Origin of the sequence: Actinosynnema sp. NPDC023587 (genome assembly GCF_040640215.1) — a bacterium.
Classification (GTDB): domain Bacteria; phylum Actinomycetota; class Actinomycetes; order Mycobacteriales; family Pseudonocardiaceae; genus Actinosynnema.
In genome coordinates, this window is sequence record NZ_JBFABG010000015.1 from 1 (window position 1) to 115,343 (window position 115,343).

Below are 115,343 nucleotides of genomic sequence, written 5' to 3' on the forward strand. Positions count from 1 at the left end.
CCGCGTTGAAGAACATGCCCTGGACGGTGCTCACGAGGTCCTTCACCAGGCCGGCTTCCGCCGCACCTCCCGCGCGGCGGACACGCGGCGGCGCGCGGGCGGCCCCACCGGCATCCCGGCGGGAAATGGTGGTGCGTCGGATCGGTGTTCGGGATAACCTGGTCGGGTCACGTCGGGATCGTCGCGTGACGCGCTCAAGCCGGGGGGTGGAGCGACCGAACAGCGTGGAGTCCCGTCGTGCCGCTGGACTGCGTCGTGGCGCGGTGGTGAGCGCACAGCGAAGCGATTCGCCGTGCCCCGGCAAGGTATTGCCGCAGGGGGAAGTGGCGTTGACGCACACCGCGATCGTCCGCCGTCGCCGTGCTCGCGGCGGCGGCGGCGGATGACCGCTCGGATGCGGCCGAGGTCGCGGCACCGCGCCGCGCCCGCTGCCGCCGGACGAGCGGGGCCGCGCCGTGCCCGCGCGCCCCTGATCGCTGTCCTTTGTGGACTCACCGTGGCCCGTCGGACGCGCCTCGCCGTGGGCGGGCCGCTCCGCGCGTCCCGGTGACGTCCCGGTGACGTCCCGGTGCGGTCAGCGATCCGCCACCAGCAGCGGCACGAGCTGCTCGGCCGGCGTGAGGGACCCGTGGTGACCGGTCAACGTGCTGACGAACGGCTCGGCGGCGGACCGGACCACGGCCAGCGACCCGCGACCGGCCACCACCAGGTCCCCGATCCGGGGCCGCACGTGCCCGGCCACCACCGGGCCGAACCAGCCGGCCGCGATCGCCTCGTCGCGCGACACGATCCACGCCCGGTCGCCGAGCACCTCGGTCCACGCCGCGCGCACGTCGGCCACCGCGCTGTCCGCCGTGTACAAGTGCCGCACCCGCGCCTCGCCGCCGAGCATGTGCACCCCGTCCCGGAGCCGGGCGTCGGTGTCGAAGTCGACCCGGTCCGCCTCGGTGACCGTGACCATGCCGTGGTCGGCCGTGACCACGAGGCCGGCACCCGGCGGCAGGCCCTCGGCGATGGCCGCCGCCAGCCGGTCCACGAACGCCAACTGCCGCCGCCATGGCTCGCTGCCGGGGCCGTGCAGGTGCCCCAGGGCGTCCAGGTCGGCGTGGTAGGCGTAGACGAGCACCCGGCCCGGCTCGCGCAGCGCCTCCAACGTGCGGCTGACCAGGTCGCCCAGCGCGGACGTGCCCCGGAACTCGCCGCCGCGCAGCACCGCGCGGGTCAGCCCGCTGCCCTCGTACTCGCGCGGGACGACCAGCCGGACGGCCACCCCGGCGTCGGCCGCCCGCTCGAACGCCGTCGGGCTCGGCTGCACCCGCTCGGGCACCAGCACCGGCCGCAGGTCCACCTGCTCCGGCCCGCCGTGGCGGTGCCACGACAGGGCGTTGAGCAGCTCGTCGCCCGCCGCGAAGGTGTACCCCACCAGGCCGTGCTCGCCGGTCGGCTTGCCGGTGCCGAGCGCGGCGACGCCCGCCGCGGTCGTGGCGGGGAACCCGGCGGTGAGCGACCGCGAGGTCAGCGACGTCAGGAACGGGGCGTCGGACCGGTGCGCCTCCAGCAGCTCCAGGCCCAGGCCGTCGACCAGCAGCAGGCACACCCGCGCCGGACCGGCCAGCCCGAGGACGTCGGCCATGCCGGGCACGTCCATGCCGGCGAGCAGGGACGGGACGACGTCGGCGAGCGAGCCGGCACCGTACCGGGGGGTCAACGGGTCCACGGGGCCGATGGTAGTCGGCCCGCCCCGGCAATATTGAGTCCATTGTGGAGGGTGCCGGACGCGGCCGTCCCGCGCCCGTGGCGGTGGGACCGGATCTCGCGCGCCGCGTCGGTGGGCACCCGCCGGACAACGGCCGCGGCGGTTTCCGCGAGCACGTTTTCCGGCCGCGTCGGGAATATCGCCGGATGCGTGCGCGGCCCCGGGCGACCCCATTTCGGGAGCCGGCCGGCGCGGGCGTTCGGCAACACCGCGAGCACCGCCGATAGTGAATTCCGGGAGTTCGCGGTGGAAGGCGCACCGCAGGCCGGCGAGGTGCGGGGTGCGCCGGTGGCCGGGCTTCCCGCCGCCGACACCCGACGGCGGCGGGGTGGGTTATCGTGCACGGGAGCCGGGCACCGCCCGTCGAGCAGCGGGGATGCCGCGCGGTGGTCCCGGAATCCGCCGCGACCGCCCGCGCCGGCCGCCGCGTTCGGCGGGTGCGGGAACGCCGGACGTGGCCGGCGCACCCGGTGACGTGGTCGAACAATGCGGTCCGAACGGCTGCACCGCTTACGCCCGAATCACCCATAACATCTGTTGAATAGCCGGCGGTGATGGGGGTGCTTGAGCTGGGTCGTCGTTTCTCCCGGGGTTTTTCCGGGGTGCGCTCTGGCGTTGTCGGACCCGCGCCTCTATGCTCTGTCCGAACAGCGCGGATCATGATGTCGTGGTGCGTGTTTCCGGGATGGTGAGACCGCCCGTCCGGAAAAGCGATTGCGGCGGCCGGGAGTTCGGGAACAACGGAACGGCGGCCGGGTGCGCGGACCGGCGTGGGTGAAAGGCGACTTGTGATCCCCACCGTGGTGCCGGGCCTCGTCTCGGTGGTCATGCTCGTCCGCAACCGCCTGGAGTACACCCGGTCGGCGATCTCCTCGCTCGCCCGCGCGTCCGGTGACCTGGAGTTCGTCATCGTGGACAACGCGTCCCAGGACGGCACCGCCGACTACCTCGACGAACTCCCGGCCACCTGCGACCGGCCGGTGACCGTCCTGCGGTTCGCCGACGACCGGGGCGGTGCGGAGCGCCGCAACGCGGGCGCGGCGGCGGCGCGCGGCGAGTTCCTCTTCTTCGTCGACAACGACGTGGTCGCCGACGACCCCGGCGTGGTCGAGGCGCTGGCCGCCGAGCTCGCGGCGGACCCGGCGGTGGCCGCCGTCTCGCCGCTGCTGCTGTTCCCCGGTGACGCCGGGCTGGTGCAGTGCGCCGGCGGCGGTTCCACCGGCGACGGCCGGATCGGGCTGGTCGGGCGCGGTCGCCCGGTGGCCGACGCGCACCGGGTCCGCCGCGAGCAGACCTGGGCCCCGACCGCTGCGCTGATGGTCCGCCGCACCTCGTTCCGCCGCGCCGGCGGTTTCGACGTGGCGTTCGACCCGGTGTCGCTGTGCGAGGACGTCGACCTGTGCTGCCGGCTGGGCGCGGCGGGCGAGCGCGTCGTCTACGTCGGCTCGGTGGCGATGCGGCACTTCGAGGGCACCACGCTCAACCACGTGGGCCACGACAAGCTGCGGGTCTGGAAGCGGCACATGCGCGTGCTGCGCGCCCGGTGGGCCGAGGTGTTCGCGGCCGGGCCGCGCCACCCGGCCGCCGACCTGGACTGGACGCCGGTCGGCAAGGACTACCGCGACCTCGCCCGGCCCCGGGTGTGGCCGCTGGTCCAGGCCGCCGACCGGGGTTTCTTCACCAGCGACCGGGCGTTGGCCCTGCCCGGCCCAGAGGACGTGCGGGTGCTCGCGGTCGACTGCGGGCCCGCCACGCACGCCGCGCTGCGCACCGTGCCCGGCGTGCGCCTGGTCGGGGTCGCCGACCAGGACCCGACGGCGCTGCTCGCCGCCGTCCGCGCGCACGACGTGCCGTGGGCGATGCGCGACGCGGCGCGGCTGCTCGACACCGTGCCGTGCGAGGGCGTGGTGCTCGGCTCGCACCGGCCGGAACTGGCCGTCGCCGCGCTGGGACGCGGCCTGCACGTGCTGCTGGAGCCCGCCGCCCTCTCCGACGACGCCGAACTGGTCGAGGCCTCGCGGTCGTCCGAGGGGCGGTGCGCGGTCGTCCGGCCGTGGGCGGACCACCCGGAGCTGGCCGCGCTGGGCCGGGCGGTCGCGTCGGGCCGGATCGGCGTGCCGACCCGGTTCACCGCGCGCCTGGAGCACACCGACGGCGAGGCCCTGTCGCACCTGCTGGACGCGGTCGAGCGGGTGCTCGGCGGCACCGTGGGGACCGTGGTCACCACGGTCGCGGCGCACCGGATTCGGGCGACGGTCGTGGTGGCGGGCGTGCGCGGGGCGATCGAGACCACCGGGTCGGCCGCGCGGTCGCGGCTGCGCGTGTCGGTGTTCGGCGACGGCGAGCTGTCGGTGGACATCGGACCGACGACGAGGCCGTACGCGGATTTCGTGGAAGCCGCTCGCGGCGGGCTGGTCCGGTGGGCCGGGCTCGGCACCGCCGTCGCCCGGCTCGTGCGGTGGCGTGACGAGGCGGCGGCATCCACCGCCGCCGGCTGACGACCGAGGAGGAACGACGTGACGGGCAACAGGACGGCGGACCGGGGGTTACGGTGCCGGTACGACCCACCGGCGGACGTCCGCGAACTGGACGTGCGCGACCTGCCCGGCAGGCTGCGCGCGTTGCTGCTGCTCGACGGCACGTTGACGACCGCGCTGGAGGCGTACCGGCTCGCACCCGTGGTGGTGGAGGTGCTGTCGCACGAGGAGATCGGGCTCGACGAGCACACCGCGCGCTGGCTGGACGCCACGCCCGGCACGCCCGCGCTGTCCCGGCGGACGGCGCTGCACGACGCGCACACCGGTGAAGTCCTGGTGGACGCCGGGACGGTGATGCTGCCCGACCGGCTGCCGCCCGCCTTCCCCGACGCGCTGCGCACCACCGAACCCGGCATCGGCGACGCGCTGACCAGGCTCCGCGTCGCGCACCGCCGGGAGATGCTCTGGTACGGCCAAGACCCGGTCGGACTCGTCCGCTGCCACCGCCTGGTGCACGCGGCCCACCCGGTCGCCTGCGTCCGCGAGTCGTTCCCCGGGCTGGACACCGGGATCGACACCCGGAGCGGCCGGCGCTGAGCACCGACCCGGCGACGCCGGTGGACCGCTCGCGGGCCGGGGATTCCGCCGGGCGCGACCGGGTTCGAGGTTCCGCCGATCCCGGGCGTCGCCCGACCCCGTGCGCACGGCGTGCTCACCGACCGCGACACCGCACGATCGTGACCACCGCACCGACCGCGACACCGCAGCGCGGACGCGGGCCGGCGCGCACCGGGTGTGCGCGCCGGCCCGGGTGGCGTGCTCCGCTACACGCCCGCCGACGCCGGAGCGTCGAAGATCGTGCTGTCGTCCGGCTGGTGACCGGACCCCGCGATCCGGGCCCGCGCCCAGAACCGCTGCACCGCGGCGAGTTCCTGCGCGTTGGGCTGCGCGTTGTCGCACCGCCCGCCCGCCATCACCTTGTCGCAGTTGCCGATGTCCTGCGGGTGGTTCAAGCCCAGGACGTGGCCGAACTCGTGCACGACCACGCGCAGCGGTCCCGCGCCCGAGGACTTGATCTGGTTGCGGTAGAAGGTGATCGCGCCCCTGGTGCACCCGACGCAGCTCGCCGTGCCCGGTGCGGCCCCGTTCTGCGCGGTGGACACCGTGATGCCGCCGGCACCCTTGGCCAGCTTGACGCTGCTCACGCCGGAGTTCCAGATCTGCGCGGCCTGGTCGACCAGGGGCGCGAGCTCGGCCGCCCGGCCGGACTCGTAGTAGATGGTGCGCACGGCGGCCCGCGGTGCGTCCGGGGATGCGGAGACGGCGGTCGGCGCGCCGACCAGGGCGACCACGCCGACGATCGCCGCCACCCATTTCGCTCGGGTCAACGGAACTCCTTCGTTCGATGCCTGCGGTTGACCACCGACCCCGGCGCGGTGGCGGTCGCGGCGGGGTCGATCCGTTCCGAAGGTAGCGCCGGCGGAGTCCGCCGGACATATGACATCTGGCCATAACACCCGTCCCGCTGCGGGAGCGCGGTGCGCGAGTCCACCGTGGGCGGTGGCGGGGCTTGCTCCGTTCGCCGGCGTCGGCCCACCCCGTGCCGGGGGAGAATGTCCGCCTGCCAGGGACTCCCGAGGGGGATCGATGATCGGAACGCGCGTGGTGGCCGCTCTGTGCGCGGCGGTGTTCGGGGCCGCGTCGGTGGCCGGGTGCGGCGGGGAGGCCACGCCACCACCGCCGCCGTCGACCGCGCCGGACGTCGTGGCCCGGCTGGACCAGGCCGTCGGTCCCCTGTCCCGGCAGGGTTTCCGCGGTGTGGTCGAGGTGCGCCAGGACGGCCGGGTGCTGCTGTCCCGGGCGTTCGGGCCCGCCGACGCCGCCGCCGGCCGGCAGAACACGCCCACCACCCGCTTCCGGGCCGCGTCGGTGACCAAGCAGTTCACCGCGGTCGGCGTCCTGCTGCTCCAGGAGCAGGGCAGGCTGAAGGTGACCGACCCGGTGTGCGCGCACCTGCCGGCCTGCACGCCCTCCTGGTCGACGGTCACCCTGGAACAACTGATCACGCACACGGCGGGCGTGGTCCCGAGCGTCGGCGACATTCCCGAGGCGAGGGACCTGCTCGCCACGCGACCGACGCACGTCCAACTGGCCGCGCTGGTGCTGGCCCAGCCGCTCGGGGCGGCCGGCACGTGGTCCTACAGCAACGCCGGCTACGACGTGCTGGGCGCGGTGATCGAGCACGTGAGCGGGCGGCCCTACGGCGCGTTCCTGCGCGCGTCCCTGCTCGACCCGCTCGGCATGGGCGACTCCGGCATCGACTGGCCCGCCGCCGACGCGCGCACCCGGGCGGTCGGCTACACCGCGCCGGCCACGCCCGCCCCGTCCGTGGACGACGAGCTCCAGGCGGCCGGTGCGCTCTACACCACGGCCGCGGACCTGGCCCGCTGGAACACCTTCCTGCTCACCGGCACCCCGCCGCTGATCACCCCGGCGACCCGGGAGCTGGTCCTGGCACCGACCGTGCCCATCCCGGGCCGCAGCGCCCGCTACGGCTACGGCGTGCAGAGCCGGCAGGAGGGCAAGGACACGGTCATCGAGCACCACGGCCGGCTGCCGGGGTTCCGCGCCTACAACGGCATCCATCCCGGCACTCGGACGTCGGTCACGGTGTTCACCAACCTCGACACGTTCGACCCCTCCACGCCCGGCCACGACCTGATGGACGTCGCCGTCCGCCAAGCCTGACCCGGCCCGGCCCGGGTGTTACGGTGCGCGGAGTCCGCGCACTGAGGAGGGGCGTGACCACCGACGGGGAACCGGAGACCGAATTCCCGCACCGGATCGGGAAGACGGCCAAGCGCGTGCTGCTCCTGAACGGGTACACGCGCTACGAGCAGCTCACCTCGACCACCGCGAAGGAGCTGCTCGCGCTGCACGGGATGGGGAACAAGGGGATCACGATCCTCCGCGAGGAGCTCGCGGAGCGGGGTCTGTCCTTCGCCGACGAGACCTGACCCGCGCCCGTCCCGTCTACCGGGTCGCGCGGTAGCGGTCCCAGCTCGCCCGGCACGCCAGGGCGAGCTCGGTCACCCGTGCCGGGTCGGGGTCCGGCCAGTCGGTGCCGGGCGACATCAGGTGCCCGGCGTTCGCCGGTCCCAGCAGGAACTCGCGGCGGAACTCGGCCTGCACCGCCTCGACGCCCGGGAACCGCGCGGCGGTGTGGACGATCTCGTTGCTGCCCAGGTAGGGCCGGTTGAGCGCCACGTCGTCCCGGTCGGCGGCGAACCCGACCCGGTGGGCGTCGGCCAGCGCGCGGATCGACCCGGGGCGCATGGTGACCGGGTGCCCGTCCCGGGGCTCGCCCCGCGCGTCGCCCCGGTTGGACAGGGCGACGACCGGCGGCAGGCGGTCGGCCTCGGGGCGCGGCACGTCCACCGCGCCGTCCGGGCGGGTGGTGTGGTTCATGGTGTCGTGGAAGGACAGGTAGGTCACGCCGGGTCCGGCGCGGGCCACCAGGTCGTCACGGGTCCGCTCGTAGACGTCGACGCCGACCGCCGCGACCGCCGTCAGCACCTCGGCCAGCGCGTCCGCCAGCGCCTCGGCCGGCATCCCGGGCGGCCCGGCGAAGAGGGGCCGGAACGAGAACGTCACCGGGCGCACCGCGTCGCAGCCGGACAGGTCGACCCGGTTGCCCGGTCCCGCCGCGCGGACCCGCTCGAACGCCTCGCGCAACCCGGCCGCCAGGTCGGCCGGCCGGGCCCGGTTGGGGTCGCGGACGAGCCGGGGGTGCGGGTTCTCCACGTACACGATCCGGGGGTCCAGCTCGGCCCAGCGCCGCACCACCGGCGCGGTCGTGCAGTCGGTGAAGTCGTACTGGAGCCGCCGGGTCAGCCCGGGGGACAGGAACCCGGCCACCTCCTCCGGGATGGCGGCCCCGGCGTGCGGGCAGCCGACCACGAGGTCCGCGCCGGCCAGCGCCTCGTCCGCCGACCGCCGCTCGCGGTCGGCGTAGAAGGTGATGTCGTCGGCGCTGAACCGGGTTCCGCGCGGGATGAGCACCGGGGCGGACATGGTCCTCCGATCTCCGGGGGTCAGCCCCCGATCAGCAGCCCGATCAGGGCACCGAACACGGCCGTGGTCACGGCCAGCACCACGGCCGGCACGAAGAACGAGTGGTCGACCAGCCTGCTGCCGAGCTTGGTGCTGCCGGTCTCGTCGAAGTTCGCGGCGGCGATCTGCGAACCGTTGGTGGGCAGCACGTAGATGCCCGCGAACGCGCCGCCCCACATCCCGGCGAGCAGCCCCGGTGCGAGACCGGCGGCCAGCCCGATCGGCACGATCGTCCGGGTCGCGGTGGACTGGCTGGTCGTGGCCGCGCAGACCAGGAACACGCCGAGCGCGAAGATCCACGGCGCGGCGTCCACCCACCGGCCGACGGTGTCGACCACGAGCGCCTGGTGGGCGGAGATGAACGTGTCGGTCAGCCAGGCCAGGCCGAACAGCGCGATGGCCGACACCACGCCCGCGCGGAACACGCTCGCCGCCGGCACCTCGGAGACCTTGGGCCGGGCGATGAGCAGGATGACCGTGCCGACCGCGAACATCACCATCTCGATGATCGGCGTCATGCCCAGCTCGGTCCCGCGCGCGTCCTCCGGCCGCAGGTCCTTGAACAACCCCAGGACCACGATCACCAGCACGCCGGACAGGAACACCAGTGCCGCCGCGCGGCCGGTCGGGGTCGCCTCGGGCAGGCCGCGCGTCGAGCCGGGCGACGCGGGCGGCAGCGCGCCGGAGGCCACCCTGGCCTGGATCTCCGGGTCGTCGGCGACGTCCAGGCCCAACCGCCGCACCACGAAGAACGACGCCACGATGCCGAGCACGGCGGCGGGCAGCGTCACCTTCACGATGTCTATCAGCTCGAACCGGTACGGGTCCACGTCGGTCAGCGTGACCATGGCGGCCATCGCCGCGCTGACCGGGCTGCACGCCAGCGCCACCCCGGTCGCCACCACCGACAGCGACAGCGGGCGCGACGGGCGCTCGCCGTTGCGGTAGGCGACGTCGCTGATCACCGGCAGCAGCGGGTAGAGGATGTTGGAGGTGCCCGCGCCGACCGAGAACAGGAACGTCACCAGCGGCGCGATCAGCGTGATCTGCCGGGGGTAGCGGGAGATCACCCGGGCGGCGACCCGCACCATCCAGTCGATGCCGCCCGCGACCTGCATCATCGACGCGGCCAGCACCACGGCCAGCACGATCAGCAGCGCGTCCACCGGTGGCGTGCCGGCGGGTTCCCGGAACACGAACACCAGCACGCCGACGCCGGCCCCGCCCCACAGGCCCAGGGCGACGCCGCTGGACCTCGTGCCCATCACGATCGCGCCGAGGACCACGACCAGTTCGAGCGAGATGATCAGCGCGTCCATGTCCGGCCGGCGTCCCCCGTCCCGTGGCGGACCGGGCGGCCCCCGCAACGGAGTATCGGCGACCCCGGGCGGACCTGCCCGAACGGGATCGGCACTTCACCCCAACGAGGTCAGCCGCAGCGCCGCGCCGTGGTGCGCGGCCAGTCGCCGCGCCGCGCGGTCCAGCGACTCGCGGTGCGCGTGGGCGAGCGTGGTCAGCAGGTCGAGCTCGACGGTCAGCGTCCGGTGGGTGAGCGTGCCGCGCCACGTGCCGTGCACGACGCCGTCGACCAGCACCACCTGCACACCCGCCGCCCCCTCGGTCCGACCGGTGTGCTGTCGGCGCAGCAGCGGTTTCACCTCGTCCGGCACCACGACCTCGCGCTGGCCCGAGCCGAGCACCCAGGCGTCGTAGCGGGGGAGCAGCCACGCCCCGGTGACCGGTTCGGGCCGGGTGTCGGCGTCCTCGGCCAGCACGTGCGCCCCGTTCAGGACGTCGACCGAGTCCTGGGCGTGCAGCAGGTCGTGCGCGACGGGGATCGTGACGCCCAGCCAGCGGGAGAGGTCGCGCGCGGCCACCGGGCCGTAGTTGTGCACGTACCGGCGCACGACCTCGTGCAGCGCCGCGTCCTCGTCCACCTCGTCGGGCGTCACCCGGACGAACGTCTCCTTCCCGTCGCGCTGCGGGCCGAACGCGAGCACGCCCGCGTGCGCGGCGAGCACCGTGAACTCGGCCAGCGTCTCGTCCAGCCCGGTCGGGCCGCCGAGCGCCGTCATCCGGGTCACGAGCTCGGCGCGGGTGAGCGGTCCGTCGGCGAGAGCCTCGGCGGCGGCGGCGAGCAGCCCGCGGTCGGCGTCCGACACGTCCACCGGGTTGGCCTTGCGCACGGCGGCCAGGTACAGGCCCAGGTCCCGCCCCGCCAGCAGGTGCGCCGTGCCGCGCATGGCGTACGTGCGCACCAGCACGCCGTCCTGGACCAGCGCCTGGAACGCGGACCGGCCCAGGCGGGCCGAGCGCACGGCCAGGCCCAGCTCGGCGGCCAGCGGTGCCCGCGCCTGGAACGCGCCCACGTCGCCGGTCACGGCGGCGGGCCCGGCCGTGGACGGCTGGGCGAGGTGGTTGCGGCGGAGCCGGTGCGCCAGGGCTGCCGCCTCGGTCCAGTTCGATGCCATGACGTCGACACCCTAGAGCCCCTGTCACGCGCCGCGACGGCGACGCGCGCCGCGCGGGCGGACTTCGTCGCGCGGGCGGCCGGGGGCCGGTCGTGCCAAGGTGGGCCCGCCGGCCGAAGCGGCGTGCGGCCGAACGGTGCACGCGCCGCGCGCTGCGGCCGGCACTGTGCGAGGTGGGGTTTCCGCGAGCCGCGTCTGGGGGAGCGATGGCACCACGGGACTTGTCGCGACGAGATCTGCTGGTGCGCACCGGGCAGGTGGCCGCCGCGCTGGGGGTCGCGACCGGCGTGGCGCACGGCGAACCCGAGCCCGCAGGCGACCCGGCCGGTGGCCGGGTGGTGCGGTTGCGGGAAGGCACGAACATCTCGGTCTCCCCGTCCCCGGACGGCAAGTGGCTGGCCACGGACCTGGTGGCGGTGATCTGGGTGCTGCCGGCCGCCGGCGGCGCGGCGCGCGCGCTGACCGGGGACCGCCAGGACGCCACGCTGCCGAGGTGGTCCCCGGACAGCCGGTCGGTGGTGTTCCAGTCCTACCGGGACGGGAACTTCCACCTGTACCTGGTCGACGTCGCCGGCGGCGAGCCCCGGAGGCTGACCTCGGGGCGGTTCGACCACCGGGAGCCGGACTTCTCGCCCGACGGCCGGCGGATCGCCTTCGCCGGCGACCGGGGCGGCCACTACGGGATCTGGTCGCTCGACGTCGCGTCCGGCGAGGTCACCGCGCTCACCGGCCCGCCGGACGAGGCCGCCGCGCCGCGCTGGTCGGCCGACGGCGCGCGGATCGTGTTCACCGCCGACGAGACCGCGGTGGACGTCGTGACCGTGGCGACCGGCGAACGGGTCCGGGTGGTCACCGCGCCCGCCGACGGGCGCGTGCACGGCGCGGGCTTCGGGCCCGGCGGGACGCCGTCCTACACGCTGGTCCGGGGCGGCCGGGCCGATCTGGTGCTGGGCGACCGGGAGCTCACCGCCGGCGAGGACGTGTTCGGGTTCGCGGCCACCTGGACCGGCGGCACCGCGCTCTACACCGCCGACGGCCGGATCCGCCGCCGCGCCGCCGACGGGACCGTCACCGACGTCCCGTTCACGGCCACCGTGCCCGTCGCCGCCCGCGCCGAGGTCCGGCGGCGGCGCGACCCGGCCGAATCCGGGAACGTGCGCGGCATCGCCGGGCCGGTGGTGTCGCCGGACGGCACGACGATCGCGTTCCGCGCCCTCAACGCCGTCCACCTGGTGTCCGCGCTCGGCGGCCGGCCCCGCCGGCTCACCGACGGCCCGTGGTTCGACTCCGACCCGGATTTCGCGCCGGACGGCCGGTCGATCGTGTACTCCAGCGACCGGACCGGCGTGCCGACGCTGCACCTGCGCGACCTGGTCACCGGCGAGGACCGGGCGCTGCCCGCCGGGCCGGGCGCGCAGACCGCGCCGAGGTTCGCGCCCGACGGCGACCGGATCGCCTACGTCGACCAGGACGGCGTCGTGTGGGTGCTGGACGTGGCGGCCGGGACGCGCCGGCAGGTCACGCCCGCGCTGTTCATACCGGGCCGCCCCACCTGGTCGCCGGACGGCCGGGTGCTCGCGCTCGCCGCGGTGAAGCCGTTCTCCCGGCGGTTCCGCGAGGGCACCAGCCAGGTCCTCACCGCGGACCTGGTCGGCGGCGGGCTGCGCTACGCCGAGCCGATGCCGTTCCGGTCGATCGCGACGCGCGGCGACGACGGCCCGGTGTGGTCGCCGGACGGCCGGCACCTCGCGTTCGTGGTGGAGAGCGTGGCCTGGGTGGTGCCGGTGGACGCGGCGGGCCGCTTCCTCGGCGACGCGCGCCAGGTCACCGACGAGGTGACCGACTCGCTCGCGTGGAGCGGCCCGGCCGCGCTGGTCTACCTGTGCGGCGGGAAGCTGCGCCGCGCCGCGCTGTCCGGCGGCGCGCCCCGGACCATCCGGCTCGACTTCACCTGGCGCAGGCCGAAAGCGCCCGACCGCACGATCGTGCACGCGGGCGCGGTGTGGGACGGCGAGTCCGACCGGCTGCGGCACGACGTGGACGTCGTCGTGGAACACGGCCGGGTGCGCGAGATCCGCGCGCACCGCGCCTCGGCGGGCGACGAGGTGGTGGACGCCCGCGACCTGGTGGCCATCCCCGGCTTGATCGACGCGCACAACCACTGGCACCTGCGCGGCCGGCAGTGGGGCTCGCGGCAGGGGCGGGCGTGGCTGGCCTACGGCATCACCACCACCCGCTCGCCGGGCGACCCGGCCTACCAGATGGTGGAGACCCGCGAGGCGCTCGCCGCCGGAACCCTGGTGGGGCCGAGGTTCTACGGCACCGGCGAGGCCATCGACGGTTCCCGCGTGTACTACAACTTCATGCGGCCCACGCTGTCGCGCGCGCAGTTGGAGTTGGAGCTGGAGCGGGCGCTGGCACTCGACTACGACATGATCAAGACCTACGTGCGGCTGCCGGTCGAACTCCAGCGGGAGACCGTCCGGGCCGCGCACCGCGCCGGGGTGCGGCTCTCGTCGCACTACCTGTACCCGGCGGCGAACATCGGCGCGGACGGCATGGAGCACGTCGGCGCGACCAACCGGCTGGGCTACTCGCACACCATCAGCCGCACCGGGCGCGCGTACCAGGACGCGGTCGACCTGCTCGTCGCGTCCGGCATGTCGGTGACCCCGACGCTGTTCCACTCCCGCGCGCTCTACGCCGACGACAAGTCCCTTGTGGACGACGAGCGCACCCGGGTCCTGTTCCCGCCGTGGGAGTACCGGCGGTACGTGGAGGACGCGAACGCCGCCGGGACGGCGAGGTCACCGTGGTCGGAGGAGATCCTGGCGGGCTGGGTGGACATGGTGCTGCGGGTGCACCGCGCCGGCGGGGTGGTGATCTGCGGCACGGACGCGCCGCTGGACACCATCGCCACCGCGACCCACCAGAACCTGCGGGCGATGGTGGCGGGCGGGTTCACCCCGCTGGAGGCGCTGGTCACCGCGACCCGCAACCCGGCGGCGTGGCTGGGCCTGGCCGGTCAGGTCGGCACCCTGCGGCCGGGCGCGCACGCGGACGTGGCCTTCGTGTCCGGCGACCCGCTCACCGACATCCGGGCCGCCGCCGCCGTGCGCCGGGTGATGGTCGGGGGAGTGCTGCACGACGTGGCGGACCTGCTCGCCCCGTTCCGCCCGGCGCGGTCCGCCGCGCACCCCGAACCGCTGCCGCCGTCGCCGTCGGCAGCGGGGGCCCACGACCACTGGTGGCACGAGCCGGAGTGGTCCGCGCACGTGTGCTGCGGCGAGTTCTGACGCCCGCTCAGCGAGCGGTCGGCCGGACCTGCCGGTAGGCGGTGGCCCGCGTCCGGAGGAACCCGTCGCGCGGCCTGCCCTCGATCCGGCCCCACACCACGTCGTCGACCTGCCGGCCGAGGACGCGGAACTGCTCCACCGCCTCCTCGGCCCGCCCGGCCCGCACCAGCGCGAGCGCGAGCAGCGACCGGTCGGTGAGGGCGTGCGGCGGGAACGCCTTCCCGCTGTCCAGCCACGCCGTGGTCGCGTCGACCGCGCGCGCCACCTCGGCCGTCCGGAACGCCCCCTCGGTCCCCTCGTCGGCCTCCAGGGCGGCCCTCAGCGGCAAAGCCGAGAGCGCCGGCGAGGAGGCGGCGGCCCGCTCGGCGAAGTCGAACATCTCCGGGTAGGAGCCCGACCAGTGCGGACGCCAGTACTGGAGCGCGTGGTCGTGCCCGTAGCGGTGCGCCGGCGCGCGTTCGACCAGGTTGTCCCAGAACCGGCGGAACGGTTCGCGGCCGACGCCCAGCCCGCGTGAGACCAGGACCAGCAGGCACCACGGCGTGGGGTCATCGGGCGCGAGCCGCGTGGCCTCCTCGGCGCGCTCGTAGGCGGCTTCGAGCACCTGGTGGAAACCGGCGAACTGCTCGTCGGTGGTCTGGGCGGCGAGCGCGCTGCCCCGCAGCACCCACGCCTGGTGGACCAGCCAGTAGGCGCGCGCGGTGATCGCGTCGGCGGACTCCGGCCGTGCCCGCAGCCACGCCCGCAGCCACGCCGCGTCGTCGGGGGTGTCGTGCTCGGTCAGCACCTTCACGCAGTACGCGCGGCGCTCCCAGTCCGCACCGACCTCGGTCAGCAGGCGTTCGACGGCCCGCCAGTCACCGGCGTCGCGGCCGGCCAGGGCGGCGAGCAGCGCGGGGTCCTCGACCAGCCGGTCGCCGGTCACCTCCGACTCTGCGGGCAGGCCCCACCGCGACGGGTGCGCCCGGACGATCTGCCGGGCGGTGATCGTGCCGGAGTCCATCAGGTGGTCCCACGGCTGACCCGCGCGCCTGGCCTCGCGCGCCAGGGACACCAGGGTCCGCAGCATCTTCGGTCGCAGCAGCGTGGTGAGTGCCATGGTGAAGGGTCCGTCCCCCGTGCCGGTGGTCAACGGCTGCACTGTACAACTGGCCAGGCGACGTGGAATAGCCGGTCCGGGGGCCGGGGTTCCGCCGGGCGCGGCGGTCCGGGAGGTACCGGCGTCCCACGATCGGGGGTACCGCCGCCGTGCGCGGTCGGCCCACCATGGTCTAGACCTCTGCGGTAACACCTTCGGCCGCCGCAGGAGTGGAGAGACCGTGATGAGGCTACGACGCCCCGTCGCCGTGTCGGCCGCGCTCACCGGCGCGGTCCTGGCGCTCAGCGCGGCAGTCGTCGCGCCCGCCCACGCGCACGGCTCGATGGGCAACCCGGCCAGCCGCGTCTACCGCTGCTTCACCGAAGGCCCGGAGAACCCGAAGTCGGCCGCGTGCAAGGCGGCGGTGGCGGTCGGGCAGAGCCGGCCGCTGTACGACTGGGACGAGGTGAACCAGCCCAACGCCGACGGGAACAGCCGGCAGATCATCCCGGACGGCAAGCTGTGCGGCGCGGGCCGGGACAAGTACCAGGGCCTCGACCTGCCGCGCGCCGACTGGCCGGCGACGAACCTGCCCGCGAGCGGCGCGTACACGTTCGCCTACAAGGCCACGGCCCGGCATCCCGGCACCTTCGAGCTCTACCTCACCAAGCCGGGCTACGACCCGACCAGGCCGCTGAAGTGGTCGGACCTGGACGACGTGCCCTTCCACCGGCAGAACAACCCGCCGGTCGCGGGCGGCGCGTACCAGCTCGGCGCGACGATCCCGGCCGGCCGCACCGGGCGGCACCTGGTCTACTCGATCTGGCAGCGCCACCACCCGGACAGCGGCGAGGCGTTCTACACCTGCTCGGACGTGATCCTCGGCTGATTCGACGGTACCGGCCTTCGGTGTCCACAGTGGACCCGGGACGGGATTCTTCGGTGGGACCGCAGCGACTTTTCCCCTCGTGCCGCGCATCGTCGTAGCTCAGGTGCAGTGGAGGCCGAGGAGGTACGACGGTGAGTTCGTCCAACCCAGCGCTCGACACCCCGTGGGAGACCCCGCCGGACGGCGACGACCTCGTGCGCGAGGCCGTGGAGTGGCACTTCGGACCGGAGACCGGATCGGCGTTCTGGTTGGAGCGGGCCCGGACGCTCGGGTTCGAGCCTCGGCGGGACGTGCGCACGGTCGAGGACCTGGCGCTGTTCGACAACGTCGTGGACGAGCTGCGGGCCGCCCGGCTGGAGGACCTGGTGCCGCGCGGCTACGCCCGGCTCGGGCACATCACCGAACGGCCGGAGGTGGGCGAGAGCGGCGGCACCACGGGCGAGCCCAAGCGGGTCTTCGTGCTGCCCGACGTGAAGCGGCAGAGCTGGCGCTGGTACTGGTCGCGGCTGGCCGAGCACGGCTTCCCGACCGGCGGGAACTGGCTGGGCGTGGTGCCCGCCGGGCCGCACATGGTCGGCTCGCTGGCCCGGGACACCGCGGCCCACTTCGGCGCGATCTACTTCACCGTCGACCTCGACCCGCGCTGGGCCAAGCGGTGCGGACCGGACCAGATGCGCGCGTACGTGGACCACCTGATCGAGCAGATCGAATGGCTGCTGCGCAGCCAGGACATCGGGCTGATGGCGATCACCCCGCCGCTGCTGGAGGCGATCTGCCGGCGCGAGGACCTGGTGAAGCTGATCGCGGACAAGGTCTCCACGATCACCTGGAGCGGCGCGTCGATGGACACCGACACCCGCGAGCTGCTGCGCTCCGAGGTGTTCCCGGGCATCGACCTGATCGGCATCTTCGGCAGCACGATGATCTTCTGCGGCATCCCGGAGCGGCCGGGCACGCCGGCGGGCACCCCCGCCGTGTTCGACCCGCCCTCGCCGTTCTCGCTGTTCTCCGTGGTGGACCCGGAGACGCGGCTCCCGGTGCCCTACGGCGAACGCGGGCAACTGGTCACCCACCACATCACCCGCAACCTGTTCCTGCCCAACAACCTGGAGCGCGACACCGCCGTCCGCCACGAGCACGGCCTGGGCTACCCGGGCGACGCCGTGTCGGAAGTACTGCCGGTGAAGAAGTTCGGCGACACCGCCGTCATCGAAGGGGTGTACTGACGTGCCCGCCCTGATGCCGCTGGACGCCCTGGGCCCCCGAGGGCCGTACCGGACGCAGAACACCGAGCGGGTGGACGACGTCTCCGGGCGGCCGGTCGCCGAGCTGAGCCTGGTGCCGCCGCTGTACGTGCACCGGACGATGGCGGCGCTGCGCCGGGCGGAACCGCTGCCGCCGGGCAGGCTGCGGGCGGTGCTCGCCGAGGCCGGCGAGCTGTTCGCGGACGGCGTGGTGGACGGCGTGTCCGCCGAGGCGTACTGCCGGACCGTGGCGCGGGTGTCCGGGCTGCCGATCCCGGTGGTGCGCTCGGCCGCCGCGCAGCTCGGCGCGCACGCCGCCGGCGCGGCCGACACCGCCGGCCTGGCCCGCCCGGTGGGCGCGGTGGCGGACTGGCGCGACGAGACGACCCGGAAGGGGTCGGGGGTCTGGGTGCGCCGGGGCGAGGTGCTCGCGGTGAACGCGCCCGCCAACACGCCGTCGGTGCACGCCGCGTGGCTGGACGCGGTGGCGTTCGGCTACCGGGTGGCGATCCGGCCCTCCCGCCGCGAGCCGTTCACGCCGCACCGGCTGGTGTCGGCGCTGCGCGCGGCCGGGCTGGGCGACGACCGGCTGGTGCTGCTGCCCGGCGAGCACCGCACCGCCGACGTGATGATCTCCGACGCGGACCTGGCGGTCGCGTTCGGCGGGGACGATGTAGTACGCGGGTACGGGACCGGTGTGCTGTCCCAAGGTCCCGGTCGGTCCAAGGTCCTGCTCACCGCCGACGCCGACCGGACCTCGTTCCTGGACACCGTGGTGGAGTCCGTCGCCGGCCAGGCCGGCACCGGCTGCGTCAACGCCACCGCCGTGTTCGTGGAGGGTGACCCGGGCCCGGTCGCGGAGCGGATCGCCGCGCGGCTGGCCGAGCTGCCGGTGCTGCCGCCGGAGGACGACCGGGCGGCGCTGCCGGTGCGGCCGGTCGCCGAGGCCAAGGCGCTCGACGACTTCCTGCGCGACCGCGCGGACGGGGCGAAGTGCCTGCTCGGCCAGCACGGGATCGTCGCCGAGCTCGGCGACGGGTCGGCCGTGCTGACCCCGGCGGTGCACCTGCTGGACCGGGCCGACGCACCCCAGACGCGGGTCGAGCTGGGCTTCCCGTGCGTGTGGGTCGCGCCCTGGAGCCGCGCGGTCGGCATCGCGCCGCTGCGGGACACCCTGGTGCTCACCGCGTTCACCGACGACGAGGGCCTGCTCGACGGCCTGCTCCGCGAACCGACCATCGCGAACGTGCACGTGGGCGCGTACCCGACCAACTGGAAGCGCCCCGGCCTGCCGCACGACGGGTACCTCGGGGAATTCCTCATGCGGGGCAAGACCTTCGTACGGTGAGTCCTACACCGCGCGCGCTACTCCCGTTGTCGTCCCGGCTTGTGCGGTGGTAGTCGTCGAAGGGTGTTGTTCGGGCGCGCGGCGGAGCTGCGGACAGTGGCGCGGTGGTTGTCGGAGATCGCCGGGCACCGGGGGTCGGTGCTCGGCGTCGTGGGGGAGATGGGGGCCGGGAAGACGGCGGTGAGCCGGTTCGCCGCGGCCACCGCCGAGCGGCGCGGGTTCCGCGTGCTGCACGCGGGCGGCAGCCCGTACGAGTCGACGGCGGCCGGTCAGCTCGTGCGCCGGCTGTGCGGCGCGGCGGACCGGGAGGAGCTGCACCGGCGGGTGCTGGCCGAGTCCCGGTCGACCCCGGTCCTGGTGGTCGTGGACGACCTGCACTGGAGCGACCCGGAGTCGTTGACCGCGCTGGCGTTCCTGGCCCGCCGGGTCGCGGGCCTGCCGGTCGGCCTGCTGGTCTGCCGGTTGCCCGGCGGGGCGGCGGGCGACCCGGTGCTGCTCGCCGAGCTGTTCCGCGACCTGCCCGCGCCCGCGCGGGTCGAGCTGGGCGCGCTGGCCGACGCCGCCGCCGACGAGGTGATCACCGCGACGCTGCCCGCCGCGCCGCCGGCCGTGCGCGCCGACCTGCGGCGGTGGACCGGCAACAACCCCAACCTGCTCGGCGAGGTGCTCTCCGTGCTGGTCCGGTGGGGCGAGCGGCTGCCGGAGGTGTCGGACGCGGTGCCGGCCGGGGTGTCGGCGTGGTTGCTGCGGCAGCTCGGCGCGGACCTGCCGGTGGCGCGGGCGCTGGCGGTGCTGCCCGCCGACCCCGACCCGGAGGCGCTCGCGGCCCTCGCCGAACTGCCGGTGTTCGCGGTGGGCCTGGCGCTGGGCCGGCTGGTCGGGCTGGGCCTGGTGCGGCCGGGCCGGCCCGCGTTCCGGCAGCCCGTGGTGCGCGCCGCGCTGCTGGACGCGATGCCGCCGGCCGAGCGGGTGCGCCTGGTGCTGGCCGGTGCGGGCGCGCTGCGCCGGGCGGGCGCGGACGGCCGCGACCTGGTGGCCTACCTGCTGGCGAGCCGGGTGGCCGACCACCCGGCGGTGGGGGAGCCGCTGGTCCGGGTGGTGCGGTCGGCCCGGCCGGCGGACCGCGCCGGGCTGCTGCGCACCCTGCTGGCGCACCGGCTGTCCGCGCCGGCCAGGGCGGAGTTCCTGCGGCTGCTGGCCGCCGAGGAGCTCGACCGCAGCCCGACCGCCGCGCTGGCCCGGCTGGACGAGGCCGCGCGGCTGGCCGGGGACCGGCGGTCGTTCGCCTTCGAGCGCGCGCGGGCGCTGCACCGGCTGGACCGGGGCGGCGAGGCCGCGCGGGTCCTCCAGGCCGAGCCGTGGTCGGAGCGGCGCGACGCGCTGCTGGCGGTGCTGGTCGCGGAGGACCCGGAACTGGCGGTGGCGGGCGGGTTCCCCCTCCGCCCCGCGCGGTCGGCCGGGACGCCGGCCGGGTGGGCGGTCCGGGCGGCGGCGGTGGGGGACGTGCCGCCGTGCGACCAGGGCCCGCTGCGGTCCGCGCTGGTGTGCGCGCAACGCGTGGAGGAACTCCTCGCGGCGGCCCGCCTGGACGACGCCGCCACGACCGTCACCGCCGCCCTGGCCCTGCTGTCGGCGGTGGCCGGGCGGGACCGCCGGACGGTGTTCGTCGCCGCCCTGCCGCCGTTGGTGGACGCGCTGGTCGAGCGCAACGGGTTCGACACCGCGACCCGGCTGCTGGCGTCCTCGGGCCTGGCCGGCGCGCTGCCCGCGCGCCTGCACCACGTGGCGCTGCTGGCCAGTCGCGGCCGGCTGCGGCACGCCTCGGGCGACGTGCGGGGCGCGGTCGCGGACCTGCTGCGCTGCGGGCGGCAGGTGGCGCGGTGGGGCGAGCGGGCCCCGCACCGGCCGCCGTGGCGGGTGTTCGCGGTCCCGGCGCTGCTGGACGCGGGCCGCCGGACGGCCGCGCGGGCGCTGGCCGAGGCCGAGCTCGCGCAGGCCCGCGACCCGGCGGACCGCGCGCGCGGGCTGCGCCTGCTGGGGCAGGCGCTCGGCGGCGTCGAGGGCGTCCGGCTGCTGGCCGAGGCGACCAGCGGGGGTGTCGCGGGCCTGGAGGGGATCACGGCGCTGGGCGAGCACGGCCGCCTGCTGGCCCGGGTCGGCCGCGTGCGGGCCGCGCGGGCGCGGTTGAAGGACGCCTGCCTGCTCGCGGAGAAAGCGGGCGCGTGGCGGTTGCGGGACCTGTTCGCGGCGGAGTTGCGGGAATCGGGCGGGCGGGTTCGCGGGACGGTGTCCGGTCCCGGCGCGCTCACCGCCGGGGAGCGCCGCGCGGCGCGCTTGGCGGCGGCCGGGCGGACGAATCGGGAAATAGCCGAACAACTGTTCGTCACCCGACGTGCGGTGGAAATGCATCTGACCCAGGTGTACCGGAAGCTCGGTATCGCCGGGCGGCGCGAACTGGCCGGCGCGTCCCTGGATTCGGATAGTCGCGGCAGGGCCGAAGGGATGCCCCCGTACGTCGAAAGTACGTGATCCGGCGGAACACCTGAACCCACTTCAACTTCCGCCCTCCCTCGATCCAGCGGAGTGCGGCACCCCGTTCGGCGGCAACGCCGCAGTTCTGCGGAGATGGCGTCGCGCCACTCCGACCACCCGCCCGGAGTGGTCCGGTGAGGGTCTCTCAACTGCGGTTTCCGCGCCGGTCCCGGCACCCGCCGGCGTTCCCGGGCAATTGCGCTGAATGACTCGGGTCGTACCCGGCTGCGGTCCCGTCTGCCGCGGGGTGCTCCCCGGTCCCGCCCGCACTCCGTTGTCACAGGTATTCCGTCACGCCAGGACGATCGTTTCATCACAGCCGACCTGCGGTAATCATCACGCTTCCCTTCTCAAACGTCACTGCGGGCCCTACGCTGTGGAAAGGTCACGTCACCCGGTCGTTTCACCGGGTGGTGTCGCGAGTGGCGACTCTGAGGGGGGCGACCGGCCGTGTTCTCCATTCACGCCGAACTTCTGGTACCGGGGCGCGGCGCACCCGTGCCCGACGCCGCGGTCCACCTGGACGGCGCGACCATCACCTACGCGGGACCGGCGGCCGACGCGCCGCACACCCCGGCGGAGGTGGTGCGGGTGCGGGTGCCGGTGGTGATGCCCGGCCTGTGGGACTGCCACACGCACTTCTCCGGGCTGCGCGGCCCGGTCAGCACCGAGCGGCTGATGCTCACCCCCGCCGAGGTGGCCGTGGCCCGCTCGGTGAAGGACGCGGAAACCGCGCTGGCCGCCGGGTTCACCAGCGTCCGCGAACTCGGCGGGTACGGCGTGCACCTGGCCCGGGTCATCGACGAGGGCACCGTGGAAGGGCCGACCGTCTACGGCGCGGGCCGGATCATCAGCCCGACCGGCGGGCACTCCGACGCGCACGGCCTGCCGTACGCGTGGGTCACCGACCCGGAGCGCCGCGACGGGATGCTGGAGGTGGCCGACGGCGTGCCGGAGTGCCTGCGCGCGGTGCGCAAGCAACTCCGGCTCGGCGCGCGGGTGATCAAGCTGTGCACCTCCGGCGGCGTCCTGAGCGAACTGGACCATCCGCTGCACCAGCAGTTCGGCCCGGAGGAGCTGCGGGCCATGGTGGAGGAGGCGGGCCGGGCCGAACGGGTGGTCGCGGCGCACTGCCACGGCAAGCGCGGGATCATGGCGGCGCTGGAGGCCGGGTGCCGCACGATCGAGCACGGTACGGAGCTCGACGACGAGTCCGCACAGGCGATGAAGGAGACCGGCGCGGTCCTGGTGGCCACCCGCACCATCTACGAGGCGATCCTGTCCCGCCGGGACGCGGTGCCGCCGGGTTCCCTGCGCAAGCTGGACGCCTTGCAGGACCGGCACCTCACCGCGATCGCCACGGCCCGCGAGGCGGGCGTGACCATCGCGGCGGGCACCGACCTGGGCACCAGCTCGCCCGGGTCGCCCTTCGCCTGGGGGCGCAACGGTGCCGAGTTCGGGCACCTGGTCGCCGCCGGGTTCACCCCGGCCGAGGCGATCGAGGCGGGCACCGCGAACGCACCGCTCACCCTCGGCCCGCAGGGACCCCGGTCCGGGCTGCTCGCCGAGGGCTTCGACGCCGACGTGATCGCGCTGTCGGCCAGTCCGCTGGACGACATCGACGTACTGACTCGTCCCACCGCAGTGACGCACGTCTGGAAATCCGGACGACTCGTCAAACAACCTGTCGCGAAAGGGTGAGTCCACGCGTGGACTTCGAACCGAAGAACGGTTTCGCACCAACGGAGCACATGGACGAGGAAGGGGTGAGGGCCGCGATCGACGCCATCGACAAGGTGCTGGCGGGGCTCCAGGAACTCGGCGACTTCGCCCGCCGCACCCGGGAGGGGCTGCTCGCCGCGGGCCGCCCGCCCCGGCCCGTCTACGCGATCCGGGACCGCTCGGCGTGGCCGCGCCGGCGACCGGAGGAGCAGCCGCGCGCCGATCCCGGCGCGGCCGAGCCGGACCGCCTGCGGCTGACCCGCCGGCAGCAGCAGGTGCTGGATCTGCTGACCGAGGGCTCCTCCAACCGCCGCATCGCCCGGATGCTGCACATCACCGAGCAGACGGTGAAGGCGCACCTGCACATCGTCTACGACAAGCTGGGGGCGGCCGACCGGACCGAGGCCGTGGTGATCGCGATGCACCGCGGCCTGGTCGCGGGCGGCCCCCGTCAGGTGCCCGGCAGGGCCGCGGCGAGCTCCGCGAGCAGTGAGCCGCGGGCGGTCTCCGGGTAGGAGTGGTTGCCGGGGAACAGCTTCCGGCGGTAGCGGCCCGTGGTGTGCCGCTGCCACTCGTCGAGTTCCGCTGGGGTGACATCGGGATCGTCGAGGCCGCCGTAGGCGTCGACCGGGCAGTCGAGCGGGGGTCGCTCGACGTACCGGTAGGTCTCGGAGATGGTGAAGTCGGCGCGCAGCGCCGGCAGCAGGGCACGCAGGAACCCGGGGCTGTCCAGGACGGCCCGCGGTATCCCGCCGGTCTCCGCCAGGCGGGCGACGAACCGCTCCCGGGGCAGGTCGTGGATCACCGGCTCGCGCAGCGGCAGGTGCGGTGCCCGGTGTGCGGAGACGAACAACCGCACCGGGCCCCGTGCCAGCCGCGACGCCGCCTCGTAGGCCAGGACCGCGCCGAGGCTGTGCCCGAACAGGGCGTACGGACCGCCGGTGTCGATCACCGGCAGCACGTCGGCCAGCGCCGCCGCCAGCGTGGCGACCGGCCGGTCGCGCAACCGCCGCCCCCGGCCGGGGAGCTGCACCGGGCACACCTCGACGTGCTCGGGCAGCTCCGCCGACCAGGGCGCGAACGACCGGGCGTCGCCGCCCGCGTGCGCGAAGCAGTACAGCCGGACCTTCCCGGGCGACGCGCTCACAGCGCGCCGCCGATGCTGCGCAGCAGGATGTTGGTGGTCCCCTCGTAGATCTTGCCCGCCTTGGCGTCGCGGTAGAACCGCTCCACCGGGTACTCGCGGGTGTACCCGTTGCCGCCCAACACCTCCACGGCGGCCGACGCGGCCCGCTCGGCGACCTGCGAGGCGAACAGCTTCGCCATCGCGGACTGCCGCAGCCGCTCGGCGATGTCCGCGCCCGCCGCCACGACCCGGGTCACCTCGTAGAGCAGCGCCCGCGCGGCGGCGACCTCGGTGGCGACCTCCGCGAGGGTGAACTGGACGCCCTGGTAGCCGCCGATCACCTTGCCGAACTGCTCGCGCCGGCGGCTGTAGGCCACGGCTTCGTCCAGCGCGCCCCGGGCGAGCCCGACGAGCTGCGCGGCGATCCCGACCCGGCCGATGTCCAGCGCCGCGATCGCGACGCCCTCGCCGTTGCCGATCCCGCCCACGCAGTCCTGCCGGCGCACCGGCACCCCGGACAGCACCAGGTCCGCCGTGGACGCCGCCCGCACGCCCAGTTGCTCGGCGTGCCGCTCGACCCGCAGCCCCGGCGACTCCCGGTCGACCAGGAACGCCGAGATGCCCTGCCCGCCGGTCCGCGCGAAGACCAGGAACAGGTCGGCCTGGCCGGCGTTGCTGGTCCACCGCTTGCGCCCGGTGAGCAGGAAACCCGCGTCGGTGGGCTCGGCGACGGTGGACAGCGCGAACGCGTCGCTGCCCGCGTGCGGCTCGGACAGCGCGAACGCCCCGATCCGCCGGGTCGCGAGCTGCGGCAGGTAGCGCCGCTGCTGGTCGGCGTCGGCCTGCCGCAGCAGGGCCGCGACGATCAGCGCGTTGTGCACGTCCACCGCCACCGCGACGCCCGAGTCGACCCGGGCGACCTCCTCGATGGTCGAGATCACCTGCGTCAGCGACGCGCCCCGCCCGCCGTAGCGGGTGGGCGCTTCCAGCGCCATCAGCCCGGCGGAGAACAGCTCGGCGCGCAGCCCGGGGTCCAGCGCCGCCTCCCGGTCCATCCGGTCCGACAGCGGCGCGATGCGGTCCCGGGCGAAGTCGCGGACGTGCGCCCGCCACGCGTCGTCGGTCCACGTCGTGGTCGGTTCGGTCAGCACGCGCGCTCCCGCTCCACCAGGCGGGCCAGCTCGCCCACGGTCGGCGACACGTAGAGCTCGCGCAGCGGCACCGACACGTCCCACCGCGAGCGCAGGATCGTCATCAGCCGCAGCACGTGGCCGGAGTGCAGGCCCAGCCCGGCGAACTCCTCGTGCACGCCGACGTCGGGCAGCGACACCAGCCCGGCCACGATCCCGCTCAGCTCCCGTTCCAGCTCCGTGCGGGGCTCGTCGCCCGAACCGGCCGGCAGGCCCAGTTCGGGCAGGGCGCGCACGTCGACCTTGCCGCCCGCCGTGGTGGGCAGCCGGGTCAGCCAGCCGAGCGCGGTGGGCACCATGTGCTCGGGCAGGTGCCGCGCGGCGTAGGCGCGGACCTCCTCCTCCGGCACGGGTTCGCCCGACGGCACGGCGTGGCACAGGATGCGCGCGGAGCCCGCGCCGTCCGGGCGGGTGGTGGCCACCACCGCGGCGACCGCCGGGTGCGTCCGCAGCACCGCTTCGACCTCGCCCAGCTCCACCCGGTGGCCCCGGACCTTGACCTGGGCGTCGTCCCGGCCGCCGAAGTGCAGCGTGCCGTCCGGCAGCGCCCACGCCACGTCACCGGTGTGGTAGACGCGCTCGCCGGTGCCGGCCTCGACGCCGAACCGGCTCGCGGTCAGCTCCTCCCGGTCGTGGTACCCGAGCGCCACCGCCTCACCGGCCACGGACAGCCTGCCGCGCCCGCCGGGCGGCACCGGGCGGCCCCGGTCGTCGAGCAGGTACGCGCGCTGGTTGGGCAGCGCCCGGCCGATCGGCAGCGGCGCGTCGGCGCGCAGGTCCGGTTCGGTGATCCGGTGCCACGTCGACACCACGGCCGCCTCGGTCACCCCGTACAGGTTGTGCACCTGCGGGTGGTCCGCGCCGTGCCGGGCGAACCACGGCCGCACCGTCGCCGCGTGCAGCCGGTCGCCGCCGATGAACACGTGCCGCAGCGCCGGCACCTCGCCCGACGCGGCGGTGAAGCTCTCGAACAGGAGCGGCGTCTGGCTGCTCACGGTGACCGACTCGGCCGCGACCAGGCCCGCGTAGGCGTCCGGCGACAGCACGGTGAGCCGCGGCACCACGACCAGCCGGCCGCCGTTGCCCAGCGCGCCCCAGATCTCCCAGACCGAGTAGTCGAAGGAGAAGGAGTGGCTGAACGTCCACACGTCCCCGTCGTCGAACCCGAACAGGTCACGGCCCGCCGCGAGCAGGCTCTGCACGTTGCGGTGGGTCACCACGACGGCCTTGGGCCGGCCCGTGGAACCCGAGGTGTAGAGCACGTAGGCCGGGTCGTCCGGCGAGACCTCGGGCAGCGGCGTGCCCGCCGGCGTCAGCAGTTCGCCGTCCAGCACCAGTTCCGGCCCGGCGAACCCGGAGGCCGTGGCGGTGACCACGGCGGTGACCGCCGCGTCGGCGATCATCCCGGCCCGCCGCCGCGCGGGCAGTGCCGGGTCCAGCGGCACGTACGCCGCACCGGCCCGGAACACCCCGATCATCGCCGCCACCAGCGTGTCCGAGCGCTCCAGCGACAACCCGACCCGGTCGCCCGGCGCGACGCCCAGCGCCACCAGGCGCTCGGCGATCGCGGTGGCGTGGTCGTCCACCTGCCGGTAGGTCAGCCGCCGGTCGCCGAACACGGTCGCCACGGCCCGTGGCGCACGGGCCGCCCACGCGGCGAAGGTGGCGTGCAGCGGCGACGCCTGCGCCACCGACGGCCGCTCGGCCGCGCCGGGCAGCGGGACGGCCTCCTCCGGCGCGGGGAACAGCTCGCCGATGGTCAGCTCCGGCGAGGTCGCCAACCCCGCGAGCACCGCGCGCAACTGGTCGCAGAACCGGGCGGCGGCGTCGGGGGAGAACCGGCTCTGGTCGTAGATCACCCGCAGCGGCATCCCGTCGCCCGGCATGATCACCATCGTGATCGGGTAGTGCGGGCGGCCGTCGTAGTTCATCCCGGTGAGCTTCATGCCGGTCTCGGCCAGCGCGAAGTCCGGCATCGGCATGTTCTCGTAGGACACGCTGCTCTCCAGCAGCGGCACGTCCAGCGGGAGCTTGAGCACCCGTTGCACCTCGAACAGCGGCACGGTGGTGTGGTCGCGGACCGCCGCGATGTGCACCTGGAGGTCGCGCAGCCACGGCACCGCCGCCCGGGTGGGCTCCAGCCGCTCGCGCACCGGCATGGTCGCGATCAGCGGTCCCAGGATCGTCTCGCTGCCGGGCAGTTCCGCCGGCCGGTGGGCCATGGTGAACCCGCACGCCACGTCGGTGGTGCCGTAGTGGTGGGCCAGCACGATCAACCACGCGCCCTGCACCACGGTGTTGAGGGTGAGCTGGTGGGTGCGCGCGAGCTCGCGCACGCCCGGTTCCAGGTCGCTGAGGTCCAGCTCCACGAACCCGTGGGTGGGCCGGCCGCGCTCGGTCTCCGCGCCGCCCAGCCGCAGCGGCTCGGGCGGGACGAAGCCGTCGAGCTCCTCGCGCCAGAACTCGACCGCGTCCCGCCCGTCCTGGCCCGCCCACCACGCCACGTAGTCCCGGTAGGGGCGCATCGGGCGGCCGGGCAGGCCGACGCCCAGGCACTCGTCCCGGTAGTGGTCGATGAACTCGGTCACCGCCAGCCCGAACGACCAGCCGTCCATCAGCAGGTGCGAGAGCCGCCAGACGAACAGCCACGTCCCGGGTCCGCTCCGGATGACCGTGATCCGCATCAGCGGGGCCCGGTCCAGCGGGAAGCCCTCGACGCGTTCCCGGTCCAGCCACGCGGTCAGCTCCCGCCGCTGCTCCTCGACCGGGGTGTCCTGCCAGTCCAGCACCTCCAGCGGCATCCGCGCGTCGCGGTGCACCACCTGGATCGGGTTGCCCTCGGCGCGCCAGTGGAACGAGGTGCGCAGGATCGGGTGCCGGTCGACCACCCGCTGCCAGGCCCGGCCGAACTCGTCGACGTGCAACGTCCCGTCGAAGGTCAGCACGAGCTGCTCGATGTAGACGCCCGCGTCGGCGCGCGCCATCTGCTCGAACAGCAGGCCCTGCTGGATCGGGGTGAGTTCGTAGACGTCTTCGATGTCGTGGTTGGCGCTCACGCCTGTCGCTCCTCGAAAGTGGACAGCAGGGCGGTCAGCTCGTCCGGTCCGATGTCGGCGAGCGGGAAGTCGGACGGTTCGTAGTGCGTCGTCCCGGTCCGGGCGCAGTGCTCGGCCACGGTCCGCGCGGCGTCCGCGAACGCCCCGGCGACCCCGGCCACCTCGGGCGCGCCCCGGTGCCGCCAGGTCAGGTGCAGCGCGCCGGCCGCGACGACGCCGGCGACCTCGGCGACGGTCTCGGCGCTCGCGGTCGTGCTGTGGGGCCCGTCCGCTTCCGCGCCGTCGTGGTCGGCCAGTTCGCGCAGCACGATCCGGGGGCCGTCGCCGGGCGGCGTGCCCTGCCGGATCCGCCGCTTGACGGTCGGCACCACCTCCGCCGGGTCCCCGCCGGTCACGTCCACCGCGACCAGCCCGGTGAACCGCCCGACCGTGCCGTCCAACGTGGACGGACGCGCGGAGCGCTCGGCGACCAGCGCCGGTCCGCCCACCCGGTGCAGCGCCAGGGCGAGCGCGGCGGCCACCGCCTCGCCGAGCCCCAGCCGGTAGCCGCCGAACGCCGCGTCGCGCAACGCCGAGGTCTCCTCGGCGGTCAACGAGGTCCGCAGCTCCCCGGTCAGCTCGGAGACCTCTTCGACCTCCGAGACCTCCTCGCCGGCGCGGTCGTCCGAGCCGGCGTGGTCGTCCGCCCAGGCCAGGAACGAGCCCGGCTGCGTCGCCCAGGTGACCGAGCCGGTCTCCGCGAGCGCGCGGCGGGCGTGCTCAAAGTCGCCGCGCAGCACCGGCCACGAGCCGTCGTCCGCCGCCACCGAGGCCACCAGGAACACCAGGTGGTCACCGTCGTCGGTGTGCAGCAGCGCCACCTTCGCGGCCGGCCCGGTGGCCGGGTCGGTCTCGGCCGCGATCTCCTCCACGATCTCGGCGACCGCCGTCGCGGGCAGCCCGGCCAGGTCCAGCTCGGTGAACAGGCCCTCGTCCGGCACGCCGCCGTCGAACTGGCCGGGGGAGCCGTCCGGCAGCACGCCCAGCCGCAGCCGCAGCGCGTCGTGCCGGCGCAGCAGCTCGCGCACCGCCCGCTCGGCCACCGCCGGGTCGGTCCCGCCCGCGCCGAGCACCTGCCGGGTGACCCGCCGCCCGGCCGCGAGCAGCGCCTGGTGCGCGGTGAGCGGGATCGCCGCCGCGTCCGCCCGCTGGTCGGCGGCCTGGTCCAGGCGGCGGGCCAGGTCCTGGAAGTGGTCGCTCTCGAACAGGTCCTGCGGGCTGATCCGCAGGCCCTCGGCGGCGGCCCGGCTGACGAACCGGATGCCCATGATCGAGTCGCCGCCCAGGGCGAAGAAGTTGTCCAGCCCGCCCGCCGTCTCCACGCCGAGGATCTCGCGGGCCAGCGCCAGCAGCGCCACCGCCGTCTCGCCCGCCGGCTCCTCGTCGTCGGCCTGCCCGGCCCGGTCCGGCGCGGGCAGCGCCGCCCGGTCCACCTTCCCGTTGCCGCTCAACGGGAACGCGTCGAGCAGCACGAAGTCCGCGGGCACCAGGTAGTGCGGCACCACGTCGGTCAGGTGGGCGCGGACCGCGTCCGGCAGCGCCGCCGGGTCGGTGCCCTCGGCGGGCACCACGTAGGCGACCAGCCGCTGCTGGGTCCGCTCGCCCACGGCGGTGGCCACCACCGCCTGCACGGCGGGGTGCGCGCCGATCGCGTGCTCCACCTCGCCGAGCTCCACCCGGAACCCGCCGATCTTGACCTGGAAGTCCTCCCGGCCGAGGAACTCGATCGACCCGTCGGGCAGGTACCGGCCCAGGTCCCCGGTCAGGTAGAGCCGGTCCCCGGTCACCGGGTGGCGCACGAACGAGGCGGCGGTGCGCTCCTCGTCGTTCCAGTAGCACGCGGCCAGTCCGGCACCGCCGATGAACAGCCGGCCCGTGGTCCACACCGGGGCGGGTTCCATCCGGTCGTTGAGCACGTGGAAGGTCTGGTTGCGCAGCGGGAACCCGTAGGGGATGGACGTCCACTCCGGCGGCACCTCGCCGACCGGGTACGCGATCGACCACACCGCCGCCTCGGTCGCGCCGCCCAGGCTGACCACGGACAGCTCCGGGACCAGCGCGCGGGCGCGGTCGGGCAGCCGGACCGGGATCCAGTCGCCGCTGAGCATCGCCAGCCGCAGCGGCACCGCGCCGCCCTCGCCCTCCAGGTACGTGACGAGCATCTCCAGCAGGGCGGGCACCGAGTTCCACACGGTGACGCCGTGCGCGCGCACCAGGTCGGCCCAGTGGGCCGGGTCGCGCCGCGCGGAGGCGTCCGGCAGCACCAGGGCCGCGCCCGCGCCGAGGATGCCGAACACGTCGAACACCGACAGGTCGAAGCTCAGCGACGACAGCCCGAGCACCTTGTCCCGGGCGGTGATGCCGAACCGCTCCTCGACGTCCGCCAGCGTGTTGAGCGCGGCGGTGTGGGTGACCGCGACGCCCTTGGGCGTGCCGGTCGACCCGGAGGTGTAGATGACGTAGGCGACCTGGTCCGGCGACGCCGGGCAGGTCCACCCCGGAGCGGGCGTCCAGTCGTCGGACTCCCGCACCACCACCCTGGCCACGTCGTCGGGCCACACGTGGTCGTCGTCCGCGCCGAGCACCAGGCACTCCACCCCCGCGTGCTCGACCAGCCAGCGCCGCCGCTGCTCGGGCAGCTCGGGGTCGATCGGCACGTAGACGCAGCCCGCGGCGGACGTGCCCACCACGGCCACGACCTGCCGCCAGCTCTTGGCGAGCCCGACGCCGACCACCGCGCCCGCGCCGAAACCCCGGTCGGTCAGCGCCCGCGCGACCTCGACCGCCCGCCCGGACAGCTCCGCGTGGGTCAGCACCCGGTCCGCCGTGACGACCGCCGGCCGGGTCGCCGACGCCGGGTCCGCCCCGGCCGCCAGCACCCGGTCGGTGAGCAGGCCGGCGGGCAGCGGGCCACCGGTGTCGTTGGCCCGCGCGCGGGCGGTCGACTGGGCCGGCGGCAGCGCGGCCAGCGGCGCGCCCCCCCACCCGGCCGGCTCGGTCAGGCTCGCCAGCAGCTCCTGGTAGGCGTCGAAGACGTCGCCCATCAGGCCGTCCGGGAACAACCCGTCGACGGCGTGCCACGCCAGCTCCAGCCGGCCCTCCAGCTCCAGCACGAAGTGGTCGATGCTGACCTGCGGGGTCTGCGAGATGAACCCGGCCCGCTCGCCCAGCCACGCCACCGGCGAGGCCAGCGCCGCCGCGTCGGTCTCGGTCGGCAGGGCGCTGGTGAACACGATCGGCATCACGCCGCCCGTGGTGTCCCGGCGCAGCCGGTTGAGCTCGCGCAGGATCCGCACCCCGCTGACGTAGCGGTGCTCGAAGTCCGCCCAGCTCCGCGCCTGGACCTGGGTGACCAGCTCGCCGAACGTCCGCACCGCCCTGAGGTCCACCTCCAGCAGCTCGAACGAGGCGAACTCGCCGACCATGTCGTCGACCGCGCCGTGGAACGGCAGCCGGTTGACGGCGGTGAAGTTCAACGTGAAGTGCTGGCTGCGGCTCCACCGGCCGATCGCGGCGGCGTACGCGGCGAGCAGCACGCTCGACGGGGTCACGCCGTGCTCGCCCGCCCGCTCCCGGATCGCCGCCCACACCTCGGTGGACAGCACGCCGTGCTTGCGCACGAACGTCGGCCGGGCCAGCTCGCCGGGCGCGACCACGGTCGGCAGCTCCGGCGCGGGCGGCAGGTCCCGGACCCGCTGCTGCCAGTACCGCAGCGACCGCTCGTACAGGTCGGTCTCCCGCAACGACTCCTCGGCCAGCACGTAGTCCCGGAACGACACCTCGTCCGGTTCGGCGGACCGCGCCGGGTCGGTGTAGAAGTCCCGCCACGCGGGCAGCACCTGGTAGAAGAAGCTCGCCACGTCCGCGCACAGCAGGTCGAAGCTGATGTGCGTGCGGATCGTGTCGTCGTCCAGCCGGGAGACCCGGACCTCCCACAGCGGCCAGGTGTCGGCGGACCGGACCTCGGTCGACATCCGGTCGGACACCTCGGCCAGCCGCGCCCGCGCCTCCTCCGGTGCCAGGCCGCGCAGGTCCAGTTCGGCCAGCCGGTAGTCGGGCACCGTCGCGAGCACCCGCTGGCGGCCGTCGGGCAGCACCACGATCCGCAGCATCTCGTGCTTGCGGACCACCTGCCGCCACGCCCGTTCGAGCCGGCGCGGGTCGAGGGTGGTGCTGTCGAACTCCAGGTACACGTGCGGCGCGACGCCGCCCATGTCGAAGCTGCCCAGCCGGCCGATCCACTGCGCCTGCTGCATCTCGTTGAGCGGGAACGGCTCGTGCCGGCGCGCCGGTTCGGCGACCAGCTCGGGCAGGTCCGGCGCGATCTCGTCGGGTGTCGCGGTGGCCAGCAGCCCGGCCAGGCCCGCGACGGTCGGCCGGGCCAGTAGCTGGCTCGGGGTCGCGGTCCGGCCGATCCTGGTGCGCAGCCGGTTGAGGATCTGGGTGGCCAGCAGCGAGTGGCCGCCCAGCTCGAAGAAGTTGTCGTGCACGCCGATCCGGGCGATGCCGAAGAACTCCGACCACAGCCCGGCGATCGCGGTCTCCAGCTCGTCGCGCGGCGCGGTGTAGCTCGACATCAGGTGGTCGGGCCGGGTCTCGGCCTCGTCCGCGGGCTGCTCGGCGACCTCGACGGACAGCGCCGCGGCGGACGTGCCGCGCGGCTCGATCCAGTGCCTGCGGTGCTGGAACGGGTAGCCGGGCAGCGGCACCCGGCCCGCGACCGGCTGCGACCGCGCCCAGTCGACCTCGACCCCGGCCAGCCACAGCCCGGACAGCGCGGACAGCAGCACGTCGACGTCGGAGCCCTCCTGGTCGGGCCGCCGCATCCCGGTCAGCACCGGCACCCGCGACGCCACGGCCTGGCGGGCCAGCGTGCCCAGGGTGTTGCCCGGACCGACCTCCAGCAGGACGCTCGGGCCGAGCTCGGCCACCGCGTCCCGGACCGCCGCGCCGAACCGCACCGGACGCCGCATGTGCGCGCCCCAGTACTCGGCGTCGGTGGCCTCGGACTCCAGCCAGCCGGTGGTCACCGTGGACCGGATGCGCCGGTCCGGGCGGCGCAGCGCCGCCCGCGCGACCTCGGCGGTGAACTCGGGCACGATCGGGTCGACCACCGCCGAGTGGAACGCGTGCGAGGTGTGCAGCGGTCGGGTGCCGACGTCCATCCCGGACAGCAGGACGCGCAGCGCGGCGAGCTCGTCGTCCGGGCCGGAGACCACGCACAGGCCGGGCGCGTTGACCGCCGCGACCGACAACCCCCCGGACAGCAGACCGGACACCCGGTCCTCGGCGGCGGCCACCGACAGCATCCCGCCCGGCGGCAGCTCCTGCATCAGCCGGCCCCGCGTGCCGACCAGCCGCAGCACGTCGGGCAGCTCCAGCACCCCCGCGAGGGTGGCCGCGACGAACTCGCCCAGGCTGTGCCCGACCATCGCGTCCGGCTCGACGCCCCAGCTCGCGAGCTGCCGCGCCAGCGCGTACTCGGTGACGAACAGCGCCGGCTGCGCCAGCCCGGTCCGCGCCAGCCGGGCCGCCGCCTCCGGGTCCTCGGCGTCCGCCGCGTACAGCGCGTCCCGCAGGTCCAGGCCGAGCAGCGGCGCGAGCAGGTCGGCGCACCGGTCCACCTCGGCCCGGAACACCTCCTCGTGCTCGTAGAGCCCGCGCCCCATGCCCGGGTACTGGGTGCCCTGCCCGGGGAACAGGAAGACCACCCTGGGCGGTGCGAGCGGCGCGGCCGAGCCCGCCACCCGCGTCGGGTCGCCGCCGCGCAGCAGGTCGACCGCCGTGGCGCTGTCCGCCGCGACCAGCGCCCGGCGGAACCGCAGCGGCCCCCGGCCCCGGCGCAGCGTCGCGGCCACGCCGCCGAACCCGTCGGGGGAGTCGGCCAGGAAGTCCGCCAGCCGCTCGCCGGCCTGGTCCAGCGCCTTGGGCGACTTCGCGGACAGCACCACGACCTGCGGGCGCGCCGGACCGGCCGGCTCGGCGGGCGCGGTGGGTGCCTCCTCCAGGATCGCGTGCGCGTTCGTGCCGCCGATGCCGAACGAGCTGACCCCGATCCGGCGCGGGTGGGTGCCGTTCGCCCAGTGCGCGGCCTCGGTGTTGACGAAGAACGGCGTCCGCGCGAAGTCGATCTTCGGGTTGGGGTTGCGGAAGTGCGGGTCCGGGGTGAGCTCGCGGTGCTTGAGCTGGAGCACGGCCTTGATCAGGCTCGCGATGCCGGCGGCGGACTCCAGGTGGCCGATGTTGGCCTTGACCGAGCCCAGCGCGCAGTACCCGGTGGCGTCGGAGTGCCGACTCATCGCCCGGGTCAGGGCGGTGATCTCGATCGGGTCGCCGACCTGGGTGCCGGTGCCGTGCGCCTCCAGCGCGGTGATCGTCCCGGCGTCCACGCCCGCCGCGTCCAGCGCGAGGGTGATCAGCCGCTCCTGCCCGGCGACGCTGGGCGCGGTGTAGCCGACCTTGTCCGAGCCGTCGTTGTTCACCGCCGTGCCCCGGATGACCGCGTGCACGGTGTCGCCGTCGGCCAGCGCGTCCTCCAGCCGGCGCAGCACGACCACGCCGACGCCGTTGCCGAACACCGTGCCGCGCGCGTCCGCGTCGAACGGGCGGCACACCCCGTCCGGCGAGTAGATCAGGCCCTCCTCGAACAGGTAACCCACCCGGTGCGGCACCCGCACGCACACCCCGCCCGCGATGGCCGTGCCGCAGTCGCCCGCCAGCAGGGCGCGCGCCGCCTGGTGCACGGCGACCAGCGAACTGGAGCACGCCGTCTGCACGGTCACCGCCGGCCCGGTCAGCCCGAGCAGGAACGCCGTGCGGCTGGCCAGGTAGTCCTTGTCGTTGTGGATCTGGAGCTCGAACATCGACGGGCTGGTCACCACGCGGTTGCCGCCCAGCAGGTTCGACATCAGGTACGCCGACATGCCCGCGCCCGCGAACACGCCGACGTCGGAGTCCGTGCCGGGCCCCCGCCCGGCGTCCTCCAGCGCGTGCCACGCGGTCTCCAGGAACAGCCGCTGCTGCGGGTCCAGGAGAGCGGCCTCCCGGTTGGACAGGTTGAAGAACCCCGCGTCGAACTGGTCGATCCCGTCCAGCACGGCCGCCGCGCGCACGTACTCGGGCCGGCGGAACAGCTCGGTCGGCACGCCCTCGGCGAGCAGGTCCTCGTCCGACACGTCGGCGATCGAGACGACGCCCGCGCGCAGGTTGCGCCAGTACTCGTCGACGGAGCCCGCGCCGGGGAACCGGCCGGACATGCCGACCACGGCGATGTTCCCGGTGTGGGTGGAAATGCGGACGGTCACGGCCGGGCCTCCCGGAGGGCGGACGGGGACAGGCGGGAGATGTCGTGGGCGGTGCGGCCGTCCACGGCGAGGTCCACGCAGATCTGACCGAGCAGGGGCACGAACTTGAAGCCCCAGCCCGCGCTGTAGACGACGATGTGCTCCCCGTGCGGCACCAGGTGGCCGACGGGGCCGAGGTGGAACTGACGCCCGGGGTCGCCGGGCAGCGCGGCCAGGCACGCGGAGGTGTGCACCGGCGTCGGGTCGAGCGCCGGCACGTGCCGCGCGACCCACTCGCCGACCCGCCCGACGTGCCGGGGGTCGGGCAGGCCGGTGGCGCGGTCGGCGTGGTCGAGGGGGTTGACCTCGAACACCGTGCCCAGCCGCACCAGGTCGCCGGGCGACCACGGGTTGCGGCCGAAGCCGTAGAACAGGTTGGTGTCCTCGTCGGTCGGCTGCTGGAACACGAACCAGAACGGGAAGTCGGCCCGCTCGTCCCGGCGGCGCAACGACACCAGCGGCATCTCGTAGAGCTTGACGTCCAGCTCCGCGCCCAGCGGGCCGAGCAGGTCGTTGGTGTGCCCGCCGGCGGCCAGCACGACCTTGGCCGCGCGGTACTCCTGCCGCCCGGTGCGCACGGTCACGCCGTCCGCGTCCGGTTCCAGCGCCAGAACCCGTTCGCCGGAGCGGAATTCGCACCCCGCCCGCTGGCCCAGCCCGTACAGGGCGGCGATGGTGCCGCGCACGTCGATCGTGCCGCCGTCGGGCTGCATGAACCCCTCGTAGTGGTCGGGCAGCGCGGTGAACCCGTAGCGGCGCTCGATCTCCCGCGCCCCCAACCACTCGTAGCCGACGTCCAGCTTGTCCATCACCCGGGCGGTGTCGGCGATCCGGCCCTCGTTGGTGTCCACGTCGACGTCGCCGAACCACAGGCTGCCGATGTGGTGGATCAGGGTGCGCTCGGCGAGGTGCTCCAGCCGGTGCCACAGCGGCCGGGCCGCGAGCGTGAGCCGGAAGAGGTCCTCCTGCGTGTACTGGAGCCGCCAGTGCCGCTCCGCGCCGCTCGTGCCGCCGCGCTCGTCGAAGAAGCCGTACCGGTCCAGCACCAGGGTCCGGTGGCCGCGCTCGGCGGCCTGCCACCCCGTCGCCAGGCCGACCGGACCGCCGCCGACCACCACGACGTCGTAGTTCTGCACGGTGTTCTGCACGGTGTCCTCCCTACGCGCGGGCCAGCGCCCGGTTCGCGGTGTCCGCGGTGGACAGCACCCGGTCCAGCGCGTGCACCAGGTGGGACACGTGCCGCTCGGACAGCACCGGCTGGCACGGCAGGTTCACCTGCTCGCGCGCCCAGAGCCGCTCGGCGGTCGGGCACTCGCCGGGCCGGTGCCCGCGCGCCCGCCACTCGGGCAGCAGGTGCAGCGGGAAGTACCGCAACCGCATCTCCACGCCTTGGCGCTCCAACCGGTCCACCAGTTGGTCGCGGGTGATGCCGGCGTCCGGCTCCACGAAGAACGTGTACAGGTGGTAGGCGTTCACCACGCCCTCGGGCTCGGCGATCATCCGCACGAACGGGTAGCGCTCCAGCACCTCGCCGATCCGCGCGGCGATCGCGCGCCGGCGCGCGATCAGGTGGTCCAGCCGGTCGAGCTGCACCAGACCCACCGCCGCGCCGGGCTCGGACAGCACCGCGTTGGTCCCGGGGTGGCGGATGCGCGCGCAGTCGTGGCTGTGCGCCCGACCGGGGTGCAGCATCCAGCCGGGCGGGTCCTGGCGCGCGCCCACCCGCCGGACGTAGACGCTGTCCGACTCGTTGGAGCGGATCAGGTCCAGCCGGTGCGCCCAGTCGTCGCGGTGCACGGTCACCATGCCGCCCTCGCCGAGCGTGGTGATGTTCTTGCTGGAGTGGAAGCTGAAACACGCGATGTCGGCCAGCGACCCCGGCCGCCGGCCGTGGTAGGAACCGCCCAGCGCGTGGGCGCAGTCCTCCAGCACGAGCACGCCGTGCTCGCGCGCGATGCGCATGATGGCGTCCATGTCGGCGGTGACCCCGCCGTAGTGCACCAGCAGGATCGCCCGCGTGCGCGGGGTGATCAGCGATTCCACCGACGCCGGGTCGGCGTTCAGCGTGCGCGCGTCGACATCGCAGAACCGGACCCGGACCGGGTATTCCAGCAGCGGTTGCAGCGTCGCCTTGTAGGTTTGCGGCGTGGCGATGACCTCGTCGCCGGGTTGCAGGTCCAGCAGGCTGATGCCGAGCTGGAGCGCCACCGTGCCACTGGTGACCGACAGCGCGTGCCGGACGCCGGTCAGCTCCGCGAAGCGCCGCTCGAACGCCTCGCGGTGCGTGCCGGCGGACAACGGCTGGTCGGATTCGAGGGCGGCGGACACGGCGGCGGCCTCGGCCGCTCCCAGGATGCTGCCACGTCCGGGATATGGAACGAGATAGCGGTCTGTTGACATGTGTGCGCCACTTCCCCCAACGGCTGTTCGCGACTCCGCTCGACCCTTCGATCGTGGGCGCACCGGCCCCGGCGGGCCAGTGTCCGTTGGATAGGGTCGGTTCTACGACCATGGGGGAGATTCACCGCGCGACCGGGCGCACCTATCGTCGGAATCATGGATCAACTGCGGGCGCTGTTGGGCGAACTCGGTGTCGCGGAGTCGGAAATCTCCCGCGACGCGCGGATCCGGGCGCACCTCGCGCTGGATTCGACCGAAACCGTGGAGTTGCAGAACCGGCTGGCGAAGCGGTACGGCGTGGCCGTCGACCTGTGGGACACCCACGACTTCACCCTCGGCGAGCTCAGCGACCGCATCCGCCGGGCGCTGCCCGTGGTGCGCGTCCCGGCCGACCGGGCCGCCGAGTACGAGCGGGAGGGCCTGTGGGGCCGGCAGCGGGTCGACGAACTCGTGCTGCACCCCGGTCTCGACGAGGAGGCCCTCGTCGCGGGCGACCGGCGGCTGACCCACGCGCAGCTCTCCGACGCCGTGCGGGCCGCCGCCGCCCGGCTGTCCGCACTCGGGATCGCCCGCGGCGACCGGGTGGTCGTCCAGCTTCCCAACGACATCGAGCTGGTCGTGCTCACCCTCGCCCTGTCCCGCCTGGGAGCACCGCCGATCCTGACCCCGGTGTCGTTGCGCCGCCTGGAACTGGAGCACCTGGTGCGGGTCGCGGCACCGGTGGCCGTCGCCGTGCCGGACAAGCACGCGCGGTTCGACCACCTGGCCCTGGCCCGCGAGCTCGGCGTCCGCACCATCCTGTCGACCGGCGCGGACGACGTCGTGGACCTGGTCGAACTGTGCCGACCCGAACCCGGGTACAGCTCGCCGGTGTCCACAGTGGACGACGTCGCGCTGTGCCTGCTGTCCAGCGGCACCACGGGACCCCCCAAGGTGATCCCGCGCTCGCAGCAGGGGTACGCCTACCAGCTCCGGCAGACGCCCTCCATCGCCGGCGTCGACGCGCGCTCGGTGTACCTCGCCGTGATGCCCGTGACGCACGGGTTCGTCCTCGGCTGCCCCGGCGTGCTCGGCACCCTCGCGCAGGGCGGCAAGGTCGTGCTCGGGACGTCCGCCGAACCCGAGGCCGCGTTCGAGCTGGTCGAGCGGGAACGCGTCACCCACACCACCCTCGTGCCCGCCCTGGCCGAGCGGTGGGCGGCCGTCGGCACCTCCCGTGACCTCTCCAGCCTGGAGGTCGTCCAGGTCGGCGGCGCGCGCCCCCGGCGCGGCCAGGTCGCCGGCCTGCCCGACGCGCTGGGCTGCCGGGTGCAGCAGTGCTACGGGATGAGCGAGGGCCTGCTCTGCTACACCGCGCTGGACGACCCGGACGACATCGCGTTCGACACCCAGGGCCGGCCCGCCTCACCCGCCGACGAGATCCGCGTCGTGGACGGCGCGGGCCTGCTCGTGCGGCCCGGCGAGGTGGGCGAACTGCTGACCCGTGGCCCGTACACCATCGCCGGGTATTACGACGACCCGGCCGCCGACGCCGTCTGCTTCACCCCCGATGGCTTCTACCGCACCGGAGACCTGGTGCGGCAGACCGAATCCGGCTCGCTGGTCGTCGAGGGCCGCACCCGCGACGTCATCAACCGGGGCGGCGAGAAGATCGCCGCGGCCGAACTGGACCTGCTGGCGGCCGAGCACCCCGGCGTGGCGGCGGCGGCGGCGGTAGCCGCTCCCCACCCCCGGTACGGCGAGGAGATCTGCCTGGTGATCGTGCCCAGCGGCGACGCCCGGCCGGACCTGGTGGAACTGCGCCGGTTCCTGGCCGGTCGCGGCCTGGCCCGCTACAAGCTGCCCGAACGCCTGGAGACCGTCGACGCGCTGCCGTACGTGGGGATCGGGAAGGTCGACAAGAAGGCCCTGCGGGCGCGGGTGGCCGAGTGACGCGACGGGGCCGGGCGGCGCGCCCGGCCCCGGCCCTGGTCCCGGCTCCGGTCCCGGTCCCGGTCCTGTCACCGCGACCGGGGTCGGGTGCCGGCGATGCTCACCGCCTCCTCCGTCCAGCCGTCGCGACCGCGCCCCGGCTCCGGGAACAGGGTGCGCACACCGGCCACCGACTGCTCCTGGGTGAGCCGGGTGACCGGCCGGTTCTCCTCCTCCCACAGGCGCAGCGCGGCCGGCAGGTCGTCGTGGTCGGTCACCGTGCGGGCCAGGTTGATGGCGTTCATCATCGCCGTTCCCGCGCCCTGACCGAGCGTCGGCGGCATCGCGTGCGCCGCGTCGCCCACCACCGCCACGCGACCCGACGACCACGCCCGCAGGCTCAACACCTCGTAGCGGTCGTAGCGGGGCGAGGCGGGCAGTTCCGCCAACACCGGTCGCAGCGCGGGGAAACTCGCGCACCACGTCGCGGCGTCCAAGGGCGTGTCCAGGGCCCGGTCACCGACCCGCGCACCCAGCAGCAGGTACAGGTCCTCGTCGTTGCACGGCACGTAGAGCACCCGCCGCCGCGCCTGGAGGTCCCAGTAGTTCACGTAGTTCGCCCACCGGCCGGCGCGCTCGGGCACGAGTCGCATCGGCACCAGGAACCGGTAGAGCCCGAAGTCGAACCGCTCGTGCCGCTCCACCAGGTCGAGCCCGTCGCGGGCCGCCGAGCGCAACCCGTCCGCCGCCACCACCAGGTCGGCCGGCCACCGCCGCCCGTCGGAGGTCACCAGCGCGCCCTCGGGGTCGGCGGCCACCACCCGGGACGACGTCCGCACCTCCACCCCCGCATCGGCGGCCACCGCCAGCAGCGCGTGCAGCAGGTCGCCGCGGGTCAACGTGATCATCCGGGGTGTCCCGAGTGGACGGTCACCGAGCTTGGTCCCGTCCGCGTCCCGCTCCTCCCACAGCGGGGCCTCGTAGCCGCGCGCCAGCACCGGGGCCAGCGCGCCCAGCTCGTCGAGGACCCGCAGCCCGTTGTCCCACAGGAAGATCCCCGCGCCCAGGGCGCGCGGCCGGTCGTCGCGCTCGTGGACCCGGACGCGCCAGCCCCGGCGGGCCAGCTCGGTGGCGGCGGTGAGCCCGGCGAACCCGGCTCCGGCGATCTCCGCGGTCTTGGTCATGGGGCCACCCTGACAAGCCCCCGGCGATCGGCGCAACCTGGCCGCACGGCTGACCACCGGAGGTTCTAGACCCGTTGTCCGGCCGGGATTCCCGGCGGTGCAATGGGCCGGCGACGACCCGGTCACCGCGCCGACGAGTCCGCACCCCGCGCCGACCGCCGTGGCGGCCGGCCGATCCGAGGAGGCAAGACGTTGGACGAGGCCTACGACTACCAGCGCGGCGTGACGGCGATCTGGCCGGGTACCGACCACCTGGTGCCGGAGAGCGTGCTCACCGAGCTGGCCACGTACACCGAGGACAACGACCGCGCGGGCCGCCTCGACGACCGCAGCGTCGCGGCGTTGCGGGACTGCGGGTACCTGGCGCTGCCGGTGCCCACCACCTTCCACGGCGGCGGTGCGTCGCTCACCGAGTGCTGCGCCGTGCAGCGCCGGATCGGCGCGGTCGACCCGGCGTTGGCGATCGGCCTCAACATGCACCTGTTCTCGATGGGGTACATGGTCGAGCACTGGTTGCGCCACAACGACGAGTCGTGGCGGCTGCTGGAGTCCATCGCGCGGAGCAACCACATCGTCGCGTCGGCGTTCGCCGAACCGGGCCTGGGCGGCAGCCTGACCCGGTCCAACTGCACCGCGCGCCGCGAGGGCGACCACTGGGTCGTCAACGGCCTCAAGGTGCCGTGCTCCCTGGCCGAGCGCAGCGACGTGCTGTGCTTGCAGATGATCGACGAGGCGGGCGGCCCGCAGAGCCTGCTGGTGGCGATCGTGCCGACCGCCACGCCCGGCATCGAGGTCGTCCGGACCTGGAACACCCTGGGGATGAGGGCGTCGGAGTCCGACACCGTCCGCCTGGTCGACTGCCCGATCCCCGACGACCTGATCGTCCACCGGGGCCCGCCCGGCGGCGTGGGCGACGAGGTGTTCGCCGCCGGCAACGCGTGGTTCTGCACCACCGCGACCGCGTGCTACCTGGGCGTGGCGTCGGCGGCGGTGGACCAGGCGCGCGCGGCGCTGTCCAACTCCAAGATCAGCCACCTGGGCACGACCCGCGCGTCCCTGCCGTCGTTCCAGTCGGCACTGGGCGACATCCTGACCGAACTCCTCCCGCTGGACGCGGCCTGCGCCCGCCTGGCAGGCTTGATCGACGAGCACAAGCTTGACCCGCGCAACCTGACCCCCGCGATGCTCGCCCTGCGGCACCAGTCGGTGGACATCGCGATCAGGGCGGTGGAACTGGCATCGGAACTGGTGGGCGTCGCCTCCTACGCGGCCACCGGCCCGGCCTCCCGCCTGATCCGAGACGTCCACGCGGCCCGCTACCACCCGCCGACGAGGTTCGTCACCCGCCAACTCCTGGGCCGTTGGGCCCTCGGCCTGCCGTGGAGCTTCGAACTCACCGAACGCCCGTACGAGGAAGCCTGACCCACAAACCCTGATCACGCACCCCACCACGCCCTCTGCCACGCACCTACCGCATCACACCAAGCCGAGCCGAGCCGCATCACACCGAGCCGCGCCGGCCGAGCCGTGCCACACCGCGCCGCGCCACACTCGCCGCGCCGGCCGAGCCGCACCGCGCCGAGCCACACTTGCCGCGCCGGCTTCGCCACACGACCCGGCCGCGCCAAGCCGAGCCCGCCCCGCTACCTGTGGTTGTTCCGCCCCATGCGGCGCTGCCCGTCCCGGCGCAGCCAGCGCCGCGCCGCCAGTACCGCACCGCCCTGCTCCACCACACGCCGCAGCGCGCGCCGAATGCCACATCCGGCGCGCGCTGCGGTTCGTTCCGGTTCCTTGCCCGGCCTTGTGCCCGGCTCCCCGCCGGATGCTCTGCCCGTCTCCCCGCTCGTGCCGGTGGCCCCGGTCCCGCACTGGCGGTCGCTGTCCCGCGCGACCGCCAGTGACCCCGGTTCCGCGCCCGCCGCCGGACGCGCCCGGCTGCAAACCAACCGGCTGCAAACCAACCGGCTGTGGGCTGGCTGACTGCGGGCCGGCTGTGGGCCAGGCGGCTGGACGCGGGCGGATGCGGGCGGCTGGCTGTGGGTTAACCGGCTGCGGTCGGGAAGCGTGCCGGGGCAGTGGGGAGTGGGAGCGGATCAGGGGTGGGCGGTCGGGGGTGTTGAGGAGTGGTGGGGTGTTCGCGGCGATCTATATCTCACCGAGTGACCGGAACACCGTTACCGTACGTTTTCCGGGCTCCACCACCCGATCGTGCGTAGTCTGCCGCTACTGCGTCAGCGCAGGCGTCCCCCGTCCGCGTCCCGCAGGATAGTGCACAGGGCGCGAAGTGCGGTGTCGATGCGCGCCACGTCCTCGTCCGTCAGGTTGATCGACGGCTCGAACCGCACCGAGTTCCACGCAGGTCCCGCCGGCAGCACCCGAATCCGGTGCTCCCGCAACAGGTACCCGGCCAGAACGTACCCCAGGACGCCTGCCTCGGCCGGCTCCCGGATCTCCGCCGCCGGCGATGCGGTCTGCTCGTGCACCTCCAGCGCCAGCATCAGGCCGATCCCGTGCACTCCCGAGACGACCTCCGGGAAGTCGTCCCGCACCCCCTCCAGCACGCCGAGCAGCCGCGCGCCCAGGTCGGCCGCCTTCCGGTAGGCCGCGCCGCCGTCCGCCTCCAGCATCTCCAGCACCTTGAGCGCGATCGCGCCCGAGAAGCCGTCCTTGGCGAACGTCGAGCTGTGGATCACCTCGAACACCGGCCGGAACCGGTCCTGGCGGATGAGCACGACCGAGCTCTTCGCGATCCCGCCGCCGATGCTCTTGGCCAGCGTGTAGTAGTCACCGCGCAAACCCATGTGCGAGCTGGCCAGGAACGCGCCGGACCGGCCCATCCCGCTCTGCACCTCGTCCACCACCACCGGGCAGCCCAGCGCCTCGCCGAGCTTCGCGATCTCCTCCGCGAGCTCGCGCGTGACCGGTCGCATCCCGGCCCCGCCCCGGATGGGTTCCACGAAGATCGCGCCCACCACGGGGAAGTCGCGCGTCACGAGGCGCACCACGCCGTCCTCCACGACGACGTCGAGCACGTTCTCCCGCACCTCCTCGACGGTCTTCGCGAGCACCTCCGGCCGGTCCACGGGCAGGAACCGCGCGGACGGGGCGAGGGACGCGAACGGGCTGCGCCAGCTCTCGTTCTGGGTCAACTGCACGCTGCCCACCAACTTGCCGTGGAAGGCACCCTCCAACGTCAGGAACACCGGGGACAGCGCGAGCCGTTCCGCGTTCCACCGCTCGACCTCCCGCACCACGTCGTCGACGTCGTGGGACAGGTCCGGGGCGAGCACCGCCCGGCCCGCGCCGACCGCGACCCTGGCCTGCTCGACGTGCTCGGCGATCTCCTCCAGCAGCGCCGAGATCCGACCCCGCCGTTCGAGTTCGGCGTGCTTCATGGAAATTTCGACCGCCTCCGCGCCGCTGTTCGCGAACACGGCGGTGTAGTGGTCGGCGGACCCGGTCTCGCGCTGGATGATCCGGTTCAGCTCCGCGCCGATCCGCGCCGCGTGCGGCTGGAGCGAGAGTTGCGCGTGCACCGGGAAACCGGAGTCCAGCACGGCTTTCGCGTGCGCCACGAGCTCCGGGTGGTGGTGGCCGAAGATGAGCGAGCCGAACCCGCACGCGAGGTCGAGCACGGCGGTCTCGGTGCCGTCGTCGGCCAGGTGGTAGAGGGTGTCGCCCTCGGCCCGGGTGTACTCCACGCCGAGACCCATGTCGGTCAGCCACCGGGTCAGCACTGCGTCGGCGTGCACCGGCTGGACGGTTGAGGATGCCATGTCCACCTCTTCGGTGAATGGTCGGGGATGTCTCCATTCCTGCCACGTCCGGAGCCCGCCGACAACGGGACTAGACCTCGGGTCGTAGGTCTTCACCCCACCATCGGCCATGGTGTGGCCGCGCCCCGGGCTGCGAAGGTGGAAGGCGAAGATCGGCTTCGGTACACCGTGCTCGTCCAGAGGAGGGATCGGGGATGACCAACGGCGCATCCGGCCTGCCGCCGACCGGGCCGTGGCGGCAGGAACGCACGCAGACCGCCCTGTCGGTGATCGACGAGATGCTGGTGCGGTTGCAGGAACTCGGGGACCTCGCCCGCTCGGCGCGCGGGGACCTGCCGCGCCACCGAGGATGGCCGCAGCCCCCGCGACCTCTGCCGGTGTCGGAGGAGATCACCGCCGCCCAGGAGAAGCTGGCGCTCACGGGACGTCAGCGCGAGGTGCTGGTGCTGCTCGCCCAGGGGTTGTCGAACCGGCGGATCGGCCGGACCCTGCACATCGCGGAGCAGACCGTGAAGGCCCACCTGCACATGATCTACCGCAAGCTGGGGGTGGCCGACCGCACCGGCGCGGTGGTGGTGGCGATGCGCCGGGGGCTGGTGTCGGGCGGCCCGGTGCAGGTTCCGCTGCCCCGCAGGCCACCCGACTCCGGCCCGGCTCAGGCGGGCCGGACGGACAGGGCGTGGTGAAACACGTTCCGGGGGTCCCACGCGGCCTTGATCCGCTGTAGGCGCGGGTAGTTGGCCCCGTAGTACAGGGTGTGCCACGGCACCCCCGAGGTGTTCCAGTTCGGATCGGCGAGGTCGACGTCCGGGTAGTTGATGTACGCCCCGGTGTTGGCCTCGCCGGGCACGGGCACGCCGCCGGACTCGCGGTGGATGTCGCGGTACATCTCCTGGAGCCACCCGAGGTGGGCGTCGTCGTCCGCCGGGTCGGTCCAGAACGTGTTGTAGAAGGTCTTGACGAGGGTGCGCCGGTCGGCCCGCGCGGTGGCCTCGGACGGCACGGCGTTGACCACCCCGCCGTAGCCCATGTACTCGACGTACCCCATGCCCGTGATCGCCGGCCCGGTGAGGTGCCGGTACACGGTGGCGATCTGCTCGTCGGTGTGGGCGGCGCGCAGGTCGGCCGACTTCACCTTGCGCCGCACGCCGATCGCGCCGGGCCCGCTGTCCGGCGGGGTGAGGTACCAGGCGGCGGCGAGCCACGGCAGGTCGATCCGGGTGACGGCCGGGGTGACGCCCACCCGGTCGCCGACGGCGTCGAGGAACCGGGTCAGCACCCCGGTGGCGTCGGGCATGTCGGAGGACGCCTGCACGGTCAGCGTGACGGTGCCGTTGCAGCGGTGGAAGCACTCCAGGTACGCGTAGAGCCCGGCGAAGGGCGTGTCCACGTCGCTGTTGGCCAGGTGCCAGTCGAGGAAGTTGCGGACCAGGCGGTGGAACGCGGACTCGGTGAGCCGCTCCCACGGCCAGGACACCTTCGCCACGTGCAGCAGGGCCGGCGGGCGGGGCAGCAGGTCGGCCGGGTCGGTGCTGGTCACGCCCGGTGTGCGCAGCCAGTACTTGGTGACCACGCCGAAGTTTCCGCCGCCGCCGCCGGTGTGCGCCCACCAGAGGTCGTGGTGGGGGTCGTCCTCGTCCCGGGTGGCGATGACCGAGGACACCGAGCCGTCCTCGGCGACCACGACCACCTCCACGGCTTCGAGGTGGTCCACGGTCAGGCCGAACTGCCGGGACATCGGCCCGAGGCCGCCGCCGCTGATGTGCCCGCCCGCCGCGACGGACATGCACGTGCCGGCCGGGATGGTGACGCCCCAGTCCTTGAGCAGGGTGCCGTAGATGCGGCCGAGGGTCGCGCCGGGTTCGATGAGGAAGGCGTCGCGGTCGGGGTCGAACCGGACGTCGGTGAGCAGCGACAGGTCGATGATCACCTCGACGTCGGGGTTGGCGGCGAAGTCCTCGCCGCAGTGGCCGCCGGACCGCACGACCAGGCGCTTGCCGGCCGCCACCGCGTCGGCGACGGCCCGCTCCACGTCCGACGCCGTGCGGGCGAGCCGGATGTAGTCCGGCTTCGCCACGAACCGGTAGTTCTCGCCCCGGATGAGCTGCTCGTATCGGGGGTCCTCCGGGGTGACCACGATCTGGTCCGGTCCACCGGGAAGCTCCCGCTGCGTATGCCCGTTCACCCGGCGAGTATCGCGATCCGTTGCGCGGCAACACAATTCGCCAAAGGTCGTAGGATTTCACCGGTCGGCAGGCCGGACCCGGCGCGGAGTTGTAGAACCTCAGTTGTGTGCGGCGCGGCGTGCTTTCTTCCCGGTGTGGCGCTTGCGACGGCGGTAGGCGCGCTGCTGGCAGGCGTGCGAGCAGTAGCGGCGGGGCCGGCCCCGGGAGAGCCGGATCACCGGTTGTGCGCAGATCTCGCACGTGGGTTCGCCCTCCTCCACCGGCTCGGGCGGGATTTCATCACGGCGCGGCGGTGACGATTCCGGGACCGGGCAGGGGGCGATCGCGGTCGCCGCGCGGGCGGCGGCCACCAGGTCCTGCTGCCCGGCCCGGCCGCGCGGGGTGCGGGAGATGAGTTCGAGGTCGAGGTAGCGGCACTGCGCGATGTCGTCGTCGGAGCAGCGCAGGAGGTTGTTGAGGTAGTCGTGGGCGGCCCGGAGTTCGGCCATCTGGCGTTCCAGCCGGGCGACCTGGTCGCGCACGGTCTGCTGCCATGCGTCGAGGTCGCTGGTGCCGGAGGCGACCACGGCGGCGTCGTCGAGCAGCATCCGGCCGGTGACGCAGCACAGGTAGGCGAGCCCGATCCGGCGCAGGTCGTGGTTGCGGTACGACCGTCTGCCGCCGTCGCGGGCGGGTGGTTCCAGCACGCCCTGCTTCTCCCACCACCGCAGGGTGGACGGGGTCAGACCGTAGAGAGCGGCGGCTTCTCCGATGCGCACCGAAGCTTCGTCCATATGACTCATTTGACATCAAGTCGGCTTGAAGTTGCAAGCTTAGCCTTACCTAACTCGATGGGCGGAACGTCGAGCGAGTTCGGCTACCGTGAGTGATCTCGGCGCGAAGATCACGGCCGCTGTCCGGAAGTGGCGCAGGGCTGTCGTGGTGGGTGCGATCCGGCTGCCCGCCTGCTCCTCGCGCTCCTGCCGGAGGCTGGTGAACCGGACTCGGCGGCGCACCGCTGCCCCGTCCGGTCCACCTCCGCGTCGGTGGTTGACCCGGCGGGGTAGTGGTTTTCACAGATCCTTGGCCGCCGGTGCCGGTCGCCCCTAGCGTGTCGCCTCCGACCGGGGAAGCCGGTCGGAAAACCTTCTGGCGCAGGGGGATTCATGCGATTGGCCCTGAAGTTCTCGGCCGCTCTGCTGGCGGCCGTGGCGGCGTTCGGACTGGCACAGCCCGTCGCGGCGGCCACCACCGCCGCCGTGCCCGCCGGCTGGCAGCTCGTCGAGGGAGGTGAGGTGCGGGTGGCCGCGCAATACCTCTACTCGGCCGCCGGCGGCCGGTACGTGTCGGCGGAACTCGACTACCGCTCCGGTGACTACGCGGTGTTGCGCGCCAGATCGACGACGGTCGACGCCTGGGAGCAGTTCACCTTCGCCTACGACTCGGCCGCGGGCAAGTGGTCGATCAGGTCCAACGCCAACAACGGTTACGTGTCGGCGGAGCTCGACTACCCGGGAGGTACCGCCGGAATCCTTCGTGCCCGTGCTGTCGAGGTGGGCGCGTGGGAGCAGTTCGACCTGCTCTACAGCGAGTCCGAGCAGCGGTACGCCCTGCGCGCCGCGAACGGCTTGTTCGTGTCGGCGGAGTTGGGGTACACGGGGCACTACACCAACGTGCTGCGGGCACGATCCGGGGCGATCGACGCCTGGGAGAAGTTCATCCTCGGCTGATGCTCGGGGCGAGACGCCCGGTTCACACCGCGGATCGCGGACGAGCGCGAGTGCGGCGGGGGCCGGGAGTCTCCCGCCGCGCGGATCGTGCTGATGCTGCTGCCGATCCGGCCGGACAGCGGCTGCCAGCATCTGGCCGTGAACCTCCACTGTGGACGGTGCACCGCTGCTCCGGCCGTCCGGCCCACCACACCGCCGCCGGCTGGACTAGCGTGCACGTGTCGAGGGGGGTCCGATGGCCGATCTGCACAACGTCCTGCGTTCGCACGTCGCCGCCGGCGCGCTGCCCGGCGCGGTGGCGCTCGTGCCCGGGGCGACCGGGTCGAATTCGCGGCGGTGGGTGCGGTCGACGTCGAGGGCACGTCGCCGATGACCCGGGAGTCGCTCTTCCGGTTCGCCTCGATCACCAAGCCCGTCACGGCGGCCGGGCTGCTGGTGCTGGTGGAGGACGGGCGGGTCGGGCTGCACGACCCGGTCGGCCGGTGGCTGCCCGAGCTCGCCGCGCCCGTGGTCGTGCGCACGCCGGGGAGCGCGGTCGACGACGTGGTGCCGGCGGCCCGCCCGATCACGGTGTTCGACCTGCTCACCTCGCAGGCCGGCTTCGGGTTCGCGTCGGACTTCTCGCTGCCCGCCGTGCGGGCCCTGGGCGCGGTGCAGCGGGACGGGCGCGAGCCCCGGTCGTTCCCGGCCACGGACGTGTGGCTGGCCGAGCTGTCCCGGGTGCCGCTGCTGCACCACCCCGGCGAGTCCTGGCTCTACGACACCTGCTCGGCGGTGCAGGGCGCGCTGATCGCCAGGGCGTCCGGCGGAACACTGCCCGAATTCCTCGCCGAGCGGGTGTTCGCCCCGCTCGGGATGACCGACACCGGGTTCTCCGTGCCGGCCGCCGACCGCGACCGGTTCACCAGCGCCTACCGGGCGGACGGTGCCGGCCTCCGGCTCGCGGACGGCCCGGACGGCCCGTGGAGCACGCCGCCCGCCTTCCCGCTGGGGTCCGGTGGCCTGGTCGGCACCGTCGACGACTGGTACGCCTTCGCCCGGATGCTGCTCGCCGGTGGCGAGCTCGGCGGTCGCCGGGTGCTGTCCGCCGAGTCCGTGCGCCTCATGACCACCGACCACACCACCCCGGCCCACCGCGCGATCGGCGCGCTGTTCCTGGAGGGCCAGGGGTGGGGGATGGGCGGGTCGGTCGACATCGCCCCGGTCGACCCGTGGCACGTGCCGGGGCGCTACGGCTGGGTCGGCGGCACGGGGACCTCCGCGCACGTCGTGCCGTCCACCGGCACGATCGCGATCCTGCTGACCCAGGTCGGCGCGGACAGCCCGGTCGCGCCCGGCTGGCTGGAGGACTTCTGGCGCTGCGCCGCCTGAACCGGGCCGGGCGCGGTGCTCCTCGCCGGTGGGACCGTCCTCGGTCGGTGCGCGCGCCGGCAGCCCGCCGCCGACGCGCCCGACCGGCCGGGGGTGCGGTAGTGGCTCAGTAGGCCATGAAGAGGATCTCGTCGCGCGAGTAGTCGTGGCCGGGGTGGTTCTCCTTGAGGTGCTGCCGGGTCTTCGCCACGAGGTCGTCCTCGTCCTGGCCGGTGATGTGCTCGCCGCAGGGGCAGGTGATGTTCCGCTTCATCGCTTCCTCCGTGACCGGTCTCCGGTGCCGACTGTACTGACGGCGGCGCGGTTGTCGACCGGGTTCCGCACATCCGCGCGCCGGGTGCGTTCGGGGTGCCCCTTCGGGGTCTCCGCCACCGGGGCGGCGGTCAGCGGCACGCCACCCAGCCGCCGTCCCGTTTCACCAGCCCGATGTTCTGGTCGGGGCTGTACAGGGCGATCGGCAGCGGTGCCGCCAGCCGGTCGAGCACCGACGACGAGCCGTCGGGCACCCCCTCCACCTCCACGTCCAGCCGCCCGGTCGCCGTGGTGTCGGTCTTGTCCTTGACGCCGCTGTCGGTGAACCGGTAGGTGAGGTCCTTGAGGTTCGGGTCCTCGTCGACGGCCGCGCTCTTGGTGGCGGCGAAGGTCAGGTCCTCCCGCCACTCCTCCGGGCACACCAGCTTGCGGATCGTCTCGTCGTCGCGGTCGTTGCCGGCCTTGGCCAGCGCGGACAGCACGCTTTCCGGGGTGTCGGACGGTTGTTCGGAGCCGCAGGCCGCCACCAGCAGGAGGAGGGTGGCCGTGATCGCGCTCGTGCCGCGTAACGTCATCTGCCCGATGTTATCGACTTTCGGGGTCGACGGGGAACCGGCCTCGACTTGCCGTCCACAGTGGACAATTCTTGTCTATTGTGGACGGTCGGGCGGGCCGCCTCGGCCGTGCTCGCGGTACCGCGCGAGCACCCGGTCGACCAGGTCATCGGCCGCGCCCAGGTAGTGCGCCGGGTCGAGCAGGTCCTGCGCCGCGTCCCGGTCCAGCTCGGGGACCTCGCGCAGCAGCTCGGCGAACGGCCGGCCGCTCGCCGCCGCCTCGCGGGTGAGCCGGCCGAGCAGGGCCTTCGCACCGGCCTTGCCCAGGCGCGGGGCGAGCGCCGCGGTGACCCGCTCGGCCACGATCGCCCCGCCGGTCAGCTCCAGGTTCGCCCGCATCCGCGCCGGGAACACCTCCAGCCCGTCCAGCAGCGTCACGGCGGTGCGCGCCGCCCCGGCGGCGGTGCGCAGGGCCTCCCGCAGCGGCTGCCACTCCGAGTGCCACGTGCCGGGCGCGCGCTCGTCCTCGGCGAGCATCGCCTGCCCCAGCACCAACGCCTGCGCGGGGACCGTCCGGGCGGCCGAGACCAGCAGGGTGGCCAGCACCGGGTTGCGCTTCTGCGGCATCGCCGAGGACCCGCCCCGACCGTCCGCCGCGGGTTCGGCGAGCTCGCCGATCTCGGTGCGCGACAGGACCTGCACGTCGAGCGCGATCTTGCCCAGCGCGCCGGTCACCGCGGTCAGCGCCCACCCCAGGTCGAGCAGCGGGGTGCGCCGGCTGTGCCAGGGCAGGTCGGGTGCGCGCAGGCCGAGCCGGGCCGCGAAGTGCCGGGCCAGCCGCACGCCGTGGCCGCGCTCGCCCGCGTACTCCTCGTAGCCGGCCAGCGTGCCCGCCGCGCCGCCGAGCTGCGCCGGGAGCTCGGCGGCGGTCCGCCGGACCCGGTCGGAGGCGTCCAGCACGCCCGCCAGCCACCCGGCGGCCTTGAGCCCGAAGGTGATCGGCACGGCGTGCTGGGCGAGCGTGCGGCCGGCCAGGACCGTCCCCCGGTGCTCCTCGGCGAGCCCGGCCAGCGCGCGGGCGCACTCGACCAGGTCGGCGTCCACCCGGTGCAGGGTGCGCGCGGCGAGCAGCATGGCGGCCGAGTCGAGGATGTCCTGGCTGGTCCCGCCGCGGTGGACGTGGTCGGCGGCGGCCGGGTCGACCTCCGCGACGGCGGCGGTGAGGTCGTGCACGAGGGCGACGACGGGGTTGGCGGTCTCGCGCGAGCGCAGCGCGATGTCCACGACGTCCAGCCGCACCGAGGCCGCCACCGAGGCGATCACCCGGGCCGCCGACTCCGGCACCACGCCGAGCTCGGCCTGGGCCGCGACCAGCGCCACCTCGGCTTCGAGCAGCGCGGCCAGCCAGGCCTCGTCGGACAGCGGCGCGCCGCTCCCCGCCCACACCGGGGACAACAACGCGGAATCGACATCTCGACCGGTCACCCGGGCCACGGTACCGACGGTTCCCGCCGCCCGTCGGCCCGGGACGTCCCCGGTCTACCGGTGCAGCAGCCGGCGGACCTCGTCGGCGATCAGCCCGGGTTCGGTGATCACCACGTTGTGCCCGGAGGCGTGCGCGAGGACGTGCCGGCCGCGCGCGGACCGGTCCGCGCGGAACCGGTGGGACTCGGTGGCGGCCCGCCGGACGCTCTTCGACATGCCGCGATCCGCGAGCACCCCCGAGATCGAGGTGACCGGGATGTCGACGGGCAGCACCGGCGGCCGGTCCCGGAACGCGGTGGTCGCCGCGACCAGCACGGCGAGCTCCCGGCCGCGCGTGCGCATCGCGCGCGGCGTGAACGCCTCCGCGCGGACCTCGGCGGCCACGTCCGGCGGGAACGCGCGCACGTGGGCGCGGAACGCGAACGCGAGCAGCCCGACCCGGGCGAGCAGCGCGCTGACCCCCTGCACCACCTTCCCGGCTCGCTGGAACGTCCTGCCGAACAGCGGGTCGCACGCCTCGTCGGTGGTGTCCACCAGCACGATCCCGGCGATGCGCAGGGGCCGGTCGGCCGCCGCGACCCGCACGACCGGCCCGCCGCCGCTGTGCGCGACCAGCACGAACGGTCCGGGCCCGAGGTGGTCGAGCAGCGCGTTGAGGTCCGCCGCGAGCCGGTCGACCCCGCGCGGCCCGGAATCCGGCGCGCTGCGCCCCAGCCCCGCCCGGTCGTAGGCCACCGCCCGCGCCCACCGCGCCACCAGCGGCTGCACCAGCGACCAGTACGAGCGCGTCGCCGCCATGCCCGCCTCGAACACCACGGTCGGCACGTCGTCGCCCGGACCGGGCAGCTCCACGTAGTGCAGCTCGCGCCCGCCGCCGACCGGGGCCAAACCCGCCACCCCCTGGGTGTGGAGATCACCCATGACCGCACCCTCCCTCCGGTCCGAGGGCGACTGTAGCGGCGGGCGGGCCCCGGGTGGCGTCGTCCGGCGGCGGTGACCGCTCATCCGCCGATCAACCCCACCACGACCGGCCCGGTCAGCGGCAGCAGGATGCTGGAGATCGCGTAGGTGACGGTGTACCCGATCAGCGGTACGGAGTTGCCCGCCACGCCGGTCACCGCCGAGATCGCCGGCGTGCTGCACTGCTGGCCCGCGATCGCGCCGATCAGGATCGGCGGCTCGATCTTGAGCAGCCGCCGGCCGAGGTAGAGCGACAGCAGCGCGGGCACCAGCACCATCCCGATCCCGGCGAAGGGCAGCAGCACCCCGTACTGCTTGAGCAGCGGCCCGGCCTGCGGCGCGGCGGCCAGGCCGGTGGCCGCGATGAACGTTGCCAACCCGAGGTCCTTGGTCAGCGTCGCGGCGGCCGGCGGGAAGCTGCCGACCGACTTGTGCCGCGAGCGGAACCAGCCGAACACCAGCCCGGAGACCAGCGCACCGCCGCCCGTGCCCAGCGACAGCGGCACCGACCCCAGGTGGATCGTGAGCTTGCCGATCAGCATGCCGAGCGTGACGCCCAGCCCCAGGTAGACGAAGTCCGTGGCGAGGGTGCGCGGCACGGCGTAGCCGATGCGCCTGGTCGCCTCCTCCACGTCCGACGGGCTGCCCACGACGGTCAGCACGTCACCGCGCCGCACCGCCGTCGAGTCGGTCAACGGCATCCGGTGCTCACCACGGGACAGCGAGGTCAGGAACACGCCGTGGCTGCGCAGCGCGCTCACCGGCTGCTCGGGCGAGGTCATCACGACCTCGCGGGTCTCCAGCGCGACCTTGGCCTCCGGGAGCGTCCGCTCCACCCCGATCACGTTCTCCGCCTCCACCAGCGCGGCCCGCTCGCCGACCACCACGACCACGTCGCCGGCCGCCAGCACCAGGTCCGGTCCCGGCGTCGGGTCGCCGCCGCCCCGGCTCACCCGCTCCACGGTCGCCCGGCCCGGCAACGACCGCTCGACCTGCGCGACGGTCCGCCCGGCGGCCTGGTCGACCTGGTAGGCGCGCCCGACCAGCCCCGGCAGGGCGGGCGCGGTGCCCTCCTCGGCGTCGTCACCGCCGAGCCGGTGCAGCAGCGCCCGCGACGCGGCGCGCAGGTCGATCTTCATCAGGGCGGGCGCGAGTCCGCTGGTGAACAGCACGATGGTGATCAGCCCGAACAGGTAGCAGACGGTGTAGGCGGTGGCCACGTTGCCCTGGAACGCCGCCGCGGTCCCGCCGGGCAGCCCGAGCTTGCCGATGGCCTCGGTCGCGGTGCCGACGACCGCCGATTCGGTGGCCGCGCCCGCGAGGATGCCCGACGCCGTGCCGACGTCCAGGTCCAGCGCGGAGGCCAGCACGAGCACCAGCGCCACCACCGTGACCGCCTCGACCAGCGACAGCACCCCGAGCTTGAGCCCGGACCGGTTCAGGTTGGCGAAGAACTGCGGCCCGCCGCCGAACCCGAGGGCGAAGATGAACAGCGCGAACGCGATCGTCCGCACCTGGTCGTCGAGGGAGACCCCGAGCAGCCCGACGAGCAGCGCCACGATCAGCGTGCCGCAGATGCCGCCCAGCCGGATCGGGCCGACCCGCAGCTTGCCCACCAGGTATCCCAGGGCCAGGCACGCGAAGAGCGCGATCTCCGGTGTCGACCGCAACAGCTCCCGCACCCAGTCCATGTCCCCGCCTCACACCGGGAGTCCCGGTCGGTCGTCGTCCCGGAGCACGGCGCTGCGGTTACCGCGCCCGCCGACCGCTCCGGTGTGCCCACGTGCGCACCTCCCGTTCGGACTATGCCCCGGCCCGGCCCGGCACGCCTGAGGAGCGCCCCGCGCGTTCACCTGTCCGTGGGATGCCCGCGCGGAACCGGGGAACCCGTCCTAGCCTCCGGGAGACGCCCTCGGCGGACGTCCAGCGGAGGGACGATGAACTTTCTCAGGGACGAGATCTTCAAGCCCTACCCCGAACTCCTGGTGTTCCTGACCGTCGCGGCCGGGTTCCTGCTCGGTCGCATCCGGCGGCGGGCGATCGCGCTCGGCGCGGTCACCGGGTGCCTGCTCGCCGGTCTCGCCCTGGGGTGGCTGTTCGAGGTCCCGGTCAACGGCACGGTCAAGTCGCTGTTCTTCATCATGTTCCTGTTCGCCCTGGGCTACCGGGTCGGCCCGCAGTTCTTCCGGGGCCTGCGCAAGGACGGCCTGCCCCAGGTGCTGCTCGCCGTCGTGGTGTGCGTCGCGGGCCTGCTGGTGTGCTGGCTGTTCGCCGCGCTGCTGGGCTACGGGCCGGGCCTGAGCGCCGGGCTGCTCGGCGGCGCGCTCACCCAGTCCGCGGTGATCGGCGTCGCGGGCGACGCGATCGGCAGCCTGCCCGGACTGTCCCCCGACCAGGTCACCGAGCAGCAGAACCTGGTGGCCATCGGCTACGCGGTGACCTACCCGCTGGGCACCGTCCTGTGCGCGATCCTGCTGGCGAACGTGCTGCCCCGGCTGGTCGGGCGCGACCTGGCGGCGGACAGCGCCGAACTGGCCCGGGAACTGGACGCGGGCACCGACGACCCGGACGTGGGGGACGGGTACTACGAAGTGGTGCTGCGGGCGTTCACCGTGGCCCACCCGGACGTGGTCGGGCAGACCGTCGAGCAGTTCGAGCGGCGGCAGGCCTCGCTGGGCCGGCGGATCTACCTGACCCGCGTCCGCCGCGACGGGAAGATCCTGCCGCAGGAGCAGGGGATCGTGCTCGCGGAGGGCGACGTGGTGGCGGTCAGCGCGATCCGGGGCGACCTCGTCGCCTACGACCCCGAGCGCGAGATCGGGCCGGAGGCCGACGACGTCGAACTCCTCGGCTACCGGACCGAGACGCTGCACGTCGTGGCCGGCGCGAAGGCCCACCTCGGGCAGAGCATCGCCGAACTGCGCCGCGAACCGTTCATGGTCGGCGTCTACGTCACCGAGCTGCACCGGTCCGGTGCCAAGTACCCGATGCGCCTGTCGACCGAGGTGGAGCGCGGGGACACGCTGCTGCTCACCGGACCCCAGCGGCTGGTCGTGCCCGCCGCGCGGCAGCTCGGCACGCCCGTCCCGACCAGTTTCGCCACCGACATGGTCTGGGTCGGCCTGGGCATCTTCCTGGGCGGCTGCATCGGCATCCCGGCACTGCACGCGGGCGGCGTGCCGATCAGCCTGTCCACCTCCGGCGGCGCGCTGATCATGGGCCTGGTGTTCGGCTGGCTGCGGGCGAAGTACCCGACCTTCGGCAACGTGCCGGGCGGCGCGCAGTGGTTCATGGACACCCTCGGCCTGTGCCTGTTCGTCGCGGTGGTCGGCATCAACGCCGGGCCGAGCTTCACCAGCGGCCTCGCCCAGGCCGGGTGGGGCCTGCTGCTGCTCGGCGCGGTCGCCACCGTCGTGCCGCTGCTGGTCGGGTTCGTGATCGGGCACTGGGTGCTCAAGATGCGGATGCCGATCCTGATGGGCGTGCTCGCGGGCGCGCAGACCACCACCGCCGCGATCGGGGCGATCAACGAGTCCGCGAAGAGCCAGATACCGACGATCGGCTACACGATCCCGTACGCGGTGGGCAACGTGCTGCTGACCATCTGGGGCGCGGTGATCGTCCTGCTGCACCACTGACCCCCCGACCCGTCGAGCCGACCCCGCCGAGTCCGAACCCGTGGGCACAGAAAGGCCGCCGCCATGCCGAAGTCGTCCGTCACCAGGGCCGAGATGGAGAAGCTGGCCGGGCTCAGCCCGTTCGAGCTCAAGGGCGAGTTCCTCCGCCTGGCCGAGCACCACCACGACGACCAGCAGGCCCGCTCCGCGCGGCTGATGCTCAACGCCGGGCGCGGCAACCCGAACTGGATCGCGACCGGGCCGCGCGAGGCGTTCTACGCGCTCGGCCACTTCTCGCTGACCGAGAGCCGGCGCGTCTGGACGGCCGACGACCTGGGCGGGATGCCCGCGAAGGACGGGATCGCGGACCGGTTCACCGCCTTCGTGAAAGCCCACCCGGACCTGCCCGGCATCGACCTGCTGGAGCGCTCGGTGCGGCTGGGGGTCGAGCGGTTCGGCTTCGACCCGGATGCCTGGGTGCACGAGCTGACCGACGGCATCACCGGTGACAACTACCCGGTGCCGGACCGGATGCTGGTGCACCTGGAGCAGGTCGCCCGCGCGTACCTGCACCAGGAGCTGTTCGACGAGCGCCCGGCCGACGCGGAGCTCAAGCTGTTCGCGACCGAGGGCGGCACCGCCGCCATGTGCTACGTCTTCGACTCGCTGATCGCGAACGGCGTGCTGCGCAAGGGCGACCGGATCGCGTTGATGGTGCCGATCTTCACCCCCTACATCGAGATCCCGGAGCTGGACGAGTACCGGTTCGAGGTGGTGCCGGTGCACGCCGACCTGTTCGTGGAGGAAGGCGTGCGCCAGTGGCGCTACCCGACCGAGGAGGTCGCGAAGCTCGCCGACCCGTCGATCAGGCTGGTGTGCCTGGTGAACCCGAGCAACCCGCCGTCGCTGGCGCTGTCGGACCGGGTGCGCGAGCAGATCACCGGCATCGTCGCCCGGGACAACCCGGACCTGATCGTGGTGACCGACGACGTGTACGGCACGTTCGTCAACGGGTTCCGCACCATCGCCGCCGACCTGCCGCGCAACACCCTGCTGGTGTACTCGTACTCCAAGCACTACGGCGCGACCGGCTGGCGGCTGGGCCTGATCGGCCTGCACGACGACAACGTGGTCGACGAGCAGATCGCGCGACTGCCCGAAGCGGAACGCGACCGGCTGCGCGCCCGGTACGGCACGCTGTCCCTGGAACCGGACGCGATCCCGTTCATCGACCGGCTGGTCGCGGATTCCCGCAGGGTCGCGCTCAACCACACCGCCGGGTTGGGCCTGCCGCAACAGGTGCAGATGGGGCTGTTCTCGCTGTTCGCCATGCAGGACGAGGGCAAGGCGTACAAGGCGCGCGTGCAGGAGATCGTGCGGACGAGGCTGGGGCTGCTGGTCGAGGGCGCGGGCATGAAGATCGCCGACGACCCGCAGCGCGCCGGGTACTACCTGGAGCTGGACCTGTTGGCCGAGGCCGAACGCGTGTACGGCGCGGACTTCGCGCGGCACCTGGAGGCCACCTACGAGCCGATCGACCCGCTGTTCCGACTGGCCGAGCACGCGTCCGTGGTGCTGCTCAACGGCGGTGGGTTCGACGGGCCGAAGTGGTCGGTCCGGGTGTCGTTGGCCAACCTCGACGACCTGGACTACCTGAAGATCGGCCACCACCTGCACACCGTGTTCGCCGAGTACCACGACGAGTGGAAGCCCTCCTGACCCGAGGCCCGCCCGGTCCGGCCCGACGCGTTGTGGCGGTGTACAGCCCTCGGCGCGGGGCCGGTACCCCCGTGCGCGCCGGACGCCGGGCCGTTCGGAGCCACCCCGGTCAAGTTTTCGTCGAGGTTTCCCGGTCTTCGCCCAATCCCGCACGTGGCAGCCCGACGGGTTGTTCAATGAAATCGTTGCCCGTCAACGTGAGGAGATGTCGTGAGTAGAGCACGACGCTTGGGGGCCTTGTTCGCCTCACTCGTGGTCGCCGTGGCCTCGGGGGTGGTCGCCGTCCAGGGTGCCGCCGCCGCGCCGCAGGTGCACCGCGCGCTCGACCCGGATTCGGTCCGGGAATCCGTCCACTACCTGGTGGACGCGTACGGGGTGTCGGAGCGGGAAGCCTTACGCCGCCTGCAACTCCAGGACGATGCCACGCGCTTGGACCAAGTGCTGCGGCAGGACGCTCGGGGCACTTACGGCGGCATGTGGCTCGACCACGCCGCCGGTGGCGTGCTGGTCGTCTCGATGACCAGGCCCGCCGACGTCGACCGCTACCTCGGGGCGCTGCCCGACCGGGGGAACGTGCGCACCAAGGCCGTCCGGCACTCGCTGGTCGACCTGAACGCCGCCCGGGACCGGATCGCCACCCGCGTCGGCGCGGGCTCGGACGCCGTGTACCTGCCGTCGGTCAGCGAAGCCGACAACCAGGTCGTGGTCTGGGAACGCGACTGGGTCGCCGCCGAGAAGCAGGGCCACGCGGTCGGGACCGCCGCCGCCGAGGCCCGGAGCGCCCGTGCCGCCGTCGCCGCCGAACCCGCCGGTCTGGTCGTCACCCGCACGCTGGTGAAGCCCGAGCCGATGGCCACGGCGAACCACGACGTGGGTTACTGCCACCCGTTGTACTGCACGAACTACGGCCCGATGCGCGGCGGCCTGCGCTTGGACATGCTGCGCGATTCCCGGCAGGGGGAGACCCCGAAGTGGGGCGGCTGCACGGCCGGGTTCAACCTGCGCTCGGCCGGCGGCGGGTTCCCCGGCGTGCCGTGGGTGCTGACGGCCGGCCACTGCATGGCCACCAAGACCAACAACACACCGACCCAGCACAACGGCAACAGCGTGCTGAAGCAGCACGGCATCGAGAAGAACTCCTACCCGTACGACTACGCGGCGCTCCAGTACGTCGACGCGGCCACCGCCACCACGTGGCTGGGCGGCCACACCGGCCGCAACCGGGTGCTCAAGTACTGCCGCAACGGCGGTGCGGACAGCAACGCCGACACGCCGTGCGGCGCGCAGGTCACCTCGGTCGACGAGTACATCACCGGCACCCACACCCTCGCCGACGTCAAGCCCGGCTGGGTCGTCTGCACCACGGGCTCGGCCTCCAACGTCCAGACCTACCCGGCCTCGCACGACAGCGGCGCGGGTGCCGGCTACCTGGTCGGCACGCGCTGCGGCCGGGTGCTGTCCACCGACGTCGGCATCAACACCGACCTGTGCGCCCGCAACGGCGACAGCGGCAGCCCGCTGTTCAGCCAGGTCGACCACACCGCGCTCGGCATCCTGGAAGGCAGCCAGCAGGCCCGCACCGGCGTGTGCTACGCGGGTGAGCTGAACAACTACGTGCCGATCGACACCATCATCACCGACCTGAACCAGCGGATCGCGGGCCAGGGCACGGTGTTCTCGGTGATCACCACGCCGAACGGCTGACCCGGAACCACACCCGCCGCACCGCCGCGCGGCGGGCGTGGTCCCGCTGGTCCACGAGTTCCGCTACCGCCGCCACAGCGTCTCGGTGACGGCGCGCTGGACCGGGTCGACGGCCCCCTTGCCGTCCGCCACGTCCCACAGCGTGTTCTGCAACACCCGCCCCAACGTCCACGCGGTGGCCTGCGCGCGATCCAGGTCCAGCGCGTCCACCAGGAGGTCGAAGCGGCGGCGGATGGTCCGGGCGGGGTCGTCCACCGCTTCCAGCCTGTTGTCCAGGCTGGGCATCAGGTCGAAACCGGGGTGGCCGGCCAGCGGTTCGGGGTCGATCGCCAGCCACGGTTCCCGTTGGGCGGCCAGGACGTTGTCGTAGTGCAGGTCCCAGTGCAGCAGCCGGTCACCGGATTCCCCGAGCACCTCCGCCACCGCCGCCGCGCACGAGCGCAGCAGGTCCCGGTCGGTCCGCTCGGCGAGTCCCGGCAGCGCGGCGGGGACGTCGGCCAGCATGGCGGCGGCGATGTCGGCCAACCGGCGCATCCCGGCCGGCGCGGGCACGGACGTCAACCTGCGCAGCAGCCCGGCCAGGACGGTCAGCGCCTCGTCGTCGTCCTCGACCGCCGACAGCGGACGGCCGGCGTCGAGGCGTTCCAGCAGCGCGGAGCCGCTGTCCGGGTCGTGGTCGAACAGGAGGACGATCCCGTTGCCGCGCCACGTCTCCAGGCCGGCGGCGGTCCCGGTGGTCTGCTCGCCGACGGGCTGGAGCCGCAGCACGGCGGCGGTGCCGTCGGCGCGGGTCACCGGCAGGACGAGGGAAGCCATGCCGTGCCGGGACGGGCCGTCGGGGCGCAGCTCCCAGCGGTCCAGCAGATCGGCGGCCAGCCGTGGCAGCGCGGCCAGCCAGGCCCGGCCGACCGGATCGGTGTGCGACGTGAAGAGCACGTCGGGGATGACGAGGTGCACGGGGTGGATCTCCTTCGCGGGCGGTCGGTTCGACGGCTGGTGACGAAGGAGGTGATGGGGGAGCCCGGCTGCCGGGCAGGCGTCAAAGCATGATCCCACCGTACTAGTGACCTCGGGCCCGTCCACGACGATGTCGGTGCCGTGCAGATCCCCGTGCTCACGCAGTACCGACCGGCGCGGCACGGCAGGCGGCCGAATAGAGCAGACATCGATCATCCGGGGGAATCGGACACTGTAATATTGACACTGTCAGATCCCGGGTGCACGATTGCCCGGTGAGTGACGAGCTGTGGACGATCGAACAGCTCCCGGAGCGGGTCGCCGCGCTGCTGGCCGAGAACTACGACGGGCAGCGCAACGGCCGGGTGCGGGAGCTGCCGAACGGGCGCGCCATCCGGTGGTACACCACCATCGGCCTGGTCGACCGGCCGGCTGCCCATCGCGGGAGAACCGCCCTGTACGGGCGGAGACACCTGCTCCAGATCGTCGCGGTGAAGAAGCTCCAGGCCACCGGACACTCGCTGGCCGAGATCCAACTGGTGATGATGGGCGCGACGGACGCGACACTCGCGGAGCTGGCCGGCGTGCCGACCCGGACGGGGGGATTCTGGCGGGATCGGGCGGTCGCCCCGGTCCCGTCGGAACCGCCCCCCGGTACGGCCCGTGACACTGTCAGGGTCGTACCGACCCTCCGGTTGAACGACAGTGTCACGGTCGTGCTCGACGCCGCCGAGCGGGTCCCCGACGCCGGGGAGCTGGCCGAGATCGAAGCCGCCGCGGCACCACTGCTCGACCTGCTCGCACGCCTGGGCCTGACCCCGATCACCGGAGAGGACGACCAATGACCACCCCCATCGAGGTGATCGACGCCGTGCCCGCCGCCGGTGACGACGGCCTCGGCTGCCTGCGCACCGATCGCGGGAACCTGCCGCTGGAAGCGGTGGACGTGCGTGCCTCGATCACCGGGCTGGCCTCCCGCACGACCATCACGCAGACCTTCCACAACCCGCACGCCGAGCCGCTGGAGGCGACCTACGTCTTCCCGCTGCCGGCCCGCTCGGCGGTGACGGCGCTGCGCATGGAGGCCGACGACCGGGTGGTCGACGGGGTGCTCAAGGAGCGGGGCGCGGCGCGCGCCGAGTACGACGAGGCCATCTCCACCGGCAAGCGGGCGGCCATCGCCGAGGAGGAGCGGCCCGGGGTGTTCACCACCCGCGTCGGCAACGTGCTGCCCGGCGAGCGGGTCACCGTGCGGCTCACCTTGGCCGGTGCGCTGGCGTACGAGGACGACGCGGCCACCTACCGGCTGCCGTTGGTCGTCGCGCCCCGCTACATCCCGGGCGCACCGCTGGCGGGCGGTCAGGTCGGGGACGGCGTGGCCGCCGACACCGACGCGGTGCCGGACGCGTCGCGGATCAGCCCGCCGGTGCTGCTGCCCGGGTTCCCGAACCCGGTGCGGCTCTCGGTGGAGGTCGAGGTCGACACCGCCGGTCTGCCCGCCGCGACACCGTCCGCGAGCCTGCACGCGACCGTGACCGAGCGGACCGCGCTGGGGTTCCGGGTCAAGGTCGAACCCGGTGCGCGCGTGGACCGGGACTTCCTGCTGCGCCTGGCGTTCGCCGATGACGACGTGGTGCGGACCGCGCTGGCGGTCCGCCCGGACGAAGGCGGCGGGGCGGGGACGTTCGCGTTGACCGTGCTGCCGCCGAAGGCCGACGCCGCGACACGCGGTCGGGACGTGGTGCTGGTGCTGGACCGCTCGGGCTCCATGCAGGGTTGGAAGATGGTGGCCGCGCGGCGGGCGGCCGGTCGGATCGTGGACAGCTTGACGACGGGGGACCGGTTCGCGGTCCTCGCGTTCGACAACGTGGTGGACACCCCGACCGCGCTGCCGGACGGGCTGGTCGAGGCGACCGACCGGCACCGCTACCGGGCGGTGGAGTTCCTGGCGGGCCTGGGTGCCCGGGGCGGGACCGAGATGCTCGCGCCGCTGCGCCGCGCCGGCGAGCTGCTGGGCCGCGCCGGTGACCGGGAACGTGACGGTGACCGGGGCCGTGACGGTGACCGGGAGCGCGTGCTGGTCCTGGTGACGGACGGCCAGGTCGGCGACGAGGACCGGTTGCTGCGCGAACTCGCGACCCCGCTGGCCGGGGTGCGCGTGCATGCCGTGGGCATCGACCGGGCGGTCAACGAGGCGTTCCTCCAGCGGTTGGCCGGCACCACGGGCCGGTTCGAGCTGGTGGAGTCGGAGGACCGGCTGGACGAGGCGCTGCGCGGCATCCACCGCCGCATCGGCTCGCCGGTGCTGACCGGGCTGGCCGTGCTCGCCGAGGGCGTGGACGCGGAGACGCTCGCGCCGTCGCCGCTGCCGGACCTGTTCCACGGCGCGCCCGTGGTGGTCACCGGACGCTACCGGGGGCGGCTGGACGGGGTGGAGGTGTCCGGCGACGGCGGGTGGCGGCAACAGGTGCGGGCGGTGGCCAGCGACAACCCCGGTTTGTCGGCGCTGTGGGCGCGGGCGCGGGTGCGGGACTTGGAAGACCGGTACGTCGTGGGTGTCGGCGACCTGGCGGACCTGGAGCGCCGGATCGTGGCGACATCGCTGGAGTTCGGCGTGCTGTCGCGGTTCACCGCTTTCGTCGCGGTCGACTCGCGGGTGGTCAACGAGACGGGGGAGGTGCCCCACCGGGTGACGCAGCCGGTGGAGACACCTTCGGGCTGGCAGCCGGCCGCGTTCGGCGGCGGTGGGTTCGCCGCCGCCCCGGCCGCCCCCGGCCTGGCCGCGCCAGGCATGACCGCGCCGGGTATGGCCGCGCCGCGCCGGATGCGCGCGTCCGCCGACGCCTTGGAGGTGGCCGGGCCGGCCGTGCCCGCGCCGCAGTTCGCCGCTGGCCCGCCCCGGAAGGCCAAGCCCGCATCGCGCCCCGTGCCGCCGCCCGCACCACAGCCTGGGCAGGCACCCGCACTACAGCCTGGGCACATGCCTGTGCCGCAGCCGGGGCAGCCTGCCGCGTCACCTTCCGCGTCACCTTCCGCGCCGGAGACGGTGGCGGTGTTCGCGGCCCGGGAGCTGGAGGTCTTGCGTGCCACCGATCCGGGGGACGCGTCGGCCGCGCTGACCCGGCTGGCGGGCGAGATCACCCGCCTCGAACCGGGGTGGCGGGCGGCCGGGGAATCCCCGGAGCGGGTGCGGGTGCTGACCGAGCTGGCGGCGGCGCTGGGGTCGTCGGCCGACCAGGCCGAGATCGGGCGGCGGTTGGTGCGGGCGATCACCGCTCTGGAGGGTCTCGCCGCACCTCGAAAGCGCGTGCCGTTCTGGAAACGCCGATGATCACGGGTGATGTACGACACTTCGCGACATAGGGTGTCCTACCTGGTCTCGGCCTTACCGGAATGGGTGAATGCTTAGGCTGTCGTCGCATGTCATCCCGTGTTCGCTACTGGATGTCGCGAAATTCCCTCCTGATCATTACTCCGTTGTGCCACTATTAGCCTGTTCGTGCGGACGAGGGGCCGCCGAACGTGACTCGGTGCAGTTGCGGGTCAGTTGTCAAGGCTAGGCAGATCCTCAGGGGGAGGAAGATCGTTCATGTCTACGACCACCGAACGGGAATTGCTGGGTGAAGAGGTCACGAGGGGCGGCGCTGAGGCGTCGAGCACCTGGACGGACCACGGGGACACCCAGGAAGACCAGGGCAAACACGAGCACGCGCACGGCCTGTTCGGCCCGCTGTGCACGGGTAACGGCTGCGTGCAAACGCCGTCCAAGCCCTGACCAATAGCACGTGATCATCGAGCCCGCCGGCCGGGAACCTGGTCGGCGGGCTTTGTTCGGTTGCGTTCTGTGATGTCATGGACGAGTGCCTGTGACCGTTATTCGCGACGAGTCCGTGGTCATCCGCGAGGCGCGGGAGTTGCACCGCAGCGGCGTCGAGGCGTCGTGCGCCGGGCAGCACCGCGATGCGGTGCGGGATCTGCGCCGGGGGCTGAGCCTGGCCGACGCGATCAATCCCGCTGATCCGGAACTGCGGGCGGACTGGCTGGTGGCGCGAATCCGGTTGTCGTCGACGCTGGCCGCGCTGATGGCGGAATCCGCCGGGCCGGCCGCCGGGCTCGCCGGACTGGACGACGTGCGGCAGTTGATCGAGCAGGTGGCCGATCCGCTGCTCAGAGCGGAACTGTTCGGCAGCGTCGAGCACAACCGGGGTCTGCTGCTGCTCAACGCCGGGCGCACCGAGGACGGCGTCGCCGTGCTGGACTCCGCGCTCGACCACGAGGAGCGCCGCCTCGCCGCCGACCCCCGGGAGCCGGCGCTGGTCGAACCGGTGGTCAAAACGCTGTGGAGCCGGGGCACCGCGCATACCAAGCTCGGCTCGGTCGCGCGGGCGCGGCAGGACCTGACCAGGGCCGTGCTGCTGGCCACCGAACACGGGCTGACCACCAGGGCGGCCGACGCCAGCCACGCGCTCGGCCGGCTCGACCTGAGGGTCGGGGACGTGCCAGCGGCGTTGCGCCGCTACGAGCACAGCGAGCGTTCGTACCGGGCGCAGGACCTCGACGTGCCGGTCCTGCTGGGTCTGCACCGGGCGCAGGCGTTGATGGCGGCCGGCCTGGCCGACGAGGCGGGCAACCAGCTCGACAGCGTGCTGCCGGTGATGCGCGCCGAGGAGAGCGTCACCCGGGACTTGGCCGACGTGGAGCTCTACCGGAGCGTCGCGGCCTACATGAACGGCGATTTCGACCTGGCGCGCGCGATGGCGGCGTCGGCGCGGCAGCGGATGCGGCGGTGGGGGTGTGAGACCTGCGTTGCGAACGCCACGCTGGTCGCGTTGCGCGTGGACACCGCAGTCGCGCTGTCCGCCGACGAAGCACCCGGGACGGTGTCGGGGCGGGCGCTGGCCCGGCGGGCGCTCGACTTCGCCGACGGGCTGGCCGTGCCGAGGCTGGCCGAGCAGGCGGCGCTGGCCCGGATGCTGGCGGTGCGCCTGGAGATCCGGCGCGGTGCGCTCGACGCGGCCGAGCGGGTGTTGGCCGGGGTGCCCCGGCCGGGTCGGCTGGCCCCGATCGAGCACCGGATGCTGCGCCGGCTGTGCCGGGCCGAGCTGGCCGTGGCGCGCGGGCAGCACACCGCCGCCCTGTCGGAGATCCGGGGCGGCCTGACCGACCTCGACCACGTCCGGGACCGGATGGGTGGTCTGGAGCTGTTGTCCGGGACCGCGCTGCACGGCCGTGACCTGTCCGAACTGGCCGTGCACCTGGTGCTGTCCGGCGGCAACCCGCGCCGCTTGTTCGCGTGGCTGGAGCGCACCCGCGCGCAGACCTACCGGTACGAGCCGCTGACCCGGTTCGACAACCCGGAGCTCGCCGAGCGGATCGCCGAGATCCGCACCCTCACCCAGTCGATCCACCAGGCGAAGCACGAGGGCCACCCGACCACGGTGCTGCGCGCCCGCCGCGCCGAGCGGATGCGCGAGGCGAACCGCCTGGGCTGGCACACCGGCCGGTGGGGCCGGTCGCGCCCGGTCGCGGGGCTCGCCGAGGTGATGGCGCAGTTGGGCGATCGCGCTCTGGTCAGCTTCGCGAGTTCGGAGGACTCGCTGGTCGCGGTCGTCGTGGTGGGTTCCGGTGTCCGGCTGGCCAGGCTGGGCTCGTCGGAGCGCGCCGGGGAAGCCGCCCGGATGCTGAACGCCGACCTCAACGCCCTGGCCCCGGACCACCTGCCCGCCCAGTTGGCGGCGGTGATGGCGTCGTCCGCCCGCAAGCAGGCCGACCTGATCGACGAGCAGTTGATCCAACCGCTGGTGGAGCTGGTCGGCGACCGCGACCTGGTGATCGTCCCGACCGGGTCGCTCTACGCGATCCCGTGGGGGGTGCTGCCGACGTTGCATGGCCGGCCCACGGTCGTCGCCCCGTCGGCCACCGCGTGGTTGGCCGCCGACCGGGCCGAGCGCCGCCCGGAGGGCCGCACGGTGCTGGCTCGCGGCCCCGACCTGCCGGCCGCTGTGGGCGAGATCGACAAGTTGGGCGCGTACTACAGCACCGCCGCGTTGCTGTCCGGCGAACGCGCCACGGTCGCCAACGTGCTGGAAGCCTTGGACGGCGCGGAGATCGCCCACCTGGCCGCGCACGGTGTGCACGAGCCGGAGAACGCCCTGTTCTCCCGGCTCGAACTGGGCGACGGCCCGCTCTACGCGCACGAGGTGGCGGGCCTGCCGAACCCGCCGCGCCAGGTCGTGCTGGCGTCGTGCGAGCTGGCCCTCAACCGCATCCGGCCCGGTGACGAGCCCCTGGGCTTCGCGAGCGCCCTGCTGGCCAGCGGCTCGCACATGGTGGTGGCCCCGCTGAGCCGGGTGGGCGACCAGGCGTGCGCCGCCGCGATGGACGACTACCACCGCCTCCTCGCGGCCGGGGCCGAACCGGCTGTGGCGCTGGCGGAGGCGATCGCCGTCGACCCGCTGCACCGGCCGTTCGTCTGCCTCGGCAGCGGTCGCCGCTGACCCGCGCAACCGGCACCGGTGCGAAGTGGGCTACTACGGAGCGGCCGGTGCGGAGGGGGCAGGCGGTCAGGCCGGCCAGGTGCCGGCGATCTCGTAGGTGTCGCCCAGTTCGCGGTAGCGGTTGATGGCTTCGCGGTAGTGCTCGGCGGCTTCCCCGTAGCGGCCGGTGTGGTGGTGGACGTAGCCGAGGCTGTGGAGGGTGTTCGCCTCGCCGTCGCGGTTGTCGTGCTTGCGGTGCAACGCCAAGGCGGCTTCGCAATGTTCGCGCGCCTGCTCGTGGTCGCCCGTCTTCGCCTGGTACCAGCCGACCTGGTTCAGGGCGATGGCCCGGCCGATCGGGTCGTCCATCCGGTCGTGCAGCGCGTCGTCGTGCGGCGACCAGGCACGCGTGCTCGGCCTCGAACCACGCCAGCGCGGCACTGTCGTCGGACAACGGCACGGGCACGCAGCCGGACGCGGCGGGCTCCAAGCGCACCGGGCTGCGGTGCGGGTCCAGCAGCACGTCGCCCGCGTGCGCGGTTGCGGGTAGAAGTCGACCACGCGGCGCAGCGCGGCAGCGGTCCGTCCGGTGGTCGACCCGGTCAGGCTCGCCGCCGCGCGCAGGTCGGTGGCCGGACCGGGCGCGATGCCCAGCAGCGCGAACACCCTGGCCTGCTCGGCGGGCAACACTCGGCAGGACCAGTGCAGCACGTCGGGCAGGCCGGCGGTCGGATCGTCGTCGTCCAGCGCGGCCAGGCCCAGTTCGCGCAGCTCGGCCGCGACGGCGGCGAGTCTCCCGCCGGGGTCCGTCCGCGCTCGGCCGGCGATGATGCCCAGCGCCGGCGGGAAGCCGCCGCAGCGCGCGACCAGCTCGGCGACCGCCTCGGGTTCGGCGGCCACCCGGTCCGCGCCGAGGTGGCGCACCAGCAACCCCCGGGCTTCGTCCTCGGTCGGCACGTCCAGCGGAACCGGGTGCGCGCCGTGCCGGATGACCAGGCCGGACATCTTGTTGCGGCTGGTCACGAGCACCGGGCAGGACCGGGTGCCGGGCAGCAGCGGGACGACCTGGCCGGTGTTCGCGGCGTTGTCCACCACGAGCAGCAGCCGGCGGTCGGCAACGGTCGTGCGGAACAGCGCGGTCTGCGCGTGCGGCTCGACCGGGATGCGGTCGCGGTCCACGCCCAGCGCCTCCAGGAACCCGCGCACGGCCGAGGCGGGGTCGACCCGGTCGGCTTCCGGCCCGAACCCGCGCACGTCGACGAACAGGTGCCAGTCGGGGAAGCGGTGGGCGTTGCGGTGCGCCCAGTGCAGGGCCGGCCACGTCGTGCCGATGCCGCCGACGCCGGCGATGGACGAGATCACCGCCGTGCCGTCGAGCTCGTCCAGGTGGGCCAAGGCGTCCAGCCAGCCGACGGACGGACCGGACACGACCGCACCGGACACGACCGCGCCCGGCCACGCCAGACCGCCCCGGGCCCGACGCTGGTCGGGGGATGAGCGCCGGGTCGGTGGCCAGGATGCGGCGGTGCAGGTCGCGCAGCGGTGCGCCGGGGTCCGCGCCGAGCTGGTCGCGCAGCCCGAGCCGGATTCGCCGGAAGTGCTCCAGCGCGTCGGCGGACCGCCCGGCCCGGTGCAGGGCGAGCGCCGCCGGCACGCACCGCTGCCTCGACGGCCCGAGGTCGACCGGCCCGCCGGACGACCGCACCGCCACCTCACCGGGCAAGCAGGACTCCACCGCACCTCCGCCGCGATCGTGGACCATCGTTCCCATCGCGGCGGTCGCGACCGGACGGCGGCACCGCCTCCCGGGTCAGGGCGCGTACTGGGTCAGCACGACCACCTCGGACTCGTCGTGCGGCAGGTACTTCACCCGCACCACGGAGCCCGGCTGGAGCTGGTGGACGGCACCGGCGGGCACCGCCTTCTGCTGGGTCACGTCGAACATCGCGTGGTCCGGCCGGGTGACCCGCAGCGTCAGGGCCACCACCGAGCGGTCGTGCCGCACCTCGCCGGTCGGGACCACGGCCAGCACCACGGCCTGCGCGTCGACACCGTGGCGCGAGATGTGCAGTTGCTGCGGGGTGATCAGACCCTTGGCCAGGTGCACGTGGTCGAGCGCGTTCTGGAGCTCGTCGGGCGCGGCGTCGGTGGCCAGCACCGCGCGGCCGTCGGGCAGGTAGCGGACCGGCAGGCTCGCGCCGATCCGCACCACCGCCATGTCGGTCAGGTCGACCAGTTGGCGGGCGGTGCCCGGGAGCGTGCGGCCGTCGGGCGTCTCGATCTCCAGCCGGAGGTCCAGTTGCGGTTGGTCGTTCACGGTCAGGCCGGTGCGCGTCACGCCCACCACCCGGCCGATGCCGATCGGCGCGCCGCGGAACGATTCGTGCACGCCGCCCAGCAGCGACATGCCGCTCGTCAGCCGGGCCACGCTGAACAGCGTCGGCACCACGAAGACCAGCAGCAGCGGGCCGGTCAGCCAGCCGTTGAGCCAGTCGAGCCCGTCGTCGCCGGTCGCCCCGTAGACGACGTAGACGGTGGTGAGGGCGGTGCCGATCAGGAGCACGGTCCAGGCCAAGACCTTCATGGCGGGAGTCCTCTCGCGACTGAGGGGGTGACGTGTCAAGAAGGGGTGACGGGTCAGTCAGGAAGGGGTGCCGAAGAAGTCGGCGGAGCCGATCGGCACGGCGGTGAGTTGCCCGTCCGGGGTGAGCGCGGCCACGACCGGACCGACGCCGACGGCGGTGACGCCGTTCGTGCTGGTGGCCGCCGCGGTGAACGTACCGGTGTCGACCGACGTGCTGCCGGTGACCTTCCCGGTGGTCAGGGAGACCGCGCTGAGCTGCTTGGCCGGGTCGTTCACGCCTCGGGCGTGCACCACCAGCACCTGTTCCGACCCGGCCCCGGCCGCCGCCGTCCCGGCGACCACCAGGCCGCCGTGCTGGAACACCGCGTCGCCGACCGGGGTCCGGTCGCCGTCCGGCGCGACCTTGACCAGGGTGTGGCCCGGTCCGCCGTCGGCGCGGGCGACCAGTTCGACCTGTCCGCCGGCGTACTCGGCCTGCGACCGGGTGCCGGTCCGCGGGTCCGCCGCGCCGCGCTCCGCGAGCTGCCCGGCCCAGGCCGCCGCGGTGGGCGGGTCGGCGGGCACGGCGGTGACGCTGTCCAGGTCGATCGTGGACACCCGGCCGTCGCCGCCCATGGCGACCACCCGGCGGTTCCCGGCGTCGAACCGGTAGGCCCAGGGCGCGGCGATGTAGGCGGGGCCCAGGCCCTCGACATCCGGGCCCCCGGCGATCGTCGCGCCGTCGGCCAGGTCCAGCACCACCAAACCGGCGTCGGTGGCCACGTAGGTGTACCGCTCGCCGGAGGCCAGCACGTCGGCCTGCCAGAGGAGCTCGTCGGAGAGCTGGGTGTCCCAGACCAGCTCGCCGGTGGTGACGTCGCGGGCGGCCAGCCGCACCTGGAACATGTCCTGGAACAGCAGTTGGAACATGCCGCGCGGCCCGTGCCGGGTGTAGGGCACCAGCACGACCTCGCGACCGTCGACGGCGGCGAAACCCATGACGCCCCGCGCCTCGACGTCCGGTTCCGGTGCCACCAGGTAGGAGCCCCCGAAGAACAGGCAGGCGAACAGGACCAGGGGGATCAGCGCGATGACCGGCCCGCGCCGGAACCGGCGCGGCGGCGTGCCGTACGGCAGGGCCGGGTAGTACTGCGGCGGCGTCCCGTACACCGGGTCGGGCTGCGGAATCCTCATGGTCCGAAGCGTGCGGCACGAGCGCCGCCTACCGATCACAGGATTGCCGCCCGCACGGTCTCCGACCAGCGCGGACGTCCGACCGGCTAGGCTCGCGGGGTGACTACTGGCGCGCGGGCGGCGACCGCGGGGACGGCGTCGCCGAGGGGGCTGCTGATCGACCGGGCCTGGTCCCGGCTGGGTGACGCGGTCGCGCCGCTGAGCAACGAGGCGGGCCGCCCGCTGGCCCGCACGGTGAAGCTCATCCTCGACCCGCTGGTGCTGCGCCCGGTGCGCCACCCCGAGTTCGCGGCCGGTGCGGTGGCCGCCGGGCACGCCGAGGCGCTGGCCGACCGGATCGTCGAGGCCGGCCCGGTGCTGGCCGCGACCGCCGCCTGGTTCCTGGTGCTGAAGAAGGCGCGCCGGCGGGCGGGCATCACCGACGGCAACCCGCAGGACCTCTACTTCCAGCGCTGCTACGAGCTGGCGACCGTGCACGGCGACCCCCGGCTGAGCCCGAACGCCGCCGACCGGGCCGGCGCGGTGCTGGCCGAGGTGCACGACCAGGACGGGCCGACGGTGGCGGGGCTGCGCGGGTTCGTGACCGACCCGGCCCACGCGCCGGAGCTGGCCCGCCTGCTGGCCGAGGCGTGGTCCGACCGGCCCGCACCCGGGGGAGGGGCGACCGGGCCGCACCCGACGGCGGTGGGCGACTTCCTGGACACCTGCGCCACCAAGCCCGACCAGGCGCTGTTCGACGTGCTGGTCGCGCGGCGGGTGGGCGCGCGCGGCGCGGCGGAACTGGCCGGGTCGGGCGCGGCGCGGGCGCACGGGCTGTCCGACCGGGACCGGCCCGAACGACCGGACCTCGGCGAGTCGGCCGCCAAGCAGCACCTGCCCAAGCCGTTCGACCGGTCCATCGTCGAGCGCCTGTTCGTGCCGTTGACCACCGCGCACCGCGACGCCCTGGACGACGTGCCGGCGCTGGTGCGGCAGGAGATCGCCCGCTCGGCCGGGCCGTGGCAGCTCGCCGACGAGGCCGGGCGGGTGGTGCTGGTGCTGGGCCGCGCGGCGGTCGCCGGGCTGGCCGGCGAGGTCGGCTGCGACGCGGCGGTCAGGCTGCGCGGTCGCTGGGAGCGCGAGGCGTACGTGCGGCGGGCGCTGCGGATGCCGTCGGCGGTGCCGGAGAGCGTGCGGGCGGACGTGCACGGCGTGCGGGAGGCGTACCTGCGCCGCCTGTGGGTGCGCACCCACGGCCGTGAGCTGCGGCGGGAGACCGTGCCGGCGGACGGGCTGTGGGACGTGCTCGACGGCGTGCTCCGGTCGGTGATCCTGGACCAGCGGGACCGGTTGCGCTCGGCGCTGGAACGGCGGGCCGCCGGATGAGGATCACCAGGGCCGCCGTGGTCGAGGTCGGCGCGTGGCCGCACCCGGAACGCGCCGCGCTGCTCGAAGGCCGGGGTGCGGTGCTGGCGTGGGACGTGCTGGGCGACGCCGCGCCGGCGGCCCGCGTGCACGACGTGGACCGCGCGGCCGACTGGCTGTGGGAGGCCTACGGCGACGAGGCCGCCGCCGGTGTCCTGGGCGACGCCGCCGGGATCACGCCGGCGGGGGCGTGGCCGGCGGGCCGGGCCCTGGCGCAGTTGGCCTGGCTGGAGGCGTGGTGGCCCGCGTCCGGTGCGGCGGGGGTGCCGGCGCTGGACCTCTCGGTGCTGCGCGCCGAACGCGCCGTGGCGACTTCCGCCGTGGAGCACCTGCTCGACGACGAGGACGCGACCGGGCGGGCGTTGGCGGCGGTGCCGGCCGACCCGGTGGTGGCCGGGCTGTCCGACCGGTTGGCCGCGCTCGCCGAGGACTACGGGGTCGTGCTGCCCGCGCCGGTCGCGTCCCGCGCGGAATTCGCCCTGGCCGCCGGGGGAGATGCCGCCGGGGACGGTACCGGTGCGGACGGGGTGACCGTCCACAGTGGAGCCGACCCGGTGGACTGGGCGCTGGTGCCGGCCGGCGCGGTGGACGCGGCGGCCGACGCGCGGTGGGCCGTGGTCCGGCGCGGCGGGGCCACGTTCCTCGACGTCGCCGTGCCCGGCGGCCCCCGGCCCGGGGTGCCGCTCGCGGCGCGGTTCGGCGCGGTGGAGGTCGCGCTGGACGGGACCGACGGCCTCGGCCGGCGCACCGGGCGGACCCCCGTGCCGGCGACGGTCCTGCTGCTGCCCCCGGCCGCGCGCCGGCTCACCGTGTACGCCCCGGGCTTCGCGCCGCCCGCCGCCCCGGACCGGGACCCCGACGCGCCGTCCCGGCGGGCCGCGATCATCGCCTACGCGCGCACCCGGCCGGACGCGCCGGACGCCACCCTCACCGAACGCCTGGCGGGCCGTCGGTGAGCGGGTGGGCGAAGTTGAACGACGACGGCGTGCACCGGTTCCAGGCCGGTGACGTCGCGGGCGCGATCGCCTCGCTGGAGGCCGCCTGCCGGGTGGCGGACCAGCAGCAGCGCACGACGACCCTGGTCAACCTGGCCGGCGTGCTCGACGCGTCCGGTGACCGGGCGCGGGCGGCGGACGTGCTCACCGAGGCGCTGGCGGTCGCCGGGCCGGACGCGCTCGCGGTCGTGCACGGCTCGCGCGCCGACGTCCTGTTCCAGCTCGGCCGGCTGGAGGAGGCGCGCCAGGACGTCGAACGGGGCTTCGCCACCGCCCGGCCGCACGAGAAGGTCGTGCTGCACCACGTCCGCGCGGGCCTGCTGCTGGCCGAGGGCCGCCTCGCCGAGGCCGAGGCCGAGGCGCTGACCTCCGCCGAACTCGCCGCCGAGCACGCGCCGCACCTCGCCGGGCACGCCTACGCGAACCTGGCGGCCATCGCCGAGGCCGCCGGCGAGCCGGCCAAGGCCGCGCACTACCGGCGACTGCTCGACCCGCCCGAGGACGTGCGGCCGGTCGGTTCGCGCTGGCACCGCTGCGTCACCCTCAACAGCCGGGGCGCGGCGCTCGTGACCGCCGGTGACACCGCCGGCGCGCTGGCCGCGTTCGAGGCCGCCTACCGGGAGACGCTCGGGTCGGACGAGGTCGAGGCCCTGGTCTGCCGGGCGGGCGTCGCGGGCAACCTCGCGGGCGTGACCGACCCGCTGCGCTGGACCACCGAGGCGATCACGCTCGGCCGGACCGTCCTGGACCGCGTCGGCGACCGCTACGGCACGGCGGACGTGCTGGTCGACGCGCTGGTCGCGCGCGCCCAGCACCTGCGGCACGCGGCCAGGGCGGACGACGCCCTGACCGACCTCGCCGCCGCCGAGGCGCTGGCCGGCGCGCAGCCGCCGGTCCTCGCGGTGCGGGCGTCGGTGCTGGCGGACGTCGGCCGCTTCGGCGAGGCGTCGGACGTGGCGTCGGCGGCGCTGGACCTGGCCTACGCCTCCGCGCCGCACCTGGCCGCGTTCGTGCACGCCACCCTGGCCGACATCGCGGACGGGACCGGCGACCGGGCGGGCAGCGCCGAGCACCTCGGGCTGGCCCGCGACCTGGCGCAGGCGACCGGCGACGTGGCGATGCGGGCCACCGCCGTGCTCAGCCTGGCCCGGCTGGCCTACCTGGAGTCCGCCAACGACCGCGCCGTCGCGCTCTACGCCGAGGCCGAAGAGCTGCTGCGGGCGGCGGGCGACCGGCGTCGGCTGCTGGTGTGCCTGCACGGCCGGGCCGCCGTCGAGGTGGTGCTCGGCCGGCCGCGCGAAGCGCTGGAGATGCTGGACCGCGTCGCGGCCGAAGGCGGCGCGACGCCGGTGGAGCGGATCGCGGTCTGCCAGGTGCGCGGGTCGGCGTTGGAGGCGTCGGGGCAGTACGCGGCGGCGGACGAGCAGTACGGCGAGGCGGTCGGGCTGGCGGTCCGGGCCGGGCTGTGGCACGTCGCGCTGGGCGGCGCGTGGTGGCGGGCGGACGCGCTGGTGCGGTGGGCGTCCACTGTGGACGGCGCGGCCCGGCGCGAGCTGAGCGGGCGGGCACTGGACTGGGCGCTGCCCGGCGCGCTGGCGGCCGAGGCGGTGCGGCAGCGGTTCGCGCACGGCCCGGTGCGGGAGCGGTGGGTCGCGCTGGCCGCCGCGCCCGCGACCCGGTCGGCGTTCACCGCGATCGCCGCCGTGGGTGACGTCGAGCTGGCCGCCGCCTACGTCGACCACATCGCGGCCACCGTTTCGCTGAGCCCCGCCGAGGAGGCCCCGGCCGGGCGCGGGGAACTGGTGCTGCTCCCGCTGCCGCCCGCGACCGGGGAGGAGCACCTCCCGTACGCGGCGTCGTTCCTGGCGGGCGCGGGGCAGGACCCGGCCTTCCCGGCGACGGGGTTCGCCCTGCCGCCGAGGGTGCGGCTCGACCCGGCCGTGCCGTCCGCCCTGGACCGGTGGATCGACGTGGCCGAACACCGCTACGGGTTCCCGGTGCGCTCGGAGCAGGTGGTGTCGTCGTGGTAGCGGTGCAGGTCAAGTTCGTGGACGCGGGCGAGCTGTACGTGTCGTGGCGGTGGGAGCACGAACCCGACCGGCCCCGGGTGCGGGTGCTGCCCCGGTCCGAGGTGCGGGGCCCGCTGGCAGACCTGGCCCGCGCGACTCCGTCGCCGCTGCCGGGCGAGAGCGCGGGCGACGCGCTGGTGCGCGCGCTCACCCACGGGCCGCTGGTGGACCGCGACCGCGAAATCGAGCTGTCCACCCGGCTGGCCCGCGCGGTGCTGCCGAACCCGCTCGCGGTCGAGCTGAACGCGGTGCTCACCGCCGGCGGCCGGCCGCACCTGCGGATCAGCCCGTCGCCGTCGACCGCGCTGGTGCCGTGGGAGGCCCTGCGCGTCGACGAGGGCGAGCGGACCGTGCACCACGCCGACGTGTCGGTGCTGCCGCCCGCGACCGTGCGCAACGCGCCGGGACGCCGGGTCTCGCCGTTCGGCGGGCCGGTGGTCGGGGTGCTCGACCCGAGGGTGCCCGGCTTCGGCGACGCGTCGGGCCTGGGCTCGGTGCTGGGCGCGCCGGGGCCGGAGCTGGTCGCGCTGGCCGCCGGCCACGCGCCCGGCGGCGTGCGGCGCGACGACATCGACCGGGACGTGCTGGAACACGCGCTGCGCGACGCCGGGCGGCTGCTGTACGTCGGGCACGTCACGACCGGCGGGCACGGGCTCGACGCGCGGCTGCACCTGTCGTGCGGCACCGGCACCACGGGCCGGGCCGCGCCGGTGGGCGCGCACCGCCCGCTGACCGCCGCCGACATCGCCCTGGGGCACCGGCCGGGCGCGCCGCGACCGTGGCGCATCCCGAACCGGGTCGCCCTGGTGGCCTGCGAGAGCGGTGGCGACGTCCGGTTCGCCGAGCCGACCGGCCTGGTGGCGGCGATGGTGCACGGCGGGGCGGAGTACGTGGTGTCCACCCGCTGGACGCTGCCGACCGACGCGGGCCTGGCCGCGCTGGTACCCGGTTTCCCGCCCACGCCCGTGCTCACCCCGGCGGTGCTCGCGGTGGACGCCGCCCAGTCCGCGCCGGACCCGGTCGCCGCGCTCGGCGCGTGGCAGCGCGAGCGGGCCACCCGCTGGGAGCGGACCGGCGACCCGGCGTGCTCCCCGGTCGTGTGGGCCGCGTTCGGCACCGCCTGGGCTCCCCCCGCGGTGACCGGGCGGTGACCGGGCGGTGCCGGTGATCCACCGCGCGACGACCCCGGCTGCACGCCCGCCGTCCGGCGGCACAGCGCACACCGGGGCCGCCGCGCGGGACCCGGGTCCTATCCTGGGGGCCGGCGGGGACGAGGGGGAGCGGCAGTGCGATACGCGGCCATCGGCGACAGCTTCACCGAAGGCGTGGGGGACGAGCGCCCGGACGGCACGTGCCGGGGGTGGGCCGACCGGGTGGCGGAAGGGCTGGCGACCGCGCTCGGCGAGCCGGTCCAGTACGCGAACCTCGCGGTCCGGGGCCGCCTGCTGGAGTCGATCGTCACCGGTCAGCTCGACCTCGCGCTGGCGATGGACCCGCTGCCGACCATGATCACGTTCAACGGCGGCGGCAACGACATGATGCGCCCCGGCGTCGACGCGGACCGGCTGGTGCGGCTCACCGAGCACGCGGTCCGCCGGTGCGCCGACGCGGGCGTGCGGCTGGTGCTGCTCAGCGGCGCGGACCCGTCGCGGCGGCTGCCGTTCGGCCGCACCATCCACCGCCGGGGTGTCGCGCTGACCCGCGCGGTCAAGGCCCTGGCCCGGCGCAACGACCTGCTCATGGTGGACGCGTTCAACGACGTCGAGGTGCGCCGGCCGGCCTACTGGTCACCCGACCGGCTGCACCTCGGCGCGGCCGGGCACGCCCGGGTCGCGTCGCTCGTGCTCGCCGCCCTGGGGCACCCGACCGCGCCCGAGCCGGTGGAGCACCCGGTGGTGGCCCGGAAGCTCGCCACCGAGGCCCGCTACTACCGCGAGCACGTCGCGCCGTGGCTGGCCCGGCGGCTGCGCGGCCGGTCCTCCGGCGACGACCACCCCGCCAAGCACACCGGCTGGACGTCGGTCGAGGCGCTGCCGACGCCCTGACCGGGTCAGCGGCCCAGCCCCAGCGCGGTCGCCAGGGCCCGCAGGTCCTCGCGCAGCGCGGGTTCGGCGGACGCGTCGACGCACCCCGTGGAGATCCGGAACGACAGCCGCAGGTCCTCCGCGACGATCACCGCGACCGGGCTGCTGCCCTCCAACCGCCCGACGTAGCGGCCCTCGGGCAGGTCGACCGCGCGCCGCAGCAGCGCTTCGAAGTCCTCCTCGACCTGCTGCGGCACGGTCGCCGTGACGTTCAGCGAGATCTCCACCACCTCGGGCGAGGGCCCCAGGAACACGTCGTTCTCCCGCGCGCAGCCGGTCGTGACGAGGTCGAACGGCACGCCGGGCACCTCCGGGTAGCCGGTGGTGCGCCCGGTCAGCGCGGTGATCGGGGCGGCGACGGCCTCGGCCGGCTGCGGCGGCTGCACCGTCGCGCGGTCCAGCAGCGCGATGCCGAACAGCGCGGTGCACAGCGCCCACACGGACAGGCCGAGCGCGAGGAACCCGCCGCCCGCGGACAGCTTCGGCGTCAGGTCCAGCGCCCGGTCGCGCCCGTCGAGGCCGTACTGGGCGTCCAGGTCGGGGCGGGCGTCCCGCAGGGCGGCGGTGAACTCCTCGTAGGGGTGCTGGTGACGCCACCGCAGCCGGTAGCGCTCGCCGGGCGTCTCGATCTCCAGCACCCTGCGGTCGAACGCGTCGGACCGGCGCAGCGCGACGAGCCCGCCGACCACCAGCGACTGCGGTAACCAGAACGCCAGCCAGAACGGCTTGGCGGACACGCGGCCGAACCGGGTCGCGACGATCGAGTCGTACCGGATGCGGTTCGCGCCCAGCACCAGTTCGTCCGCCCCGAACACCGCCGTGCGCGGCCACCACGTCGCCAACCACCCGGCGAGGCCCGCCACCAGCAGGTCGGCGAACACCATCACCCAGAACGTCGGTCGTTCCGGGGTGACGGTGATCGCCCACCCGTGCCACACCGCCGCCGTCAAGGCGACGCCGGCCACCGTCCACGCCCGCACACCGGCGGAGTTCAACCAGACCTGCCCGCTCTCCGTCACACCACGGCTGACGTGATCGGCCCCCCGCCGGTTCCGGTTTCTCAGGCGAAGGCGCTGACGACCTCCTCGGCGCGGTCGCGGTCGGTGTGCAGCCGCCACGCGACCTCCGCGAGGTCGTCCGGGTCCAGGGTGTGGTCGACCGCCGGCCCGAACGCGGCGGGGTCGGCGAGCGCCGCCCGGTGGATGTCACCCCGCTCGACCAGCCCGCCGATGGTCAGGCTGCCCGCGTAGACGCCCTGGTCGGCCAGCGCCGCGTGCAGGGTCAGGGCGTAGTTGCGCAGCGCGGCGGCGGCCAGGGCCAGCGCGCCCAGCGGCGGCATCGGCAGCACGGCGCTCAGCCCGCCCGCGAACAGCAGCGAGCCGGACCCGCGCCCGACCATGCCCGGGAGTAAGCGCTCGACCACGTCCACCGCCGGGTACACCCGGTCCATGGCGGCGCGGACGTCGGCCGAGCCGATGTCGGTGATCGGTGTGGGCGGGGTGTCGAGGTCGGCCGCGCCCGGCCCGTAGTAGAGGACGTCGACGCCGCCGAACCGCTCGACGATGGTGTCCACAGTGGACAGCAGCGCGGCGCGGTCGCGGGCGTCGGCGGCGAACGCCTCGGCGCGCACCCCCGCCGCGCCGAGTTCGGCGACGTAGCCGGGGTGCCGGGTGGTCGTGCGGGAGACCAGGGCGACGGCGTGGCCCTCGCGGCCGAACCGGTGGGCGATGGACATGCCCAGACCGGGGCCCACGCCGAGGACGACGGCGGTCTTGCTGGGGGACATGGGGTGCCTCTCGTGGTGAGGTGGTCAAGTCGAGGTAACCCTCGACTTCCATGTCGACGCTAGCATGAACCTGAGGGTGCCCTCGATTTCGTATGATGACCGGATGGCAGCCGAACCGAAGCCGTTGCGCGCGGACGCCGCGCGCAACCGGGCGAAACTGCTGGCCGCCGCCACCGAGGTGTTCGCCGAGCAGGGCCTGGCCGCGCCGCTGGAGCACGTCGCGCGGCGGGCGGGGGTCAGCATCGGCACGCTCTACGCGCACTTCCCGAACCGCCGGGCGTTCCAGGACGCGATCTTCCCGGCGCGGCTGGCCGTGCTGGACCGGATCGCCGAGACCGCGCTGGCCGAGCCCGACCCGTGGACCGGGTTCGCCGGGTTCCTGGAGGGCGTCTTCGCGTTGCAGGCCGAGGACCACGGGCTCAACGACGCGCTCGCCCAGCGCTTCCCGGAGGGCGGCGAGCTGGCCGAGGTGTGCCGGCGCGGTGCCGGCCACGCCGAGCGGATCGTGGCGCGGGCGCAGGCCGCCGGGCGGTTGCGGGCCGATTTCGAGTTGGCCGACCTGGCCGTGGTGACCACGGCGGTGTCGCAGGTCATCCGGGAGTCGATGGGGACCGCGCCGCACGCCTGGCGGCGGTGCCTGGCGTTCTTCCTCGACGGGCTGCGGGCCGAGGCCGCGCACCCGATCCCGGAACCCCGACCACTGTGACAGGTACCTGTCGACCGGTGACGAGCTCGCCGGGCCGGCCGGCCTCACCAGCGCCCGGTGTCAGGTGCTCGGCGTGGTCGACCACGAACCCGGCACGGTCGCGGGTGTCCCGGACCACGGGGCTGACCAGGCAGGCGGTCCGGCAGACCGTGAACAGCCTGGCGCGCGACGGCCTGGTCGCCTTCCGCGACAACCCGCTCGACCGCCGGGCCCACCTGGTCGCCCTTACCCCGCGCGGCCGGGTCGCGCTGCGCGACCTCGGCGACCTCCTGGCGGACCGGTGACGCGGCGGAACTCGTCGCCCGGTGATCCACGTCACCGCCCCCGACGTGCGATTTCCCCGTTGACCGGAACCGGACTCGACGTGACCGCGTCGGCGTTCATACAGTGGACGTCGACGGCACCGGCCCACCGCCGGGTGTCGTGGCAACGCGATTCGGGGGGCGGGCATGGCCGGGTTCGAGATCGTCGCGGGGACGTTGGACGGTCACAGCAAGCGGCTGGAGGACCTGAGCGCGCGGATCGAGGGCGCGGTGCAGGCGGCGCAGACCGTCTCCATGCCCACCGACGCGTACGGGATCATCTGCCAGCCGTTCCGGATGATGCTGGACCCGGTGGAGTCGTGGGGGCTCCAGGCGCTGCGAGGTGCCGTCGAGGCGATGGAGGCGGCCGGCACGGCGGTGCGGGGCACCGTCGCGCAGTACCGCGAGATGGAGGACTCCATCCGCGACAGCTTCCAGGCCGGGGACTGATGGCCGGAGGGCATTCCCTGGCGGCAGCGCCACCGGTGGAGTTCGCTGCGGGCGTTGCCTGAAGGCCGTTGACCGGTCTGCCGAGTGTCCACGATGGACGTCCATAGTGGACATAGGGCAGGTAGGCGCGGATCAGCGCCAGGCCGATGCGCGGCACATCGGCCTCGTCGCGGTAGGCCAGGTGCACCGGTTCGCAGCGGGGCGCGAACTTCGCCTTGAACGGCGCAGCGACCGGAACTCGTACAGCGCTTCCAGCGCGCCGCCCGGCTTGGCCAGCACCCGGTCGACGCCGTCCAGGCACGCCGACGCGGTCATGAACTTCATCACCGGCCGGAACCCGTCGGTGCGGTGGCGCATGACGTCCAGCGTCCACCCGCGCATCGCGACCAGCGCCGCGCGCGTGGTGCCCAGCCGCAGCTCGCGCCCTCGGCCGCGCCTGGCCCGGCGCGCCCCACCAGCGGCCCCGTCGCCGCAGACTGCCAGCACCCGGCACCCGGCACCCGGCACCCGGCACCCAACGGCCGGTGTCACGGTTCGTGGCGGCCCGCGAACAGGTCGACCAGCGGGTCCCACCGGTTGCGCCGGCCCGCCGGGAACCGCCGCCGGGCCCGGAGCATCCGGCGCGATCCCGGCGGGTACCCGCGCCGCGCCCAGCACGAGGTCGGCCGCGCCAACCGCAGTGCCGCGACCCAGGCCACCACCGGCACGAACAGGCCCACCACCCCCATCAGCGTCCGTCCTTTGAGGATCGCCACGACCGAGCACAGCACGTTCACCGCGACCACGGCCAGCGCCACCCAGTGGTTGTCCTCGGGGTCCTCGTCGAACGGCGACAGGCCCGCCAGCATCAGCAAGCCGACGACCAGCGCCACCAGCACCGCGTCCACCGACCGCCGCCCCTCGGGGCCCCAGTAGACGTCGTCGAGCCGCAGCCACAGCGCGAACTCGTCCAGGGTGAGCGCCGCGCCCACGCCGAACAGCGCGCCGGTGAGGTCCGCCCACCCCTCGCGCGGGTGGTAGACCAGCCCGGTCGAGCCGACCGCGAGCAGCAGGAAGATGCCGAACACCTGGTGGTGGAGGTGCACCCCGCCCACCGACAGGTCCCGGAACGGCCCGCGCCCGGCCCGGATCAGGCCGGTCACCAGCCTGGTCACCAGGAAGGTCACCACGAACGCCGCCACCATCCAGGCGACGACGGAGCGGTCGGCCACCGCACCCGCCTCCTCACCGGCTCCGGGTCCTCGCGGCACTGTGGCCCAGGTCTCGGCGCGCCGCCACTCGACCGTCCGCAGTGGACGGGCGGGGGCTGCACGATAATCGCGGTATGCCGGTTGTGCTGAGTGTGGGGGACGCCCGTCGCGGCGGGTTCCGTGCGGCCCGTGGTTGACGTGCTGCGCAGGGTGCCGTTCACCGCGTCCGTGGTCGCGGTGATGCTCGTGGTCGGGGTGGCCACCGGGTCGCTGTGGACCGAGGCGTCGGCCCAGCCCTGGTACGGGCAGGTGGCGTTCGGCGTGCCGGCGTTCGAGGAGGGGCGCTGGTGGACGCCGGTGACCGGGGCGTTCCTGGCGTTCGTGCCGGTCGCGTACCTGCCGATGACCGGGTCGTTCGCGCTGTTCGTCGGTGCGGCCGAGTGGTTGCGCGGGACGCGGTTCGCCGTGGTCGCGGCGGTGGTCTCGCACCTGGGCGCGGTGCTGCTGAGCGTGTTGCTGCTGCTGGTGCTGCGCGAGACCGGCTGGGAGTGGGCGGTGCGCGTCGCGGGGACCGTCGACGTCGGCTTCTCGGCGGGCGCGCTGGCCGTGGGGGCGGTGGTGTCGGCGTCCTTGCCGCAGCCGTGGCGCGGCCGGGTCCGGCTCGGCCTGGGGCTCTACGTGGTGGCGTCGTTCGTGTTCCTCGGCTCGCTGGCCGACGTGGAGCACCTGGTGGCCGGTGTCGCCGGGCTCGCGGTGGGCGTGCGGGCGGACCGCGTGCCCCGCCGGGAGGTCGCGGTGCTCGCGGTGGTCTCGGCCGTGGTGGTGACGGCGGTCGGGTTCGGGCTGGGCGCGGTGCTGCCGGCGCAGAGCCCGTTGGGGGACAACACGCACGTCTCCACGGTGCTGACCGGCGTCGTGGTCTCGCTGGTCGTGGGGTGGTCGTTGGCCTTCGGCGGGCCACACCTCCCGCTGCGGAAGGAGCTGCGATGACGTCCCGGTGGCCGCGCGGTGTCTACGGCTCGGGCGACGAGCCCGACTACCGCTTCAGCTTCGCCAACGAGCGGACGTTCCTGGCGTGGATTCGCACCGCGCTGGCGCTGCTCGCGGCCGGGGTGGCGGTGGACGCGGTGGACCTGGGGCTGCCGGGCGCGCTGGAGACGGGGCTGTCGCTGCTGCTGATCGGCCTGGGCCTGGTGTGCGCGGTCGTGTCGTGGCTGCGGTGGGCGAGCAGCGAACGCGCGATGCGCCACCAGCGGCCGTTGCCGTCGTTCGCGGTGGGGGCGGTGTTGGTGGTCGGGGTCGTGGTGGCGGCGGTCGTCGTGCTGGTGCTGAAGGCTTAGCGCGTGGAGCGGGGCGCGCAGAACGAGCGGACGGCGCTGGCGTGGCAGCGGACCGCGCTGGCGATGATCGCCGGTTCGGCCGTGCTGGTCCGGCTCACCGTGGACCGGGTGGGGCTGGTCGCGGTGGTGGGCCTGGGGGTGACCGTCGCACTGGGACTGGTGGTGCTGGTCGCGGCCCGGTCGCGCTACCAGGGCGGCCTGCGCGGCCGGCGCGGTGGCGCGGTGCTGCCGGCGGCGGTCGCGGCGGGCACGGTGGTGATGGTCCTGGTCGAGGCGGCAGCGGTGCTGCTGCCTCGCTGAGCGGGTGTCCCGAGGGCTCGGGCCAGGGGCGCTGCCGGGTGAACCGGTCGCGGTCGTAGTCGCCCGGCTCGCCCACGGGCGGATGTGGTGCGCACGACTGTAGTGCGGCCCACACCGCCTTGTTCCCGTCAGTGCTAGTCCGACCGCCGCGTTGTGCTTACGGTGTCCGGACGGCGGTCCGGTGTGCTCCGACCACCCCCGCCCACACCGCGAACGCCGCCCTCGGGGCGACAACCCGAGAGGAAGCCGATCCATGTGCGCCGCCTGCGGTGTCCCGACCCACCAGGCCGACCCGGTCCCGACCTCCGGGGTGGCCACCGCGCCGCCCCGCCGGTTCGCCGCGTTGCGCAACCGGGACTGCCGGCCGTACCTGTTCGGCACGGGGCTCGCGATGATGGCCGACAACATCGAGCACGTCATCACCTACTGGGTGCTGTGGGAGAAGTTCCAGTCGCCGGCGCTGACCGGGTTCCAGGTGATCAGCCACTGGGCCCCGTTCCTGCTGCTGTCGGTGTGGTTCGGCTCGCTGGCCGACCGCTACGACTGCCGCCGGGTGATCCAGGTCGCCCAGGGCCTGTTCATGGTCGTGTCCGTGGCGTGGGGCGTGCTGTTCCTCACCGACTCGCTCCAGATGTGGCAGGCGTGCGTCCTGCTGGTGCTGCACGGCATAGCGGGCGCGCTGTGGGGGCCGGCCGAGCAGTTGATGCTGCACGACTACGTCGGCAAGGACGAGCTCCCGAGCGCGGTCCGGCTCAACTCGACGTTCCGCAGCCTGGGAATCCTGTTCGGACCGGTGGTCGGCTCGGCGCTGCTGCTGGGTCTGGGACCGACCGCCGGCATCTTCGCCAACGTCCTGTTCTACCTGCCGCTGACGGTGTTCCTGTTCCGCACCCGGTTCACCGGGCACACCCGGGACCACCACCCCCGCACCAGGGTCGGCCTGCGGGACTCGTTGCGGGTGTTCCGCGAGGTCAAGTCCAACCGGACGTTGATCAGCATGATCGTGCTGGCGGGGCTCGGGTCGTTCTTCATCGGGGCGTCGATGCAGACCTCCATGCCGATCTTCGCCAAGGAGCTGGGCGTGGGCGGGGCGGGCACCGCCTACGGGGTGCTGCTGTTCGCCAACGGCGCGGGCGGTGTCATCGGCGGTGTGCTGATGGAGGTGACCCGCCGGATCAAGCCGACCGTGCCGACGGCGGTCCTCGCCACCGCCGTCTACGGCCTGACCGGGCTCGGGTTCGCGCTGACCGGGAGCTACCCGCTCGCGGTCGGGTTGCTGGTGGTCGGCGGGGTGGCGAACCTGGCGTCGATGTCGATCACCCAGACCGTCGTGCAGTTGCTCAGCCCGCCCGCCGACCGGGGGCGCGTGCTGGGGCTCTACGGCCTGTCCTCGGGCGGGCTGCGCACCGGCAGCGGGTTCACGATCGGGCTGCTGGGCGTGTACGTGGGCGTGCCCATGGCCTTCGCCTACAGCTCCGCCGCGCTCTGCCTGGGCACCCTGGTGGCGGGCGTGCACGCCCTGCGGGGGCGGCGGGCCGCTGCGGCGGCATGATGTAGGGCGTGGAGTCGACCCGTGTGGACCGCTGGCTGTGGGCGGTCCGGCTGACCAAGACCCGCCCGGACGCCGCAGCGGCCTGCCGGGGCGGGCACGTCCGGATCAACGACCGGCCCGCCAAGCCCGCGACGGTCGTGGTGCCCGGTGACCAGGTGCGCGCCCGCGTCGGCGACACCACCAAGGTCGTCGAGGTGGTCCGGGTGATCCAGAAGCGGGTCGGCGCGGCGGACGCGGCGACCTGCTTCATCGACCGCACGCCCGCCCCGACGCCGGAGGCCGCGAACCCGGTGGCCCGCCGGGAGCGGGGCGCGGGGCGTCCCACCAAGCGTGAGCGCCGCGTCCTGGACCGCTTCCGCTCCGGCGACCTCTGAGAAGCTGTTCCCGGCCGGCGGGGTCGGGGGAGTCGGCGGCTGGTGATGCGGATTCGGAAACGAACGCGTACTTGTCGTGCGGGTGTTGGCTCCGGACGATGCTGTTGATTGAACGGGTGAATTATTGCCCGCTGTAATGGTCCAGGCTGAATCAACAGATCGAGGCAAGCGATGCGCAGGAATTTTTTAACGGCCGGTGCCTGCGTGGTGGCCGTCGTGGCGTTGACTGGTGCGTGCCAGTCCGGCGGCACCCCCGTTGCCACGGACGGCACCACCGACCAGGCGAGCCCCGCGGTTCCGACGAGCAGCAGCTCGGGGGTCGAAACCGGTACGAGTGAGGCGGCGGGTACGCCTGTCAGCATCACCGCGACGGTGACGTACCCGTGGACCCCGCTCATCAACAGCAGCGTGGACGCCCAGCCCCAAAGCCTGAACGCGAAGGCGGACACCACCTGCTCCATGGAGAAGCAGGTCGAAACCTGCGACAGCCCCGGGCCGTTCAAGGGTGACCCGATGACCATCGTCTGCTTCGACGAGACCGAGGTCGGCGGCATCATCGGCGTCGTCCTCTCGAAGGAGCAACTGGTGCGTCCCGACCAGGTGCGATTCCAGAGCAGGCAGGGTGACCTGCCGGTGGGCTTCACGACGGTCAACGCCATCGGCGACTGGGACTACATGCTCTTCAAGGGACTCGCCGAGAAGCTCGGTGCCACCGTCGAAGACGGTTTGCAGTGCGAGAAGCACACCACCCGCGTTCGGTAATAGCGCGGAAACGGCTATTGGCCGGTCGAGTACGAGGACCACGGCGGTCGCCGACCCGCACGGTCCGCGATCCCGCCGAACGCGGCCAAGGCATCTGTGATGCCCGACACGTTACGGTGGTCGCGGCCACGACCGCCGCATCCCGCGCGTCGCAACGGCATGAACCGTGCGTGGTGGCGTTCGCCGTGGTTGCCGGCCGGGGTCGCGGTGGTGCCGTCCGCGCTCCTGCTGTGGTCGGGCTCGGTGGTCGGCGGGTACTGGTTCACCGGCCTGGTCGCGCTGGCGGGCTGGGTGGTGGTCGCCGTGGCGTGGCTGGTGCTGGTGGTGCTCGCGATCCGCGCCCTGCCCGCGCCGCGCGCTCGGCACCCGGGCCGGCTGTGGGCGTTCCTCGCGGTGCCGCTGGTGGCGGTGGCCACCTCCGGGATCTCCGGCAGCGGCGTGACCCGGCACGCGTCCTTCGAGGTGCACCGGTCGTCGTTGGAGGCCCTGGCGGCGGAAGTCCGGGCGTCCCCGCGCGGCCTCCTCGCCGACCGCTCGTTCGCGCTGCTCACCGTCTCCAGCGCGCGCCGCGAACCGGGCTCGGGCTGCGTCACGATGTCGATCGCGGGCGCGGGCTTCCTCAACTCGACGGGCTACGCGCACTGCCCGGACCACGTGCCGGCCAGTACCCGGCCCGGCACGGACGGCCACCTCTTCAAGCACCTCGACGGCCCTTGGTACACCTACGTGCTGGAGTGGTGACCCTCCCCGGTCGGGGGCAGGCGGCGACGGCCGGCGAAACCCAGGTCGGCGCGGTGGTACCAGTGCAGGCCGGTGTCGCCCTCCAGCCAGCACAGCAGCACCGGCACCCCGTCCAGTTCGGCCGGGAAGTCCACCAGCAGCGGCGCGAAGCCCTTCAGCTCCGCACCGGTGGCCTGCACCGCGCTCATCAGGTCGTCCAGCCGGGCCTGGGCCGCCTTGAACTCGGGCAGACCGCCGAGCCCGGTCGGTTCGCCCGCGCCCAGCGCCGAGGACAGCTCGGCGGCGTCGGCGCGCAGCGCCACGATCTCGTCCAGCACCGGCCGCAACCGGTCGAGCTCGTGCCTCGCCTCGGGCAGTGTGAAGAGTCCCAACGTCCTACCTCGCCGAGTGGTCCGGACCAGCACGGCCCAGGCTACGGGGTCGGCGCGGGTGACGTCGGTGTGCCCGCCCCAGAGGCCGACCACCGGTTCGCGTCCTGGAACACCGCGCGCGACGCGCCGGTGTCGGCGGTGTCGGCGGTGTCGGTGGTGTCCAGGCAGGACGCGAACGCCTCCCGGACGGGGGTGAACAGCGGATCGCACGGGGCGCGGACTTCGGCCACGCGCGGCAACCTGGTGCGGGCCGACCGCCGGGCGAAGCGATGTCCCTACGCTGGCGGGCGTGGCGGACGTCCCCCTGCACGAATCGTCGGCGCACCTGCTGGACGGGCCGGTGCGCGACCTGCCGGACCGGGTCGCCGGCGGCGTCGCGGCGACCCTGGCGGCGCGGTTGGGGCTGCGGCCCGCCGACGTGGACCGGTCGGCGCTGGTCACCGCCGCGATCGCGGAAGCCGAGCGGCTCTCCGACGTGGTGGTGCGACCGGAGCACCTGGTGCTCGCCTGGGCCCTGGTCACGGGCGTGCCGCCCGCGCCGGCGCGCGAGGCGTTGCAGGTGGTGGTGGCGGAACACGCGCACGCCGACTACGAGAACCTGACGCCGTGCCCGGCCGCGAAGCCCCCGCTCGTGGTGCTGGTGGCCGGGGTGCCGGGTACGGGCAAGAGCACGCTGGCCGAGGGGTTGGCACGACGGTTGCGCGCCCCGGTGTTCTCGGTGGACTGGCACCTGGGCGCGCTCGTGCCGTTCGGGGTGCTGCGGGAGGACAACGCGGTCCCGCTGGCGGAACTCACCCTCACCGCCGCGACGGCGCGTCAGGTGCGGCTCGGCCTGGACGTGATCGTGGACGCGACGGCGCACCGCGCCGAGACCCGGGCGCGGTGGCGGTCGTTGGCCGCGAAGCTCGGCGGGGTGTTCGTCGGCGTAAAGTGCGTGTGCTCGGACGAACGGGCGCAGCGCGAACGGGTCGAAGGTCGGTCGCGGGGAATCCCGGGTTGGCACCCCACCGTGTCCTGGGAGCACGTCCAGCGGATGAGAGCCCTGTGGGAACCGTGGGACGAACCGCACCTGGTGATCGACTCGGCGGTGGTGCCGCAGGCCGCAGCGGTGAAGGAGGTGTTGGCCCACCTGGGTTTCACCGCCGGGTGAGCGCCTCCACCAGCGCGCTGTGCGTGTCGGCGTCGGCCGCCGCCACGAGGCCCTGCGGTCCGGTGTGCAGCGGGCCGCCCGCCATGCCCGTGACGACGCAGCCCGCCGCCTGGCACAGGGCGATCGCGCCGGCGAAGTGCACGCTGTCGCGCAGTTCCCCGGCCGTCACGTACGCCGCCCGCCGCCCGCTCGCCACCCACGCCAGGGCCAGCGTCGTGGACAGCACCCTGGGCTGGAACGCGCCGGTGAACGCGCGGTCGGCGAGCATGCCCAGCACCGCCCGGTCCGGCACGTCGAGGTTGACGTCGACCAGTCGGCTCGCCGGGTCGGGCCGCAGCGGCTCGTCCGCGTCCACCCGCACCCGCGCCACCGCGCCGTCGGTCCAGAACACCTCGCCGGTGAACGGGTCCACCACCGCCGCCGCGACCACCCCGGTCCCGGCCCGCAGCGCCACGTTCACCGCCGCCAACGGCGTGCGCGCCGCGTAGTTCACCGTGCCGCACAACGGGTCGACCAACCACACCCGGCCCGACCCGGGCACCGCGCCACCGGTCTCCTCGCCGACGACCACGTCCGCCGGGCGGGCGTCGGCCAGCACGGCCGTGATCACCCGTTCGGCCGCCAGGTCCGCCGACGTGGCGAAGTCGTCGCCGGACTTGGCGAACCGCGCCAACTCGCCGCCGAACCGGGACCGCACCTCGGCCGCGCCGGCCACGGCCGCGCGGATGGCCACTTCGACGTCGGATTCCACTTCACCGACGCTACCGCGTCCTACCGGGTCGGGGTCGGCGGTGAGGCGTTCATCCGTGGCCGGTCCGCCAGTCGGACACCGTCACGCCGGATCAGCGTCGCGCGCCCAACCCCCGGCGGGGCGGTGTCGGCGGTGGTGGCGGGTCGTCGGTGACGGTCAGGGCGTCGTAGGCGGCGAGCCAGCCCGTGGCGCGGTAGTCGCCCCGGCGGGTGAACACCGCGACGCCCTTGTCCGGGTCGTCCGGGGTGTCCGCGTCGGGGTAGCGGAGGTCGGTCGCGGCCGTCGTCGGGGTGGCCGGCCCGTGGTGCTTGCCGTGCCAGGGCACCGCCGTCGCGCCGACCGTGCCGGTCACCGCCGCGTGGTCGGCGTGCGCGACCGGCGAGGCGGCGGTGGCGCGCTCCCGGAGCAGCGCCGTGTAGCCCGCCTGGTCCAGCTCGCACCCGGCGGGCGGCCGGCCGGGCTTCCAGTCCGGCGACCGCACCCCGCGCGCCACCGCCGAGCGCCACATCTCCGGCACCAGCTCGTGCGACCGGGCGCGGGTGGCCATCTGCTCGCACAGCCACAGCAGCCTGCCCGCGCCGCGCCGGGGCGTCAGCCGCCGCCAGCGGACCCGCTGGTCCAGGTCCGCCGCGACGATCGCGATCCACGGGTGCACGGTGCCCAGCACGCCCTGCGCCGCCAGCCACGCCAGGTAGCGCGGTGCCTGCTCGAACACCGGGTGCAGGGTGGACAGCGGGATGCCCGCCGCCACCCGCCGGCCCTGCCCGGTGAACAGGTGCGGCGAGCGGGCCGCCAGCAGCAGCGCCGCGCGGGCCAGGTCGCCGGGCGCGGTGGTGGCCTGCGAACCCAGGCCCTTGACCGACGCGGTGTGCGTGATCCGCGACGTGCGCCCGCCGGCCTTGATCGCGGTGGCCACCGCCGGGCGCACCTGGTCGGGCACCGCGATCGCGGCCAGGTCCCGGACCGCGACGGACAGCACGAGGGTCAGCGCGTCCTCGGCGGCGTCCGGGTCCGGTGGCGTCGGCAGCAGGCCCAGCGCGTACCGCAGCCGGTGGCCGGCGTGCGTGGACACCATCATCCGCGCGGTGAGCCGGCCCAGGTCGGTGATCGCCAGGCCGCCGTCCGGCCGGGCCGCGAGGTGCCCCTCGTCCACCAGGAACGCCACCGCGTCCTGCACGGGGTGCAGCGCGTCGTCGCCCTGCGCGTGGGCCAGCGTCTCCACCCACCACGCCTCGGCGTCGGCGGTGCCGGTGATCCGGCCCTGCAACACCTCGGCCAGCACGTGGTCGGGCAGGCTCTCGTGGATGCGGGAGTAGACCGAGTAGCCCGCCACCAGCCGCGCCTGCCACCCGGCGCGCTGGTGCTCGTCCACCACCAGGTAGGACCAGCCCTCGGTCTCGCCGGCCCCGATCCGCCCGGCGCGGCCGAACATCTGGAGCACCATCGAGGTGTCCACCGGCTCGCCGCCGACCGTGGTGTCGCGCACGATCACCGCGCGGGCGGGCAGGTTCACCCCCGCCGCGACGGTCGAGGTGGCGACCAGGACGTCCGCCTGGCGCTCCCGGAACGCCCGCTCGGCGGCGTGCTTGTGCTCGTAGTCGGCGTAGTGCAGGCGCACGCCGACGTCCGCGCAGACCCGGGTGAGCCCGTCCACGTCGTCGGCGGCCACGGTGTGCACGGGCGCGCCCCGTTCGGCGGCGATCGCCATCGCGGTCGAGCGCACGTTGCGCTTGGAGCCGCAGAACACCAGCACGCTGCCCTGCTCGGCGGTGTGCCGGGCGGTCAGGTCGACCACGACCTGCTCGCGCAGCCGGGCGTTGGCCGCGAACCCGGACCCGGCGGGCACGGTCGGCAACTGCCAGGTGACCCGCGTCGGCCGCCAGGCGGTCGCGACCAGGTCGGCCGCCAGCCACTCGGCGACCTCGGCGGCGTTGGACACCGTCGCCGACAGGCCCACGATCCGGACCGGCGAGTCCGCGCCGCGCACCCGGGCCAGCAGCGCCTCCAGCAGCGCGCCCCGGCCGGGCGTGCCGAGCAGGTGGATCTCGTCGACCACCAGGCAGCCGACCTCGCCGAGCGCGGCCTGGAGCGACGCGGCCCGGCAGATCGCCTCGAACTTCTCCGTGGTGGCCACCCACAGGTCGGCGGCCCGGACCCGTTCCACGTCCACCGCGTACTCGCCGGAGAGCCGTTCGACCCGCAGGCCCCGCGCGCGCCAGGTCTCCAGCTCGCGGTCGAGCTCGTCGGTCAGCGACCGCTGCGGGACCAGCCAGGCGGCCTTGCGGCCCTCGTCGAGGATGGCGCGCAGCACGGCCAGCATCCCGATCGCGGTCTTGCCCGCCCCCGTGGGCGCGGTGATCAGCAGGTGCGAGTCGTCGTCGAGGACGTGCGGCGCGGCCTGCGCCTGGGCGGGGTTGAACACCGGGAACGGCAGGAACGGCAGCCACCCGGTGGGCACGAACCGGTCCACCGGGACGGGGTCGGGTGCCGGACCCGGGGCGTCGTGCAGGTCCCAGAGCAGCCCGAACGCCAGCCGCGCGGCGAGCGCCCGGTCACCGGTCACCGGTTCGCACCGGTCCGGGACGATGCCGCCGACCTCGGACAGCCACGCGTCGGCCCGCAGGTGGTCGCCCTCGCCGGCCACCGTCTCCTGCTCCAGCCAGTGCCGGACCGACCGGTGCTCGACGCCCTCCTGGGTGAGCAGCGCGCGCAGGCCGTCGAACTCCGCGCGGTCGGGCATGATCACCCGTCCGCCGGTCACGCCGGGCGGTGGCTTGAGTGTCGGGTCCGTGGTCTTGCACCACCAGACCGGGCCCACCTCGTCGACCAGGTGCGCCGGCACCAGGGGAGGCTCGTCGCCCTGGGTCGTGGGCACGGCGTCGGCCCCGGCCAGGATCGACCGGATCCGGGCCGCCATGACCGTGGTCGACATCCGGCGGACGGGCCGGGCCACCGGTTCCGGCTCGACCTCGCCGTCCGGTTCCCCGACCGGTTCCTCGGCGGGTGCTGTGGCGGGTTCCGCTGCGGGTTCCTCGGCGGGTGCGGCGGGGGACGCGACCGGCGGCGGGGCCTCGGCCGGCGGTCGGACCGGCCGTGCCCGGGGCGGCTCGACCGGGCGTTCCCGGACCGGTGCGGCGGCTTCCCGGGCCAGTGCCGCGAGCTGCGCGTCCTCGGCCGCCCGCCGGGCCACCGCCTCCGGCCGCAGCTCGCCCAGCACGGAGCGCTGCGCCAACTGCAACTCGCGCAGGGTGAACGACGCCGGGCAGGTCGCGCACACCACGGCGGCCTGCAACTGCTGCTTGCCCCGGTGCGGGTGCGTCCGGTAGAGCCCGTACAACCGGCCGGCGCACCGGGGGCACGGCTTCTCGACCGGGAGGGGCGACCACTGCCAGCCGGGTTCGGCGTAGCGGGCGATGGCGGGCGCGGGCCGGACACCCCACCGCGCTTCGACCACACCCGCGACCGACGTGTCGACCTGCGGTGACCCGCGAACCACTGCACGCCTCCACTACGCCCCGATGAGCACGCGATGCTAACCCGGTTCGCCCGGTCGGCGCAGACGCACCCGGGAGCGGGGTTCAGGAGCGGCGGTAGCGCACGGCGGTGCCGCTCCTGCTCCGGGTGACCATCCCCGCCCGGTGCAGGCGACCCAGGTGGTAGGACACCGTCGACGGCGCGAGGTGGTGGCGGCCGGCCAGCTCCGTCGTCGTGCGCGGTGTCTCCAGGTCGAGCAGCAGGGTGTTGCGGGTGTGGCCGAGCACCTCCGCCAGGTCGTGGCCGGACATCAGCGCCGGGTAGACCAGGTGCACCGGGCGGACGCCCAGCGGGTCGACGCCCACGCCGACGTGGCCCGCCAGGGTCGAGGGCATGAGCAGCAGGCCCGCGTCCTCCCGGACCGCGCGGTCGAACGGGCGGCACACCCGCAGGACGCCGTCCTCCCACCGGGTCCCGGCGTGCAGGCCGCCGAGCACCGCGCCCAGGCCCTCGCGGGCCGCGATCCGCGCCCGCCGGTCCACGTCCGCCTCCAGCCGCCGGTGCACCGCCGACCAGCGGGGCGAGAGGAAGTCCGCCCAGAACCGGGCCAGCTCGTCGGCCACCCGGTGGGCGAACCGGTCCTCGCCGCTCTCCAGCAGGTCCAGCACCGGGCGGGGGCGGGGATCGGTCCCCCGCCGCCCGCGCACCCACCCGGCGACCTCGGCGGCCACCTGCTCCGGCGCGGCCGTCGCCACGGCGTGCAACTCCTCCTCGACATTCGCGTCGTACCCTGAGGGCAGGGGGTTGAGGAAGTCCGGCACGTACCCCCGGTGCTCCAGGAAACCGGCCAGCAACCGCAGGTCGTGGCGCACCACCGTGTCCCGCGCGGCGCGCGCCCACCGCGCGTCCCGGTGCTCCTGCCACTGGTTGAGCACCGTGCCGATCTCCATCAGCGGGGACAGCCCGAACCTCGCGGACGCCAGGGCGGTCGCGGACAGTTCGATCGTGATCATCCAGCCTCCAGACGTTCGATTCTGCTCGAAAATCTGGAGACGTGATCCACCGAACGGCGACGATGGTGCGGTGCGCAAGCGAATCTGCTCCCTGACGGTCGCGCTCACCATCGCGACACCCCTGTCCGCAACGGCCGCCGACTCGCCTTGGCAGAACCAACCCGTGGAGGCGCGCGGTGCCCTGACCGCCGTGACCTCCGGACCCGAGGGCACCTGGGCGTTCGGCGAAGGACCGGACGGCCGGTCCTTCGCCCTGCGCGGTGCCGAGGACTGGCGGCCCGTCCCGATCCCGGACGTCGGCCGCGTCCACCACGCCCAGAGCGGCTGGGCCGTCGGCACGCGCGGCGCGCTGCGCTGGGCCGACGGCTGGCGTCGGGTCTCCGTGGCCCAGCGCGCCGGCGTGACCACCACCCTGCACGCCGTGGAGGGCGACCCGCTGGACCCCGGCCGGGCGTGGGCCGTCGGCGCGGACACCGTGCCCGGCACCCAGTGGCGGCGCGGGGTCGTGCAGCGCTGGGACGGCTCCGCGTGGCGCGCCGTGCCGGTGCCGGAACACCTGCTGGACGCGTCCAGCGACCTGACCGGCGTCGAGCCGCGCGGCGGCGACGAGGTCTTCGCCTACGGCGTCGACCACGACCGGTCCGGCGACCACGTGGTGGTCCTGCGGTACTCCGGCGGCACCTGGGCGAAGGTGCCCGTGTCCCGTCGCGCCGGCCACGACGAGCACGTGGTGGCCCACAGCTCGGAGGCCGCCCGGCTGGTCGGCTGGACCGCCCCGGTGGGCGCGCCCGCCTCGGCGCGCCGGCCGCTGGTGCTCCGGCTGGACGCGGAGACCCACGAGGTGGTCCGGGAGCGCGTGCCCGCGACCGCCGCCGAGCTCACCGGTGCCACCTCCGAGTACGGCACGCCGCTGGCCGTCGGGCACACCCGCGACGGGCGGCCGTTCGCGATCAGGCTTTCCGGCGACCCGGCGAACGGCCGGTGGATCGCCGACCCGGTGCCCGCCGTCCGGGGCCGGCTGCTGGCCGTCGCCGGGATCGTGGTGCCGAACATCTGGGCGGTCGGGGTGACGTCGGACAATCGCCCGTTGGTGTTGCGCGACTCGCCGTGACCACCTGGGACGACTGACGGCGTGGGCCACGGCGCGCAGTGGAAGGGTGCCGCCGGGGTATCGCGGCTTTCTCCGGCGCGCCCGACACTGGTGGTCGGGCGCGCCGGAGAAAGGACGCACGATGGTCTCGTGGGGAACAACGCTGGTCTGCGCCGTGGTCCTGGCGGCGCTGGGAAATCCGGTGGCCGGCGCGGCGGAACCGCACCCGGCCACGATCCCGCTGCCCGACGGGTTCCGGCCCGAGGGGATCGCGGTCAGCGGGCAGCACGCCTACTTCGGCTCGATGGGCACGGGCGCGATCTACCGGGCCGACCTGGCCACCGGGCGCGGCGGGCAGTTCGCCCGGGGCGCGGCGGGCACGGCGGCGCTCGGGCTCAAGGTCGACGCGCGGGGCCGGCTGTTCGTGGCGGGCGGCGGTGGCGGGACCGCCCGCGTCCTCGACACCCGCACCGGCACGACGCTGGCCACCTTCCGCCTGGCCACCCGGGCGACCTTCGTCAACGACGTCGTGCTCACGCCGGAAGCCGCGTGGCTGACCGACTCCACGACCGCCGTGCTCCACAAGATCCCGTTCGGCCGCGACGGGTCGCTGCCCGCGCGGGCCGAGTCGGTCCGGCTGACCGGTGACCTGGTCTACCGGCCGGGCACCAACGCCAACGGCGTCGAGACGACCCCGGACGGCCGGGCGCTGATCATCGCCCAGCACAACACCGGCACGCTGTTCCGGGTCGACCCGGCGACCGGGGCTACCCGCGCGCTGCCCGTGGCCGGCGGCGCGCTGTCCAACACCGACGGGCTGCTGCGGTCGGGCACCACGCTGTACGTGGTGGAGAACCGCGACAACCGGATCGCCGTGGTCGAGCTGGATGCCACCGGGTCGAGCGGCACGCTGGTCCGGCGGGTCACCGACCCCCGGTTCGACGTGCCCACCACTGCGGCGGCCTTCCAGGACCGCCTGTACCTGCCGAACGGGCGGTTCACCACGCCACCGGAGCCCGGCACGACCTACGGGGCGGTGTCGATCCCGAAGCCGTGACCCGGCGGCACCGGCGGCAGGGCCGGGCTCTGCCGAGCGCCGACCCGGTGCGCGACCCGGGCCACCAGGACGACCACGCCCGCCACGGCGGTCACCACCAGCAACACCGTGAAGGTGGGGTAGAGGTACGCGACCTGCCGCCACGACACGTCACGTCCCCGGTACAGGAACCCCACCACCCGGTGGATCGTCACCGCGAGCAGGACCGGTAGCGACAACGGGAGCAGCCGCAGCCACGAGCGGCGCGCGTGCCGCCGGGCGCGCGCCACCCCGCGCACCGCCGACGCGACCACGCCCGCCGTGAGGGTCACCAGCACGATGTCCGCCGGCAGGAACGGGTCCGACACCGGCGCGAACGGCCGACCCTCCAGCAACGCGATCAGGCGCTCGCCGAGTGCCTGCGCGTCGCCGTACTGCGTGCCGGTGTTGGCCATGACCGCGATCCCGTGGCCGGAGGCGGGCAGGAGGGCCTGGTAAGCGGTGGACGTGACCAGGTCGCCGCCGTGGTCGACCAGCGGCGCGCCCGACCCGGTGGTGCCGACGAACCAGCCCAGGCCGTACGGGCCCGCCGACCGGGTGTGCGTCGCGGCGATGCTCTCCGGCGTGGCGATCCGGGTACCGGTGTTCTGCGCGATCAACCACGCGGCCAGGTCGTGCGCGGAGGCGAGCACGCCGCCCGAGCCGTTGCCGAAGGCCGGCGGCTCGGGCAGCGGCACGGCCCGGCCGAGCACCCGGACGTGCCCGCGCGCGCCGGCCGGCAGGTCCCGTTCGGTGTTCGCGGTGGAGCTGTCGGACATGCCCAGCGGCTCGAACACGTGCCGGCGCAGGTAGTCGGCGAACGCCTCGCCGCTCACCACCTCCACCAGCCGGGCCGCGACCTGGAAGTTCGGGTTGTGGTAGCGCCACTCGACGCCGGGGTCGCCGGCCAGCGCCGCGTCCCGCATCGAGACGACCGCCTCGCGCAGGGTCTCCACCCGGGGCCCGCTGAAGGAGCGGAACGTGGTGTCGGACATGCCCGAGGTCTGGTTCAGCAGGTGCCGCACGGTGATCCTGCCGACCCGGGGGTCGGCCATCGTGAACTCCGGCAGGTGGTCGCGCACCGGGTCGTCCAGGCGCACCCGACCGGCCTCCACGAGCTGCATCACCGCCAGCGCCGTGAACGACTTGCTCACCGACGCCACGGCCATGACCGTGCGCCCGGAAACGGCCGTGCCGTCGGGGATCCGGCCGTACCCGGCCACCCGCACGACGGTCGTGCCGTGCGTGACGGCGACGGCCGCGCCGGGTAGTCCCGTCCCGGCGCGGTACTCCTCGACCACGCGGTCCACCGCGACGGCGTCCGGGATGGCGTCCGGGGTGACGGGGGAGAGGGGCAGGACCAGGAGCGCGGACATGATCGACGTGAGCACGGGGGAGTGTCGGTCGGCGCGTCGGGGGGCCGCATCGGACCGTGGTCCGAGGTGCGCGTGCGGGGCCGTGGCTACCGTGTCGGGCATGAAGGCAGGGCAGTCGACCGCGCTGGACGTGGTCGCGGCGGCGGCGGTCGTGTGCCTCGTGGTGGGTCGCGCGTCGCACCCCGGTCCGCTCGTGTGGGTGCTCGCGGTCGGGTTGGGCGCGCCGTTGGCGCTGCGCCGGTGGCGTCCGGACGTGGTCGTGGCCGTGGTCGTGGTGGTCGGGGCCGCCACGATCGTCGTCGGGTGCGGGAACGAGTCGGTGGCGCTGGCCATCGCCTGGGCGCTGTACCCGGTGGCATCGGCCCGACCCGCGCTCCCGGCCACGGTCGCGGCGATCGCGGTGGTGTGGGCGGCGGGCGTCGCGGTGTGGGCCGTGCCGGGGTTGCCGCCGATCCCGCCGCGCGGTGGTGAGGAGTCCTTCGCCACGACGCCGCTGACCGCGCTGCTCTTCAGCGGCGCGGTCATCGCCGGGTCGTGGGCGGTGGCCTCGGCGCTGCGGAGCCGCCGGCAGCGGGCCGCCGAGCTGGCCGAGCTGCGCACCGGCCGGGCGGTGGCCGAAGAACGGCTGCGCATCGCCCGCGACATCCACGACGTGGTGGGCCACAACCTCAGCCTGATCACGCTGAAAGCGGCCGTCGCCACGCACCTCGCCGACACCCGCCCCGACGAGCGGGACGCGGCGCTGCGCACCATCGAACGGGTCGGCCGGGCGGCGCTGGAGGACGTCCGGGTGGTCCTCGGACCGCTGCGCGACCCGGTGTCGCCGTCGCTGGACCGGCTGGTCGACGACGCCCGCACGGCCGGTGTGGAGGTGGTCGCGGAGTTGGTGGACCTCGCCGACGTGCCGGCCGCCGTGCGGATCTCGGCCTACCGGATCGCGCAGGAGGCGTTGACCAACGTGCGCCGGCACAGCCGTCCGCCCACCTGCCGGCTGACCACCTCCCTCGACCGGGACCGGCTGGTGGTGTCGGTGGTGGACAGCGGCACCGGACCGGTCGGCGCACCCGGTCACGGGCTGCTCGGGATGGGCGAACGCGTCGCACTGCACGGCGGCGCGGTGGAGGCGGGTCCCGGGCCCGCCGGCGGGTTCGCGGTCCGCGCGGTCCTCCCGCTCGGGACCCGCCGTGGCGGCTGACCGGATTCGCGTGCTGCTCGCCGACGACGAGCCGCTGTTCCGCGGCACCGTGCGGGTGCTGCTCGACGCGCACCCGGACCTGGCCGTCGTGGGCGAGGCCGGCACCGGGCGCGAGACCTGCGCCCTGGTCGCCCGGACGCCCGTGGACGTGGTGCTGATGGACGTCCGGATGCCCGGCCTGGACGGCGTCGGGGCGACCCGGCGGATCACCGCGACGCCCGGCGCGCCCCGGGTCCTCGTGCTGACCACGTTCGACGAGGACGAGGCCGTGCACGGGGCGTTGCGGGCCGGCGCGAGCGGGTTCCTGCTCAAGAACACCCCGCCGACGCGCCTGCTCGACGCGGTCCGCGCGGTCGCGGCGGGGGAGGCACCGCTCGCGCCCAGCGTGACCCGGCGGCTGATCTCGGACTTCCTGGCCCGCGCGCCGCGCCCGGACCGGCTCGCCGGCGTGACGCCCCGGGAGCGGGAGGTGCTCGCGCTGATCACCGGCGGCCTGTCCAACCGGGAGATCGGGCAGCGGTTGCACCTGAGCCGGCACACGGTGAAGACCCACATCGGCCACCTGATGGCGAAACTCGCCGCCCGCGACCGGGCGCACCTGGTGATCGCGGGCTACGAGGCCGGCCTGGCGGACTGACGTGCCCGGTGCCGCCAAGATCTGCCGAAAGACAGACGACACCGCCGCCCGCCGCTCGCCACCCTGGTCCCATGCGAAGGAAGATCGGGAAAGCCGTGGCCGTGCTCGGCGCGGCGGTGCTGCTCGGCGCGCCGGCGGCCTCCACGGCGTCGGCCGCCACCGGACCGGAGCCCGCCGGGGCCGGGCGGCAGGTCGAGTGGCGGGACTGCGGTGACGGGCTCCAGTGCGGTTCGGTGAGCGTGCCGGTGGACTGGGCGGACCGGTCCTCGGTCCGGATCGACCTCGGCCTGGCGCGGCTGCCCGCCCGCGACCAGTCCCGGAAGAAGGGCGTCCTGCTGCACAACCCCGGCGGCCCGGGACCGGTGATCGAGTATTTGCCGCTGATGGGGGACGCCTTCGGCGAGCTGACCGAGTGGTTCGACGTGGTGGTCTTCGACCCGCGCGGGTTCGGCGCGAGCGGCGGCGTGACCTGTCCCGAGCCGGGACCGTTCCTGCTGGACTGGGCCGCGCCCGACCGGGCGGCCTACGAGGGGCTCGCCGCCGCCAACCGGGCGTTCGCCGAGCGGTGCGCGGCGGCGCTGGGCCCGTTGCGGGGCAAGCTGAACTCGTGGCAGGTCGCGCACGACATGGAGGCCATCCGGCTCGCCCTCGGCCAGCGGCGGTTGAACTACTACGGCAACTCCTACGGCACCGTGTTCGGCCAGGTCTACGCCGACCTGTTCGGCCGCAACGTGGGCCGGATGTATCTGGACAGCCTGTTGGACCACACCTCCCGCGACCCCTACCCGTGGACGGTGGCGAAGGCCGCGGTGTCCGAGGACAACCTGCACCGCTTCGCGCGGTGGTGCGACCGGGAGCCGGGCTGCGCCCTGCACGGCCGCGACCCGCTGGCCGCGTGGGACCGGGTGGTCGCCGCCGCCGAACGCGCGCCCATCCCCGCGCCGGGCGCGTCGGTCCCGGCGACGGTGGGCCTGATCATGGGCCAGGCCAGGGTGTCCGACGAGGAGGACTGGCCGGACTTCGCCCTGGCCGTCGCCGAGGCCGACGCCGGCGATGCGTCGCGGTTCGTGCCGGACCTGCCGCCGCCGCCCGGCGCGATCGGGCCGGACCTGGCCAGGGTCATGATGTGCGCCGACTTCCCCTACGACACCGGCTACCCGGCGGTGCGGCGGATGGCGGACCGGCTGCGCGCCACCGTCGCGCCCCGGCTCGGCCGGGTCGACGCGTGGTACCCGGCGGCGACGCACTGCGCCGGCCTGCCGCGGATCGGGACCTACCCGCCGCGCCCGCTCGGCGCGCGCGGCCTGCCGCCGGTCCTGATCACCAGCGGCAGCGCCGACCACGTCACCCCGCCCGGCCACGGCCGCGCCGTGGCGCGGCAGTTGCCCGGGGCCCGGTACCTGCCGACCGCCGGTGGGCACGCGCTCTACTGGTCCGGCAACCCGTGCGTGCGCGGGCACGTCCACCGCTACCTGCTCGACGGGACGATGCCGCCGGCCGGCGCGTCCTGCCCGGCCGCGTGATGTGCTGTCGACATGATCTTCCCGGCGCGCCCGACCCGGCTGCTGCCCGCGATCACGGCCGCCGTCGCGGTGACCGGGGTCGCGTGGCTGGAGGGCGCGCGGGCGTCACCGGCGGTGCTGGCGGCGCTCGGCGTCGCGGTGGCCGCGCCGCTGGCCTGGCACCGCGCGCCGGTCGCGGGCGCGGCGGTGTCGGCGGTCGTGGCGCTGGTGGGCGGGACGGCGGTGCCGGGCTGGTCGGGAGGTCTGGTCGCCGCCGCCGCGTGCTACCTGGCCGCCTACCGCCGCCCGCAGCGGGCCGGGACGGTGCTCGCGCTGTCGGTGCTCTGCTTCCAACTGCCGCTGACGGTGGGGGTCGAGGGCCGGGAGGACGTCCCGGCGCGCCTGATCGGGGTCGGCGGGACCCCGCTGACCCAGGCGCTGCTGATGGGGATCGCGCCCGTCGCCGTCGGGTACGCCATGCGGCTGCGCCGTGACCGCGCCCGCCAGGCGGTGCTGCTGCGCGACGCCGAGGCCGTGCGGATCATGGCCGAGGAGCGCACCGTGATCGCCCGGGAGGTGCACGACGCCGTGGGCCACCACCTCACCGCGATCCGGATGCAGGCCAACGCGGCCCGGCACGTGCTGGGCGGCGCGTCGCCGGTGGTGCGACGGGTGCTGGACACGATCGACGACTCGGCGTCGTCGGCGCTGGAGGAGGTGCGCACGGTGCTGGCGATGCTGCGCGAGGCGGCGGACGGCGCTCGCCTGACCGAGGTGGAGGCCCTGGCCGGGCGGCTGTCCGCGCCGTCCTGCCCGGTCACCGTGGAGCGCCACGGCGGCGGGCCGCTGCCCGGCCTGGTCGACCACGGCGCGTACCGGCTGGTGCAGGAGGCGCTGACCAACGCCGTGCGGCACGCCGGCGCGAGCCGGGTGCACGTGACCATCCGGCAGGACGACCGGGCGGTGGCCCTCACCGTGGAGGACGACGGCCCCGGCCGCCCGGACGACGGCCCGCCGGTCGACGGTCACGGTCTGCGCGGGATGCGCGAGCGCGCCCGCCTGCTCGGCGGTTCCCTGGACATCGCGGCCCGCGAGCCGCGCGGGTGGCTGGTCCGCGCCACCCTGCCGGTGGACCCCGGCCCGGCCGCCGGCGACCACCCGGGGGGAGGGGCGGCGTGATCCGGGTGCTCATCGCCGACGACCAGGCCGCGGTGCGCTCGGCGCTGCGGCTGGTGCTGGACGCGGAACCGGACATCGAGGTGCCGGCCGAGGCCGCCGACGGCGCGGAGGCGGTCCGGTTGGCGCGGGAGCGGCGGCCGGACGTGGCGGTGGTCGACCTGCGGATGCCCCGGCTGGACGGGGTCGGGGCGATCCGGGCGCTGGTCGAGCTGCCCCAACCGCCGACCGTCGTCGCCCTGACCACGTTCGACCTGGACGAGTACCTGTTCGGCGCGCTCCAGGCGGGCGCGGCGGGGTTCCTGCTCAAGGACAGCGACCCGGTGCTGCTGCTGGAGGCGGTCCGGGCGGCCGGGTGCGGCCGGGGCCTGCTCGACCCCCGGGTGACCCGCCGGGTGATCAACCGGTTCGCCACGCTGAGCCCGCGCCCCGCCACCGCCGAACTGGCCCGGCTCACCCACCGCGAGCACGAGGTGCTCCGGGAGGTCGCCGAGGGGCGGAGCAACGCCGAGATCGCCCGCGAGCTGTGGATCGAGGAGGGCACGGTCAAGACCCACGTGGCGCGGGTGCTCGCCAAGCTCGGCCTGCGCACCCGCGTGCACGCCGTGATCTACGCCTACGAGCACGGCCTCGCCGGGCGCGGACCGGACCTCGACTACCATCGCCGCCGATGACGACCACCACCCCCTCCCGCCGCCTCCCGCTCGTCGCGGCCTTCGCGACGACCGTCCTGGCCGTCGACCAGGCCACCAAGTTCTGGGCCGAGTCCGCGCTGGTGGGCCGCGCGCCCGTGCCGGTGCTCGGCGACCTCCTGCGCCTGCGGCTGCTCTACAACCCCGGCGCGGCGTTCTCCCTGGGCAGCGGTTCGACGTGGGTGTTCACCATCGTCGCGGCGGTGGCCGTGGTGGTGCTGGTGCGCTACGCGCTCCGGCCGCAGCCGACCGGTCGGGCGCTGGCCCTGGCGCTGCTGCTCGGCGGCGCGACCACGCACCTGCTGGACCGGCTCTTCCGCGAGCCGGGTTTCGCGCGCGGGCACGTCGTCGACTTCATCGACTACAACGGCTGGTTCGTGGGCAACGTCGCGGACATCGCGCTGACCGTCGGCGCGGTGCTGCTCATTCTGTTCGGCATCGCCGACCCGGAGGACGAGGCCGCCCCCGGACCGGCGGCGGACGCCGACGAGGGGCCCGCCCGCCCGGCGACACCCGCCCCGGTCGAACCGGACCGCGGCGAGCCCGCCCCCTCGCCGGGAGCGGACCACCGGCCTGGTCCCGTCCCGGAGCGGGTCGACCCTCAGGCCGGGAAGCCGGAGCGGGCCGAGTAGCCGTAGTCGGCGAGCAGCGCGTGCCCGTTGAGCGTGCGCGAGGTGGCCAGGAACAGCACCTGCCGCGCCACGTCGTCCGGTGACTGCACCGGGAACGCGGCGTGGTCCACCGCGTCGTCGCCGAGGTCCGCGCGGGCCATCGGGGTGTCCACGACGGACGGGCACACGCAGTTGACCCGCACCCGGTCCAGCTCGACGGCCAGCGCCCGGGTCAGCGCGACCACCGCGCCCTTCGACGCGCAGTAGGGGGCCATGCCGGGCGCGGCCACGAACGCCGAGTCGCTGGCCAGCAGCACGATCGCGCCGCCGGTCGCCAGGTGCGGGTAGGTGTGCTTGGCCAGCAGGAGCTGCCCGGTCACGTTCACCGCCAGCACCGTCGCCAGGTCCGCCGCCGAGGTCTCCACCAGCGGCGTGCCCACCGGCCCGGACACGCCCGCGCAGCCGACCACGACGTCCAGCCCGCCCAGGTGCGCCACCGCCTGCCCGACCGCCGCCGCCAGGCCCGGTTCGTCGGTCACGTCCGCCCGCACCGTGCGCACGTCGTCCGGCCCGTCCACCAGGTCCAGCGCCACGACCTGCGCGCCCTCCGCCGCGAACGCCCGCGCACAGGCCCGGCCGATCCCCGACGCGCCGCCCGTGACCAGCACGTTCTTCCCCGCAAGCCCGAGTTCCACGCCCGCCATCCTGGCCGGGCGCGCGACGCGCGGGGTTGTCGGTCGACGCACCGTCCTTGTCCGCCGCCGCACGACCGCGCGCCGCCCGGTTCCACGGGCCCGCCCGCCGGGGCGAGACTGCGGTCACGTCGAGAAAGGACCGCCCGTGACCGAAACCGCATCGACCCTGTCGGACACCTCGACCTGGCTGCCCCTGGACGGCCTGGCCCCCGGTTTCGACGAGAACAAGGCCGCCACGGTCGGTGACCTGCACGGTCGCGAGATCGCCCTGGACGGCCCGGACGGGCCGCTGCTCACCGCGCGGTTCGCCGGGACCCGGATCGAGTGGGACCGAGGGGTGGACGACTGCGAGACGTTCCTGGTCGACGAGGGCCTGTACTACACCCAGTTCCACCCGGCGGACCGGCCGCGCGAAGCGGTGTCGCTGTTCCTGGACCTGCGCGACGGCCGGGCCCTGGTCGTCACCACCACGATCAACGAGACCGGCACCCCGCGCGTCACCCAGCGGTTCCAGCCCGCGACCATCCGGGACGCCGAGGTGACCGGCACCGAGCCCGCCCCCACCCGCTCCCTGATCGGCCGCCGGGCGATGTGGATCTACAGCGCCGAGCACGCCTACGAGCACGTCTACCTCAGCCCGCACTGGTACACGTGGCAGTGCCTGGCCGGTCCGGAGAAGGGCCTGGCGGACACCGACGAGAACTCGGCCTACCAGCTACGCCCCGGCATCTTCGTGTTCACCTGGCGGGAGAAGGTCATCCCGTGCGCGTCGGTCACCGTCGCCGACCACCGCGACGTGCACCGGCTGCGGTCGCACGGCGTGCTGTTCGGCCTGGACGAGACCGGTGCGGGGTCGACCCACTTCACGTTCGGCGCGCACGGCCGGCTGCTGAGCAACACCGTGCACCCGGAGGAGTACGACCCGGCCCTCTGAGCAGGCGGATCACGCGGCCCCGCCGCTCGGACCGGTCCGAGCGGCGGGGCCGCGCGCCGACGTGCTCGCGCGCCGACCGGTCCCGGTGTCACCGCCGCACCCCGACCCACCCGGAACGGCCGGGACCAGGCGTTTTCCGGTGCTATGGCGATCTGTGATCTCCCCGGCCGTGACGGGCGCGGACTACGTTCGGGTGAACCGCCGGGGCGGGCCGTCGACAGCCCTCCTCCGCCGCGCTCCCTGCCGCGCGGCCTTCGGCGGTCCCCTGCACCGCGAGGAGATCCAGCATGTCCAGACTGCGCCTGTCACCGGTGGTCGCGCTGGTGGTGATGACCACCGTCGGGGGTTTCACGGCGGCGGTGCCGCCCGCGTCCGGTGCGCCCCTCGCCGCCGAACAGCCGGTGCTCGCCGCGATGCGGCGTGATCTCGGCGTCGCCGACCCGGTCGCCCGGCTCGCCGCCGAGCGCGTCGCGGCCCAGGCGGACCGGGGGCTGCGCGCGGCCCTCGGTCCGCGCCTCGGCGGCAGTTGGTACGACGCCGACCGGGGCACGCTCGTCGTCGCGGTCACCGACGACCGCGCCGCCGCGCTGGTGCGGGCCCGGGGCGCGGAGCCCCGGGTCGTCACCCGCTCCGAAACCGCGCTCGACGCGGCCAAGGTGCTGCTCGACCGCTCGGCGACGAGCGCCCCGGCGTCGGTGCCGGGGTGGCGGACCGACCCGGCGGCGAACGCCGTCGTGGTCAAGCACGCGCCCGGTGCGGCGGACCGGGCGCGTGCGTGGGTCGCCGCCACCGGTGCCGACCCGGCGGCGGTGATCTACGCGGAGAGCCTGGAGCGCCCGCGCCCGCTGATCGACGTGGTCGGCGGCAACCGGTACTGGACCAGCCAGTACGGCTGCTCGGTCGGGTTCTCCGTGCAGGGCGGGTTCATCACCGCCGGGCACTGCGGCGAGGTCGGCGAGACCACGACCCAGCCGGGCGGCAGGTTCGAGGGCTCCAGCTTCCCGACCGACGACATGGCGTTCGTGCGCACCGGCGCGGGGGAGACCCCGGTCGGCGCGGTCAACGACTACAACAACGGCCGGGTCGCGGTGAAGGGCTCGCAGGAAGCGCCGGTCGGCGCGTCCATCTGCCGTTCCGGCGGCACGACCGGCTGGCACTGCGGCACCATCCGGTCCCGCAACGCGACCGTCGACTACGGCCCGGAGATCGGCCAGGTCTACGAGGCCATCGAGACGACGGCGTGCGCCGAGCCCGGCGACTCCGGCGGTTCGGCGATCTCCGACGGCCAGGCCCAGGGCGTGACCTCGGGCGGGTCCGGCGACTGCAAGGGCGGCGCGGCCACCACGTACTTCCAGCCGGTGGCGGAGATCCTGCGCGCGTACAGCGTCACCCTGCTGACCTCGGGCGGCGGACCGGGCACCCCGCCCGGCTGCGGCACGTCCGCGACCGGCAACGTCACCTCGGGCGGCAGCACCGTCCAGCCGGCGGCGGGTTCCTACGACGCGGGCGCGGGTGCGCACAAGGGCTGCCTGAAGGGCCCCGCCGGCACCGACTTCGACCTGTACCTCCAGAAGCAGAGCGGGACGACGTGGCGCACGGTCGCGTCCGGCGCGGGCCCCGCCTCGACCGAGACGGTCACCTACACCGGGACGGCCGGCAAGTACCGATGGCTGGTCCGCTCCTACAGCGGGTCCGGCCGGTTCACCCTGGAGACGACCAAGCCCTAGTTCCCCCACGCACCGGGTCAGGGGTCCGCAGCGCTGCGGACCCCTTTCCCGCGCGCGCCGCGCGGCGGTACGGTCGCGAGACCACCCGGGGGGCGGGCGAGCCGCCTGCGCGGGGAGTGCGGAGGTCCCGTGGAGCTGGAAGTACGCCACCTGCGCGCGTTGGCCGCGATCGACGACACCGGCAGCCTGACCAGGGCGGCCCGGCTGCTGGGCATGACCCAGCCCGCGCTGTCCGGCCTGCTCAAGCGCATCGAGCACAGCGTCGGCGGCGCGCTGTTCTTCCGCGCCGAGTACGGCTGCCTGCCCACGCCGCTGGGCGCGGAGGTACTCGGCGAGGCGCGCGTGGTGCTCAACAGCATGTCCGCGATCGCCGAGCGGGCGGGCGAGTGGTCCCGGCGCGGCGGCCCGTCCGACCCGCTGCGGGTCGGCGGCTACTGCGGGTACCTGCACGTCGCGGTGAGCCGGTGGCTGCGCGAGCAGCCGTGGTGCGCGGAGGTGAGCCTCCAGGAGGACCTGGACGAGCGGATCAGCGTGGAGAAGGTGGCGACCGGCGAACTGGACCTGGCCCTGGTCTACCGCCCGCCGCTGGCCGGCCTGACCACGCCGCCGGGGGTGGTCGGCGTCGTCGTGCACCCGGCCGAGCCGGTGTTCGTGATGATGGCGCACGACCACCCGATCGCCCGGTCGGGTCCGGTGCCGCTGGCCGACATCTTCGACCACGCCTGGGTGGACGAGCCGCCGGGCGCGACCCGCTGGTGGACCTACCTCAGCCAGGTGTGCCACGAGCACGGCCTGACGCTGCGCCAGCCGCACAACCCGCAGTGCCTCGCGACGTTGCTCGAACTCGTCGGGGCGAAGCTCGCGGTCGGCCCGGCCCTGGCGACCAGCCGCGACCGCCCCGACGGCATCGTGGTCCGGGCGATCGAGGGCACGCCGATGTGGCAGGAGCTGCGGCTGTTCCACCGGCCGGACACCGTGGTGGCCCAGCACATCGAGGAGATCCACCACCAGGTCATGGTCGCGTACGCGGCCCGCCGGGGGTGCAGCCCGGCGTTCGACGCCTGGTGGTGCGAACGGGGCCGCGAACTGCTGCCGGCGGTCTGACCGTCAGCTCCGCACCAGCCGCAGGATCTCGTCCACGAGCAGTCGCGGCTGGTCGAACAGCACCAGGTGCCCCGAGCGCCCGGCCTCGACCAGCCGGCCGTTGGCCAGCGCGGCGGCGGTGCGGCGGTGCCCGTCGACCAGGTCCCGGCGCACCGCCCGGTCCAGCCGGGTCGACCGGGTGCCGGTGACCACGGTGACCGGCAGCCCGCCCAGGTCCGGCGGGTTCTCGCGCAGCGCGCGGAGCTCGTCCAGGAACGGTTCCAGCTCGGCGACCACCGCGCGGGCGGCGGCGGGGCCGAAGTCCTCCGCGAGGTGGTCGGCGAGCACGTCGGCGGGCTGGACCCGACCGGCCCGGCCGCCCAGGAGCTTGTACAGGCCCAGGCGCGCCAACGACGGGGTGAGCCGGGCGGTCAGCGCGAACCGCTTGGCCGCGGCGGGGGTGAAGTACAGGTCGGCCTTCTCCTCGGCCTGGTCGACCAGCACCAGGCCGTGCACGCGCCCCGGGTCGCGGGCTGCGGCGACCCGCGCGATCGGCCCGCCCCAGCTATGTCCGACCAGGACGAACGGCCCCGGACCGAGCGCGTCCAGCAGCGCGCCGAGGTCGTCGGCGAGGTGCTCCAGGGTGCGGGGGCGCGGGTCGGGGTCGCTGCGGCCGAACCCGGCCCGGTCGTAGACCACGGCCCGGACGTGCTCGGCGACGGCGGGGTGCACGAGTCCCCACGTGGACCGCGAGAGGCCCAGGCCGGACTCGAACACCACCACCGGGCCGCCGGTGCCGCGCGACATGTGGTGCAGGCGGCGTCCGCCCAGCTCCAGGTACGCACTCGTGCCGAACGAATGCGTGGTTCCCACGTGCGCCTCCTGCGGTTGCGTTCCGAGGCAGGACCCTAACTCGGACGTCACCGAGGACGACGGTGCACCCAACCGCGCCAGGACCGGTCGTCATGCCGCCGGGATTGATCGTCGGGACCGTGCCGGCCGACCTGATCGCGGTGCCGGGCGGGGCACCCGGCCCGGACGCGGTGACCGGTCAGCCGGGAGAAGCCGCGCCGTGCGAGAACGACGCGGACTCCGCGCCGCGCTGCGGCGCGTGCTGCGCGCGCAGCCTGGGCAGCGCGTCGGTCAACGCCTCCAGCAGCAGGTCGGCGAGGTCGTGGCTGAACCCGTTGCGCACGACGATCCGCAGCACCTCCAGGTCCTGCCGGTCGGCGGGGAAGCGGTAGGCCGGGACCAGCCAGCCCCGTTCCCGCAGGGCCGCCGAGACGTCGTAGACCGAGTAGCCGCTCTCGCCGTCGGCCAGCGTGAACGCGAACACCGGCAACTGGGTGCCGTCGGTGAGCAGCCGGAACGCGCCGAGCCGGGCGATCCGCGCCGCCAGGTCGGCGGCGACCTCGCGCGAGTACCGCTGCACCCGCCGCAGACCTTCCCGGCCCAGCCGCAGGAACGTGTAGTACTGGGCGACGACCTGCGCGCCCGGCCGGGAGAAGTTCAACGCGAACGTCGGCATCTCGCCGCCCAGGTAGTCGACCTTGAACACCAGGTCGTCGGGCAGCGCGTGCGCGTCGCGCCACACCACCCAGCCGACGCCGGGGTAGACCAGGCCGTACTTGTGGCCCGAGGTGTTGATCGACGCCACCCGCGACAGGGTGAAGTCCCACACCAGGTCCGGGTCGCAGAACGGGGCGACCATCGCGCCGGACGCGCCGTCCACGTGCACCGGCACGTCCAACCCGGTGGTCGCTTGCAGGGCGTCGAGCGCGGCGCAGATCTCGGCGACGGGCTCGTAGCTGCCGTCGAAGGTGGACCCGAGCACCGCCACGACGCCGATGGTGTCCTCGTCGCAGCGCGCGGCGGCCTCCTCGGCGGTGAGGTGGAACCGGTCGCCCGACATCGGGACCAGCCGGGCCTCGACGTCCCAGTAGTTCGCGAACTTCTCCCAGCACACCTGGACGTTCGCGCCCATCACGATGTTCGGCCGGTCGGTGGGCCGCCCCTCGGCGCGGCGGCGGTGCTGCCAGCGGCGCTTGAGCGCCAGGCCCGCCAGCATGCACGCCTCGCTGGAACCGGTGGTGGAGCAGCCGGTGGCGTGGTCCGGGTCGACGGCGTGCCACAGGTCGGCGAGCATCCGCACGCACCGCTGCTCCAGGTCGGCGGTGCGCGGGTACTCGTCCTTGTCGATCATGTTCTTGTCGAAGCACTCCACCATCAGCGCCCGCGCCCGGGGCTCCATCCAGGTGGTGACGAAGGTGGCCAGGTTCAGGCGCGCGTTGCCGTCGAGCATCAGCTCGTCGTGCACCACCTGGTAGGCGGTGTCGGCGTCGAGCTCGGCGTCCGGGAGCCGGTTGCGCGGGATGCGGGTGGGCTCGTCGGTGAACACGGGGTTGACCGAGACGTGGTCGCGGCCGGAGTCCGGCGGGTGGTCGAGCGGCACGGGTTCTCGCCTTTCACCGTTGGGACGCGGCGGCGCGCGCGCCCAGCGCGCGCAAGGACATCGGGTGCGTCGGCGGGTGGTCGACCACCGTGCGGCGGGTCGTGCGCAGGTCTCCGTCGACGTGCAGCAGCTCGCCGGGGCGCAGCGGCAGCCACTCCGGGTTCTCGTCCATCCGCTCGGTGGCGACCACGACGGCCGGGTGGTCGGCCAGCGCCCCGGAGCGGGCGCGGATCCGACCGGCCGCGCTCGCGTGCTCCAGGTGCCGCCCGGTGGGGTCGCGGTGCAGCACGAACAGGTCGTGCGTGTCCGGGTAGCGCAGCGCCCACAGCTCGGTCGGCGTGGTCAGCACCAGGTTGATCGCGAACACCGGCAGGGTGTCGGCCACCCACCGCGCGGCGGCGGTGACGCCCTCGCCGACGTCGCCGAGCGCCTCGGCGTGCCGGGTGATCAGCGCGAAGAACCGCTCCGAGTCGGTGTCGCCGGCCACCAGGTCGCGGTGGTCGCCGAGTTCCGCCTCCAGCCGGGGCAGGTCGCCGATCACGCCGTTGTGCGCGAACAGCCGGCCGTGCTGTTCGAACGGGTGGGTGTTGCGCGGCTCCAGACCGCCGGTGGAGGCGTAGCGGACGTGCGCGAGGAACGTCGTGGACTCGACCTCGCGGGCGTCGCGCGCGAAGCGCTCGTCCTCGTAGGCGGCGATCGGCTGCTTGTCGACCTGCGGCGCGCCGTCGGCGTCGAACCAGCCCAGGCCGGTGCCGTCGGGCTCGCGCCTGCTCTGCCGGGCCAGGCTGTCCGGCGCTTCCAGCAGCCAGAACGCCGCGTGCACCCGCAGCGGGGCGGCGGACAGCCCGAACAGCCGGCACATCACGCACCTGCCAGGTGTGGTCGGGTCACCGGCCCAGCCAAGCACCGACGGCGCGCCGCCGCCGGCCGTGCGCCCCCGTTCGGGTGGTCCGGCCGGTGCCGACGTGCGCGGCCGTGGGTGGCGGCGGGTGCTGGCGGGTGGCGTGCGCGGCTCGGTGTCGGGGTGTGTGGGGTCGGGTGCCGGGGTGTGCGGGTCAGCGCCAGCGGGCCGCGTGGTCGCCCGCGTAGCCGACGATCGTGCCCCGGTCGTTGACGTCGGTCGGCCTGCTGCGCGAGGTGCCCGGCGCGGTGGGCAGCGCGACCGCCCGGTCGTCGTGACCCCAGCGGACGGCTTGGACGCGCACGCCCGAGCCGTCCTCGTACACCCCGACGACCTGGCCCGCGTTGTTGATCCGCACCGCCTCGCTGTGCGCGTAACCGGGTGACACGCCCAGGTCGGTGACCGCGCCCGTGCGGTCCCAGCGGACCGCGCGCTTGGGCCCGGCGTCCCGGTGCGAGTAGCCGGTGGCCACGTCGAAGTCGTTCACGGCGGCGGCGCGGCTGTCGGTGTGACCGGGCAGCTCGCCCAGCGCGACCGGCGTGCCGGCCGCGTCCCAGCGGGCCGCGTGCGACCAGCGGGACCCGGTGACCGACCCGCCGACCAGGGCACCGCGCCGGTTGGCCGCCGACACCCCGGCGGTCCCGTCGCCGGGCAGCGCCCGCAGGCGGGTGACCGTGCCGTCCGGGTCCCAGCGCACCGGCTCGCCGCCGCCGTCGCCGTCGCCCGCGCTGCCGTACACCACGCCCCGCTCGGTGATCCCGCTCGCCGTGGACTGCGTCCGGCCGGGCGGGAGCGGCAGCAGGGTCGCGGTCCCGTCCGGGGCCCACCGCACCGCGCGCGTGCCGGTCCCGCCGACGTGGCCGACGGCCGATCCCGAGTTGTTGACCGCGCGGGCCATCCCGTAGGTGAAACCGTCCGGTGTGGACAGTGCGGTGACCCGTCCCGAGGGGTCCCACCGGACAGCGGCGCGCGGTGAGCTGAACACCGCCGACACGCCGACGGCCACACCCGCGTCGTTGACGGCGTGGGCGACCGAGCGGTCGTGCCCCGCCAACGGGTTCAGCGCGGAGATCACGCCGTCGGCGTCCCACCGGACCGCGACCTCCCGGTACGCGCCACGCCTGCCGGACGACCCGATGACCACGTCGTGCTCGTTGACCGCGACCGCGTGGCTCCACGCGTCACCGGGCAGCGTGCCCAGGTCGGTGAACGTCGGACGCCAGGGACCGGCCGCGCCGGCGGAGCCGGGTGCGACGGCCAGCGCGACGCCGACGACCGCCAGCCCGCCCACGGTCCGCCGCACACTTCCGTTGCCCACGTTCGTCCTCTCCCCGGACGGCCGTTCCGCGCCGACGCAGGACAAAACGCTAACAGCGGAAACGCGCTGCCGGTGATGTCTTCACCAGTCCTTCACCGTACGCCCCCGGCGTTCGACCGGCGTTCGCACGGAAGTCGTCTGACCGGCTGGCGGCGCGGGAACCGCCGCCGGTCGTCTTCGACCTGGAGACGTGAGGGTCGCACGGCGTGCGTTTCCCTCCGCTTGCACAGTCCGAATTTCTGCGGTTCCACGCGGGTCGGTACCGGTGCGCCGGTCAGCAGGGCGCGGCACTCGGCGTCGGCCTGCCGGGACCGGGGCTGTCCCAGCCTGGGTCGCCTGGGTTGTTGTCGGGGAGGCGGTGGCGGGTTCGGCGTAGTCCTTGCGCTCCTTCTCCGCGATCAGCTCGGTCACGTGCGCGATCGCGGCAGCCTCGGACGCGAGGTCCTCGACCTTCGTCCGCTCCTCCGTCCGCCCCTCCGTCCCGATCCGTCCGAACCGGACGGTGACGCTCGCACCGGCCCGCCCGATCTCCCCGAACTTCGCGGACCCGTCACCGGTCGGTGCGCGGGCGGGCCGCCGTCTAGGCTGGCTCGGGGGCATTCCCGGTGTGAGGAGGACGTGGTGGCGCTGGTCGAGGTGGAACTGCCCGATCCCCGGCGGATGCGGGGGCGGTGGGCGGCCTTCGCCGCGGTGTGCGCGGCGCGCGGGTGGGGCGACACCTGCCACGCGGACGGGCCGGTCTGGCACTACGACGACGGCGGCGGCAACTGGGCGGACCTGCACCTGGTGGGGGAGCGGGCGGTGCTGCTCGGTCACGACCACGAGTACTCCGAGACCTACTACGCCACCGCCGCTCAGTACTTCGAGGAACCCGAGACGGATCTGCTCGCCGGTGCGCCCGACTGGTGGGCGGGCCCGGTCCGGTCCACGCTCAAGCACGGCGTGTGGGTGGGTTTCGTGTACGGGTTCGAGGACGGCGGGTGGCGGCGCGCCCCGTACGACCTGGACGACGGCTTCGACTCGATGAACCTGCCCGCCGCCGACGACCTGCGCTGCCGCGAGCTGATCGTGGAGTTCACCCGCGACGCGCCCGACGGGGTGGCCGACCCGGCCGCCGTCGCCGCGCTGGTCGCGGCGGACGCCGACGTCACCGAGGAGCAGGTGGCGGCCGTGGTGGGCCGGAGCTGGGACGTGGCGGCCGGTACGGCCGCCGCGCGGAGGTTCCGCCCCTGACGGGTCCTTTGTGGACCCCCTGCCGGCTCGTGGTGTGAGCCTGGCAGGGAGAGTCAAGGTTCCGCACCCCGTCCCCACCTACCGTCCTCCCTATCCGGTGGAGGGGAGGAGGACGATGCTGGACACGCTCCACACGCTGGAAGTGGTGCGCCGCCGAGGGTTCGTGTCCCGGTGGGTGCTCGGTGCGGTGCTGGTCGCCGTGGTGGGCTGGTTGGCGTGCACGGTCGCGGCCAGCCCGAATCTCGAATGGACGGTGGTCGGGCAGTACTTCTTCTCGACGCCGGTGGTGGCAGGCGTCGGCGTCACGCTGGTGCTCACCTTCGCCACCCTGGGGATCGGCCTGGTGCTGGGCGCGTGCCTGGCGATGATGATGCAGTCGCGCAACCCGGTGCTGTCGGCCGCCGCGTCGGGGTACGTGTGGTTCTTCCGAGGCGTGCCGCTGGTCGTGCAGATCGTGTTCTGGTTCAACCTGTCGCTGCTGTTCCCCACGGTGGGGTTCACGCCGACGAACCAGCTCATCACGCCGTTCCTGGCCGCGCTGCTCGGACTCGGGCTGCACGAGGCGGCCTACCTGGCGGAGATCATCCGGGGCGGGTTCCTCGCGGTGCCGCGCGGCCAGGTCGACGCCGCGCTGACCATCGGCATGACCCGGTCGGTCGCCACCCGGATGATCGTGCTGCCGCAGTCGATCCGGGTGATCCTGCCCGCGCTGGGCAACCAGTTCATCCTGATCCTCAAGGGCACCTCGCTGGTGTCGGTGATCGGCGGCGGTGACCTGATGACCCGCGCGCAGCAGATCTACGGGCAGAACTACCAGGTGATCGCGCTGCTGCTGGTCGCGACCGGCTGGTACCTCGTGCTGGTCACCGTCGCGGGCGTCGGTCAGCGCTTCCTCGAACGGTGGGCGGTGTCGTGATGGTGGGCGGGCTCCGCATCCGGGGTATCCGGAAGTCCTTCGGGGACCTGGAGGTGCTGCGCGGCGTGGACCTCGACGTCGCGCCGGGCGAGGTGGTCTGCGTGATCGGCCCGTCCGGCAGCGGCAAGAGCACGCTGCTGCGCTGCGTGAACCACCTGGAGCCGGTCGACGCCGGTTTCGTGCAGGTGGACGACGTGCTGGTGGGCTACGAGCACCGT

General features: G+C 74.6%; 93 protein-coding genes and 2 pseudogenes (1 of these 95 running past the window's edge). 53 read left to right on the forward strand and 42 right to left on the reverse strand.

Going from position 1 to position 115,343, the window contains the following annotated elements:
- Positions 1-574: 574 nt before the first annotated feature.
- Complete coding sequence (locus AB0G01_RS29690) at positions 575-1,717, reverse strand: nucleotide pyrophosphatase/phosphodiesterase family protein (protein WP_360952142.1); 1,143 nt, start codon at positions 1,715-1,717, stop codon at positions 575-577.
- A gap of 827 nt (positions 1,718-2,544) precedes the next feature.
- Between AB0G01_RS29690 and AB0G01_RS29695 the strand changes: the two genes are divergently transcribed.
- The gene (locus tag AB0G01_RS29695; protein ID WP_360952145.1) at positions 2,545-4,254 is read left to right on the forward strand and encodes a glycosyltransferase; all 1,710 of its coding nucleotides are present in this window, start codon (positions 2,545-2,547) and stop codon (positions 4,252-4,254) included.
- Between the two features lie 18 nt (positions 4,255-4,272).
- Positions 4,273-4,830, forward strand: a complete 558-nt coding sequence (locus tag AB0G01_RS29700) for a hypothetical protein (protein WP_360952148.1) — start codon at positions 4,273-4,275, stop codon at positions 4,828-4,830.
- 227 nt (positions 4,831-5,057) lie between these two features.
- On the opposite strand, the gene AB0G01_RS29705 is transcribed toward AB0G01_RS29700, so the two are convergent.
- Positions 5,058-5,621, reverse strand: a complete 564-nt coding sequence (locus AB0G01_RS29705) for a snapalysin family zinc-dependent metalloprotease (protein ID WP_360952151.1) — start codon at positions 5,619-5,621, stop codon at positions 5,058-5,060.
- 259 nt (positions 5,622-5,880) lie between these two features.
- Between AB0G01_RS29705 and AB0G01_RS29710 the strand changes: the two genes are divergently transcribed.
- Together AB0G01_RS29710 and AB0G01_RS29715 are read left to right on the forward strand one after the other, a co-directional pair.
- Entirely contained in the window at positions 5,881-6,981 is a 1,101-nt protein-coding gene (locus AB0G01_RS29710; RefSeq protein ID WP_360952154.1) for a serine hydrolase domain-containing protein, read from the forward strand.
- A 53-nt stretch (positions 6,982-7,034) separates the two neighbouring features.
- Positions 7,035-7,250 carry a hypothetical protein gene (locus tag AB0G01_RS29715; protein WP_360952157.1) on the forward strand — a complete coding sequence of 72 codons (216 nt, stop codon included), beginning with the start codon at positions 7,035-7,037 and terminating at the stop codon, positions 7,248-7,250.
- 16 nt (positions 7,251-7,266) lie between these two features.
- Here the strand turns inward: AB0G01_RS29715 and AB0G01_RS29720 are convergent, their stop codons facing one another.
- The 3 genes from AB0G01_RS29720 to AB0G01_RS29730 form a co-directional block, all read right to left on the reverse strand.
- Positions 7,267-8,307 (reverse strand): N-formylglutamate amidohydrolase, encoded by a 1,041-nt coding sequence (locus AB0G01_RS29720; protein ID WP_360952160.1) that lies wholly within the window; start codon positions 8,305-8,307, stop codon positions 7,267-7,269.
- 20 nt (positions 8,308-8,327) lie between these two features.
- Entirely contained in the window at positions 8,328-9,665 is a 1,338-nt protein-coding gene (locus AB0G01_RS29725) for an anaerobic C4-dicarboxylate transporter family protein (protein WP_360952163.1), read from the reverse strand.
- Between the two features lie 96 nt (positions 9,666-9,761).
- The gene (locus AB0G01_RS29730; RefSeq protein WP_360952166.1) at positions 9,762-10,817 is read right to left on the reverse strand and encodes a crosslink repair DNA glycosylase YcaQ family protein; all 1,056 of its coding nucleotides are present in this window, start codon (positions 10,815-10,817) and stop codon (positions 9,762-9,764) included.
- A gap of 206 nt (positions 10,818-11,023) precedes the next feature.
- Between AB0G01_RS29730 and AB0G01_RS29735 the strand changes: the two genes are divergently transcribed.
- Positions 11,024-14,113, forward strand: coding sequence for an amidohydrolase family protein (locus AB0G01_RS29735; protein WP_360952169.1), 3,090 nt, complete (start codon positions 11,024-11,026; stop codon positions 14,111-14,113).
- A gap of 7 nt (positions 14,114-14,120) precedes the next feature.
- Here AB0G01_RS29735 and AB0G01_RS29740 read toward each other — a convergent pair whose 3' ends face one another.
- Entirely contained in the window at positions 14,121-15,245 is a 1,125-nt protein-coding gene (locus AB0G01_RS29740; protein WP_360952172.1) for a DUF4034 domain-containing protein, read from the reverse strand.
- 190 nt (positions 15,246-15,435) lie between these two features.
- Here AB0G01_RS29740 and AB0G01_RS29745 point away from each other — a divergent pair, with 190 nt between their 5' ends.
- The 6 genes from AB0G01_RS29745 (at position 15,436) to AB0G01_RS29770 (ending at position 23,441) form a co-directional block, all read left to right on the forward strand.
- The gene (locus AB0G01_RS29745) at positions 15,436-16,080 is read left to right on the forward strand and encodes a lytic polysaccharide monooxygenase (protein WP_360952175.1); all 645 of its coding nucleotides are present in this window, start codon (positions 15,436-15,438) and stop codon (positions 16,078-16,080) included.
- A gap of 131 nt (positions 16,081-16,211) precedes the next feature.
- Positions 16,212-17,306, forward strand: a complete 1,095-nt coding sequence (locus AB0G01_RS29750; RefSeq protein ID WP_360952178.1) for a phenazine antibiotic biosynthesis protein — start codon at positions 16,212-16,214, stop codon at positions 17,304-17,306.
- Between the two features lies 1 nt (position 17,307).
- Positions 17,308-18,672 carry an aldehyde dehydrogenase family protein gene (locus AB0G01_RS29755; protein ID WP_360952181.1) on the forward strand — a complete coding sequence of 455 codons (1,365 nt, stop codon included), beginning with the start codon at positions 17,308-17,310 and terminating at the stop codon, positions 18,670-18,672.
- A 63-nt stretch (positions 18,673-18,735) separates the two neighbouring features.
- Entirely contained in the window at positions 18,736-21,201 is a 2,466-nt protein-coding gene (locus AB0G01_RS29760; RefSeq protein WP_360952184.1) for an AAA family ATPase, read from the forward strand.
- Between the two features lie 501 nt (positions 21,202-21,702).
- Positions 21,703-22,905 (forward strand): amidohydrolase family protein, encoded by a 1,203-nt coding sequence (locus AB0G01_RS29765; protein ID WP_360952187.1) that lies wholly within the window; start codon positions 21,703-21,705, stop codon positions 22,903-22,905.
- 8 nt (positions 22,906-22,913) lie between these two features.
- Positions 22,914-23,441 carry a response regulator transcription factor gene (locus tag AB0G01_RS29770; RefSeq protein WP_360952190.1) on the forward strand — a complete coding sequence of 176 codons (528 nt, stop codon included), beginning with the start codon at positions 22,914-22,916 and terminating at the stop codon, positions 23,439-23,441.
- Here the strand turns inward: AB0G01_RS29770 and AB0G01_RS29775 are convergent.
- The 6 genes from AB0G01_RS29775 to AB0G01_RS29800 are packed head-to-tail and all read right to left on the reverse strand — an operon-like array spanning position 23,378 to position 38,080.
- Entirely contained in the window at positions 23,378-24,073 is a 696-nt protein-coding gene (locus tag AB0G01_RS29775; protein WP_360952193.1) for an alpha/beta fold hydrolase, read from the reverse strand. The genes AB0G01_RS29770 and AB0G01_RS29775 overlap by 64 nt on opposite strands.
- Positions 24,070-25,203, reverse strand: a complete 1,134-nt coding sequence (locus tag AB0G01_RS29780) for an acyl-CoA dehydrogenase family protein (RefSeq protein WP_360952196.1) — start codon at positions 25,201-25,203, stop codon at positions 24,070-24,072. Before AB0G01_RS29780 ends, AB0G01_RS29775 begins: the two co-directional genes overlap by 4 nt.
- Positions 25,197-28,298, reverse strand: a complete 3,102-nt coding sequence (locus tag AB0G01_RS29785) for an amino acid adenylation domain-containing protein (protein WP_360952199.1) — start codon at positions 28,296-28,298, stop codon at positions 25,197-25,199. Before AB0G01_RS29785 ends, AB0G01_RS29780 begins: the two co-directional genes overlap by 7 nt.
- The gene (locus AB0G01_RS29790; RefSeq protein ID WP_360952202.1) at positions 28,295-35,641 is read right to left on the reverse strand and encodes an amino acid adenylation domain-containing protein; all 7,347 of its coding nucleotides are present in this window, start codon (positions 35,639-35,641) and stop codon (positions 28,295-28,297) included. Before AB0G01_RS29790 ends, AB0G01_RS29785 begins: the two co-directional genes overlap by 4 nt.
- Positions 35,638-36,828, reverse strand: a complete 1,191-nt coding sequence (locus AB0G01_RS29795; RefSeq protein ID WP_360952205.1) for an FAD-dependent oxidoreductase — start codon at positions 36,826-36,828, stop codon at positions 35,638-35,640. The genes AB0G01_RS29790 and AB0G01_RS29795 overlap by 4 nt, the downstream gene beginning before the upstream one ends.
- A gap of 10 nt (positions 36,829-36,838) precedes the next feature.
- Positions 36,839-38,080 (reverse strand): DegT/DnrJ/EryC1/StrS family aminotransferase, encoded by a 1,242-nt coding sequence (locus tag AB0G01_RS29800; RefSeq protein ID WP_360952208.1) that lies wholly within the window; start codon positions 38,078-38,080, stop codon positions 36,839-36,841.
- 156 nt (positions 38,081-38,236) lie between these two features.
- On the opposite strand from AB0G01_RS29800, the gene AB0G01_RS29805 reads away from it, so the two are divergent.
- Positions 38,237-40,012 carry an AMP-binding protein gene (locus AB0G01_RS29805; RefSeq protein WP_360952211.1) on the forward strand — a complete coding sequence of 592 codons (1,776 nt, stop codon included), beginning with the start codon at positions 38,237-38,239 and terminating at the stop codon, positions 40,010-40,012.
- 68 nt (positions 40,013-40,080) lie between these two features.
- Here the strand turns inward: AB0G01_RS29805 and AB0G01_RS29810 are convergent, their stop codons facing one another.
- Positions 40,081-41,175, reverse strand: coding sequence for an NAD(P)/FAD-dependent oxidoreductase (locus AB0G01_RS29810; protein WP_360952214.1), 1,095 nt, complete (start codon positions 41,173-41,175; stop codon positions 40,081-40,083).
- Between the two features lie 192 nt (positions 41,176-41,367).
- Here AB0G01_RS29810 and AB0G01_RS29815 point away from each other — a divergent pair, with 192 nt between their 5' ends.
- Positions 41,368-42,597: an acyl-CoA dehydrogenase family protein gene (locus AB0G01_RS29815; RefSeq protein ID WP_360952217.1), complete on the forward strand. Its 1,230-nt coding sequence runs from the start codon at positions 41,368-41,370 to the stop codon at positions 42,595-42,597.
- Positions 42,598-43,406: 809 nt separating this feature from the next.
- Here AB0G01_RS29815 and AB0G01_RS29820 read toward each other — a convergent pair.
- Positions 43,407-44,951 (reverse strand): aminotransferase class III-fold pyridoxal phosphate-dependent enzyme, encoded by a 1,545-nt coding sequence (locus AB0G01_RS29820; protein ID WP_360952220.1) that lies wholly within the window; start codon positions 44,949-44,951, stop codon positions 43,407-43,409.
- Positions 44,952-45,145: 194 nt separating this feature from the next.
- On the opposite strand from AB0G01_RS29820, the gene AB0G01_RS29825 reads away from it, so the two are divergent.
- Entirely contained in the window at positions 45,146-45,637 is a 492-nt protein-coding gene (locus AB0G01_RS29825) for a response regulator transcription factor (protein WP_360952223.1), read from the forward strand.
- Here AB0G01_RS29825 and AB0G01_RS29830 read toward each other — a convergent pair.
- Entirely contained in the window at positions 45,607-47,136 is a 1,530-nt protein-coding gene (locus AB0G01_RS29830) for a BBE domain-containing protein (RefSeq protein ID WP_360952226.1), read from the reverse strand. The genes AB0G01_RS29825 and AB0G01_RS29830 overlap by 31 nt on opposite strands.
- 99 nt (positions 47,137-47,235) lie before the next feature.
- Complete coding sequence (locus AB0G01_RS29835; RefSeq protein WP_360952229.1) at positions 47,236-47,910, reverse strand: MerR family transcriptional regulator; 675 nt, start codon at positions 47,908-47,910, stop codon at positions 47,236-47,238.
- Between the two features lie 372 nt (positions 47,911-48,282).
- Here AB0G01_RS29835 and AB0G01_RS29840 point away from each other — a divergent pair, with 372 nt between their 5' ends.
- Both AB0G01_RS29840 and AB0G01_RS29845 read left to right on the forward strand, forming a co-directional pair.
- The gene (locus AB0G01_RS29840) at positions 48,283-48,846 is read left to right on the forward strand and encodes a hypothetical protein (protein WP_360952232.1); all 564 of its coding nucleotides are present in this window, start codon (positions 48,283-48,285) and stop codon (positions 48,844-48,846) included.
- Positions 48,847-49,182: 336 nt separating this feature from the next.
- Positions 49,183-50,217, forward strand: coding sequence for a serine hydrolase domain-containing protein (locus tag AB0G01_RS29845; protein ID WP_360952235.1), 1,035 nt, complete (start codon positions 49,183-49,185; stop codon positions 50,215-50,217).
- Positions 50,218-50,323: 106 nt separating this feature from the next.
- Here AB0G01_RS29845 and AB0G01_RS29850 read toward each other — a convergent pair whose 3' ends face one another.
- From AB0G01_RS29850 to aspT (AB0G01_RS29870), 5 genes are all read right to left on the reverse strand, one after another.
- Positions 50,324-50,470, reverse strand: a complete 147-nt coding sequence (locus AB0G01_RS29850) for a DUF1059 domain-containing protein (protein ID WP_360952238.1) — start codon at positions 50,468-50,470, stop codon at positions 50,324-50,326.
- 130 nt (positions 50,471-50,600) lie between these two features.
- On the reverse strand, positions 50,601-51,044 hold the full coding sequence (locus AB0G01_RS29855) for a hypothetical protein (RefSeq protein WP_360952241.1): 444 nt from the start codon (positions 51,042-51,044) through the stop codon (positions 50,601-50,603).
- Positions 51,045-51,119: 75 nt separating this feature from the next.
- Positions 51,120-52,508 (reverse strand): adenylosuccinate lyase family protein, encoded by a 1,389-nt coding sequence (locus tag AB0G01_RS29860; protein ID WP_360952244.1) that lies wholly within the window; start codon positions 52,506-52,508, stop codon positions 51,120-51,122.
- Between the two features lie 54 nt (positions 52,509-52,562).
- Entirely contained in the window at positions 52,563-53,429 is an 867-nt protein-coding gene (locus tag AB0G01_RS29865; protein WP_360952247.1) for an alpha/beta hydrolase, read from the reverse strand.
- Between the two features lie 80 nt (positions 53,430-53,509).
- Positions 53,510-55,159 carry an aspartate-alanine antiporter gene (gene aspT / locus AB0G01_RS29870; RefSeq protein WP_360952250.1) on the reverse strand — a complete coding sequence of 550 codons (1,650 nt, stop codon included), beginning with the start codon at positions 55,157-55,159 and terminating at the stop codon, positions 53,510-53,512.
- A 246-nt stretch (positions 55,160-55,405) separates the two neighbouring features.
- On the opposite strand from aspT (AB0G01_RS29870), the gene aspT (AB0G01_RS29875) reads away from it, so the two are divergent.
- From aspT (AB0G01_RS29875) to AB0G01_RS29885, 3 genes are all read left to right on the forward strand, one after another.
- Positions 55,406-57,106 carry an aspartate-alanine antiporter gene (gene aspT, locus AB0G01_RS29875; protein WP_360952253.1) on the forward strand — a complete coding sequence of 567 codons (1,701 nt, stop codon included), beginning with the start codon at positions 55,406-55,408 and terminating at the stop codon, positions 57,104-57,106.
- Between the two features lie 63 nt (positions 57,107-57,169).
- Complete coding sequence (locus AB0G01_RS29880) at positions 57,170-58,804, forward strand: bifunctional aspartate transaminase/aspartate 4-decarboxylase (RefSeq protein WP_360952256.1); 1,635 nt, start codon at positions 57,170-57,172, stop codon at positions 58,802-58,804.
- A gap of 210 nt (positions 58,805-59,014) precedes the next feature.
- Complete coding sequence (locus tag AB0G01_RS29885; RefSeq protein WP_360952259.1) at positions 59,015-60,508, forward strand: hypothetical protein; 1,494 nt, start codon at positions 59,015-59,017, stop codon at positions 60,506-60,508.
- Positions 60,509-60,571: 63 nt separating this feature from the next.
- On the opposite strand, the gene AB0G01_RS29890 is transcribed toward AB0G01_RS29885, so the two are convergent.
- Positions 60,572-61,465, reverse strand: coding sequence for an aminoglycoside phosphotransferase family protein (locus AB0G01_RS29890; protein WP_360952262.1), 894 nt, complete (start codon positions 61,463-61,465; stop codon positions 60,572-60,574).
- A 275-nt stretch (positions 61,466-61,740) separates the two neighbouring features.
- Here AB0G01_RS29890 and AB0G01_RS29895 point away from each other — a divergent pair, with 275 nt between their 5' ends.
- The 4 genes from AB0G01_RS29895 (at position 61,741) to AB0G01_RS29910 (ending at position 67,962) form a co-directional block, all read left to right on the forward strand.
- On the forward strand, positions 61,741-62,310 hold the full coding sequence (locus tag AB0G01_RS29895; protein ID WP_360952265.1) for a MerR family transcriptional regulator: 570 nt from the start codon (positions 61,741-61,743) through the stop codon (positions 62,308-62,310).
- On the forward strand, positions 62,307-64,796 hold the full coding sequence (locus AB0G01_RS29900; protein WP_360952268.1) for a VIT domain-containing protein: 2,490 nt from the start codon (positions 62,307-62,309) through the stop codon (positions 64,794-64,796). Before AB0G01_RS29895 ends, AB0G01_RS29900 begins: the two co-directional genes overlap by 4 nt.
- 258 nt (positions 64,797-65,054) lie before the next feature.
- Entirely contained in the window at positions 65,055-65,240 is a 186-nt protein-coding gene (locus tag AB0G01_RS29905) for a hypothetical protein (RefSeq protein ID WP_360952271.1), read from the forward strand.
- A 91-nt stretch (positions 65,241-65,331) separates the two neighbouring features.
- A complete protein-coding gene (locus AB0G01_RS29910) occupies positions 65,332-67,962 on the forward strand; it encodes a CHAT domain-containing protein (protein WP_360952274.1) in 2,631 nt (876 codons plus the stop codon).
- A gap of 66 nt (positions 67,963-68,028) precedes the next feature.
- Here the strand turns inward: AB0G01_RS29910 and AB0G01_RS29915 are convergent, their stop codons facing one another.
- The 4 genes and pseudogenes from AB0G01_RS29915 to AB0G01_RS29930 all read right to left on the reverse strand — a co-directional run bounded on the left by AB0G01_RS29915 (position 68,029) and on the right by AB0G01_RS29930 (position 71,698).
- A complete protein-coding gene (locus tag AB0G01_RS29915) occupies positions 68,029-69,369 on the reverse strand; it encodes a tetratricopeptide repeat protein (RefSeq protein WP_360952277.1) in 1,341 nt (446 codons plus the stop codon).
- A gap of 145 nt (positions 69,370-69,514) precedes the next feature.
- Positions 69,515-69,712, reverse strand: a pseudogene (locus AB0G01_RS29920) (hypothetical protein); the annotation flags it as partial.
- A 39-nt stretch (positions 69,713-69,751) separates the two neighbouring features.
- Positions 69,752-70,525, reverse strand: coding sequence for a hypothetical protein (locus AB0G01_RS29925; RefSeq protein ID WP_360952280.1), 774 nt, complete (start codon positions 70,523-70,525; stop codon positions 69,752-69,754).
- Between the two features lie 57 nt (positions 70,526-70,582).
- On the reverse strand, positions 70,583-71,698 hold the full coding sequence (locus tag AB0G01_RS29930; RefSeq protein ID WP_360952283.1) for a PA2928 family protein: 1,116 nt from the start codon (positions 71,696-71,698) through the stop codon (positions 70,583-70,585).
- A gap of 99 nt (positions 71,699-71,797) precedes the next feature.
- Between AB0G01_RS29930 and AB0G01_RS29935 the strand changes: the two genes are divergently transcribed.
- The 5 genes from AB0G01_RS29935 to AB0G01_RS29955 all read left to right on the forward strand — a co-directional run bounded on the left by AB0G01_RS29935 (position 71,798) and on the right by AB0G01_RS29955 (position 78,211).
- Complete coding sequence (locus AB0G01_RS29935) at positions 71,798-73,063, forward strand: hypothetical protein (protein ID WP_360952286.1); 1,266 nt, start codon at positions 71,798-71,800, stop codon at positions 73,061-73,063.
- Positions 73,060-74,058, forward strand: a complete 999-nt coding sequence (locus AB0G01_RS29940) for a hypothetical protein (RefSeq protein WP_360952289.1) — start codon at positions 73,060-73,062, stop codon at positions 74,056-74,058. The genes AB0G01_RS29935 and AB0G01_RS29940 overlap by 4 nt, the downstream gene beginning before the upstream one ends.
- Positions 74,059-74,072: 14 nt before the next feature.
- On the forward strand, positions 74,073-76,127 hold the full coding sequence (locus AB0G01_RS29945; protein WP_360952292.1) for a tetratricopeptide repeat protein: 2,055 nt from the start codon (positions 74,073-74,075) through the stop codon (positions 76,125-76,127).
- Positions 76,121-77,317 carry a CHAT domain-containing protein gene (locus AB0G01_RS29950; protein ID WP_360952295.1) on the forward strand — a complete coding sequence of 399 codons (1,197 nt, stop codon included), beginning with the start codon at positions 76,121-76,123 and terminating at the stop codon, positions 77,315-77,317. The genes AB0G01_RS29945 and AB0G01_RS29950 overlap by 7 nt, the downstream gene beginning before the upstream one ends.
- 135 nt (positions 77,318-77,452) lie before the next feature.
- A complete protein-coding gene (locus AB0G01_RS29955; RefSeq protein WP_360952298.1) occupies positions 77,453-78,211 on the forward strand; it encodes an SGNH/GDSL hydrolase family protein in 759 nt (252 codons plus the stop codon).
- 5 nt (positions 78,212-78,216) lie between these two features.
- Here AB0G01_RS29955 and AB0G01_RS29960 read toward each other — a convergent pair whose 3' ends face one another.
- Positions 78,217-79,269 (reverse strand): hypothetical protein, encoded by a 1,053-nt coding sequence (locus AB0G01_RS29960; RefSeq protein ID WP_360952301.1) that lies wholly within the window; start codon positions 79,267-79,269, stop codon positions 78,217-78,219.
- Positions 79,270-79,310: 41 nt separating this feature from the next.
- Positions 79,311-80,036, reverse strand: coding sequence for an SDR family NAD(P)-dependent oxidoreductase (locus AB0G01_RS29965; protein ID WP_360952304.1), 726 nt, complete (start codon positions 80,034-80,036; stop codon positions 79,311-79,313).
- A gap of 103 nt (positions 80,037-80,139) precedes the next feature.
- Here AB0G01_RS29965 and AB0G01_RS29970 point away from each other — a divergent pair, with 103 nt between their 5' ends.
- From AB0G01_RS29970 to AB0G01_RS29980, 3 genes are all read left to right on the forward strand, one after another.
- Entirely contained in the window at positions 80,140-80,742 is a 603-nt protein-coding gene (locus AB0G01_RS29970; RefSeq protein ID WP_360952307.1) for a helix-turn-helix domain-containing protein, read from the forward strand.
- 104 nt (positions 80,743-80,846) lie between these two features.
- On the forward strand, positions 80,847-81,026 hold the full coding sequence (locus AB0G01_RS29975) for a MarR family transcriptional regulator (RefSeq protein ID WP_360952310.1): 180 nt from the start codon (positions 80,847-80,849) through the stop codon (positions 81,024-81,026).
- A 165-nt stretch (positions 81,027-81,191) separates the two neighbouring features.
- Positions 81,192-81,494 carry a type VII secretion target gene (locus AB0G01_RS29980; RefSeq protein WP_360952313.1) on the forward strand — a complete coding sequence of 101 codons (303 nt, stop codon included), beginning with the start codon at positions 81,192-81,194 and terminating at the stop codon, positions 81,492-81,494.
- 115 nt (positions 81,495-81,609) lie between these two features.
- On the opposite strand, the pseudogene AB0G01_RS29985 reads toward AB0G01_RS29980, so the two are convergent.
- Together AB0G01_RS29985 and AB0G01_RS29990 are read right to left on the reverse strand one after the other, a co-directional pair.
- Positions 81,610-81,875, reverse strand: a pseudogene (locus AB0G01_RS29985) (phosphatidylglycerol lysyltransferase domain-containing protein); the annotation flags it as partial.
- Positions 81,876-82,021: 146 nt separating this feature from the next.
- On the reverse strand, positions 82,022-82,705 hold the full coding sequence (locus AB0G01_RS29990; RefSeq protein ID WP_360952316.1) for a hypothetical protein: 684 nt from the start codon (positions 82,703-82,705) through the stop codon (positions 82,022-82,024).
- Between the two features lie 168 nt (positions 82,706-82,873).
- Here AB0G01_RS29990 and AB0G01_RS29995 point away from each other — a divergent pair, with 168 nt between their 5' ends.
- From AB0G01_RS29995 to AB0G01_RS30025, 7 genes are all read left to right on the forward strand, one after another.
- Positions 82,874-83,674 carry a hypothetical protein gene (locus AB0G01_RS29995; RefSeq protein WP_360952319.1) on the forward strand — a complete coding sequence of 267 codons (801 nt, stop codon included), beginning with the start codon at positions 82,874-82,876 and terminating at the stop codon, positions 83,672-83,674.
- Entirely contained in the window at positions 83,671-84,024 is a 354-nt protein-coding gene (locus AB0G01_RS30000; protein WP_360952322.1) for a DUF202 domain-containing protein, read from the forward strand. Before AB0G01_RS29995 ends, AB0G01_RS30000 begins: the two co-directional genes overlap by 4 nt.
- A gap of 3 nt (positions 84,025-84,027) precedes the next feature.
- Complete coding sequence (locus tag AB0G01_RS30005) at positions 84,028-84,324, forward strand: DUF202 domain-containing protein (protein ID WP_360952325.1); 297 nt, start codon at positions 84,028-84,030, stop codon at positions 84,322-84,324.
- A 253-nt stretch (positions 84,325-84,577) separates the two neighbouring features.
- Positions 84,578-85,876, forward strand: coding sequence for an MFS transporter (locus AB0G01_RS30010; protein WP_360952328.1), 1,299 nt, complete (start codon positions 84,578-84,580; stop codon positions 85,874-85,876).
- Positions 85,877-85,884: 8 nt separating this feature from the next.
- Entirely contained in the window at positions 85,885-86,250 is a 366-nt protein-coding gene (locus tag AB0G01_RS30015) for an RNA-binding S4 domain-containing protein (RefSeq protein WP_360952331.1), read from the forward strand.
- Between the two features lie 204 nt (positions 86,251-86,454).
- Positions 86,455-87,012 (forward strand): hypothetical protein, encoded by a 558-nt coding sequence (locus AB0G01_RS30020; protein ID WP_360952334.1) that lies wholly within the window; start codon positions 86,455-86,457, stop codon positions 87,010-87,012.
- A 210-nt stretch (positions 87,013-87,222) separates the two neighbouring features.
- On the forward strand, positions 87,223-87,753 hold the full coding sequence (locus tag AB0G01_RS30025; RefSeq protein ID WP_360952337.1) for a hypothetical protein: 531 nt from the start codon (positions 87,223-87,225) through the stop codon (positions 87,751-87,753).
- Here AB0G01_RS30025 and AB0G01_RS30030 read toward each other — a convergent pair.
- Positions 87,735-88,124, reverse strand: coding sequence for a DUF2203 domain-containing protein (locus AB0G01_RS30030; RefSeq protein WP_360952340.1), 390 nt, complete (start codon positions 88,122-88,124; stop codon positions 87,735-87,737). The genes AB0G01_RS30025 and AB0G01_RS30030 overlap by 19 nt on opposite strands.
- Positions 88,125-88,165: 41 nt before the next feature.
- The gene (locus AB0G01_RS30035) at positions 88,166-88,354 is read right to left on the reverse strand and encodes a hypothetical protein (RefSeq protein WP_360952343.1); all 189 of its coding nucleotides are present in this window, start codon (positions 88,352-88,354) and stop codon (positions 88,166-88,168) included.
- A 59-nt stretch (positions 88,355-88,413) separates the two neighbouring features.
- Between AB0G01_RS30035 and AB0G01_RS30040 the strand changes: the two genes are divergently transcribed.
- Positions 88,414-89,274, forward strand: coding sequence for an AAA family ATPase (locus AB0G01_RS30040; protein ID WP_360952346.1), 861 nt, complete (start codon positions 88,414-88,416; stop codon positions 89,272-89,274).
- On the opposite strand, the gene AB0G01_RS30045 is transcribed toward AB0G01_RS30040, so the two are convergent.
- From AB0G01_RS30045 to AB0G01_RS30055, 3 genes are all read right to left on the reverse strand, one after another.
- Positions 89,261-90,025: an inositol monophosphatase family protein gene (locus AB0G01_RS30045; RefSeq protein ID WP_360952349.1), complete on the reverse strand. Its 765-nt coding sequence runs from the start codon at positions 90,023-90,025 to the stop codon at positions 89,261-89,263. The two genes, AB0G01_RS30040 and AB0G01_RS30045, sit on opposite strands and share 14 nt — an antisense overlap.
- 91 nt (positions 90,026-90,116) lie before the next feature.
- Positions 90,117-93,521 carry a DEAD/DEAH box helicase gene (locus AB0G01_RS30050; protein ID WP_360952352.1) on the reverse strand — a complete coding sequence of 1,135 codons (3,405 nt, stop codon included), beginning with the start codon at positions 93,519-93,521 and terminating at the stop codon, positions 90,117-90,119.
- Between the two features lie 82 nt (positions 93,522-93,603).
- Positions 93,604-94,512, reverse strand: coding sequence for an ArsR family transcriptional regulator (locus AB0G01_RS30055; protein ID WP_360952355.1), 909 nt, complete (start codon positions 94,510-94,512; stop codon positions 93,604-93,606).
- Positions 94,513-94,582: 70 nt separating this feature from the next.
- Between AB0G01_RS30055 and AB0G01_RS30060 the strand changes: the two genes are divergently transcribed.
- Both AB0G01_RS30060 and AB0G01_RS30065 read left to right on the forward strand, forming a co-directional pair.
- A complete protein-coding gene (locus AB0G01_RS30060) occupies positions 94,583-95,623 on the forward strand; it encodes a hypothetical protein (protein WP_360952358.1) in 1,041 nt (346 codons plus the stop codon).
- Between the two features lie 121 nt (positions 95,624-95,744).
- The gene (locus AB0G01_RS30065; RefSeq protein WP_360952361.1) at positions 95,745-96,659 is read left to right on the forward strand and encodes a superoxide dismutase; all 915 of its coding nucleotides are present in this window, start codon (positions 95,745-95,747) and stop codon (positions 96,657-96,659) included.
- Here the strand turns inward: AB0G01_RS30065 and AB0G01_RS30070 are convergent.
- A complete protein-coding gene (locus AB0G01_RS30070; RefSeq protein ID WP_360952364.1) occupies positions 96,629-98,068 on the reverse strand; it encodes a serine hydrolase domain-containing protein in 1,440 nt (479 codons plus the stop codon). The two genes, AB0G01_RS30065 and AB0G01_RS30070, sit on opposite strands and share 31 nt — an antisense overlap.
- An 85-nt stretch (positions 98,069-98,153) precedes the next feature.
- Between AB0G01_RS30070 and AB0G01_RS30075 the strand changes: the two genes are divergently transcribed.
- The 6 genes from AB0G01_RS30075 to AB0G01_RS30100 all read left to right on the forward strand — a co-directional run bounded on the left by AB0G01_RS30075 (position 98,154) and on the right by AB0G01_RS30100 (position 103,887).
- The gene (locus tag AB0G01_RS30075) at positions 98,154-99,248 is read left to right on the forward strand and encodes a sensor histidine kinase (RefSeq protein ID WP_360952367.1); all 1,095 of its coding nucleotides are present in this window, start codon (positions 98,154-98,156) and stop codon (positions 99,246-99,248) included.
- Positions 99,238-99,885 (forward strand): response regulator transcription factor, encoded by a 648-nt coding sequence (locus tag AB0G01_RS30080; protein WP_360952370.1) that lies wholly within the window; start codon positions 99,238-99,240, stop codon positions 99,883-99,885. Before AB0G01_RS30075 ends, AB0G01_RS30080 begins: the two co-directional genes overlap by 11 nt.
- A 71-nt stretch (positions 99,886-99,956) precedes the next feature.
- Positions 99,957-101,408 (forward strand): alpha/beta hydrolase, encoded by a 1,452-nt coding sequence (locus tag AB0G01_RS30085; protein ID WP_360952373.1) that lies wholly within the window; start codon positions 99,957-99,959, stop codon positions 101,406-101,408.
- Between the two features lie 12 nt (positions 101,409-101,420).
- Positions 101,421-102,566, forward strand: a complete 1,146-nt coding sequence (locus AB0G01_RS30090) for a sensor histidine kinase (protein WP_360952376.1) — start codon at positions 101,421-101,423, stop codon at positions 102,564-102,566.
- The gene (locus tag AB0G01_RS30095) at positions 102,563-103,237 is read left to right on the forward strand and encodes a response regulator transcription factor (RefSeq protein ID WP_360952379.1); all 675 of its coding nucleotides are present in this window, start codon (positions 102,563-102,565) and stop codon (positions 103,235-103,237) included. Before AB0G01_RS30090 ends, AB0G01_RS30095 begins: the two co-directional genes overlap by 4 nt.
- Positions 103,234-103,887: a signal peptidase II gene (locus tag AB0G01_RS30100; RefSeq protein ID WP_360952382.1), complete on the forward strand. Its 654-nt coding sequence runs from the start codon at positions 103,234-103,236 to the stop codon at positions 103,885-103,887. The genes AB0G01_RS30095 and AB0G01_RS30100 overlap by 4 nt, the downstream gene beginning before the upstream one ends.
- Here AB0G01_RS30100 and AB0G01_RS30105 read toward each other — a convergent pair.
- Positions 103,857-104,561 carry an SDR family oxidoreductase gene (locus AB0G01_RS30105; RefSeq protein WP_360952385.1) on the reverse strand — a complete coding sequence of 235 codons (705 nt, stop codon included), beginning with the start codon at positions 104,559-104,561 and terminating at the stop codon, positions 103,857-103,859. The two genes, AB0G01_RS30100 and AB0G01_RS30105, sit on opposite strands and share 31 nt — an antisense overlap.
- A 145-nt stretch (positions 104,562-104,706) precedes the next feature.
- On the opposite strand from AB0G01_RS30105, the gene AB0G01_RS30110 reads away from it, so the two are divergent.
- From AB0G01_RS30110 to AB0G01_RS30120, 3 genes are all read left to right on the forward strand, one after another.
- Positions 104,707-105,495, forward strand: a complete 789-nt coding sequence (locus AB0G01_RS30110) for a molybdenum cofactor biosynthesis F family protein (protein ID WP_360952388.1) — start codon at positions 104,707-104,709, stop codon at positions 105,493-105,495.
- Positions 105,496-105,782: 287 nt separating this feature from the next.
- Positions 105,783-107,222 carry a S1 family peptidase gene (locus AB0G01_RS30115; protein ID WP_360952391.1) on the forward strand — a complete coding sequence of 480 codons (1,440 nt, stop codon included), beginning with the start codon at positions 105,783-105,785 and terminating at the stop codon, positions 107,220-107,222.
- Positions 107,223-107,351: 129 nt separating this feature from the next.
- A complete protein-coding gene (locus AB0G01_RS30120) occupies positions 107,352-108,326 on the forward strand; it encodes a LysR family transcriptional regulator (RefSeq protein ID WP_360952394.1) in 975 nt (324 codons plus the stop codon).
- A 3-nt stretch (positions 108,327-108,329) separates the two neighbouring features.
- Here the strand turns inward: AB0G01_RS30120 and AB0G01_RS30125 are convergent, their stop codons facing one another.
- From AB0G01_RS30125 to AB0G01_RS30145, 5 genes are all read right to left on the reverse strand, one after another.
- The gene (locus AB0G01_RS30125; protein ID WP_360952397.1) at positions 108,330-109,178 is read right to left on the reverse strand and encodes an alpha/beta hydrolase; all 849 of its coding nucleotides are present in this window, start codon (positions 109,176-109,178) and stop codon (positions 108,330-108,332) included.
- Between the two features lie 178 nt (positions 109,179-109,356).
- Positions 109,357-110,679, reverse strand: coding sequence for a glutamate decarboxylase (locus AB0G01_RS30130; protein WP_360952450.1), 1,323 nt, complete (start codon positions 110,677-110,679; stop codon positions 109,357-109,359).
- A 91-nt stretch (positions 110,680-110,770) separates the two neighbouring features.
- A complete protein-coding gene (locus tag AB0G01_RS30135) occupies positions 110,771-111,619 on the reverse strand; it encodes a class II glutamine amidotransferase (protein WP_360952400.1) in 849 nt (282 codons plus the stop codon).
- Between the two features lie 193 nt (positions 111,620-111,812).
- Positions 111,813-112,976 carry a hypothetical protein gene (locus AB0G01_RS30140; protein WP_360952403.1) on the reverse strand — a complete coding sequence of 388 codons (1,164 nt, stop codon included), beginning with the start codon at positions 112,974-112,976 and terminating at the stop codon, positions 111,813-111,815.
- Positions 112,977-113,057: 81 nt separating this feature from the next.
- A complete protein-coding gene (locus tag AB0G01_RS30145; RefSeq protein ID WP_360952406.1) occupies positions 113,058-113,576 on the reverse strand; it encodes a WGR domain-containing protein in 519 nt (172 codons plus the stop codon).
- A 21-nt stretch (positions 113,577-113,597) separates the two neighbouring features.
- Here AB0G01_RS30145 and AB0G01_RS30150 point away from each other — a divergent pair, with 21 nt between their 5' ends.
- The 3 genes from AB0G01_RS30150 to AB0G01_RS30160 form a co-directional block, all read left to right on the forward strand.
- Complete coding sequence (locus AB0G01_RS30150) at positions 113,598-114,209, forward strand: proteophosphoglycan 5 (protein ID WP_360952409.1); 612 nt, start codon at positions 113,598-113,600, stop codon at positions 114,207-114,209.
- Positions 114,210-114,324: 115 nt separating this feature from the next.
- A complete protein-coding gene (locus AB0G01_RS30155) occupies positions 114,325-115,125 on the forward strand; it encodes an amino acid ABC transporter permease (protein WP_360952412.1) in 801 nt (266 codons plus the stop codon).
- Positions 115,125-115,343, forward strand: partial view of an amino acid ABC transporter ATP-binding protein gene (locus AB0G01_RS30160; RefSeq protein WP_360952453.1) — the 5' end (the start) only. Its footprint extends 570 nt past the window's final position; only the first 219 of its 789 coding nucleotides appear in the window; its start codon is at positions 115,125-115,127; its stop codon lies beyond the right edge, outside the window. The genes AB0G01_RS30155 and AB0G01_RS30160 overlap by 1 nt, the downstream gene beginning before the upstream one ends.

What these genes read in the sequence shown, in the direction of transcription:
- AB0G01_RS29880 (WP_360952256.1), top strand. Translation starts at nt 57,170, where the DNA reads ATGCCGAAGTCGTCCGTCACCAGGGCCGAGATGGAGAAGCTGGCCGGG.
- AB0G01_RS29970 (WP_360952307.1), top strand. Translation starts at nt 80,140, where the DNA reads ATGGCAGCCGAACCGAAGCCGTTGCGCGCGGACGCCGCGCGCAACCGG.
- AB0G01_RS29840 (WP_360952232.1), top strand. Translation starts at nt 48,283, where the DNA reads ATGCGATTGGCCCTGAAGTTCTCGGCCGCTCTGCTGGCGGCCGTGGCG.
- AB0G01_RS30055 (WP_360952355.1), bottom strand. Translation starts at nt 94,512, where the DNA reads ATGATCACGATCGAACTGTCCGCGACCGCCCTGGCGTCCGCGAGGTTC.
- AB0G01_RS30010 (WP_360952328.1), top strand. Translation starts at nt 84,578, where the DNA reads ATGTGCGCCGCCTGCGGTGTCCCGACCCACCAGGCCGACCCGGTCCCG.
- AB0G01_RS29855 (WP_360952241.1), bottom strand. Translation starts at nt 51,044, where the DNA reads ATGACGTTACGCGGCACGAGCGCGATCACGGCCACCCTCCTCCTGCTG.
- AB0G01_RS30135 (WP_360952400.1), bottom strand. Translation starts at nt 111,619, where the DNA reads ATGTGCCGGCTGTTCGGGCTGTCCGCCGCCCCGCTGCGGGTGCACGCG.
- AB0G01_RS29800 (WP_360952208.1), bottom strand. Translation starts at nt 38,080, where the DNA reads ATGTCAACAGACCGCTATCTCGTTCCATATCCCGGACGTGGCAGCATC.
- AB0G01_RS30065 (WP_360952361.1), top strand. Translation starts at nt 95,745, where the DNA reads ATGGTCTCGTGGGGAACAACGCTGGTCTGCGCCGTGGTCCTGGCGGCG.
- AB0G01_RS30155 (WP_360952412.1), top strand. Translation starts at nt 114,325, where the DNA reads ATGCTGGACACGCTCCACACGCTGGAAGTGGTGCGCCGCCGAGGGTTC.
- AB0G01_RS29980 (WP_360952313.1), top strand. Translation starts at nt 81,192, where the DNA reads ATGGCCGGGTTCGAGATCGTCGCGGGGACGTTGGACGGTCACAGCAAG.
- AB0G01_RS29710 (WP_360952154.1), top strand. Translation starts at nt 5,881, where the DNA reads ATGATCGGAACGCGCGTGGTGGCCGCTCTGTGCGCGGCGGTGTTCGGG.
- AB0G01_RS29850 (WP_360952238.1), bottom strand. Translation starts at nt 50,470, where the DNA reads ATGAAGCGGAACATCACCTGCCCCTGCGGCGAGCACATCACCGGCCAG.
- AB0G01_RS29720 (WP_360952160.1), bottom strand. Translation starts at nt 8,307, where the DNA reads ATGTCCGCCCCGGTGCTCATCCCGCGCGGAACCCGGTTCAGCGCCGAC.
- AB0G01_RS30075 (WP_360952367.1), top strand. Translation starts at nt 98,154, where the DNA reads ATGAAGGCAGGGCAGTCGACCGCGCTGGACGTGGTCGCGGCGGCGGCG.
- AB0G01_RS29905 (WP_360952271.1), top strand. Translation starts at nt 65,055, where the DNA reads ATGTCTACGACCACCGAACGGGAATTGCTGGGTGAAGAGGTCACGAGG.
- AB0G01_RS29930 (WP_360952283.1), bottom strand. Translation starts at nt 71,698, where the DNA reads ATGAGGATTCCGCAGCCCGACCCGGTGTACGGGACGCCGCCGCAGTAC.
- AB0G01_RS29865 (WP_360952247.1), bottom strand. Translation starts at nt 53,429, where the DNA reads ATGGGTGATCTCCACACCCAGGGGGTGGCGGGTTTGGCCCCGGTCGGC.
- AB0G01_RS29725 (WP_360952163.1), bottom strand. Translation starts at nt 9,665, where the DNA reads ATGGACGCGCTGATCATCTCGCTCGAACTGGTCGTGGTCCTCGGCGCG.
- AB0G01_RS29735 (WP_360952169.1), top strand. Translation starts at nt 11,024, where the DNA reads ATGGCACCACGGGACTTGTCGCGACGAGATCTGCTGGTGCGCACCGGG.
- AB0G01_RS29940 (WP_360952289.1), top strand. Translation starts at nt 73,060, where the DNA reads ATGAGGATCACCAGGGCCGCCGTGGTCGAGGTCGGCGCGTGGCCGCAC.
- aspT (WP_360952253.1), top strand. Translation starts at nt 55,406, where the DNA reads ATGAACTTTCTCAGGGACGAGATCTTCAAGCCCTACCCCGAACTCCTG.
- AB0G01_RS30145 (WP_360952406.1), bottom strand. Translation starts at nt 113,576, where the DNA reads ATGCCCCCGAGCCAGCCTAGACGGCGGCCCGCCCGCGCACCGACCGGT.
- AB0G01_RS29965 (WP_360952304.1), bottom strand. Translation starts at nt 80,036, where the DNA reads ATGTCCCCCAGCAAGACCGCCGTCGTCCTCGGCGTGGGCCCCGGTCTG.
- AB0G01_RS30085 (WP_360952373.1), top strand. Translation starts at nt 99,957, where the DNA reads ATGCGAAGGAAGATCGGGAAAGCCGTGGCCGTGCTCGGCGCGGCGGTG.
- AB0G01_RS29825 (WP_360952223.1), top strand. Translation starts at nt 45,146, where the DNA reads ATGACCAACGGCGCATCCGGCCTGCCGCCGACCGGGCCGTGGCGGCAG.
- AB0G01_RS30090 (WP_360952376.1), top strand. Translation starts at nt 101,421, where the DNA reads ATGATCTTCCCGGCGCGCCCGACCCGGCTGCTGCCCGCGATCACGGCC.
- AB0G01_RS29730 (WP_360952166.1), bottom strand. Translation starts at nt 10,817, where the DNA reads ATGGCATCGAACTGGACCGAGGCGGCAGCCCTGGCGCACCGGCTCCGC.
- aspT (WP_360952250.1), bottom strand. Translation starts at nt 55,159, where the DNA reads ATGGACTGGGTGCGGGAGCTGTTGCGGTCGACACCGGAGATCGCGCTC.
- AB0G01_RS30100 (WP_360952382.1), top strand. Translation starts at nt 103,234, where the DNA reads ATGACGACCACCACCCCCTCCCGCCGCCTCCCGCTCGTCGCGGCCTTC.
- AB0G01_RS29820 (WP_360952220.1), bottom strand. Translation starts at nt 44,951, where the DNA reads ATGGCATCCTCAACCGTCCAGCCGGTGCACGCCGACGCAGTGCTGACC.
- AB0G01_RS29810 (WP_360952214.1), bottom strand. Translation starts at nt 41,175, where the DNA reads ATGACCAAGACCGCGGAGATCGCCGGAGCCGGGTTCGCCGGGCTCACC.
- AB0G01_RS29835 (WP_360952229.1), bottom strand. Translation starts at nt 47,910, where the DNA reads ATGGACGAAGCTTCGGTGCGCATCGGAGAAGCCGCCGCTCTCTACGGT.
- AB0G01_RS30115 (WP_360952391.1), top strand. Translation starts at nt 105,783, where the DNA reads ATGTCCAGACTGCGCCTGTCACCGGTGGTCGCGCTGGTGGTGATGACC.
- AB0G01_RS29805 (WP_360952211.1), top strand. Translation starts at nt 38,237, where the DNA reads ATGGATCAACTGCGGGCGCTGTTGGGCGAACTCGGTGTCGCGGAGTCG.
- AB0G01_RS29745 (WP_360952175.1), top strand. Translation starts at nt 15,436, where the DNA reads ATGAGGCTACGACGCCCCGTCGCCGTGTCGGCCGCGCTCACCGGCGCG.
- AB0G01_RS29925 (WP_360952280.1), bottom strand. Translation starts at nt 70,525, where the DNA reads ATGAAGGTCTTGGCCTGGACCGTGCTCCTGATCGGCACCGCCCTCACC.
- AB0G01_RS29900 (WP_360952268.1), top strand. Translation starts at nt 62,307, where the DNA reads ATGACCACCCCCATCGAGGTGATCGACGCCGTGCCCGCCGCCGGTGAC.
- AB0G01_RS30000 (WP_360952322.1), top strand. Translation starts at nt 83,671, where the DNA reads ATGACGTCCCGGTGGCCGCGCGGTGTCTACGGCTCGGGCGACGAGCCC.